General features: G+C 59.6%; 96 protein-coding genes and 1 pseudogene. 47 read left to right on the top strand and 50 right to left on the bottom strand.

The window, feature by feature from the left end; translation table 11 throughout:
• Positions 1 to 130: pseudogene (locus ACGHU1_RS15390) on the top strand (IS5/IS1182 family transposase); the annotation flags it as partial.
• A gap of 12 nt (positions 131 to 142) precedes the next feature.
• On the opposite strand, the gene ACGHU1_RS15385 reads toward ACGHU1_RS15390, so the two are convergent.
• Positions 143 to 403 (bottom strand): DNA -binding domain-containing protein, encoded by a 261-nt coding sequence (locus ACGHU1_RS15385; RefSeq protein ID WP_390588377.1) that lies wholly within the window; start codon positions 401 to 403, stop codon positions 143 to 145.
• A gap of 236 nt (positions 404 to 639) precedes the next feature.
• Here ACGHU1_RS15385 and ACGHU1_RS15380 point away from each other — a divergent pair, with 236 nt between their 5' ends.
• A complete protein-coding gene (locus ACGHU1_RS15380) occupies positions 640 to 870 on the top strand; it encodes a helix-turn-helix domain-containing protein (RefSeq protein ID WP_236925253.1) in 231 nt (76 codons plus the stop codon).
• A 93-nt stretch (positions 871 to 963) separates the two neighbouring features.
• Here the strand turns inward: ACGHU1_RS15380 and ACGHU1_RS15375 are convergent, their stop codons facing one another.
• From ACGHU1_RS15375 to ACGHU1_RS15340, 8 genes are all read right to left on the bottom strand, one after another.
• Positions 964 to 1,191 carry a helix-turn-helix domain-containing protein gene (locus ACGHU1_RS15375; protein WP_390588375.1) on the bottom strand — a complete coding sequence of 76 codons (228 nt, stop codon included), beginning with the start codon at positions 1,189 to 1,191 and terminating at the stop codon, positions 964 to 966.
• On the bottom strand, positions 1,191 to 1,649 hold the full coding sequence (locus ACGHU1_RS15370; RefSeq protein ID WP_390588374.1) for a hypothetical protein: 459 nt from the start codon (positions 1,647 to 1,649) through the stop codon (positions 1,191 to 1,193). The genes ACGHU1_RS15375 and ACGHU1_RS15370 overlap by 1 nt, the downstream gene beginning before the upstream one ends.
• Positions 1,650 to 2,115: 466 nt before the next feature.
• Positions 2,116 to 2,496 (bottom strand): hypothetical protein, encoded by a 381-nt coding sequence (locus tag ACGHU1_RS15365; protein WP_390588373.1) that lies wholly within the window; start codon positions 2,494 to 2,496, stop codon positions 2,116 to 2,118.
• An 86-nt stretch (positions 2,497 to 2,582) separates the two neighbouring features.
• Positions 2,583 to 3,074 (bottom strand): hypothetical protein, encoded by a 492-nt coding sequence (locus ACGHU1_RS15360; RefSeq protein ID WP_390588372.1) that lies wholly within the window; start codon positions 3,072 to 3,074, stop codon positions 2,583 to 2,585.
• 98 nt (positions 3,075 to 3,172) lie between these two features.
• Positions 3,173 to 3,721 (bottom strand): hypothetical protein, encoded by a 549-nt coding sequence (locus ACGHU1_RS15355; RefSeq protein WP_390588371.1) that lies wholly within the window; start codon positions 3,719 to 3,721, stop codon positions 3,173 to 3,175.
• Positions 3,714 to 4,211, bottom strand: a complete 498-nt coding sequence (locus tag ACGHU1_RS15350) for a hypothetical protein (protein WP_390588369.1) — start codon at positions 4,209 to 4,211, stop codon at positions 3,714 to 3,716. The genes ACGHU1_RS15355 and ACGHU1_RS15350 overlap by 8 nt, the downstream gene beginning before the upstream one ends.
• 44 nt (positions 4,212 to 4,255) lie before the next feature.
• The gene (locus ACGHU1_RS15345) at positions 4,256 to 4,747 is read right to left on the bottom strand and encodes a hypothetical protein (RefSeq protein ID WP_390588367.1); all 492 of its coding nucleotides are present in this window, start codon (positions 4,745 to 4,747) and stop codon (positions 4,256 to 4,258) included.
• 24 nt (positions 4,748 to 4,771) lie between these two features.
• On the bottom strand, positions 4,772 to 5,299 hold the full coding sequence (locus tag ACGHU1_RS15340; RefSeq protein ID WP_390588365.1) for a hypothetical protein: 528 nt from the start codon (positions 5,297 to 5,299) through the stop codon (positions 4,772 to 4,774).
• A gap of 99 nt (positions 5,300 to 5,398) precedes the next feature.
• Between ACGHU1_RS15340 and ACGHU1_RS15335 the strand changes: the two genes are divergently transcribed.
• The 3 genes from ACGHU1_RS15335 (at position 5,399) to ACGHU1_RS15325 (ending at position 8,380) form a co-directional block, all read left to right on the top strand.
• The gene (locus ACGHU1_RS15335) at positions 5,399 to 6,241 is read left to right on the top strand and encodes a LysR family transcriptional regulator (RefSeq protein ID WP_390588363.1); all 843 of its coding nucleotides are present in this window, start codon (positions 5,399 to 5,401) and stop codon (positions 6,239 to 6,241) included.
• A 39-nt stretch (positions 6,242 to 6,280) separates the two neighbouring features.
• Positions 6,281 to 7,195 carry a mechanosensitive ion channel family protein gene (locus tag ACGHU1_RS15330; protein ID WP_390588362.1) on the top strand — a complete coding sequence of 305 codons (915 nt, stop codon included), beginning with the start codon at positions 6,281 to 6,283 and terminating at the stop codon, positions 7,193 to 7,195.
• A 615-nt stretch (positions 7,196 to 7,810) separates the two neighbouring features.
• Positions 7,811 to 8,380: a hypothetical protein gene (locus tag ACGHU1_RS15325; protein ID WP_390588361.1), complete on the top strand. Its 570-nt coding sequence runs from the start codon at positions 7,811 to 7,813 to the stop codon at positions 8,378 to 8,380.
• 272 nt (positions 8,381 to 8,652) lie between these two features.
• Here the strand turns inward: ACGHU1_RS15325 and ACGHU1_RS15320 are convergent, their stop codons facing one another.
• The 6 genes from ACGHU1_RS15320 to ACGHU1_RS15295 form a co-directional block, all read right to left on the bottom strand.
• Positions 8,653 to 8,976, bottom strand: a complete 324-nt coding sequence (locus ACGHU1_RS15320) for a DUF736 domain-containing protein (RefSeq protein ID WP_390588359.1) — start codon at positions 8,974 to 8,976, stop codon at positions 8,653 to 8,655.
• Between the two features lie 527 nt (positions 8,977 to 9,503).
• Positions 9,504 to 9,944, bottom strand: a complete 441-nt coding sequence (locus ACGHU1_RS15315; RefSeq protein WP_390588357.1) for a hypothetical protein — start codon at positions 9,942 to 9,944, stop codon at positions 9,504 to 9,506.
• Positions 9,945 to 10,094: 150 nt separating this feature from the next.
• Positions 10,095 to 11,888 (bottom strand): ParB/RepB/Spo0J family partition protein, encoded by a 1,794-nt coding sequence (locus tag ACGHU1_RS15310; RefSeq protein WP_390588356.1) that lies wholly within the window; start codon positions 11,886 to 11,888, stop codon positions 10,095 to 10,097.
• 138 nt (positions 11,889 to 12,026) lie between these two features.
• On the bottom strand, positions 12,027 to 12,428 hold the full coding sequence (locus ACGHU1_RS15305; RefSeq protein ID WP_390588355.1) for a DUF2958 domain-containing protein: 402 nt from the start codon (positions 12,426 to 12,428) through the stop codon (positions 12,027 to 12,029).
• 14 nt (positions 12,429 to 12,442) lie between these two features.
• Complete coding sequence (locus tag ACGHU1_RS15300; protein ID WP_390588354.1) at positions 12,443 to 12,661, bottom strand: hypothetical protein; 219 nt, start codon at positions 12,659 to 12,661, stop codon at positions 12,443 to 12,445.
• Positions 12,658 to 13,620, bottom strand: coding sequence for an ArdC family protein (locus ACGHU1_RS15295; protein WP_390588352.1), 963 nt, complete (start codon positions 13,618 to 13,620; stop codon positions 12,658 to 12,660). Before ACGHU1_RS15295 ends, ACGHU1_RS15300 begins: the two co-directional genes overlap by 4 nt.
• A gap of 1,663 nt (positions 13,621 to 15,283) precedes the next feature.
• On the opposite strand from ACGHU1_RS15295, the gene ACGHU1_RS15290 reads away from it, so the two are divergent.
• The 7 genes from ACGHU1_RS15290 to ACGHU1_RS15260 all read left to right on the top strand — a co-directional run bounded on the left by ACGHU1_RS15290 (position 15,284) and on the right by ACGHU1_RS15260 (position 24,137).
• Positions 15,284 to 16,507: a TolC family protein gene (locus ACGHU1_RS15290; RefSeq protein WP_390588350.1), complete on the top strand. Its 1,224-nt coding sequence runs from the start codon at positions 15,284 to 15,286 to the stop codon at positions 16,505 to 16,507.
• A 1-nt stretch (position 16,508) separates the two neighbouring features.
• Positions 16,509 to 17,750, top strand: a complete 1,242-nt coding sequence (locus ACGHU1_RS15285; RefSeq protein ID WP_390588348.1) for an efflux RND transporter periplasmic adaptor subunit — start codon at positions 16,509 to 16,511, stop codon at positions 17,748 to 17,750.
• Positions 17,751 to 17,763: 13 nt separating this feature from the next.
• Positions 17,764 to 20,913: an efflux RND transporter permease subunit gene (locus ACGHU1_RS15280; RefSeq protein WP_390588346.1), complete on the top strand. Its 3,150-nt coding sequence runs from the start codon at positions 17,764 to 17,766 to the stop codon at positions 20,911 to 20,913.
• A gap of 96 nt (positions 20,914 to 21,009) precedes the next feature.
• Entirely contained in the window at positions 21,010 to 21,675 is a 666-nt protein-coding gene (locus ACGHU1_RS15275; RefSeq protein ID WP_390588344.1) for a HupE/UreJ family protein, read from the top strand.
• 24 nt (positions 21,676 to 21,699) lie between these two features.
• Positions 21,700 to 22,326 (top strand): transmembrane anchor protein, encoded by a 627-nt coding sequence (locus ACGHU1_RS15270; protein WP_390588342.1) that lies wholly within the window; start codon positions 21,700 to 21,702, stop codon positions 22,324 to 22,326.
• A 21-nt stretch (positions 22,327 to 22,347) separates the two neighbouring features.
• Positions 22,348 to 22,797 carry a YqaA family protein gene (locus ACGHU1_RS15265; RefSeq protein WP_390588340.1) on the top strand — a complete coding sequence of 150 codons (450 nt, stop codon included), beginning with the start codon at positions 22,348 to 22,350 and terminating at the stop codon, positions 22,795 to 22,797.
• Positions 22,798 to 22,820: 23 nt separating this feature from the next.
• Entirely contained in the window at positions 22,821 to 24,137 is a 1,317-nt protein-coding gene (locus ACGHU1_RS15260) for an MFS transporter (RefSeq protein ID WP_390588339.1), read from the top strand.
• Here the strand turns inward: ACGHU1_RS15260 and ACGHU1_RS15255 are convergent, their stop codons facing one another.
• The 5 genes from ACGHU1_RS15255 to ACGHU1_RS15235 form a co-directional block, all read right to left on the bottom strand.
• Positions 24,138 to 24,857, bottom strand: coding sequence for a superoxide dismutase (locus tag ACGHU1_RS15255; RefSeq protein ID WP_390588338.1), 720 nt, complete (start codon positions 24,855 to 24,857; stop codon positions 24,138 to 24,140). It abuts the gene before it with no gap.
• Between the two features lie 10 nt (positions 24,858 to 24,867).
• Positions 24,868 to 26,184: a chromate efflux transporter gene (gene chrA, locus ACGHU1_RS15250; RefSeq protein ID WP_390588336.1), complete on the bottom strand. Its 1,317-nt coding sequence runs from the start codon at positions 26,182 to 26,184 to the stop codon at positions 24,868 to 24,870.
• A 232-nt stretch (positions 26,185 to 26,416) separates the two neighbouring features.
• Positions 26,417 to 27,676 (bottom strand): tyrosine-type recombinase/integrase, encoded by a 1,260-nt coding sequence (locus ACGHU1_RS15245; protein WP_390588335.1) that lies wholly within the window; start codon positions 27,674 to 27,676, stop codon positions 26,417 to 26,419.
• Between the two features lie 303 nt (positions 27,677 to 27,979).
• A complete protein-coding gene (locus ACGHU1_RS15240) occupies positions 27,980 to 28,315 on the bottom strand; it encodes an ArsR/SmtB family transcription factor (protein WP_390588333.1) in 336 nt (111 codons plus the stop codon).
• Positions 28,312 to 28,971, bottom strand: coding sequence for a peroxiredoxin (locus ACGHU1_RS15235; protein WP_390588332.1), 660 nt, complete (start codon positions 28,969 to 28,971; stop codon positions 28,312 to 28,314). Before ACGHU1_RS15235 ends, ACGHU1_RS15240 begins: the two co-directional genes overlap by 4 nt.
• A 74-nt stretch (positions 28,972 to 29,045) precedes the next feature.
• On the opposite strand from ACGHU1_RS15235, the gene ACGHU1_RS15230 reads away from it, so the two are divergent.
• From ACGHU1_RS15230 to ACGHU1_RS15210, 5 genes are all read left to right on the top strand, one after another.
• The gene (locus tag ACGHU1_RS15230) at positions 29,046 to 29,978 is read left to right on the top strand and encodes an MBL fold metallo-hydrolase (protein WP_390588331.1); all 933 of its coding nucleotides are present in this window, start codon (positions 29,046 to 29,048) and stop codon (positions 29,976 to 29,978) included.
• Entirely contained in the window at positions 29,975 to 30,424 is a 450-nt protein-coding gene (locus ACGHU1_RS15225; protein ID WP_390588329.1) for a YeeE/YedE family protein, read from the top strand. Before ACGHU1_RS15230 ends, ACGHU1_RS15225 begins: the two co-directional genes overlap by 4 nt.
• Entirely contained in the window at positions 30,421 to 30,840 is a 420-nt protein-coding gene (locus ACGHU1_RS15220; protein ID WP_390588327.1) for a DUF6691 family protein, read from the top strand. The genes ACGHU1_RS15225 and ACGHU1_RS15220 overlap by 4 nt, the downstream gene beginning before the upstream one ends.
• A 74-nt stretch (positions 30,841 to 30,914) precedes the next feature.
• The gene (locus tag ACGHU1_RS15215; protein WP_390588326.1) at positions 30,915 to 32,672 is read left to right on the top strand and encodes a SulP family inorganic anion transporter; all 1,758 of its coding nucleotides are present in this window, start codon (positions 30,915 to 30,917) and stop codon (positions 32,670 to 32,672) included.
• 165 nt (positions 32,673 to 32,837) lie between these two features.
• The gene (locus ACGHU1_RS15210) at positions 32,838 to 35,015 is read left to right on the top strand and encodes a TonB-dependent receptor (protein ID WP_390588325.1); all 2,178 of its coding nucleotides are present in this window, start codon (positions 32,838 to 32,840) and stop codon (positions 35,013 to 35,015) included.
• A 79-nt stretch (positions 35,016 to 35,094) separates the two neighbouring features.
• Here ACGHU1_RS15210 and ACGHU1_RS15205 read toward each other — a convergent pair whose 3' ends face one another.
• Complete coding sequence (locus ACGHU1_RS15205) at positions 35,095 to 36,270, bottom strand: saccharopine dehydrogenase family protein (protein WP_390588324.1); 1,176 nt, start codon at positions 36,268 to 36,270, stop codon at positions 35,095 to 35,097.
• A 521-nt stretch (positions 36,271 to 36,791) separates the two neighbouring features.
• Between ACGHU1_RS15205 and ACGHU1_RS15200 the strand changes: the two genes are divergently transcribed.
• Together ACGHU1_RS15200 and ACGHU1_RS15195 are read left to right on the top strand one after the other, a co-directional pair.
• On the top strand, positions 36,792 to 37,526 hold the full coding sequence (locus ACGHU1_RS15200; protein ID WP_390588322.1) for an alpha/beta fold hydrolase: 735 nt from the start codon (positions 36,792 to 36,794) through the stop codon (positions 37,524 to 37,526).
• A complete protein-coding gene (locus tag ACGHU1_RS15195; RefSeq protein WP_390588320.1) occupies positions 37,519 to 38,655 on the top strand; it encodes an ATP-binding protein in 1,137 nt (378 codons plus the stop codon). Before ACGHU1_RS15200 ends, ACGHU1_RS15195 begins: the two co-directional genes overlap by 8 nt.
• Positions 38,656 to 38,764: 109 nt before the next feature.
• Here the strand turns inward: ACGHU1_RS15195 and dcd are convergent, their stop codons facing one another.
• Both dcd and ACGHU1_RS15185 read right to left on the bottom strand, forming a co-directional pair.
• Complete coding sequence (dcd, locus tag ACGHU1_RS15190; RefSeq protein ID WP_390588318.1) at positions 38,765 to 39,319, bottom strand: dCTP deaminase; 555 nt, start codon at positions 39,317 to 39,319, stop codon at positions 38,765 to 38,767.
• A gap of 103 nt (positions 39,320 to 39,422) precedes the next feature.
• A complete protein-coding gene (locus ACGHU1_RS15185) occupies positions 39,423 to 39,755 on the bottom strand; it encodes a winged helix-turn-helix transcriptional regulator (protein ID WP_390588317.1) in 333 nt (110 codons plus the stop codon).
• An 80-nt stretch (positions 39,756 to 39,835) separates the two neighbouring features.
• On the opposite strand from ACGHU1_RS15185, the gene ACGHU1_RS15180 reads away from it, so the two are divergent.
• Positions 39,836 to 40,291, top strand: a complete 456-nt coding sequence (locus ACGHU1_RS15180; RefSeq protein ID WP_390588315.1) for a PaaI family thioesterase — start codon at positions 39,836 to 39,838, stop codon at positions 40,289 to 40,291.
• Here ACGHU1_RS15180 and ACGHU1_RS15175 read toward each other — a convergent pair.
• Genes ACGHU1_RS15175 through putA form a run of 3 tightly spaced genes read right to left on the bottom strand, consistent with a single transcriptional unit; the run spans position 40,288 to position 44,536 of the window.
• Positions 40,288 to 40,770 carry a hypothetical protein gene (locus ACGHU1_RS15175; RefSeq protein ID WP_390588314.1) on the bottom strand — a complete coding sequence of 161 codons (483 nt, stop codon included), beginning with the start codon at positions 40,768 to 40,770 and terminating at the stop codon, positions 40,288 to 40,290. The two genes, ACGHU1_RS15180 and ACGHU1_RS15175, sit on opposite strands and share 4 nt — an antisense overlap.
• Positions 40,771 to 40,792: 22 nt before the next feature.
• A complete protein-coding gene (locus tag ACGHU1_RS15170) occupies positions 40,793 to 41,311 on the bottom strand; it encodes a hypothetical protein (protein ID WP_390588312.1) in 519 nt (172 codons plus the stop codon).
• Between the two features lie 57 nt (positions 41,312 to 41,368).
• Positions 41,369 to 44,536 carry a bifunctional proline dehydrogenase/L-glutamate gamma-semialdehyde dehydrogenase PutA gene (gene putA, locus ACGHU1_RS15165; protein ID WP_390588379.1) on the bottom strand — a complete coding sequence of 1,056 codons (3,168 nt, stop codon included), beginning with the start codon at positions 44,534 to 44,536 and terminating at the stop codon, positions 41,369 to 41,371.
• A 179-nt stretch (positions 44,537 to 44,715) separates the two neighbouring features.
• Here putA and ACGHU1_RS15160 point away from each other — a divergent pair, with 179 nt between their 5' ends.
• Both ACGHU1_RS15160 and ACGHU1_RS15155 read left to right on the top strand, forming a co-directional pair.
• Positions 44,716 to 45,816 carry a CaiB/BaiF CoA transferase family protein gene (locus ACGHU1_RS15160; RefSeq protein ID WP_390588310.1) on the top strand — a complete coding sequence of 367 codons (1,101 nt, stop codon included), beginning with the start codon at positions 44,716 to 44,718 and terminating at the stop codon, positions 45,814 to 45,816.
• The gene (locus tag ACGHU1_RS15155) at positions 45,816 to 46,121 is read left to right on the top strand and encodes a YciI family protein (protein WP_390588308.1); all 306 of its coding nucleotides are present in this window, start codon (positions 45,816 to 45,818) and stop codon (positions 46,119 to 46,121) included. Before ACGHU1_RS15160 ends, ACGHU1_RS15155 begins: the two co-directional genes overlap by 1 nt.
• Here the strand turns inward: ACGHU1_RS15155 and ACGHU1_RS15150 are convergent.
• Genes ACGHU1_RS15150 through ACGHU1_RS15135 form a run of 4 tightly spaced genes read right to left on the bottom strand, consistent with a single transcriptional unit; the run spans position 46,118 to position 52,007 of the window.
• Positions 46,118 to 47,095, bottom strand: coding sequence for a quinone oxidoreductase family protein (locus ACGHU1_RS15150; protein WP_390588306.1), 978 nt, complete (start codon positions 47,093 to 47,095; stop codon positions 46,118 to 46,120). The two genes, ACGHU1_RS15155 and ACGHU1_RS15150, sit on opposite strands and share 4 nt — an antisense overlap.
• Positions 47,092 to 48,990, bottom strand: a complete 1,899-nt coding sequence (locus tag ACGHU1_RS15145) for a hydantoinase B/oxoprolinase family protein (protein ID WP_390588305.1) — start codon at positions 48,988 to 48,990, stop codon at positions 47,092 to 47,094. Before ACGHU1_RS15145 ends, ACGHU1_RS15150 begins: the two co-directional genes overlap by 4 nt.
• 4 nt (positions 48,991 to 48,994) lie before the next feature.
• Entirely contained in the window at positions 48,995 to 51,052 is a 2,058-nt protein-coding gene (locus ACGHU1_RS15140; RefSeq protein ID WP_390588304.1) for a hydantoinase/oxoprolinase family protein, read from the bottom strand.
• 46 nt (positions 51,053 to 51,098) lie between these two features.
• Complete coding sequence (locus ACGHU1_RS15135) at positions 51,099 to 52,007, bottom strand: hydroxymethylglutaryl-CoA lyase (RefSeq protein WP_390588300.1); 909 nt, start codon at positions 52,005 to 52,007, stop codon at positions 51,099 to 51,101.
• 189 nt (positions 52,008 to 52,196) lie between these two features.
• Between ACGHU1_RS15135 and ACGHU1_RS15130 the strand changes: the two genes are divergently transcribed.
• Positions 52,197 to 53,378, top strand: coding sequence for a CaiB/BaiF CoA transferase family protein (locus tag ACGHU1_RS15130; RefSeq protein WP_390588298.1), 1,182 nt, complete (start codon positions 52,197 to 52,199; stop codon positions 53,376 to 53,378).
• A 27-nt stretch (positions 53,379 to 53,405) separates the two neighbouring features.
• On the opposite strand, the gene ACGHU1_RS15125 is transcribed toward ACGHU1_RS15130, so the two are convergent.
• Positions 53,406 to 54,095, bottom strand: a complete 690-nt coding sequence (locus ACGHU1_RS15125) for a GntR family transcriptional regulator (protein WP_390588297.1) — start codon at positions 54,093 to 54,095, stop codon at positions 53,406 to 53,408.
• Positions 54,096 to 54,263: 168 nt separating this feature from the next.
• Between ACGHU1_RS15125 and ACGHU1_RS15120 the strand changes: the two genes are divergently transcribed.
• Both ACGHU1_RS15120 and ACGHU1_RS15115 read left to right on the top strand, forming a co-directional pair.
• Positions 54,264 to 56,786: a TonB-dependent receptor gene (locus tag ACGHU1_RS15120; RefSeq protein WP_390588295.1), complete on the top strand. Its 2,523-nt coding sequence runs from the start codon at positions 54,264 to 54,266 to the stop codon at positions 56,784 to 56,786.
• An 18-nt stretch (positions 56,787 to 56,804) separates the two neighbouring features.
• Positions 56,805 to 57,437, top strand: a complete 633-nt coding sequence (locus ACGHU1_RS15115; protein ID WP_390588294.1) for an isochorismatase family protein — start codon at positions 56,805 to 56,807, stop codon at positions 57,435 to 57,437.
• 26 nt (positions 57,438 to 57,463) lie between these two features.
• Here the strand turns inward: ACGHU1_RS15115 and mtnP are convergent, their stop codons facing one another.
• Together mtnP and ACGHU1_RS15105 are read right to left on the bottom strand one after the other, a co-directional pair.
• Positions 57,464 to 58,336, bottom strand: coding sequence for an S-methyl-5'-thioadenosine phosphorylase (mtnP, locus tag ACGHU1_RS15110; RefSeq protein ID WP_390588292.1), 873 nt, complete (start codon positions 58,334 to 58,336; stop codon positions 57,464 to 57,466).
• Positions 58,337 to 58,379: 43 nt separating this feature from the next.
• On the bottom strand, positions 58,380 to 59,087 hold the full coding sequence (locus ACGHU1_RS15105) for a glutathione S-transferase family protein (protein WP_390588291.1): 708 nt from the start codon (positions 59,085 to 59,087) through the stop codon (positions 58,380 to 58,382).
• 177 nt (positions 59,088 to 59,264) lie between these two features.
• Here ACGHU1_RS15105 and ACGHU1_RS15100 point away from each other — a divergent pair, with 177 nt between their 5' ends.
• Genes ACGHU1_RS15100 through ACGHU1_RS15090 form a run of 3 tightly spaced genes read left to right on the top strand, consistent with a single transcriptional unit; the run spans position 59,265 to position 63,328 of the window.
• A complete protein-coding gene (locus ACGHU1_RS15100; RefSeq protein WP_390588289.1) occupies positions 59,265 to 60,692 on the top strand; it encodes an aldehyde dehydrogenase family protein in 1,428 nt (475 codons plus the stop codon).
• 6 nt (positions 60,693 to 60,698) lie between these two features.
• Positions 60,699 to 62,042: a phosphotransferase family protein gene (locus ACGHU1_RS15095; protein ID WP_390588287.1), complete on the top strand. Its 1,344-nt coding sequence runs from the start codon at positions 60,699 to 60,701 to the stop codon at positions 62,040 to 62,042.
• Positions 62,042 to 63,328, top strand: coding sequence for an acyl-CoA dehydrogenase family protein (locus ACGHU1_RS15090; protein WP_390588285.1), 1,287 nt, complete (start codon positions 62,042 to 62,044; stop codon positions 63,326 to 63,328). The genes ACGHU1_RS15095 and ACGHU1_RS15090 overlap by 1 nt, the downstream gene beginning before the upstream one ends.
• On the opposite strand, the gene ACGHU1_RS15085 is transcribed toward ACGHU1_RS15090, so the two are convergent.
• Both ACGHU1_RS15085 and ACGHU1_RS15080 read right to left on the bottom strand, forming a co-directional pair.
• The gene (locus ACGHU1_RS15085) at positions 63,325 to 64,653 is read right to left on the bottom strand and encodes an APC family permease (RefSeq protein ID WP_390588283.1); all 1,329 of its coding nucleotides are present in this window, start codon (positions 64,651 to 64,653) and stop codon (positions 63,325 to 63,327) included. The two genes, ACGHU1_RS15090 and ACGHU1_RS15085, sit on opposite strands and share 4 nt — an antisense overlap.
• Positions 64,650 to 65,957 carry an APC family permease gene (locus ACGHU1_RS15080; RefSeq protein WP_390588281.1) on the bottom strand — a complete coding sequence of 436 codons (1,308 nt, stop codon included), beginning with the start codon at positions 65,955 to 65,957 and terminating at the stop codon, positions 64,650 to 64,652. Before ACGHU1_RS15080 ends, ACGHU1_RS15085 begins: the two co-directional genes overlap by 4 nt.
• Before the next feature lie 154 nt (positions 65,958 to 66,111).
• Between ACGHU1_RS15080 and ACGHU1_RS15075 the strand changes: the two genes are divergently transcribed.
• Entirely contained in the window at positions 66,112 to 69,348 is a 3,237-nt protein-coding gene (locus ACGHU1_RS15075) for an amidohydrolase family protein (protein ID WP_390588279.1), read from the top strand.
• Between the two features lie 2 nt (positions 69,349 to 69,350).
• On the opposite strand, the gene ACGHU1_RS15070 is transcribed toward ACGHU1_RS15075, so the two are convergent.
• Together ACGHU1_RS15070 and nhaA are read right to left on the bottom strand one after the other, a co-directional pair.
• Positions 69,351 to 70,217 carry an alpha/beta fold hydrolase gene (locus ACGHU1_RS15070; protein WP_390588278.1) on the bottom strand — a complete coding sequence of 289 codons (867 nt, stop codon included), beginning with the start codon at positions 70,215 to 70,217 and terminating at the stop codon, positions 69,351 to 69,353.
• A gap of 34 nt (positions 70,218 to 70,251) precedes the next feature.
• On the bottom strand, positions 70,252 to 71,469 hold the full coding sequence (nhaA, locus tag ACGHU1_RS15065; RefSeq protein WP_390588276.1) for a Na+/H+ antiporter NhaA: 1,218 nt from the start codon (positions 71,467 to 71,469) through the stop codon (positions 70,252 to 70,254).
• Positions 71,470 to 71,699: 230 nt separating this feature from the next.
• Here nhaA and ACGHU1_RS15060 point away from each other — a divergent pair, with 230 nt between their 5' ends.
• Positions 71,700 to 72,221, top strand: coding sequence for a flavin reductase family protein (locus ACGHU1_RS15060; protein ID WP_390588275.1), 522 nt, complete (start codon positions 71,700 to 71,702; stop codon positions 72,219 to 72,221).
• A 31-nt stretch (positions 72,222 to 72,252) separates the two neighbouring features.
• On the opposite strand, the gene ACGHU1_RS15055 is transcribed toward ACGHU1_RS15060, so the two are convergent.
• The 10 genes from ACGHU1_RS15055 to ACGHU1_RS15010 form a co-directional block, all read right to left on the bottom strand.
• Positions 72,253 to 72,654, bottom strand: a complete 402-nt coding sequence (locus tag ACGHU1_RS15055; RefSeq protein WP_390588273.1) for a PaaI family thioesterase — start codon at positions 72,652 to 72,654, stop codon at positions 72,253 to 72,255.
• Positions 72,655 to 72,661: 7 nt separating this feature from the next.
• On the bottom strand, positions 72,662 to 73,507 hold the full coding sequence (fghA, locus tag ACGHU1_RS15050; protein ID WP_390588271.1) for an S-formylglutathione hydrolase: 846 nt from the start codon (positions 73,505 to 73,507) through the stop codon (positions 72,662 to 72,664).
• Positions 73,508 to 73,564: 57 nt separating this feature from the next.
• Positions 73,565 to 74,671 (bottom strand): S-(hydroxymethyl)glutathione dehydrogenase/class III alcohol dehydrogenase, encoded by a 1,107-nt coding sequence (locus ACGHU1_RS15045; RefSeq protein WP_390588269.1) that lies wholly within the window; start codon positions 74,669 to 74,671, stop codon positions 73,565 to 73,567.
• A gap of 172 nt (positions 74,672 to 74,843) precedes the next feature.
• Positions 74,844 to 76,430 carry a hypothetical protein gene (locus tag ACGHU1_RS15040; RefSeq protein WP_390588267.1) on the bottom strand — a complete coding sequence of 529 codons (1,587 nt, stop codon included), beginning with the start codon at positions 76,428 to 76,430 and terminating at the stop codon, positions 74,844 to 74,846.
• A gap of 276 nt (positions 76,431 to 76,706) precedes the next feature.
• On the bottom strand, positions 76,707 to 77,126 hold the full coding sequence (locus ACGHU1_RS15035) for a hypothetical protein (RefSeq protein ID WP_390588266.1): 420 nt from the start codon (positions 77,124 to 77,126) through the stop codon (positions 76,707 to 76,709).
• 118 nt (positions 77,127 to 77,244) lie between these two features.
• The gene (locus ACGHU1_RS15030) at positions 77,245 to 79,131 is read right to left on the bottom strand and encodes an ATP-binding protein (protein WP_390588264.1); all 1,887 of its coding nucleotides are present in this window, start codon (positions 79,129 to 79,131) and stop codon (positions 77,245 to 77,247) included.
• Between the two features lie 546 nt (positions 79,132 to 79,677).
• On the bottom strand, positions 79,678 to 80,415 hold the full coding sequence (locus ACGHU1_RS15025; protein ID WP_390588262.1) for a LuxR C-terminal-related transcriptional regulator: 738 nt from the start codon (positions 80,413 to 80,415) through the stop codon (positions 79,678 to 79,680).
• A 202-nt stretch (positions 80,416 to 80,617) separates the two neighbouring features.
• Complete coding sequence (locus ACGHU1_RS15020) at positions 80,618 to 81,301, bottom strand: PIG-L deacetylase family protein (protein WP_390588261.1); 684 nt, start codon at positions 81,299 to 81,301, stop codon at positions 80,618 to 80,620.
• 9 nt (positions 81,302 to 81,310) lie between these two features.
• Positions 81,311 to 82,213, bottom strand: coding sequence for a methionyl-tRNA formyltransferase (locus ACGHU1_RS15015; RefSeq protein WP_390588260.1), 903 nt, complete (start codon positions 82,211 to 82,213; stop codon positions 81,311 to 81,313).
• Positions 82,214 to 82,217: 4 nt separating this feature from the next.
• Positions 82,218 to 83,420, bottom strand: coding sequence for a glycosyltransferase family 4 protein (locus tag ACGHU1_RS15010; RefSeq protein ID WP_390588259.1), 1,203 nt, complete (start codon positions 83,418 to 83,420; stop codon positions 82,218 to 82,220).
• 391 nt (positions 83,421 to 83,811) lie between these two features.
• Here ACGHU1_RS15010 and ACGHU1_RS15005 point away from each other — a divergent pair, with 391 nt between their 5' ends.
• The 4 genes from ACGHU1_RS15005 to ACGHU1_RS14990 are packed head-to-tail and all read left to right on the top strand — an operon-like array spanning position 83,812 to position 88,683.
• Positions 83,812 to 85,950 carry a polysaccharide biosynthesis protein gene (locus ACGHU1_RS15005; RefSeq protein ID WP_390588257.1) on the top strand — a complete coding sequence of 713 codons (2,139 nt, stop codon included), beginning with the start codon at positions 83,812 to 83,814 and terminating at the stop codon, positions 85,948 to 85,950.
• A 3-nt stretch (positions 85,951 to 85,953) separates the two neighbouring features.
• Positions 85,954 to 87,195: a DegT/DnrJ/EryC1/StrS family aminotransferase gene (locus ACGHU1_RS15000; RefSeq protein ID WP_390588255.1), complete on the top strand. Its 1,242-nt coding sequence runs from the start codon at positions 85,954 to 85,956 to the stop codon at positions 87,193 to 87,195.
• Positions 87,192 to 88,046: a sulfotransferase family protein gene (locus ACGHU1_RS14995; protein WP_390588254.1), complete on the top strand. Its 855-nt coding sequence runs from the start codon at positions 87,192 to 87,194 to the stop codon at positions 88,044 to 88,046. Before ACGHU1_RS15000 ends, ACGHU1_RS14995 begins: the two co-directional genes overlap by 4 nt.
• 58 nt (positions 88,047 to 88,104) lie before the next feature.
• Entirely contained in the window at positions 88,105 to 88,683 is a 579-nt protein-coding gene (locus tag ACGHU1_RS14990; protein WP_390588253.1) for a polysaccharide biosynthesis/export family protein, read from the top strand.
• A gap of 111 nt (positions 88,684 to 88,794) precedes the next feature.
• Here the strand turns inward: ACGHU1_RS14990 and ACGHU1_RS14985 are convergent, their stop codons facing one another.
• From ACGHU1_RS14985 to ACGHU1_RS14975, 3 genes are read right to left on the bottom strand one after another with little or no spacing between them, the layout of a single operon-like run.
• Positions 88,795 to 89,985, bottom strand: a complete 1,191-nt coding sequence (locus ACGHU1_RS14985; protein WP_390588252.1) for a glycosyltransferase family 4 protein — start codon at positions 89,983 to 89,985, stop codon at positions 88,795 to 88,797.
• Positions 89,986 to 89,988: 3 nt separating this feature from the next.
• Positions 89,989 to 91,365: a polysaccharide lyase family 1 protein gene (locus tag ACGHU1_RS14980; protein WP_390588251.1), complete on the bottom strand. Its 1,377-nt coding sequence runs from the start codon at positions 91,363 to 91,365 to the stop codon at positions 89,989 to 89,991.
• On the bottom strand, positions 91,362 to 91,655 hold the full coding sequence (locus tag ACGHU1_RS14975; RefSeq protein ID WP_390588250.1) for a hypothetical protein: 294 nt from the start codon (positions 91,653 to 91,655) through the stop codon (positions 91,362 to 91,364). The genes ACGHU1_RS14980 and ACGHU1_RS14975 overlap by 4 nt, the downstream gene beginning before the upstream one ends.
• Positions 91,656 to 91,837: 182 nt before the next feature.
• Between ACGHU1_RS14975 and ACGHU1_RS14970 the strand changes: the two genes are divergently transcribed.
• The 13 genes from ACGHU1_RS14970 to ACGHU1_RS14910 all read left to right on the top strand — a co-directional run bounded on the left by ACGHU1_RS14970 (position 91,838) and on the right by ACGHU1_RS14910 (position 109,798).
• Complete coding sequence (locus ACGHU1_RS14970) at positions 91,838 to 93,184, top strand: O-antigen ligase family protein (RefSeq protein ID WP_390588248.1); 1,347 nt, start codon at positions 91,838 to 91,840, stop codon at positions 93,182 to 93,184.
• Positions 93,184 to 94,536, top strand: a complete 1,353-nt coding sequence (locus tag ACGHU1_RS14965) for a lipopolysaccharide biosynthesis protein (protein ID WP_390588247.1) — start codon at positions 93,184 to 93,186, stop codon at positions 94,534 to 94,536. Before ACGHU1_RS14970 ends, ACGHU1_RS14965 begins: the two co-directional genes overlap by 1 nt.
• The gene (locus tag ACGHU1_RS14960; protein ID WP_390588245.1) at positions 94,533 to 95,720 is read left to right on the top strand and encodes a glycosyltransferase family 4 protein; all 1,188 of its coding nucleotides are present in this window, start codon (positions 94,533 to 94,535) and stop codon (positions 95,718 to 95,720) included. The genes ACGHU1_RS14965 and ACGHU1_RS14960 overlap by 4 nt, the downstream gene beginning before the upstream one ends.
• The gene (locus tag ACGHU1_RS14955) at positions 95,717 to 96,565 is read left to right on the top strand and encodes a sulfotransferase domain-containing protein (RefSeq protein WP_390588244.1); all 849 of its coding nucleotides are present in this window, start codon (positions 95,717 to 95,719) and stop codon (positions 96,563 to 96,565) included. Before ACGHU1_RS14960 ends, ACGHU1_RS14955 begins: the two co-directional genes overlap by 4 nt.
• A gap of 16 nt (positions 96,566 to 96,581) precedes the next feature.
• Entirely contained in the window at positions 96,582 to 97,676 is a 1,095-nt protein-coding gene (locus ACGHU1_RS14950; RefSeq protein ID WP_390588243.1) for a glycosyltransferase family 4 protein, read from the top strand.
• A 153-nt stretch (positions 97,677 to 97,829) separates the two neighbouring features.
• Positions 97,830 to 100,184: a GumC family protein gene (locus tag ACGHU1_RS14945; protein WP_390588242.1), complete on the top strand. Its 2,355-nt coding sequence runs from the start codon at positions 97,830 to 97,832 to the stop codon at positions 100,182 to 100,184.
• A gap of 25 nt (positions 100,185 to 100,209) precedes the next feature.
• Entirely contained in the window at positions 100,210 to 100,935 is a 726-nt protein-coding gene (locus ACGHU1_RS14940; RefSeq protein ID WP_390588240.1) for a metallophosphoesterase family protein, read from the top strand.
• The gene (locus ACGHU1_RS14935) at positions 100,932 to 101,927 is read left to right on the top strand and encodes an ATP-grasp domain-containing protein (RefSeq protein WP_390588238.1); all 996 of its coding nucleotides are present in this window, start codon (positions 100,932 to 100,934) and stop codon (positions 101,925 to 101,927) included. Before ACGHU1_RS14940 ends, ACGHU1_RS14935 begins: the two co-directional genes overlap by 4 nt.
• Positions 101,927 to 102,850 (top strand): NAD-dependent epimerase/dehydratase family protein, encoded by a 924-nt coding sequence (locus ACGHU1_RS14930; RefSeq protein ID WP_390588236.1) that lies wholly within the window; start codon positions 101,927 to 101,929, stop codon positions 102,848 to 102,850. Before ACGHU1_RS14935 ends, ACGHU1_RS14930 begins: the two co-directional genes overlap by 1 nt.
• Complete coding sequence (locus ACGHU1_RS14925) at positions 102,850 to 103,422, top strand: sugar transferase (RefSeq protein ID WP_390588234.1); 573 nt, start codon at positions 102,850 to 102,852, stop codon at positions 103,420 to 103,422. Before ACGHU1_RS14930 ends, ACGHU1_RS14925 begins: the two co-directional genes overlap by 1 nt.
• Positions 103,423 to 104,016: 594 nt before the next feature.
• Complete coding sequence (locus ACGHU1_RS14920) at positions 104,017 to 104,622, top strand: Ig-like domain-containing protein (RefSeq protein ID WP_390588232.1); 606 nt, start codon at positions 104,017 to 104,019, stop codon at positions 104,620 to 104,622.
• 819 nt (positions 104,623 to 105,441) lie between these two features.
• Complete coding sequence (locus ACGHU1_RS14915; protein ID WP_390588230.1) at positions 105,442 to 109,392, top strand: RHS repeat-associated core domain-containing protein; 3,951 nt, start codon at positions 105,442 to 105,444, stop codon at positions 109,390 to 109,392.
• Positions 109,346 to 109,798, top strand: a complete 453-nt coding sequence (locus tag ACGHU1_RS14910) for a DUF4265 domain-containing protein (RefSeq protein ID WP_390588228.1) — start codon at positions 109,346 to 109,348, stop codon at positions 109,796 to 109,798. Before ACGHU1_RS14915 ends, ACGHU1_RS14910 begins: the two co-directional genes overlap by 47 nt.
• The last annotated feature ends 362 nt before the right edge of the window (positions 109,799 to 110,160 follow it).

The following is a 110,160-nucleotide window of genomic DNA, read 5'->3' as shown; positions in this document are numbered from 1 at the left end:
GCGCAACGTCGTCGAGCGCATGTTCTGCCGGTTCAAGGACTGGCGCCGCGTCGCCACCCGCTTCGACCGCAACATCAAGACCTTCATGGCTACCATCGCCATCGCAGCCTTCGTCACGTGGTGGCTCTAATGAGTCCGGACCCTAATCCTTCGCGATCAATTGCCTGTAGCCACTACGCGCCATCCACCGTGCACGCTCGATATGCGCCGCGTGCATCGCGCGCGCTGCGTCTGGGTCGTCAGCGGGATCAAGGCTAAACACAAGTCGAACCACTTCGCGCCAATCCGCGCCTTCCGCAGCGGCATCAAGCAGGCGCAGATAGGTGACGAAATGCGCTTCATCATAGTCCGTGACGTGTTCGGACTGCGGCGGAACATCTTGCAAGGCAGGGGTCTCAGTCATGATCAGCTCGGTTTCGACTCGCTTGCTTTCGGGCTTGCTTTTAGCACGAAATCCTTCGCCACTCTTCGCTATGCCGCTTATCCCCAAACAGGTAATGCGATATTCCAGTTCAGGTTAACAGCGCGCACGACAAAAGCCGCTGAGTTTCAAAGCTTTTCGCGAAATCAGCACATACCTACTTTCATTCAGAGTATACTCCGTGGTTAAATACTCTGCAATCCCGCTCACTCGCCAGCATGACCCTGCGCGAGACCTTTGCTGCGAATTTGCGCCGCTATCGAAAAGCGGTCGGCCTGTCGCAGGAAGAACTTGCCCATCGCGCACAGATCGACCGGACCTATGTCAGCAGCCTTGAGCGTTGTCAGTATGCCGCAACGCTGGATGTGATCGAAAAGCTGGCAGTCGAGTTAGGTATTGAGCCTGCGGAATTGCTTGCAACTGCGGAAGGCGACAAACTGGCAACTTAGCGGGGTGTCCGCTTTGGGGCTGCGCACATGGCGTTCTCAATGGCAGATCTTGGGGTGGGAAGCGGATATTCGTGCCTAACCCATTTTCAATGATCACGACTCATTGGCGTCATCGATGTCCGGCAAATAAGACAGCAATTCGCCCGGCTCACATTCGAGCGCTAGGCAAAGACGGGCTAGGGTTGCAAAGCGGATGCCGCGAACCTTATTTGACCGAAATAGCGACAATTGCGTTTCGCTGAGGCCTACCCGCTGCGCGACCTCCTTTCCTGAAAGTCCACGCTGTTTAAGAACGCTGTCGAGTGTGACTTGCACTGGCATCACAGTATCTCGTCAAGTTCGGCGCGAGCAGCGGCGGCGACCCGGAGCGGGCGGCCCAGCACAAAAAGCAGCAAGCCCACACACCCGAGAGTGATGGCTGGGACGTCGAACCAGCCCCAGGCCGACGAATCAAGGAGAGCTTTCAAAATCAACGGCCGACCGAAAACAAACGCCATACCGCCAAGGAAGAGGCAGATTCCGAGACGCTCGAGTAAATTGCTGAGCGCAAGTTCCACGGCTTGTCCAACAGCAATCGCTTTGAAAGCCCTTTCAGTCATCCAAATCCCGCCGACGAAAAATAAAGACGGAAGGGTCGCGGCGAAATGTTGGATCTTCGCCTCCGCACTGCGTCCTTCGTCAAATAGAAAGAGGATGCTTAAACCCATCGCCAGCAAAACAAGCACAAGGACCCCAAGTGTGGCGTAGCGAGCTAGCCTCGCATTTCTAATTATCGACATCAGCGTCTCCAAGAATTTAACTAAGACTTAAATATCGATTTTAACCATTTAAGCAAGAGTTAAATTATGTGCATCCGCAAAGAGGCTGTCGCGTGCATCTGCAGGTGGCATCATCCCGAGGGTGAGGGGCAATAGGGTGCGGGGCATGAGATTAGCTCGACGTCAGCTTCTGGGTCGTTAGCAGACCGTCCGGTTTTGTCTGAAAAGTCGGATTAGCAGTCAGTCCGCTTCTGGCAAAATCCACGGCGCTGCTGAATGCCCGAAATTGGGGTGGGAACGCGACTGTCTGCTTCCAAATCTATGCGGAGCCAAAGCGGACGTAGTGTCCTCAATCTGCGTATGTCGGCTCACGACCAAGTTTCAGTCATTCAAACAGCTTGAAGTTCGCCCGACGCTTGGGGCCCCTATTAAGGGATTTGGCAACGCGACCTTGAATAACAAGCTGGAACCAGTCCCTTCTTTTAACTCACTGGCCAGACAATAGCTGGATGCGCCTTCTCTCAATTCGGCTGCGATCTTCCTCAGCGTCTTCGATGCGTCTTTGCGTCCGATCAAGGTCGCTTTGCTCCCTTTCGAGCTTGGCTTGAGCTCGTTCCAACCGCCGCTGTGCTTCGGTTACTTCTTCACGATCATCAAGAATGCGTGAACGCAGGTTCGCCAGACGCCTTTCAAGCTGTTCAGCATCGCGGTTGAGCCTTGCCCATTCGCGTTGCTGCCTCTCCGTCAAATCGGACGGCGCTTCGACGACAATAGAAGGAGCTTGGGGCTCTGCATCCTGCGCCGACGCGGGAGCGTTCACAATGAACAAGGCAGCAGAAAGAAATAGGAAACAGGGTTTGGTCGGCATGTCATTCCCCAATGAATTGAAACGAGAACGCATTGCTTGGAATCGGACGGTCTATCCGTCAAGCTACTCCCGCCTGGAGATAATCACTAGTCTTCGGGCATCCCCAGTATTTCTCGCGCTGAGCGAACGGTTGCCTCTTCGGCTGTCTCACACCCTTGTCCTGCCATATAGCCTTTAAGAAAGCTGCGCCTCGCAACACCTGCATAGACCGCCGCTTCCCAACGCTTCTCTTCCGCGTTCGCACCGGAAATCTGGCGAACAATCCCACGGAATGGAATCATCCCGCCGAGCACGTTTCCGCCGGTTCTTAGCCCGCGATTGATAAGTCCCGCGCGGTCCGCTGGTTGATCGGCATCGGGCCCAAGCACTTCATCAAGCCGTGCGACTTCTGTTCGCAGCGCTTCACACCCTTCAACCTCGTTTAGGTTGTATGGCTGGTCCTGCGCGAGCTGAAGAATGAGCGGGATTTCCTTGTTGCGAAGGTTGAGATCGCTGAGCGGCTGCGTCACCGCATCCACGGCGTCTTCGCCAACGCTATCTTTTCGTTCTCCGCTCTGCGCATGGGCAGTCGAACTCAACGCAAGTAGCCCAAGTGAGGCAGCGAGAGCTACGCCTCGAAGCATGCTCCCGCCGCCCGACTGCGATTGTCTTGACCCGAAAGGCACTATCCGCAGCCTTACTTCTTCGCTTCGGTCGGCTCGCCTTTTGGCATCACCGATGAAATTGAACGAGAGACCTTGCCCGCGAGATCGCGAGCACCGTCAATTGCCTTGTCCCCAAGCTCTTTCGCCTGGTCAGCCAATTCGTCCGTATCGATATTGGCGGCGCGTTCGCGCAGCTCGGCAACCTTATCCGCACCTTCTTTGCGCAGCGCGCTGATATCAACCGACGTGACACCTTTGCTGATGCGCTCGATGGTTTCATTCGCTTTTTCGCGCGCATCGTCTGCTGCATTTGAAAGCCGCTCGCCGAGAGAGGCAGGTGCTTCGGGAAGCGGGCGCGCGAAGTCTTCTGCGATAACACTCAGCATTTCGGTGAGCTGCTTTGGTTTTACCTTTGCAGAACGCGACGCGGCAAGCAACGCATCGCTCAAGGATGCTTTGCGCCCTGCAAGACTGGCAAAGAAGGCCTCGCCAAGCTGTTTCGCCTTCTCGGGCGGCAGGTATAGGCGGGTCGACAGCGCGTGAATGTCAATGATCGGCTTCGTCTCTGATGATTTAGGCATGAGATTCTCCATTGTGCTTTTTGATTTTGACTTTCGGAACGGCAGCCTTTGCGCGGGTCACGACGCGCTTGAGGTCTTCCTTGCGGGTGAGGCAAGCAATCTCGCTCGTCGTGAAACCCATAAACGCGATTCCGCCGTGAACGAGGAAATGGATAATGTCGGGACGCTCGATCATGGCGACCGCAAAGGAAGCCAAACCTGCGAAGAACATCATGGTTGCAGCGAACCGAGCGGTTGCACGGTTCCGGGTTGCGATGCTGAGCGCGAGGAGCGATCCAACGGCAACCCAAAGAACGGCAACGCTATCCCCGAGCATATTTGTCGGCAGACCCGTAAGGTCTGAAACGTAGGACGGGGCTACGAGTTGGATGATGCCAAGACCTGCAATCAATACTGAGCTCGAGAACGCTGCATGATCTACCGCAAAGCCGCATTTCGGGTTTGAAACACTTTTGGCATTGATCTGCGATACATGGGCTTTCTTGGCCATCGTCTCTCTCCTTGGTTGGTGCGCCCGGTCACGGGCGCACCGCACTACTCTCCCTGTTCTTTCGTTTTGCGGGCTTCTTCTGCATGCGCTCTTGCGAAATGCAGTTCGCGCTTGAGCTCAGCCTTGTCGGTCAAGCGGGCAAGGCCGCTATTGACCAAGCCAACAAAGGCAACCGCGCCGTGGATCAAGAGCGGTATCGGATCGGGTGAATTGAGGATCGTCACCGCGACCGCCGTCAGTCCTGCGACTAGCAGGAACTCAGCAGCAAAGATCGTCACCACGCGCATCCGAAACAGACCACCCACTGCCAGAATGGCACCGAATGCAATCCATTGTACTGCGAGGATCATCCCGGCTGTGCCGCTCTCGATCCCTGTCAGGGGTGTTGCGAAGAGCGGCGTTACGAGCTGTGCAATCCCTAGTCCGACAACCATTACAGCACTCGCGGCTGCAATGTGATCTACGGCACCGCCGGATTTGCTCACCTGCGCTGACGTCTCAACGAGGGGGTAAATTTTGTCGCGCTTCGCAAACATTTTTTCTCTCCTCTCAGTCCTTTCTTACCGGCGTGCCTGGCGCTGGCTTGCGCGTTCTGCATCGGCCATCATCGCGCGGCCTTCGTCGATCTTAGCCTGGGCCTTATCGACCGCTTCTTGTGCATTGGCCTGGCGACGCTGCACTCGGCTCAATTCACGGGCACCTTCTTCGCTGCGCTCTTCGAAGCGCTCCCAATCCTTCGCGGTTTCTTCGACCTGCTTTGCCCAGTCGCGTGCATCACCGGGGTCGGTAAAGAACGGACGAGCGGTCAGGCTCTCGAAAGATTGACGAGCATTGTCAGCACGGTCACGCGAAGTGTCACGCTTGTCCTGTGCTTCGACAACGGCTGCGCTGTAGCGAACGAGGTCACGCTGAGCGCCTTGTAGGTCACGCAGACCTTCGGCTTCGCGGCTGTTGCCACGATCCCAGGCACGCTGGTGCTCGGCAGAAACGATAATCTCAGCGCCGGTCTGCTGATCTTGCGCGAACGCAACCTGCGGGGCTGCGAGCGAAGCAAGAGCAAGGCCGGATGCAATCACAAAAGTCTTCATCGGGTATCTCCTTCGATTTGATGGAGAGCCGTCTAATCCTGATTTTAATTCTTGAGAAACGCGATTGTCAGAAGTTTATTTTCGTATTATCCGAATTGAATGGATATCACGACCTTTCAAACCTTCCTCGCCGCTGCTGCCACAGGTAGCTTTTCTGGCGCTGCGCAGCGCGTGAACGCATCTCCCTCAAGCGTGACCGAGCGCATAAAGCAGCTTGAGTATCGGCTTGGCACTAGACTTTTCATTCGGGACAAGCGCGGCTGCCAGCTCACACCTGCGGGCGAGAAGTTCATGGCACCCGCGCGCCAAGCTGTGCGAGCTTGGGAAGTTGCACGGCATGAGGTCTCCTTGCCCGATCGCTTTGAACGCTCGCTTTCGTTCGGCGGACAATACTTCCTGTGGGATCGTTTGCTTCTCGGATGGTTAGACGACGTACGCGCAAGCATTCCCGATCTGGCGCTGCGCGTCACTGCCGGTGCTTGGGCGAGGCTCAATCGGGACTTGGCTGAGGGCGAGCTGGATATGATTGTCGTCCATGATCCGGTCTTTCGCCGCGATATCAGCGCGGAGCGGTTGTTCGAGGATCAGCTCGTCCTCGTGAGCGCAGGCGATCCAACGAACTGGAAGGAGGACTTCGTTCGCATTGATTGGGGCCGCTCATTGGGGCTTGAGATCGCTTCTCGCCTCGGCATTGCCCCCGAAACCGGCTTAGTGCTCGATCTTGGTCAGCGTTCGGCACGTTGGCTGATCGCCAACATGAAATCGGGCTATATGCCTGAGTATCTCGTGGCACCTCTTCTTCAGGCAGGCGACTTGAGTATCATCGAAGACGCGCCAAGTTTCGATTTTCCGGCCTATGTCTGTTGGCGAGATGATATGGATGCAGAACTTGCTGCTGAAGTTGTGCTTTCCTTCCAAGAAAATGCGCCGGAATTGAGCTGAATTGCCAATCGGTAAAATTAACGGTTAGAGGATAAGCCCATGACTGAATGGCTTAACTCAATGGAAGGCTGGCTGAGCCATCCGCTCATCGCAGATTTTGGAACGGCGCTTATCGCGGTTGTCCTCGGGCTCGTCCTCATCCGCATTTTGCAGGGCTTTGCCGTGCGCTCGATTGCGCAGACAGATACGCGATATCGGGTGCGCAAATTCATCGGGTTGGTAGGCTACGTTGTTCTCGTCCTGATTCTGATTTCCATGCTCAGCACCCGTCTTGGACAGCTTTCGGTGATTTTCGGTGTAGCTGGTGCCGGAATCGCCTTTTCACTCCAAGAGGTCATTGCCAGTATCGCGGGCTGGATCGCCATTTCATTTGGCGGCTTCTATCGTCCTGGTGATCGCGTGCAGGTAGGAGGCATCACGGGCGACGTGATCGACATCGGCATGCTACGCACAACCATCATGGAAACCGGCGGTTGGGTGAACGGCGACAATTACAACGGACGTATCGTGAAGGTCGCCAATAGCTTCATCTTCAAAGAGCCAGTCTACAACTATACGGGCGATTTCAACTTTTTGTGGGACGAGTTCAGCGTCCCAGTGAAGTATGGCTCTGACTGGAATCTGGCGCAGAAAATGATCGAAAAGGCTGTTTCCGAACATACTAAGGCATTCGCAACCGATTCCGCCGAAGAATGGAAGGGTATGGTCAAGAAATACCTCATCGAGGAAGCCAGCACCGCGCCGAGCGTGACATTGTTTGCGGATGAGAATTGGATCACATTCACTGCACGCTATGTCGTCGATTTCCAAAGGCGGCGCAGCACCAAGGATACGATCATGCGCTCAATTCTTACCGCCTTCGAAGGAAGCAAAGGCAAGGTCGAATTCGCAGGCGCTGCAATTGAAATCACGGGCATGCCGAAGCTAGAAGTCGAAAGCGTCTCCAAGCGCTAGGAGTGTTCGTTCCTGCTCAAAGCTCGAACAGAAGCACGCGGCATTTTGTCATCGCTTGCTACCAAGAGGACCTCAGCTTTCACCCCAGTCTAGGAAAGAACGGGCTTCCGCAAACTGCGTCCGCTTTTGGCAGGAAAGGCGTGTCGCCTTAATGTCTGAGATTGGGTCGTTTGCCGACAGTCCGCTTTTATCTGAAAAGCTCGGATAGCTGCCTGTCCACTTTTGGTGAAATCGACCGACCATCTGAACGGCGCGTATTGGGGTGGGAAGCGGACATTATGTCTTTGTGGTAGCGAATGCTGCGACTGCTGTTCCAGCCCCCTCCAGTATGGGGGTCGCAAAGGGCTGCTCAGCGATCTCATTCGATTTACTCGCCTTTAAGCAAGCGCCGGCTAAGTTGCTTTAATTATTGCAAATTCGATTGGAGTTATCACAATGCCAGCGAAACTGGGGCATCTTGTCGGAGGACGTTTGCCCTCGGCCGCAAGACATCAGGCAGGCAGGGTTTTCCGAACGGAACGGCAACTAAGATCGCTGTGTTGCGCTAAAAACACTGGATTGGCTCTAGCTTTGATCGCGGCGATATCAGCGTGCGACGCTACCGAGCCTGATCACATGATCGACTGGCGTGACCATGCAATCAACGTGCGAGTTGGTGACGCTGTCTTTGAGCTCGCGCCAGGTAGGGCTTACTCTGTGGGAGATCTCACCGATGAAGAGATCAATTCTTCGATCGCGAATGGCCTTGGAAGGCGTGCCTCGCCGCTATCTGTTCGGGACATTCGCGTCGGAATGAAAAATGAAGACACGGGAGGCCTCAAATATGACGTGACTGTCACAAAGCTGCAAGGACACTTCTATGCTGGCGAAGCGACGAACCTTCTTCATAGTATATCGGAGATTTCAGAACTTTCCTTTGCGCTTCATGCAATTGACGTGCTCGACGAGGAAATACAAAATGATGTGACCGTTCGTTTCAACGACGGCACCTCGCAACATGTGCCAGTAACCTGCCGCGCTCAGCACCTTCCTCAAGCGCGCCGCGTTGTAATCTGCTCTGATCTGCGATTAGCCTATCGCGATAATTTGCTGATAGTGAATCCTAGGAGCGGGACGCTCACAGAAGCACTGCAAAATTATTCCGATGCCCTAAGTCTGATCTCAAACATGCAACATAACCAGTGAAGCGGTGTTGGCCGTAGCAACTATTATCTCGTCTGCGGTGGCGGTGTTGGGAGAGCACAAATTAGCCGAACGGCCTTTAACATTAAGTCGACGTGGGTGAGGGTGCAGCTTCAAAAGAAAAGACTTCTGGTAATCGGAGCGACGCACGTTGCTGCGTGTCCGCAAATGGGTCGCAAGCCGAATGTCGCCTTTCTGCCCTGCAGGATCAAAAGCGGACCTTTCACGAATGAAGCCCCGCCCGGCGTTTGCCGGGCGGGGCAGCCTTGCGGCGATTATTCGCCGTTTCCCTTGCGGCTGCGGGTCCAGATCAGGCTGAAGTTCTCGCCATCATCTTCGGCGAAGAGGTTCGCGTAGATCGGAGCGACGAAGCTCGGATCGTCGAGCTTGACCGAGAGGTAGTCGCGGCCTTCCTGGCTCTGCTTGCTCCAGGCGGCACCAATTTCGGCGCGGCCGACGAAGACCCGGTGCGAGGGAGCATTCTCGCTTGCCTGTTCGGTTTCGGCGACGATGCGCACATTTTTCTGCTGCACGCTCATGGTGACGATCTCGCCCTTGTAGCCGGTGCCCGTGGTGGTGAAGTTGCCGATATTGGCCATGATGATATTCCTTTCGCTTTGGTTCGAACCTGCGCCCATCGCAGCCTCGATGGCCAGACGAGGGCGGTTGTGTGGGGCGGGCGCATCTCGTCAGGGACCGCAGCGATAAGCGAAGGACGGCAGCGGGAGCGGCTATTTTGTATCGCGATGCAAAGGGCACCCCGGTGCCCGGCGGAAAATAGCTGGTCCCGCGCCGTTGCGCCCCAAAGCCCCGCAAGGGCGAAGCCCGTCCGCCGCCAGAAAGGCCATGCACGAGGCAGCAGGTGGGGCAGGTGACGCCATGCGAAAACGGCAGATCAGGACACCAATCGGCTTGCTTGCCTTTTTACGGGCTCACATTGGTCAAGAAGTGATCGCCATGTGGGGTGCCGCAGGATCCCGGCATTGCTGTCAGTGAACATCAGGCTCGCAAGTTGACCCGCAAGCGTTTCGGATCAGCGACCATCGGTGCTGGTAGCCAGTTGGGCCATGTCAGCGCTTGATCGAGGACGAGCCGGTTCCGACAATCGCCCAGTCCGGCAAGCGGCTTACACCCATGATGGCGGGTTCGGCGATGGGGTAGCGCCACCGCGAACGGTGAGCCAGCGCAGCGCCGCTGCGCTTCCAATCAACATGGCTGCCGCGAGGCTCAGCCCCTGGACGATCAGGCCATCGGGGAGCAAAGCAAGCGCAAGACCATGCGCCGCATGATAGCCCGCCACTCCGCCGCACAGGCCGAAGCCCGCAACCGGCACGAGTCGCAAAACAGGGGAGCGCGCACCGGCGAGCAGATGGGCGGCGACCAGCAGCAGTGTGGCAGCAGCCAGTCCGGCACAGGCCGCAAGCGTCCAGCCCGCCCCGCTGGCAAAGGTCCACCAAGCAATGGTCCCGCCGCACCAGAGCGGCAGGGCATAGAGTGAGAGCGAATAGAGCAGGCGCGCTGCCAGCACGGCAGCGATGAGCACGGTGAGGGCGGCAATGACAATCATGAGGCGTCCTTTCATGGCGACTATTCGCCGGACGCACCTCCCGACCTCCTCCACGGTGCTTTTTCGATGGCCGTCCAATACAGCCAAGCGCCCCGCTGCACAATGCGGGCAAGGGGATCATCCCGCTGCCCGCAATGCAAAAGCGCTGGGTCAGGCCGCGAGCGGCTCGGCCTCCGGCGCGTCTTGATGGTCGTCCGAAGCGGCTCCCGCGCCTTCCGCTTCGTCCTCCTCGCCTTCGACCAGCCACTCCGCGCGCTTCGCAGCGGCTACGCTCGGCACGCCGCCACGCGATGTATAGGCAGCAGGCGGGAAGGCCATCCAGCGCGGCACCCAGCGCTCAACCTTGGGCCGCTCGTTCGCGCCGGTCAGATGATCGGAGATAAGGCCTTTGAGGGTCGCGCCTTTCTCGGTAGCATTGGCGGTGGCCACTGCCTCACCGCCGACCTCGCCAAGCAGTGCAACCATCACCTCCTTGTCGCGCAGCAGACCGAAGAAGGCTTCGTCGGCCTGCCAGCAATCGGTCATATTCACGCCCATTTGCTGGCCGCAATATTCGACGGCCTCGCTGCCGATGGCGAGCGTTTCGGCCATGACCAGTGCGAGCACCTGCATGACCTCGCCATCTTCCAGCTTGAGCAGCCGGTGCAGGATCGGAACAAGGTCACTGCCGTAGCGGTCCTGACACAGGGCCTCGCGGCTTTCTTCGAAGCCCAGCAAATCGAGCATGGTGCGGCGGCGCTCGGCGAGCGCCTTGGTCGCGGGGCTGGCGGCAAGGCTCTCCGCAATATTCTCGTTGCGGCTTGCTGTATCGGCGGGGCGGATGCTCCACAGCGGCGAACCGGCAATCGCATGGGCGACCATGACGCGCAGCGCCAGCGACGGCGCGGTCGAGAGCCGCTCGCTCACCGCCGCATGGCGGTGGAGGTCGATATAGCTTGCCAGCGTCGAGGTCAGTTCGGGCCGCGCGGGCTTGGTGTCCCCGTCCTCGCCGCGCGCACGGCGCTCCGCCGCCTGCGCTTCGCGGCGACTGATAAAGCCTTCGTGGAACACCGCCTCGCCATTGGCGCGGCACTGGATATAGACGCGCCCGCCCTTGCGCTTGGAAGCGTGTTCATACTCCCAACTGGCAAAATGCTCGCTCGGCGGGACGATCACGACATCGGCCCAGCCTGCTTCGAGATATGCGGCCTTGCGCGCATCGACTGCGGCCATCTGCGCGGCCCAGAAGGCATCGCTGTCTGCAAAATAGCCGTCCTCGCCAAACAAATCGGCAACGATCTGGCCAGAATAGCTATCAAGGTCAAACAGCGCGACAGCGGTCGCAATCGACGCGCCGCCAAACAGCCAGCCCTTCAATTGACTGCCGCGCGGGGCATAGGCTTCTGCATCCTCGAACAGCGCCAGCCATGCCTTTTGCTGCGCCTTGCTGGCGAGCGTCAGATGGCGGACGGTCGCGGCATCCACTTCCTCGGCGCGGTAGGCCTCGCGGATGCGGGGCAAGAGATTGCCGAGCGCAAGGATGCGCTTCACCTGCAATTCGGTAAGCGCGAAGGTCGCGGCAATATCCTCGACGGTCCGGCCTTCCTTCACAAGGCGGGTGAAGCTTTCCCACTGGGTGACCTCGTCAGGGTCCTGCCGCAGCAGGTTCTCGATCATCGAGATTTCGAGCGCTTCGGCATCATCACCCTCGCCGATGACGATGCACGGCAGGCGGCGCTCCTCGCCGCATTCCTTGGCAGCTTCGACGCTCGCGAAATAGCGGCGCTTGCCTGCCAGTATCTCGAAATGATCGGGTTTGCCATTTGCCCGCACGAACAGCGGCGAGAGCACACCGCGCGCCTTCACCGAAGGCAAGATGTCGCTGATATCGGGGGCCTTGCGCCCGCGCCGCATATTGATGGGGGAAACCGAAAGACGGTTCAGCGGAATATGGTCGATTTGCATGGTAAATACTCCTGTCTACTCTCTCTTGGATAGGATGGCCCCGCCCTCCGGTCGGGGGGCTTGGGAGGCGGAAGGCGGGGCCGGTGTGTCCCGCATCGAAGGGACGGATCCGATGCGGGCATCATCCGCCGCTTGGGGCTACGGCGGTGAACGGCTGCGCTCCTGCTCTCTGGCGCGTGCCAGCGCTGCTGCCGCACGGGTCAAATGGTCGGGGTGCTCGGTGATCTGGCCGCAATGCCGCGCCGCCTCGGCATAGGCCGAGAGCGGATGCTCGGCGGCAAAATGCACATCGCGCTCGATTGTGAGGCCCAGTGGCAGGCGCACCGAGGCGATTTCCGACAGGCTTGCGCAGCCCAGTTCAGGGAACCCGAAACCAAGATCGCACAGGCCGAACAAAGTATCGCCGTCGCTGCCGAGTTCGCTGAACAGCCAGGTCGCCGCGCCCACAGGATTGAAGAATTTGACGAGGGGCACATGGTCGGCCTCGCAAAGGCCATTGGCCAGCAGCCGCTTGCGAAGGGATTGGGTGAGAAGGTCCATCGCAGCGTCTCCGGTCAGAACATTTCGAGCTGGTTGCGGGCGTTCATGTCGAACAGCCCATGATTGGCGGGGCGCTGACCCTTGCGGGGCAGCAGCGGCGCATTGGCGAGAACGCCAAGCCGCTCGCCCAGCGTGACCGGCGCAACGCCGGGCACGAGCGTCTGCGCACCGGCCTCGGTTTGCTCGGCTTCGAAGGCGCGCGGCGGTGCATTGGGGTCAGGTGTCCTGCTCATGCTGCCTGCTCCTGTTCGATGGATTGACACTGCAGCAGGAACTCGGCGGACTTGCTCGCCTGACTGGCGGCGCGGAAAATTGCGCGATTGTCGGCGCGCAGCACTGCCAGCCAGCTGCCAAGATAATCGGCATGGCGCACGGTCGGTTCGATGCCGAGCGCAGCGCACAGGAAGGCCGAGGCCAGTTCGGCAACCAGTTCTTCGCGGGCATAGGGCGCGGAGCCGAACCGTCCGGTCTGGTCGCGGGCCAGCCGCGAGCCGTGACCGGTCCAGTGGCCCAGCTCGTGCAAAGCGGTGCGGTAATAGTCGATCTGGTGATGAAAGGCGGGCTGCGGCGGCACCATCACGAAATCGCCGGATGGCGAATAGTAGGCCTGCGCCCCGCCAATCCGGAAATCCGCGCCCGTTGCGGTAATGAGGTCTTCGGCAGCGCGGTGCAATTCGCGCTCGGGCAGCGGCGCTGGCTGCGACACCAACCCTTCGGGCAGGCCATCGCATTGCGCGGCATTAAACACGGTAAAGCGTTTGAGGAAGGGTATCGAGCGCGCATCTTCGCCGCTCTCGACCTGCTCGCGCTCATCCTTCGGGGTGAAGCGGTCGGCATAGAACACGGTGCGCCCGCGCTCGCCCTTGCGGACGCAGCCGCCAGCGGCCAGCGCTTGCCGAAAGGTCAGCCAATCCTGCGAAGGATAGCCGCCCTCGATCACCGCGCCCCACAGGACCAGCACATTGATTCCCGAGTAAGCCCGCTTGGTCACCGCATTGCATGGCAGGCCGGGCGAGGCCTTGGCCTTGCTCCAAGGCCTGACCCAAGGAAACACGCCGTCCTCAAGCTGGGTTACGATTGTCTGCGTGACCTCGTCATACAGCGATGCGCGGGACCCATTCCCGCGGGCGGCGCTGCGCGCCGCCCCTCTACGCTTGCCACCTGCACTGCCTTTTGAAACTTTACGCGCCATCGCCCTTCTCCCGAACAGCCCAAATCCGCACACCGGCCCCCGGAAGGGGCGGGGTGGGCGGTGACAGCGACCAGAAAGGTGCGGTTCGGACAGCCGCACCCGCATGAGGCAATTGGCTGACCGTTCAGCCGGTCGGAAAAGGGCTGCAATGCAATGGAAGACCCGGTCCCTTCAGGGCCGGGTTGCGGCTGGCCGAACCGTGCCCAGACGGGAGCACCGCCCACCCCGCCGCTTTCGCGGGCCGACACCAACAACGCCGGCGCGCAGTGTTTGTTGCGTGATTCCCGAGCCGTGAAATGTCCCATTTCACTCGAAATCACGCCCGCGCGCCGTCCGCAGCAACCTGCTCATGCCGTGAATCGGTGCCGAGCGACCAGCGAGGTTCTCAAGACAAGAAATGCGCACCCTGAATGGAAGCGTGTGGTGCCAGTCTCAGGATCGGCCGCCTGGGCGGGGCCTGTCGTCCGGCAGGCCGATCCTCATGACAATGTAAGCTGCAATCAGAGTTCGCGCGGGGCCTAAGACAGGAATGCCGCGCCCTCAGGAGCAGGCCGAAGGCCTGCGGGACAGAGCGCGTCATCAGCCCCGCTCCGCTTCCCGGGGCGTTGCGGGGTGTCCCCGCAGAAGGGGTAGCAGGAGACAGCGAAGCGGCTCCGGCTCAGGGGAAGACCTTCCCCCGCTCCAACGCAAAGATCGACCCATGCCTACACTCCGAAACCGAACGCCCGCAATTCACTGGTCTTCAACATGTTGTCCGCAATTGAGAGATTTAGCTCGTCGATCTTCTAATCTGCTTGCGACGCCGGCCCGCTGTGCACCGCCGATCGCTCGGCTAGTTTCATCGTTACCAATGGACTATCACCTTCACGGTCAGCCGATCGCTTTTTGGAGGACTGTCTCGATCCGGGTCTGCGATTGCCGTCATTGGTCTAGTCCTAGTTTTGGGCATGATGTCACCGATGGTGATGGAACAAGGTGTGACCAGCTAGATAAGACGGCTGTTCGGAAACAAGAACGGCGAAGACCAGTCGCATCTCGCACAAGCCCAGGGGGCGGCGAGCATAGACGTCGATGACGATCGCTATGGAGCGAACCTCGGACTAAGATTTGTTCGTCGTCTCGATCATTGAATCTTACTCTCAGGAGCACGGTTCTTCGGCAATGCTTTAGCAGTCCAGCTGATCATCAACATTGCCAACAGATTGCTTGCAAAGAGGTTGTTGGCGCATTAGTAGCTTGGGCTATGCGCCAATGGCTCGGTCTCGTTTTGCTTGCCATCACACTCGTTTCCCATGGGGGATTCTCGGGTGCGATTGCGCATGCGGAGCAGGTCCATAGTCATGAATCGGGCAGCTCGCATCATTCCCCGACACCCGTCGAGGGAGCCCGTGAGATCAACTCCCTGGCTGCCGAAACTCCGAATTCCGGAGAAATTGCTCCACACGCTTCCCCCCATAGCCATACAACGGTCGGCCTTCCCGAAAGTGCTTCGCCATTGACGGCGTTTCTGTCAGCGCGTTCCCTTCCGCGGCCTGGGGACATAATGGCGTTGATCGGTAGCGAAGCCGCGCCCCTTACAGAACCGCCATTAGCCTGAACGCACAATCTTAGCGCCCGGAATCCCGGGTTGCGCCATAGGTTTTGAAGTTCAGGAGTTTCTAAAATGAACGCGATTTCGCGTGCCGCCTTGCTGGCGGTCACGGTCATGTCGGCGAGCGCGGCTCAGGCCCAATCGCTGACCCTGGAAGATGCCGTACGTCAATCGGTTTCGAGTTCCCCGCAAGGTGCTGCAACAGCGGCGCGGATCGAGGGGCTGGAAGCAAGTCGAGCAGCTGCGGATACCAGACCATCACCCACGGTCGAGGGAACTATCGAGAATATCGGAACGGGCGGTTTCAACCAGTTCCAGATCGACGGTACGTATAATCAACGTATCGAGCGAGGCGGAAAGCGCCAGGCGCGGATCGAACTCGCCGAAGGTGAGATCGGCATCGCGCAAGCTGAGGCCTTGATTCGGCGTCTGGACCTCGCACGACAGGTGCAGGAACTCTACGTAGAAACGCAGATCGCTGCGCTAGATCTGGAACTCGCACGCAGCCGGGTGGAGATCGCGGCTGCGCTTCAAGCCGAGGTTCAGCGCCGTGTGGACGGCGCTCGTGATCCCCTTTTTGCGGGAACCAGGGCGAGGACCGAGCTGGCTGAGGCTGAGGTCGATCTTGAGCTGGCAGAACACGCTCTTGATGCTGCCAAAGCTCGCCTCGCATTGTTGGCAGGTGTTGAACCAGCAGCGCTCTCGGTCGTCACTGAGGGATTTCTTGAAATGGAGGCGCTTGGCGTTGACCTGCAAGAGCTTCCCTCGATCGATCTCGCCCTATACGAAGCGAGACGCGAGCGTGCGGATGCCAATTATCGTCTTCAGCAATCCTACAGCCGTACTGATCCCACCGTCTATGCTGGCCCGCGCGTCTTCGGGTCGGGCGACGTAGCTGTAGTGGCCGGGTTCTCACTGCCGCTGCCCAACCGCGCCTTGAACCGTGCAAATATCGATCGGGCAGCGGCTGAGCAGCGGCAGGTGGAAGCAGATTTGGCCGTCGAACGCTTTCAGCGTCAGCGCGAAGTCGCTCTCGCTGGCGAGCGCGTCGAGGAGGCCCGGCATGAAGCCGAGGCAATTCAAAGCCGAGTGATCCCCGGCGCCGAACAGACATTGCGCGAAGTTCGCGCAGGCTACAACCGCGGCGGCTTCACCTTTCTCGACGTTTCGACTGCGCAGACTGCGTTGCACAATGCACGCGTCCGCTTCGTCGAAGCTCTTTCCGAATATCACGTGGCGAAAGTCGAACTCGACCGGCTCACCGGCCGTTTCGCCGACCTCGTTGGGGGAATTTAAGATGCGCAAAACTTACATTTTGATAGCAGCCCTGCTGGCCACACCGCTGGTAGCCTGCGGACAATCAGGCAGCGAAAGCGAAGTCTCGGAAGGCGCAGAAGCAGCGGCTGGCGACTATGAGCGCGGTCCTCACAATGGTCGCATGCTCCGGGATGGTGATTTCGCCATTGAGCTTACCGTGTTCGAAGATGGCGTACCGCCCGAGTATCGGCTTTATGCGTATCGTGATGGCGAGCCGGTCGATCCGGGCACTGTCCGCGCACGCGTCATGATAACGCGTCTCGACGGTGAAAAAACAACCTTCGAATTCGAACCGCAGGAGGACTTTCTGCGCGGCCAGGGTGTGCTTGTCGAGCCACACAGTTTCGATGTTGTGGTTGCGGCCAATGTTGGTGACGAACAGCACCGTTGGACTTTTGAATCCTACGAAGGCCGTGTGACTATCTCGGATGAAGCTGCGCGTGCTGCCGGTATCGAAACCGAAACAGTCGGCCCGCAGCAGGTCGGTGAGACGATAGAGATCATCGGTCGGGTCGAACTCGATCCGTCGGGTAGTGCGGAAGTCGGCGCAAAGTATCCCGGCCCTGTCATGTCCGTCCATGGCAACGTCGGTGATCGCGTCACGAGAGGCGCATTGCTGGCCCGGGTGGAGAGCAGTTACTCGCTTCAGACCTATTCGATTTATGCGCCGATTTCCGGGGTTATCACAGAGCGCAACACCAATGTCGGCGACATCGCAGACAGTGATCCCATGTTCGTCATTTCGGATCCGTCGCGCACGGTAGCCACCTTCCCCATCTTTCCGCGTGACATCGAGCGCGTGCGGCCGGGTCAGCAAGTTCTTATCCGGGGCTTGGAGGGGCAAAGGGCGCAAGGGTCGACGATCCGCAGCTTCCTGCCTTTGGCGGAAGTGAGCAGTCAGGCCGTTACGGCACGCGCGCCGCTGATGAACCGAGATGGTTTCTGGCGACCGGGCATGGCCATTCGCGGTCTGGTGTCGGTCGACCAGCGCTCGGTTCCGATGGCTGTCCGAACCGATGCAATCCAGCAGTTCCGAGATTTCCGAGTCGTTTTTGCGAAGATCGGCGAAACCTACGAGGTCCGTATGCTGGAGCTGGGTCAGGAGGGCCCCGAATGGACCGAGGTCATCAGCGGGATCGAGCCGGGGACCGTCTACGCAACCGAGAACAGCTACGTGATCAAAGCCGACATCGAGAAATCCGGCGCGAGCCACGATCACTAGGGGGCGCCAGAACATGCTTGAACGGATCATCCTGCTGTCGATCAAACAGCGTTTCGCAGTCCTTGCCGCGGTCATTCTGCTGGCGGCCTTGGGCATCTACAATTTCGGTCGGCTCAAGATCGACGCCGTCCCGGACATCACTAACGTCCAGGTGCAAATCAACACCTCGGCACCCGGCTTCTCTCCGCTGGAAGCGGAACAGCGGATCACCTACCCGGTGGAGACGGCCATCGCCGGTTTGCCGGGGCTCGAATACACACGTTCGGTATCGCGCTACGGTCTGAGCCAGGTCACGGTTGTATTCGAGGACGGGACCGATATCTTTTTCGCGCGTCAGCTGGTGAATGAGAGGCTACAAAGTGTCCGCTCGAGCCTACCCGAAACCGTCGAACCCGAGTTGGGCCCGATCGCAACCGGGCTGGGCGAAATCTTCATGTACACCATCGAGGCCGAGCAGGGCGCGGTCAAATCGGATGGCTCACGCTACACGCCGCAGGATTTACGTACCCTTCATGACTGGGTGGTCAGGCCGCAACTGCGCAACGTCCCCGGTGTCACCGAAGTCAATTCGGTGGGTGGCTATCGCAAGCAATATGTCGTTGCACCCGTTCCCACCCGGCTCGCAGGCTTCGGCCTCACCGTTGAGGATGTGATCGAGGCGCTGGAAAGCAACAACGCCAATGTCGGTGCCGGTTACGTCGAGCGTTCGGGATCGCAATATCTCATTCGCGTGCCAGGACAGGCTGAAGACCAAGGCGATCTTTCCGGGATCATCGTCGCCTGGCGCGAAGGCGTCCCAGTACGGATCGCGGACGTCGCCGACGTCAGCATCGGCTCCGAAATTCGCAATGGCGCAGCTACCAAGGATGGGCAGGAGGTCGTGCTCGGCACGATTTACATGCTCGTCGGTGAGAACGCCCGCGATGTGAGCATTGCGGTTGCCGAACGTCTGGAGGAAGTAAATCGGTCGCTGCCCGGAGGGGTGATTGCCAACACGGTCTACGACCGGTCCAAACTGGTCGATGCAACTGTCTGGACAGTCGAGAAGAACCTCGCCGAAGGCGCGCTGCTGGTTATCGTCGTGCTGTTCCTGCTGCTCGGCAACATCCGGGCGGCACTAATCACCGCCGCCGTGATCCCGCTGTCCTTCCTGATGACGATCACTGGCATGGTCGAACGAAATATATCGGGCAATCTGATGAGCCTTGGCGCGCTCGACTTCGGGCTGATCGTCGATGGAGCGGTGATCATCGTGGAAAATTGCCTCAGGCGGTTCGGAGAGGCGCAACATTCGCTGGGCCGATTGCTCAATCGGGAGGAACGGTTCAAACTCGCCTCGTCGGCCTCGGCAGAAGTCATTAAGCCGAGCCTGTTCGGAATCCTGATCATAACGATCGTTTACGTTCCGATTTTCGCGCTCGAAGGCGTCGAGGGCAAGACCTTTCACCCTATGGCGCTGACCGTCGTAATTGCTCTGACAGCAGCCTTGCTGCTGTCTCTGACCTTCGTTCCTGCAGCCGTGGCGACTTTCGTTACCGGACGTGTCGAGGAGAAAGAGAACCGGATCATGCGCGTCGCCAAATCGCGCTATGTCCCCATGCTCGACTTCGCCATGCGCAAGCGCAGGCTCGTCCTAGCGGCTGCCACAGGTTTGGTCGTCCTGAGCGGTTTTGCAGCAACACGCCTGGGTTCGGAATTCATCCCGAACCTCGACGAAGGCGATATTGCGCTCCACGCGCTGCGAATACCAGGCACCAGTCTGTCGCAGGCCGTGTCGATGCAAGGCGCATTGGAAGAGCGGATCAAGGCGTTCCCCGAAGTCGAAACCGTCTTCGCCAAGATCGGCACTGCAGATGTCGCCACTGATGCGGTTCCGCCTTCCGTTGCGGATACCTTCATCATCATGAAGCCACGCAGCGAATGGCCCGATCCGCGCAAACCCAAGGCACAGCTTGTCGCAGAGATGAATGAGGCGGTCCAACAGGTGCCCGGTTCACGCTACGAGTTCATTCAACCCATCCAGATGCGGTTCAATGAACTGATTGCCGGGGTCCGCTCGGACGTGGCGATCAAGGTTTATGGCGACGATCTCGACCAACTTGCCGCCACGGCCGCCGAAATCGAAGGCGTGGTGTCCACCATCGAGGGATCGGTAGATGCCCAGACCGAACAGGTTACGGGTCTGCCCTTCATTGAGGTCGTGCCGGACCGCATCAAACTGACCCAGCTCGGCCTGAATGTCGATGATGTGCAGATGGTCGTCTCGGCGGCAATCGGCGGAGCAGAAGCGGGACAGATTTTCGAAGGTGACCGACGGTTCGACATCGTTGTGCGTTTGTCCGAGGACCTGCGAGAGGATCCCCAGGTTCTCGAACGGCTACCGATACCGCTTCCGGGAGGTGGATCGGTTCCATTGTCGGAAGTAGCATCAATCGAGCGCACTCAGGGTCCGAACCAGATTAGCCGGGAATCGGGCAAGCGCCGTGCGGTGGTGACAACCAATGTACGAGAGCGTGATCTGGGCTCTTTCATAGCCGAAGCGCAGGAGCGGATTGCTACGCAAGTCGACCTGCCTGATGGCTACTGGATCGAATATGGCGGCACATTCGAACAACTTGAGTCGGCATCTACGCGCCTGCAGATCGTTGTACCGCTTGCGCTGCTATTGATCTTCGGCCTTCTTATGGCGCTGTTCCGGTCGGCTAAGGATGCACTTGTCGTGTTTTCCGGCGTTCCGCTGGCCCTGACCGGCGGCATCGCAGCCTTGCTGCTTCGCGGTATCCCGTTCTCGATCTCGGCGGGCGTCGGCTTCATCGCGCTTTCGGGCGTCGCTGTGCTCAACGGGCTCGTGATGCTGACCTTTATCAAGCAATTGATGGAAGAAGGTCGCCCACTCGACGATGCGATCAGGGAAGGCGCTCTGGCGCGTCTGCGTCCGGTGCTGATGACAGCGCTGGTCGCCAGCCTTGGCTTTGTGCCGATGGCCCTCAATGTCGGATTGGGCTCCGAAGTGCAGCGCCCGCTGGCAACGGTCGTCATCGGCGGGATCATATCCTCGACGATCCTGACCCTGCTGGTTCTGCCTGCCCTTTACCGCGTGATCCGTGGACGCGAAGCCACCGTCACCATCGAGCCACCCGAGCAGAACCTTGCCGCGACATAATTATCGATTGTGGCCTAGCTGGCCAACTGGAGTGAAAGAATGAACTTATCCGCAATACAAAGGCTTGGCGAGATACCGCCGCGTTATCTTGTCGCCATGGCCTTGATGATCCTGCTGTTGTGCTCGGGCGTTGAGGCCTGGGCGCATAATGTGGCCGAGGGCGACAAAGGTTATATCCAGGAAAGCAGCGGTGTGCTGTTCTTTCCCTTCATCTACTTGGGCGCGAAGCACATGGTGACCGGATACGATCACTTGCTGTTCCTGTTCGGGGTGATCTTCTTCCTTTACCGGATGAAGGACATCGGCATTTACGTGACATTGTTCGCGATTGGCCATTCGACGACGATGCTGTTTGGAGTACTGACGGGCATTTCCGCCAACGCTTACGTGATCGATGCGATCATCGGGCTATCGGTCGTCTACAAAGCGCTCGACAATCTGGGTGCTTATCAGCGCTGGTTCGGCTTCCAGCCCAACACCAAGGTCGCGACGCTCGTGTTTGGGTTCTTCCATGGCTTCGGTCTGGCAACCAAAATCATTGAATTCCAGATTGCCGAGGACGGACTGCTCACCAACCTCATTGCCTTCAACATCGGTGTAGAGATCGGCCAGTTGCTCGCGCTCGGCGCTATCCTCATCATCATGGGGTATTGGCGCCGAACATCCAGCTTCATGCGGCATGCTTTTGCAGCCAACGTCGTTCTCATGACCGCAGGCTTTGTGCTTGTTGGTTACCAGCTCGCCGGCCTGACCGTCGCCTGATCCAGTCCTTCGGAGAAAAATTCCATGTTCAATTCCCAACGACCCTCTACCGATGACCTGCCCACCAGCAGGCAGCTCCTGCGCGCAACTGGCATCGCCGCCATTACTGCGGGCGCCATTCTGGTGGCCGTGGTGTGGCCCAGCGAGTACGGCATCGATCCCACCGGCGCAGGACGTGTGTTCGGCTTGACCGAAATGGGAGAAATCAAGCAGCAGTTGGCCTTGGAGGCAGCAGCCGACACGGCTAGCGCGCAGACAGCTGCGATTCCCGCTGTCAACCCGCAAATGGCGGCAAGTGAATCCGCCAGCACGAGCGAGATGCAATCCGATGGCGCGCGGTCGGATGTCACCACGATCGAGCTTGCACCGGGCGAAGGTGCTGAGATCAAAGTCGTCATGGCGAAGGATGTGGGCGTCGCATATGACTGGTCGGTATCGGGGGGAACGGTCAATTACGATACCCATGCCGATGCGCCCGGCATTCCCTATCATGCTTATGACAAGGGTACAGGTTCCGCAGGCGAGAGCGGCACTCTCGTGGCCGCATTCGACGGCAGCCACGGTTGGTTTTGGCGCAACCGTTCGGGCGGTCCGGTAACGATCACGCTGCGGACCGAAGGCTCCTACACCGAAATCAAGCGCGTCGTCTGACCGTCCATCAGATGCCGGGACATGATCCCCGAAGCCCTGTTCGCCAGCTATGCCGGTCTGTTCGCCGCGGCCTTCGTCGCAGCCACGATCCTGCCCGCACAATCCGAGCTCCTGCTCGCAGCGATGCTGATCTCGGATCGCTTCAATATTGCGGCTCTGCTGGCGGTAGCGACTGGTGGCAATGTGCTGGGATCGGTGGTCAATTGGTATTTAGGCCGCTGGTTTACACACTGCCGAGAAAAGCGCTGGTTTCCGGCGTCCCCCGCAACGATGGCGCGGGCCGAGGCGTGGTTCGCACGCTTCGGTCCGGCGGTGCTGCTTTTGTCATGGATGCCTGTGATCGGCGATCCGCTGACTGTGGCCGCCGGAGTGTTGCGAATGCGGTTCGGGGTCTTTCTATTGGTCGTGACACTCGCCAAGGGCGGGCGTTACCTGTTCCTGGCATTCGCTGTCGTGAACTGGGTGGCGTGAGCTGAAACGAGAAAGGTGGCGTCATGCTGGCCGTCCTTGCCAATCGCATCTATCGGCATCTGTTTCTGGCGCAGGTCATCGCCTTGGTAGGAACCGGTCTGGCTACCGTGGCGCTCGGGCTTCTGGCCTATGATATAGCCGGGGCCGATGCCGGCGCGGTGTTAGGAACGGCGCTGGCGATCAAGATGGTCGCCTATATCGGTATCGCCCCCCTTGTCGGCGCATATTCGGACCGCCTGCCACGCAAGAAGCTGCTGGTGGCGATGGATATGGTGCGTGCGGGCGTGGCGCTGGTGCTGCCTTTTGTCGATGCGGTCTGGCAAGTATATTTGCTGATCTTCTTGCTGCAATCGGCATCGGCGGCGTTCACCCCGACTTTCCAAGCAACGATTCCCGAAATCCTTCCCGACGAAGAGGATTACACCAACGCACTTTCGCTTTCGCGTCTCGCTTATGATCTGGAAAGCTTGCTCAGTCCGGTGCTGGCCGCTGCGCTCCTTGCGGTGATCAGCTTCCACTGGCTGTTTGCGGGGACCTCGATTGGCTTCGCGATCTCCGCGCTGCTCGTAGTTACCTCGACCCTCCCACACCGCCAGGCGGCATCGAAGGTCATCGAAAATGTCTGGCGAAAAACGACGCGCGGTGCACGCATCTATCTTAAGACCCCGCGACTTGTCGGCTTACTTGCTGTCACTCTGGCCGCTGCAGCGGGAAGCGCGATGGTGATCGTCAACACCGTCGTCATCGTGAAGGGAATGGGCGGCTCTGAAGGCGATGTCGCGCTGGCACTGGCGGCCTATGGCGGAGGATCGATGCTGGCGGCCTTGCTGCTGCCGCGCATGCTCAGATTCGTGAGCGACCGGACCGTGATGCTTGCCGGATCGGCGATGCTGGCAATCGCACTTTTCGCACTGGGAATCTTGGCTTTGGGCTGGTCGGTCTTGGTGGCCGGGTGGTTGATCCTGGGTGCGGCCTATGCGCTGTGCGTGACACCGGGCGGTCGACTGCTGCGCCGCTCTTCTGCCGAACCGGACCGGCCGGCGCTGTTCGCCGCACAATTTGCGCTAAGCCATGTATGCTGGCTGGTGGCCTATCCCGTCGCCGGGCAGATCGGTGCAAGCTTTGGGATGAAAAATGCTTTTCTTGCATTGGCTGGCCTGGCAGCCGTCGGGGTAATTATGGCGCTCTGGCGCTGGCCGGGACACGATCCTGCCCAAGTTGCCCATGAGCATCCGGAACTGCCCGCCGATCACCCTCATCTCGCGGAACACGGGACTGCGGAACACAAGCACGCCTATGTGATCGACGAAATTCACAGCCATTGGCCCGGGCGCGTATAATCAGGCGGTAGCCGCGAGATAGCGCGCGTCGACAACTTCCCAGTCGAGGTTAGCCATGAACGCGTCGATATAGCGCGCAGCAGCCGTGCCATAATCCATGTGGTAGGAATGCTCATACATATCGAGCGCAATCAGCGGCGCGCCCGTTACCGCCCCATGCATGTGGTCCCACGCCCAGTAATTGTGCAGCGAGGAGGTATGGGCGTTCCAGCTCAGCACGCACCAGCCCGATCCACCTGCTAGCGACAGGGCCGTGCGGCGAAACTCGGCTTCCCATGCTTCGAAACTTCCGAACCAGCTGTGGAGCGCTTCGTAGATTGAACCGCCCGGATTGCCGTTCCCGCCAAGCGCGCCGAAGTAATATTCATGAAGCACCACGGAGCCGGTGCGGTGCAGTTCCTCGCGCTTCAAACCGGCATAGGCGACGGGCGGGAAATCCGCATCGTTCATGGCGGCAGCAAGCCGTGTCTCGATTGTGTTCAGCCCGCGCACTGAGCCTTGGTAATTATTTTCCCAGTGCGAGGTTATCAGCCGTTCGGACAGGCCGGTCAATTTGGCCGGATCAAACCGCAGCGGCTTGGGCATATGGTTGCCTGCAAAGGCAGCAATGCGCACCGGCTCCTGCGCGGATGCTATGGTAGCTGTCCCGCCAGTGAGTGCCGCCCCGGCAACACCTAGTGCTGCCGTGCCGATTGCCTCGCGCCTTGTGATTTTGCTCATGCCTACCTCCTCAAGTCGCCAGGCCCAGCACCAGCCCGCCAAGCGCCGCGACTCCCAGAACTTTTACCACAGACCACTTCGGTCCGAAAACCAGCAGGCAGGCGATTGCGGCCAGAAGCGCAGCGCGCCAGTCAAAGCTCGCCCATTCGGGTGTGTAGAGCCGCAGCGGCCCCGCCCTTGTTTCGCCTACGGCAGTAAAAATGACATGCAGAGCAAACCAGGCGGACAAATTTGCGATCACGCCGACGACCGCCGCAGTAATCGCAGCCAGCCCGCCTTTGAGCCGGGTGGCATTGCCGAGCCGCTCAATCCACGGGGCCAGCGCGAAGATCCACAGAAAGCAAGGGGCGAAAGTCACCCAGGTGGTCAGCCCTGCACCGAGCAAGCCCGCCACGAACGGTGTGAAGGGCTCTGGAGCGCGAAAAGCTGCGAGATAGCCGACAAACTGCGTGACCATGATGAGTGGCCCCGGCGTGGTTTCGGCAAGGCCTAGGCCATCCGCCATTTCGCCCGGCTGCAGCCAACCAAACCCCTGCACCGCTTCCTGCGCCATATAGGCGAGCACGGCATAGGCTCCGCCGAATGTGACCACGGCCAATTGCGAGAAGAATGCGCCAATGTCCCACAGCACATGGTCGCGGCCCAAAGTCATCGCGACCAGCAGCATCGGCATTGCCCAGATGACACTCCAGATCGCGACGGCCTCGAACGTGCTGCGCCACGGTCTGGGGCCGGTGGGCGCGTTGCCTGCTCCGGGTTTCAAGGCAAGCCAATCGGGATGCAAAGCCGCCACCGCCATGCCAATCGCACCTGCTCCCAGCACAATCAGCGGAAACGGCAGATCGAGGAGAAACAAGGCGACGAAGGCGCCTACCGCCAGCCCCTGCTTGAAACGCGTATTAAGCGCACGCCCCGCAATTCGCAGCAATGCCTGCAACACGATGGCGAGCACCGCGGCCTTGATGCCAAGGAACAGCGCTTCGAACCATTCAAGACGGGCGGCCACGGCATAGAGCATCGACAGGCCAAGGATCACCAGCGCGCCGGGGATCACGAACAGCAGGCCCGCCGCCAGCCCGCCACGCCAGCCATGCAACCGCCAGCCGATCCAAGTCGCAAGCTGCTGCGCCTCCGGACCCGGCAACAGGTGGCAGAAATTGAGCGCGTGGAGATAATCCTCTTCGCTGACCCACAGCCGGTCCTCAACCAATTCGCGGTGCATGAGCGCAATTTGCCCTGCAGGACCGCCAAAGCTGAGCAGGCCGATACGCAGAAATACGCGGAGGAGCTGCGCGAAGCTGGGGTTCGTTGTGGGCAAAGCGCTCATTATTACCTCGCAAACATCGGCCCGCCGGTAGGCAGAGCAACGAGGCAACGCTTGGGCAATTGCTGCCTGACCGGGAGGTTGCTTGGTCCCGATCCGCATATTCTTACGTTACCGGTGCGAGACGTGGAAGCACAATTACTAGCGGCTCGCTTCCGAAGGCATCTTTAACCTTAGTCGAGGTATCTGCCCGATTGCCGTGTGGACTTGTCCCTTTTCGGATCACTGACATAGCTTACGCGGCAATGTCGAGGATCCTAACGTCAGTTCCATCGAGCAGATTGGCGATCTTGCCCGACACTCGGTCGACCGCTAGCCGCAGCGCTTCATCCAAGTGAACGTAATTCTGCGTCGATCCGCGGGCACCGTGTCCGAGCAGCGCTTTGATGGTCAGTTCCGAGAATCCCATGTCGCCTGCCACGCTGCCGAAAGTGTGGCGGAGGACATGCGGGGTCACACGATCGATCCCGGCAATCGTGCAGAGTGCGCGGAGCACCTCGGGAACCCCCGAGAATGGCCGGTCAACGAAGTCAGAGGCAAAGAAGAGCGGCAGCGCCCGTTTCTCTGGAGCGGACTCGAGAACAGCGATTGCGGCTTTGCCAATCGGGCGGATCTGGCCGTCTGTCTTCGTGTCGGGGAAATGCACATAGCCTTTCTCGGCGTGGAGCCAGCTTCGGTGCATGCCAATGACTTCGGAGATTCTGTAGCCCGTGAGCAGCAGCACCCGGATCGCCGCAAGCCCGGTGGGGTTTTCGCCATTGCGTTCGGCAATCGTGATAGCCTTGCCCAACTTGCGGATTTCTGCGGCGCTCAAACGCCGGGTGCGCGGCTTGCCGGCAATCTTGCGGACTCCGGCAGCCGGATTGTTCTCGACGATATCGTATCGCATCGCATGGGCTAGCAGCGCGTGCAGGGTGGAGACGGCACGCCCCGCGACGCCTGGGCCACCGGTTGTCCGCCCACCGCGCCCTTCATTTTCCTTTGGCTTGGCGGTCCGTCCGGCAACGATATCCATCTGCATCTTTTCGATGTCCGACATTCGGAGCGAGCGGACCTGCCGATTGCCGATGAGCGGCTTGATGTGCGTTTCGATGCGGCTACGATCCATGGCGAGCGTCGATGGCTTGATTGGCCGATGCTTGCGGCCCAGAAGTTTGCCGGACTCGGCGTTCTCCAGATACCATTCGCACACTTCGCGGATGGTGACCGCGGCGCGCGACTGTGCGCGTTCCTCCGCCGGATCGTTACCCCCAGCCACTGCGCCCAATTTCATGATCGCCTGCTTGCGCGCCTGCTCGACGGTGAGGACCCCAAAGCGCCCGAGGACGATTCGCCTGCTGCGCCCTTCGTCATTGCGATACTGGAGAACGAAGACCTTCAGGCCCGATGGCATCGCCCGAACACCGAACCCTCGCAGTTCGTCATCCCAGAGAAATGCCTGTCCCTTGGCGGGGATTGCCATGTTGTCGACGCCTCGCTTTGTGAGCTTGCCCATACCGTTCGTCCTTTCGGACAATTTGCTTACACAAGCAGTTCCGGTTGGCAATGTAAGCACATTGTAAGCGAGCGAACAGAAAAGCTGGCGTAGAGACGGATAGGTCTGGCGCAGAGTGTGACCAGAAAGATATCTATATTACAGTATGATATAAGACTTGAGCGTTATCTGGCGTAGACACGGCTAAGCTTCTCAGACATTTTGCCAAGGTTGGGGTCGGGCGTTCGAATCGCCTCGCCCGCTCCATTTTCTAATCCGACAATCGCATTTAAGTGACTTGCGCACCGGTCCCGGTGTGCCGGGTCAGGTGATGCGTGCGAAGTTTGCGGCGCCGGGTGATGCGCTATGCGGCGACGCGGGCGGATTATCGCGCTGCGGCCCCAGCTTTCGCACCAGTTCGGCAATCTCTTCCAGCCGATCCTGACCGGGGCGATAATAGACCATCTTTGCTTCCTTGCGCGTCTGGACAAGTCCGGCGTTTCTAAGGACGCCAAGCTGCTGCGACAGCGTGGGCTGACCGATCTGGGTCGCAGCCTCGATCTCGCCGACATTGTGTTCGCCGCCGCTCAGCACTTCCATAATGCGAAAGCGCAAAGGGTGGGCCAACGCTTTCAACTGTCCGATCAGGGCATCGTTCATGTGCGTTTCCCCTCAGGCAGCTGGCGCAGGAACCAATCGGTTTCATTCGCAGCGCCGTACACCTCGTCAAGGTCATGCGTGGGCGATTGCAGCAGGGCATCTCCCGTCTGCCAGTTCGCCGGTGCGAGACCATGTTGGGCGTCGATAGCCTGCAGCGCATCAAGCGTGCGGAGCATTTCCGGGATTGAGCGTCCGACACTGGCGGGATAGCAATTCATTGCGCGGATAACGCCAGCCGGATCGATGAAAAACGTGGTGCGAACCGCCGCACTGTCATTGTCCCCCGGCGCGACCATCCCGAATGCGCGCCCGACAACAAGTGTCGGATCCTCTACAATCGGAAAGCGCACCTCGACCCCGAAACGTTCTTTTATCAGGCGCAGCCATGCAAAGTGCGAAAACAGGCTGTCCACTGACAGCGCCATGAGCGCGCAATCCCTTTTCTTGAATGCCTGCGCTTCTTTTGAAAGCGCCACAAATTCGGTGGTGCAAACCGGCGTGAAATCCGCCGGATGCGAAAACAGCACCAGCCACCGACCGCGAAAGGAGGACAGTTTGACCGGTCCCAAAGTGCTTCTGGCTTCGAAATCTGGAGGCGTGTCGCCAATTCGGAGCCCCGCACACGGTGCTGGAGCTGCTGGATGATGGGTGTCCATACGGGACTTATAACACTTGACAGTTTGAACGCAATACATATACATATTTAATGTAATCGTATTGGAGTCTTAAAATGAACCGTGCTGATGATGCTGTGCAGGAGGCGAACGCGCAAATTATCCGTGCGCAGCAGAATAAGGCGCTGCGACCGTCGATTGCGGGCTTCTTTGACGAAGCGACCAACACGGTCAGCTACGTCGTGCATGATCCGGCGACAAACGAGGCTGCGATTATCGATTCGGTGCTCGATTACGAGGCTGCCTCCGGTCGCACCTCGCATGGCTCGGCCGACATCATTATCGAATACGTGAATACGCATAATCTGAAAGTAACTTGGCTGATTGAGACACATGCACACGCCGATCACATTTCGGCAGCCCCCTATCTTCAAGAGCGGCTGGGCGGGAAGTTATCGATCGGCAAAGACATCATACGCGTGCAGGACGTGTTCGGAAAACTGTTCAACGCCGGGACCGATTTTGAACGCGACGGATCGCAGTTCGATCATCTGTTTGTCGACGGGGAGCGGTTCAAGGTCGGCAGCCTCGAAGGGATCGCGCTTCACGTGCCCGGCCACACTCCGGCAGATATGGCGTTCATCATCGGTGACGCCGCGTTTGTCGGGGACACGATCTTCATGCCCGATTTCGGCACAGCGCGCGCCGATTTTCCCGGCGGAGATGCGCGTCAGTTGTTCCAGTCGATCCGCCGCCTCCTTTCGCTGCCGGACGCAACGCGCCTGTTCCTCTGCCACGATTACAAGGCACCGGGCCGGGATGACTATGCGTGGGAGACAACGGTCGGCCAGCAGCGGCGCGAAAACGTCCATGTGAAAGACGGTGTAACCGAGCAGGAGTTTGTGGACATGCGGACCACCCGCGATGCTGCGCTCGCTATGCCCAATCTCATCATGCCGTCTGTGCAGGTGAATATTCGCGGCGGACGATTGCCGGAGCCTGAGGACAACGGCGTAAGCTACATCAAGATACCGGTGAACGCGGTATGACGCTGCCCGGATTTCCCGATGCCGCACCGCTTGCCGGACTTGGTGGCGGCGTTCTTATCGGCCTTGCCGCAGCATTGATGCTGATCGGGGCCGGGCGCATTGCCGGAGTGTCCGGTATCGCGGCGCGGGCGGCGGGCATCAGCGATGGCGGCATGGCGAGATCGTCCGCATGGCTGTTCCTGCTCGGCCTTCCGCTGGGCGCGCTGGCCGTGATGCTGCTGTCCGGGCCGCTTGACCCAAGCTTTGCCAGCCCGGCCTACCTTATTCCCGCCGGATTGATCGTCGGCATCGGGACGCGTTTGGGAAGCGGTTGCACAAGCGGGCACGGCGTGTGCGGGATGAGCCGCCTTTCCCCGCGTTCGCTGGCGGCGACAGCGACCTTCATGGTAACCGGCATCGCCACTGTGGCCGCGATGAACGCGTTCGGGATTGAGGTGCTGCCATGATCGCGCGCCGTCTTCCCGCTCTTGCATCAGGCGTTTTGTTCGGTGCCGGGCTGACACTTGGCGGGATGACCGATCCGGCACGCGTCCGCGGTTTTCTGGACCTGTTCGGCGACTGGGACCCGACCCTTGCCTTTGTCATGGGCGGAGCGGTGCTGGTCATGGCGGCGGCCTGGTGGCTGCAGCCAAAGCTGGCGCGTCCGGTGTTTGCAGAGGGATTTTCGCTGCCGACGCGGCGGGATCTGACGCCGAAACTTATCGGCGGGTCGGCGTTGTTCGGGATCGGCTGGGGCATTGCCGGACTGTGCCCGGGCCCGGGGATAGCTGCACTGGCGATAGAGCCTGTATCCGCTGCCATCTTTGTCGCGGCGATGCTGGCGGGCATGTTCGTGGTCCGCCTGACAGAGGGGCGCGGCTGATCGGCGGGCGAGGCGCCTTGACCGGCCCCGGCGCCGTGATTGCCCGGTAGAGTGCAGGTTCGAGGCCGCACATCATGCTGAAACGCTACCTGCCCATCCTTGAATGGGGGCGCACCTATAATCGCGGCGTTTTGACCGATGACCTGATGGCCGCCGTGATCGTCACGATCATGCTGATCCCGCAAAGCCTCGCTTATGCGCTGCTGGCCGGATTGCCTCCGGTTATCGGCCTGTATGCCTCTATCTTGCCGCTAATATTGTATGCGGTGTTCGGCACTAGCAGAACCCTTGCCGTGGGGCCGGTCGCTGTGATTTCCCTGATGACAGCGTCCGCTGCAGGGGCCGTCGCGGCGCAGGGCACAGCGCAATATCTCGAAGCGGCAATCACACTTGCCATGTTGTCAGGCATCATGCTCGCGGTGCTTGGGCTGCTGCGGGCAGGGTTTCTGGCAAATCTGTTGTCCCACCCGGTCATCAGCGGGTTCATCACCGCATCGGGCATCCTGATCGCGACCAGCCAGCTTAGACACATTTTCGGTATTGAGGCAGGCGGTGACAACTGGCCCGAAATGATCGGTTCGCTGGCGAGCGCGATTGGCACTATCAATGTCTGGACGCTGGCCATTGGCATACCGGCGATGCTGTTCCTGTTTTGGGTTCGCAAGGGGGCAAAACCGGCGCTGCTGCGGCTGGGGCTGGCGGACCGCGCAGCCGGCATGACGGCAAAGGCCGGTCCGGTGGTCGCCGTCGCGATGACGATTTTCGCGGTGATCGCCTTTGACCTGGCGGACCGGGGCGTTGCGCTGGTCGGACCCATTCCCCAAGGGCTGCCGCCCATCACCATGCCGAGCACCGATCTGGCGCTTATCGAGAAATTGTGGGTGCCCGCGCTGCTCATCTCCATCATCGGCTTTGTCGAGAGTGTTTCGGTCGCCCAGACCCTCGCGGCCAAACGGCGCCAGCGCATTTCCCCTGATCAGGAACTGGTGGGGCTGGGCGCAGCGAATATCGCCAGCGCATTTTCCGGCGGGTATCCGGTAACAGGCGGCTTTGCTCGGTCCGCTGTCAATTTCGATGCGGGCGCGCAGACCCCTGCCGCTGGGGCCTATACTGCCATTGGCATCGCGCTGGCGACTTTGTTTCTCACCCCGCTGCTGTTCAACCTGCCAATCGCGACCCTTGCGGCGACGATCATCGTTGCTGTGCTGAGCCTGGTCGATCTGAAAACGCCGGGACAATTGTGGCGCTATTCCAAAGCCGATTTTGCAGCGCATATCGTGACAATCGGCGTCACCTTGCTCGCCGGAGTGGAGCTGGGCGTGATCGCGGGGGTTGCCGCCAGTTTGCTGCTGTATCTGTGGCGGGCGAGCAGACCCCACGCCGCGATTGTCGGACGCGTCCCTGAAACAGAACATTTCCGCAATGTCGATCGGCATTCAGTGTTCACTGTCCCGCATGTGCTTTCGATCCGCATTGACGAGGCGCTGACCTATCTCAATGCGCGCTGGCTGGAGGAATATGTGCTCGAAGAGGTCGCGGATCGTCCTGCTGTCCGCCACGTGATCCTGATGTTCAGCGCCGTGAATGAAGTTGATGCATCGGGGCTCGAAAGCCTTGAGGCGATCAATCACCGGCTGGGCGATGGCGGCATCGGATTGCATCTGTCAGAAGTTAAGGGGCCGGTTATGGACCGGCTGAAACGAACGCAATTTGTCGAAGAATTGAATGGCAAGGTGTTCCTGACACAGGACCGCGCCTTTGCCGAGGTTTCGCTTGATACAGGTGAGCCGCCCGCATCGGTTGATCACTACCTCGCCCGCGGCCTGATCTGATCTGGAACTACGGCGGCAAATGTTGCGAAAAAGGCGCAATTCACCGCGGCATTCTGGCTTTCGGTCGGTTTGATTGGATTTTACCGCGGGAACGGGTTGCGGATGAAGACTATGCTGCTATCGGGATGATACGTTATCACATTATCCCACGCAGGTATCCTTCCGATGAAATTTCTCACCTCAAAACTAGCTATCTCTACCGCTCTTGCGATGGGTGCCGCTCCGCTGGCCGCGCAAGACATCAATTCTTCAGACCCATCCGGCAGCCAAGCCGGCGAAGATGATCGTCTCGAAGACGACCTGCACAATCGCCAGACCGATTATCAAGGGAATATCATCGTCAGCGCCTCTGGCCTTGAACAGCTCGATATCCTTGCCGGGACCAGCGTGTTTGAAGCGGACGATATTCAGCGCAATCTGAATGGCCAGATTGGCGAAGTTCTTGCCAAACTGCCCGGCGTCTCCGCGACCAGCTTTGCACCGGGTTCATCGCGCCCGGTGCTGCGCGGTTTTCAGGGTGAGCGCGTGCGCGTGCTGGTCGACGGGATCGGTACGGCGGATGTGTCCAACACGTCGGTCGATCACGCGACGTCCATCGACCCTCTTACTGCGGAGCGGATAGAGGTGCTGCGCGGTCCGGCGGTGCTGCTCTATGGCAGTCAGGCGATCGGCGGCGCGGTGAACGTCATAGACAAACGTATCCCGACCCGCGTTCCCGAAGAAGCGTTTCATCTCGACGCCCTCGTCGCAGCCGACACGGCGAGCGACCTGCGCACTGGCGGGGCTTCGATTGACGTGCCGATTGGAAGCAATTTTGTCGTCCATGTCGATGGCAGCTGGCGCGAAACCGATAATTTGGAAATTGGCGGCTTTCAGCTGTCGCCCGCCCTGCGCGCCGAATTGCTGGCCGAGGCGGCTGAAGAAGAAGCCGAAGGCGAATTCGAGGAGGCCGAAGAATTTCGCGAATCTGCCGATCAAGCCGGTTTCATCCCCAACACGGCCGCCGAAACGTGGACCATCAATGGCGGTTTCGGCGTAATCCTGGGCGAAAGCACTTTTGGCGCGTCGATCGGATATTACGATACGAACTACGGCGTGCCGGGCCGTCCGGGCACAGAACACGCGCATGAAGGCGAAGAGGGCGAGGAAGAGGGAGGCGAGGAAGAGGGCGAAGAAATCGTCTCCATCGACCTCGAACAATTCCGCGCCGATTTCAAAGGCGACATCGCGCTGGGTGACGGGTTCTTCTCCCAGTTGAAATTGCGTGCAGGATATTCCGATTACACCCACACCGAATTCGAAGGCGAAGAGGTCGGCACCGTCTTTGAAAGCAACAGCATCGAAACGCGCGCCGAACTGGTCCAGAACGAAAGCGGTCCCTCGCGCGGTTCCATCGGCATTCAGTACCGCTACCGCGATTTCTTCGCCGAAGGGGCAGAAGCCTACGTTCCGCCCAACACCACCGATCAGTTTGCGGTGTTTGGTTTGCAGGAATTTGGCACCGGTCCGTTCCAGCTTGAACTCGCCGCCCGGTACGAAACCACCGATGTCGAAGACACGGTGAACAACATCGCGCGCGATTACGACACCGTTTCCGGCGCTATCGGCCTTGTCTGGGAGGGCGACGATGCGCTGCGCGCCGGCGTGAACCTGTCCCGCGCCGAACGTGCGCCGAGCGCGGAAGAGCTGTTTTCCAATGGCCCGCATATCGCGACGCAGGCATTCGAGATCGGCGACGCTGACCTTGAGGTGGAAAGCGCATGGGGCGCGGAGGTTTTCGTGCGCGGCACCGCCGGAAGTGCGCAGTTCAACCTCGCCGTGTTCCAGCAATGGTTCGACGATTACATCTACCTTACCGAAACCGGCGATGAAGAGGACGGTCTGCCAGTCTTCGTCTATCTCCAGCAGGATGCCGATTATTTCGGGGTTGAGGGCGATGTGACCTTCCCGCTGTTCGACAATGGCGACTTCGGCCTCATCACGGATCTGCGCGCTTCGTATATCAAGGCGGAGCTGGGCGATGGCACCAATGTCCCGCGCATCCCGCCGCTCGAATTGCTTGGCGCGCTGGAATTGCAATCGAGCGCCTTTGACCTGCGCGGCGAAGTCCAGTGGTTTGCCGAGCAGGATGAGACCGCCGCTTTCGAAACGTCGACAGACGATTTTGCGCTGGTCAATCTCCTCGTATCATGGCGTCCGCTGGCGAACCGGGAGGGTGTCACCGTGCAGCTGGCAGCCGACAATATCTTCGACGTGGTTGGCCGCCGCCATGCAAGCTTTACCAAGGATTTCGTCCCGCTCGCCGGGCGCAACGTCAGGGCGAGTGTCCGGCTGAGCTTCTGAAACCCGGCTGGCGCTTCACCAGAATAAAAACGGGCCGCGTTTCCCATTTCGGCAGGAAATCGCGGCCCGTCCAATCGACTTAATTCTCTACCGCAAAAGTCAGTTCGGCACGCTCTTCGAGGCGTTTGACCAGGCTTTCGCCCAGGAACGATCCCGGCGTTCCGATGCCGCCCGGCGCGTCAAGTTCCAACAGGCCCATCGCGGTTTCCGCGATCATGCGGCTGGTCGAGCCATAGCCCGGATCGTATTTGCCTTTCACGCCGTAATGCAGCGTCTCACCGCCGGGCATTTCCGCCACGAACAACACGTCATAAAACCCGTTTTCGCGCTCTTCCTGCGTTGGCCCTTCGCCCGGCTTGGGCGGTTTGGACCCGAACGGGTTTTTCATCAGTTCGGTCGCAGCTTCGGCCATTTTCTTGCCCGCTTCGCCAGGACTGGTGAGGACCATTTCGTCATACTGGAAATCCTCGCCATACGGATGGCCCAGCAGAAAGTTGGTGCGGTGCACGTTCTTTGTATTGATCGGTGCCATCACGAACGGCGCAGCCCATTTATCGAGGTCTTTTTCGTACATCGGGATCATGCCGGTCGGCTGGCTGGGCCCGTCAAAACCGGGGGCAAGCGCAAACGGATCGCGCAGCACGTTGATCAGTTTCGGGTTCTTGGCAGCGGCTTTCATCGTCGCGCCTAGGCTGGCCGCAGTCCCGCCAGAGAACGTGCCCTGCATCGCGCGGACACGCCCGCGAATGCGCGGCGCAGGTTTGCCGAAACGCGCCTTTGCCTCTTTCTGCGTCATCATCACGCCAAGGTCGAAGGGGATGGAATCGAACCCGCTGGAAAAACAGATGCGCGCGCCTGTTTCCTTCGCGGTATCTTCCAGTTCCTCGATCTTTTCCGCCATCCAAGCAGGTTCGCCCGAAAGGTCGCAGTAATCGGTGCCGGTGCGCGCGCAGGCGGCGACCAGTTCATCACCGTAAAGCTGATATGGGCCGACTGTGGTGATGACGACCTTGGTACGCTCGCACATCGCCTCCACCGCCACGCGGCTGTCCGCATCGGCGACCACCAGCGGCAAATCATCGGGCGCGCCGATCAGGGTGCGCACGTCTTCCAGTTTTGCCAGATTGCGTCCGGCCATTGCCCATTTCGGGCCGTCCGCCTTGCCGCCATATTCACGCACGAAATGTTCCGCGACCAGCCGCCCGGTAAAGCCTGTGGCGCCGTAGATGATGATGTCGAATTCTGAATTGGCCATTAGAGTATTCTCCTTTGCCCCGCTTCAATGGGGCTGCGTGTATCGAGAGTCAAAGGCGCGGGACGGGCAGTTTGTTCCGTGTAGGCACCGCATGACAGACCGGCTGCGCTGTCATGCGCGTCATACAGGTGTTCTTGGCGGAATACCGGCGGTTTCGCCATGTTGGACGCGGGTGACAAATGTCCAACATAATGCGGATTTTTAGCCTCGGGCGGGGGCGAAGGGCTGAGAGTGCGAGCGGCGGCGATCATAGTGCACCCCTGATGCCAGCGCAGGGCCGAGTAGGAAAACCGGCGGATGGCGGTGTGGGGTTGGAAAGTGACCTTTGAAGATACGTTCCCTCTGCGAGCTTGCTCGTTCGTAAGCGAACGCCAATGCTGGGCCGGAAATGACCCAATGCCGAGCCGTATGCCAGACTTCCATGCTCGCTTTCTGTCGGCTATGCACGGTTGATGGATTCTTCTGCTGAAACAATAATGCGCCGAAATAATGTGGCGGTTACCGGCTCTGGGAAGCGCACGATGATGTTCGCGCACGGCTTCGGCTGTGATCAGACGATGTGGGAAACGGTCGCCCGTGATTTCGAGCAGGATTTCCGCGTGGTGCTGTTCGATTATGTCGGGCACGGAAAATCCGACCTCGCGGCCTATGCGGCTGAACGTTATTCGAGCCTTGAGAGCTACGCCGATGACGTTGTAGAGATCGGGCAGGCTCTCGACCTGCAGGATGCCGTGTTCGTCGGACATTCGGTAAGCGCGATGATCGGGGCTCTCGCGACATCCAAGGCACCGGGCATGTTCTCGGATTTGATTATGGTAGGACCTTCGCCTTGCTACGTTGATGCGGAAGGATATCGCGGCGGTTTTACCAAAGCGCAGGTGGACGAACTGCTCGAATTTCTCGCCGATAATCACCTCGGATGGTCGGCCGCTATGGCGGCTTCGATGATGGGTAACCCGGAACAGCCCGAGCTTGGTGAGCGTCTGGAGAACAGCTTTTGCCGGACAGACCCGGAAATAGCGCGGGATTTCGCCCGTGTTACCTTCCTGTCTGATAATCGGGATGATCTCCCAGCCGTGTCGGTGCGCACGCTCGTCCTCCAGTGCCGGGACGACATTATCGCACCGGTGGAAGTCGGGGAATATGTGCATGCCAAACTGCCAAACAGCGATTACCGATTGCTGGATGCCACAGGTCACTGTCCCCATTTGAGCGCGCCGGATGAGGTAACAGCTGCGATTCGAAGCTTTGTCTGATCACGCTTTAGCAGAGGATCTGGAGGATCTCTACGAGACCGCTCCCTGCGGCTATCTCTCCATGTCGCCTGACAGCAAGATCGTCAGGCTTAACCGGACCCTTGCCGATTGGCTTGGGTCCGATGCGAATAAGCTCGTCGGACAATCCATCCATGATATTCTGGGTTTTGGCGGACGCATTGCATTCGAGACTCATATTGCCCCCTTATTGCGAATGCAGGATCATGTGCATGAGATTGCGCTGGAGCTCCTGAACGCAAGTGGCGAGAAAATTCCTATGATCGCCAATGCCGCCGAAAAACGTGGCAACGATGGGACGCATCAATTCACCCGATTGACCTTTTTCAAGGCAGTCGACCGACGCACTTACGAACGAACCTTGCTCGAAGCGCGGGTGAAGGCAGAAGCTGAAGCAAAAGCTCAGCAGGATGCTGCTGTGGTCAGGGATCAGTTCATTGCTGTTCTGGGCCATGATCTTCGCAACCCCTTGGCCGCTATCGCTGCCGGTGGACGCATGTTGCGGCGTAACGAAGAATTGACCCCGCGAGGCCAGCTTCTACTCGACGAGATCGAGAAGAGTCTTGCAAGGGCGTCGAGGCTGGTGGACGATACGCTGGATCTGGCGCGCGGAACCCTCGGTAGCGGGTTGGTGCTTGATCGCAATTCCGACGAACAGCTGTCACCGGTTCTGCAACAGGTTATCGCCGAAATTCGGGCAATTTCGCCAGATCGACCTATCGATGCGACAATCGAGATTGAGGAGCCGGTATTTTGCGATCGGCCGCGGATCGCGCAGCTTGCCTCGAACCTTCTGTCCAATGCGGTGTCCCATGGGTCAGCGAAGCGACCTGTGCGATTTGAAGCCAGAACTGTTGATGCAGAATTCGTCCTGTCGGTCGCGAATGCCGGGGAAGCCATTCCACAAGCGGCTCTCGACCGGCTCTTCCAACCGTTTTTCCGCTCTGAAGCCCGTCCCAGTCAAAACGGATTGGGCCTCGGCCTTTTCATCGCTTCGGAGATCACCAAGGCCCATCAAGGGACACTTGAAGTCAACTCTACGGATGAGGAGACGCGGTTTACATTTAGGATGCCGACAATCGTCTCGTCGCCAGATGTTCCGGCAAGCTGACAGGTGCCTTGAACTGGGGCCGACCCGGACGCGCGCAACTGGGTCGTAACCAGACACAAGCGATTGATGCCGCTAATCATCCGCGCGGCCCAACCTTTGCAGCCCGCCCTTAGAGCTTAGGCAAGGTCACCCCGCGCTGGCCCATATATTTGCCTGCGCGGTCTTTGTAGCTTGTCTCGCAGCGTTCATTCCCTTGCAGGAACAGGAACTGGCATGCGCCTTCGTTGGCGTAGATTTTGGCGGGCAGCGGCGTGGTGTTTGAAAACTCCAGCGTCACGTGACCTTCCCAGCCCGGCTCCAGCGGGGTGACATTCACGATGATCCCGCAGCGCGCATAGGTGCTTTTGCCAAGGCAGATGACCAGCACGTCCTCCGGCACGCGGAAATATTCGACCGTGCGGGCGAGCGCAAAGGAATTGGGCGGGATGATGCACACATCCGTTTCGCGGTCGACCAGGCTATCGGCGTCGAATTTCTTCGGATCAACCGTGGCCGAATTCACATTGGTGAAAATCTTGAATTCCGGGGCGACGCGCGCGTCATAGCCATAAGAGCTTAGCCCGTAGGATATGCAGCCATCGCGCCGCTGCGCTTCCTCGAACGGCTCAATCATGCCGGCCGTCTGCGCCTGTTCCCGAATCCACTTGTCTGAAAGAATCGCCATGAATGAGTGATTCCCGATTGCGCCATGCGCGGCAAGCGGGCGGGCGGTTTATCTGTGGGAGTATTGCGTGCGGGCTGGCTTTGAAGCGGTTATTTGTGACGGTTCAGCGCGTCTCGCCAGACTGGTCGAACAGCCACTTATCGCCCCATTCCCGCATCGCTCCCATCACGGGGGCCAGTTCGCGGCCAGCATCGGTGAGGTGATATTCCGCGCGCCGCGCATCGGGCGGAACGCGGCGCAGAACGCCCTGTTCGACCAGCGCGGCAAGGCGCGATGTCAGCGCGGCGCGATTGATCCCGGTGTTGGGCAGAAATTCCTCGAAACGGGTCGCGCCCAGAAATGCCTCGCGCAGGATCAGGATGACCCATCGGTCACCTAGGATGCGAGAGGCACGGCCAACCGGGCAGGGCGAATTGGAAGGCTTGGGCAGGCTCATAGGTCTGCAATTTAGACTTGACTGCGCAAAGCACAAGGTTAAGCCAATAAGTCTGATTTCCAGACTCAAAGGAATTGCCCATGCCCCGTCCCGGTTTCGACAATGAAGAACAGGTTCTGGATTACATGAAACGGATCGCGGTTGGGCGGTCTGGGTTCAGCTCCTTCCTCGCGCTGGAGCCGGTGCATTGCTGGGAGGGTGAGGCGGAGATCGTCATGCAGGTGCGCCCCGAAATGACGCAGCATCACGGGTTCGCGCACGGGGCGATTGTCGGACTGATGGCGGACAATGCCTGCGCATGGGCGGCCAGCTCGGCGGTCGGTGACGTTGTGACGGGCAGTTACACGATCAATTTCCTAGCCCCGGCCAAAGGGGCGACGCTTCGCTCCAAGGGGACAGTGATAAAGGCGGGGCGGCGGCAGGTGGTGGTGCGCGCCGATGTCTGGTCGGAGGACGAGGGCGCAGAGCCGGCGCTGGTCGCGGTGGCTCAGGCGACGATTGTTCCCACGGGCATAGCGACAACCAAAGACAGCTAATCCCGCTCGCGCCCGGCAATGTGGGGCATATTGCGTCCGGGGAAGGCTGCGCGGTCGAAGCCCCATTCGCCCTGCAACCATTCCTGCGTCACCTGAAACAGCGCGGCGTCCAGCGCGATCTCGCTGTCGTGCACCCAGAGATACGCCTCGCATCCGAAGCCCGGCAAATCGGTGGGATCGATATAGACGCAGCCGATATACCGGCTTTGGCAGGGGGACAGCACGGCATAGGCAAACGCCTCCTGCAGCTGGAATTCGCGCTCATGACGGGCAAGGTCTTTGGCGTTTGCGTCCAAAGTCATGGTGTCCCGCGGCCAGCTATCGTCTTTGCGAAAGACCTGCCGCAGCCGCTGCCTGCTCGACATGACCGCATCGTAATCACGCTCCGCAAGGCTGGGTTCAAGCACTGTGAAGCTGAACTCGCCGGTTTGCAGAGGCGCGGGGACACTGGTGACGGGAGGCGTAAACTGCTTTTTCATCGCCGCGCCCGTTTACACCAGTTTACTTGATCTGTTTCGCCTTAAGCTGAGGGTTCAGCGATGTGACGTGGTTCAGCCAGCTTTTGGGGCGGCGCAGCATTTTTTCGGGCACTTCGACTTTCAGACCGACGATAGAGGCCATTTTTGCGACGAAGTGAATGCAGTTGCGCTTTTCGAGGTCGTAATATTTGCCCGGTGCGTTTTTCCATGCCGTAACCTCGGCCTTGATCTGGCGATATTGCGCGTCGCTGATGGTCATGGTGAAATGGCGGTTTGTCTTGCGGATCGATTTATCGGTTTCGACCAGCACCATGTGTTCAACCGGGCCTGACAGGATGGCGGGCGTTACCTGGCGTGCTGAAAACCCGTAATTTTCATCGATGACCTCGCCGGTTTCCTCCAGCTCACCCTCAAGCACGATGAATGTATGCGGATAACGGCCAAACAGGACGCTGCCGTTAAAGCTGTGAAAGTGGATTTGCACATCGGCGAGCGCCGGCCCGCTCCAGACCAGAGCGAGCAGGGCGAACAGATGGATCATGAATCGGGGCATAGCCCGCTAGCTATCGCGTAACCGGCTGGCTGCGCAAGCAAAGGTTTAGCTGGCGAGCAGGCTGGCATTCCCCCCGGCGGCAGTCGTGTCGATGCAGGTGACCCGCTCGGTTGCAAAGCGCGCGAGGTAATGCGGACCGCCAGCCTTGGGACCGGTGCCCGACAGCCCTTCGCCGCCGAATGGCTGGCTTTCCACGATCGCACCGATCTGGTTGCGATTGACGTAGAAATTGCCGACTTTCGCGTGCGCCTGCACAAACCGGCGGGTCGCAGCGATCCGGCTGTGCAGGCCCAGCGTGAGGCCATATCCGGTCGAATTGATATCCGCGAGGACCCGCCCCAGATCTTCAGACGCGTATCTAACCACGTGCAGGACGGGGCCAAAGTTTTCGCGCCTCAGGTCGAGGATGGAATCGAGCTCGATTATCGTCGGCGCGACAAAGCAGCCCTTGGCCAGCTCTTCATCCAGATCGAGCCGCCAGACGGTGCGTTCATTCTGCTGGCGGCGTGCAACGTGACGTTCCAGTGCGGCCTGCGCGTCGGGGTCGATCACCGGGCCGACATCGGTTGCGAGAAGGGCCGGATCGCCGACATTCAGCGCCTCGAACCCGCCGCGGATCATGTCCAGCATGTCATTGGCAACATCGTCTTGCAAATACAGCACGCGCAGCGCCGAGCAGCGTTGGCCCGCGCTTTGAAATGCGCTGGCGAGCACATCGCGCACGACCTGTTCGGGAAGCGCGCTGGAATCGACGATCATCGCGTTTTGCCCGCCCGTTTCCGCGATCAGGGTGGCAATTGGGCCATCGCGCGCGGCGAGCGACTGGTTGATAAGGCGCGCAGTCTCGGTTGATCCGGTGAAGGCAACCCCGGCAAGCCGCGGATCGGAGGTGATGAGCTGACCGACCTCGCCTGCGCCGGGCAGCAATTGCAGCGCCTCTGGCGGGATGCCGGCGTCGTGCATGAGCTTCACCGCGAGCGCGGCGATCAGCGGGGTTTGCTCGGCCGGTTTTGTGATCACGGCATTGCCCGCGGCGAGCGCGGCGGAGGCCATGCCGGTGAAGATCGCGAGCGGGAAATTCCACGGGCTGATCGTGGCAAACACGCCGCGTCCATGCATCCGCAGGGTGTTTTCTTCGCCGGTCGGACCGGGCAGCACCATCGGCTCTTCAAACTGGCGGCGCGCCTCTGCTGCGTAAAACCGCAGGAAGTCCACCGCCTCGCGGATTTCAGCAACCCCGTCGAGCAGGGTTTTGCCCGCTTCGCGCTGGCACAGGGAGAGAAATTCGTGCGTGTGCGCCTCGAACAGGTCGGCGGCTTCTTCGAGCAGGACCGCGCGCTTTGCCCCGCCCAGCGCATCCCAGCCCGGCTGGATCAATTGCGCGCGGGCGAAGGCGGCATCGACCTCTTCCTCGGTCGCGTCGCGGCGCGTGCCAACCGCCGTTCTGAGATCATGCGGCATGGTGATCGGCGCTGTCTCACCTGCTTCTTCGGCAGGGAAAGTCGGCTCTGCGCGCCACTCGACGCTGGCCAGATCGGCAAGCCGTGCCTGCAGCGGGCCGATGACTAGCGGATCGGACAGGTCGATCCCGGCGCTGTTGACCCGCCCTCCTTCACTGGCGCCAAAAATATCCCTCGGCAGCGGGATCGAAGGATTGCGGCGCGGCGCAAGCGCGGCAAGTTCCTCGACCGGATCATCCACCAGATCGGCGGCTAGAATATTGGCATCGCCCATGCGGTTCACAAAACTGGTGTTGGCGCCATTTTCCAGAAGCCGCCGGACGAGATAGGCGAGTAATTCCTTGTGCCCGCCGACAGGGGCGTAAATGCGCACCGGTGTGCGGTCATTGCCTTCGATCTTGCCCAGCGCCTCGAACACTTCTTCGCCCATGCCGTGCAGACGCTGAAACTCGAATTTCTTATTCTGGCCTGCCGCTTCGCCGTTTGCGGCAGAGGCGCGCGCCATCTCCTTCACCGCCGCCACGGTGTAAGCATTGTGCGTGGCAAAAGCGGGGAAGATCACGTCATCGTGTTCAAACAATCGCGCCGCGCAGGCGAGGTAGGATACGTCGGTCGCAATCTTGCGGGTGAAAACCGGGTAATCGCTGTATCCGCCCACCTGGCTGATCTTGATCTCGCTGTCCCAATACGCGCCCTTTACCAGCCGCACGAACAGTTTGCGCCCGTGCCGGCGGGCAAGTTTGGCGATCCATTCGCACAGCGGCACGCCGCGTTTCTGGTACGCCTGTATCGCCAGCCCGAACCCTTCCCAGCGCGATCCGTCTGCGCGGGTGAAAAGATCATCGTCGGCCATCAGTGTTTCGATTATGTCGAGCGATACTTCGAGCCGCTCCGCTTCCTCTGCATCCAGCGTGAAGTGGATGTTTGCATCGCGCGCTTTTATCGCCAGCCGTTTGACAACCGGAACGATATCGTCATGCGCCTCGCGCGCGTGGAAATGGGTGTATTTGGGATGCAGCGCCGATAGCTTCACCGAAATGCCCGGCGACCCGATTACGTCGCCTGTTGCCTCCTGCGCGAGCCGGTCCAACGCCCGGTCATACGCATCGGCATAGCGCGCGGCATCGGCAAAGGTCATAGCCGCCTCGCCCAGCATGTCGAACGAATGCGTGAGCCCCTTCGCCCGCTCAGGCTTTGCGCGTTTCAAAGCCTCGCCAATGGTGCGCCCGAATACGAATTGTCCGCCCAGAATGCGCATCGCCTGAAGCACGGCCTTGCGAATAACAGGTTCGCCCAGCCGGTTCATCGTGCCTTTCAGCACCCGGCCCATGCCGCGCTGGTGCGCCTCTGGCTGTTCCAGAACCTCGCCCGTCAGCATCAGGGAAAATGTCGCGGCATTGACGAAGGTGGAGGAGCTTTCGCCCAGATGTTCGCCCCATTCGATATCGCCGATCTTGTCACGGATCAGCGCATCGGCGGTGTCTTCATCGGGCACGCGCAGCAGCGCCTCTGCCAGACACATCAGCGCAATGCCTTCCTCTGTTTCGAGGCCGTATTGCTGCAAAAACGCATCGACCCCGCTCGACTTTTGCGAACGCGCGCCCTCGATCAGCCGAATCGCGAGATCAGCCGCCGCTTCGTTCACCTTGCGCGCGGGGGCTGCCTGCTCGATCCGCTGGGCGATGCACGCTTCCTCTTCGGCGCGGTAGGCGCGGCGCAATTCGGATCGGTCGAGGAAATGGGCGGTGTTCATCGGCAGGCTGTTCGTGGTCACTTCGTAACGTCTTCCCTGTTCGGCCAAAGATGGGCTGTCGACTCGCGCAAAGGGTCTGCGCCAAGTTTCGCCATTGAACCCCAAAACGCGCGGTTTCAAGAAAAGTCGATGCGCGCAACCGGTTGAAGCGCGCTGGCAACCCGCGCTAGGGCCGGTGCATGAGCAAATTAAGCGGTATCACGGTCGTCGATCTGACCCAGTTTCTTCCCGGACCGATGATGACGGTGATGATGGCCGATCAGGGCGCGACTATCATCAAGGTTGAGCCGCCGCAGGGCGATCCTGCGCGCCAGCAGGGGCCGTTCGATATGTATGGCGATACGCAGCATTCGGTCTGGTTCGCCAACCTCAATCGCGGCAAGCACAGCGTTGCGCTCGACCTGAAGAGCGAAGACGGCAAGGCGGCGCTGCGCGATCTGGTGCGCGGGGCGGATGTATTCGTCGAAGGGTTCCGGCCCGGCGTGATGAAGCGGCTGGGGTTCGATTATGAAAGCGTGAAAGCGATCCGGCCCGATATCGTTTACTGCTCCGTGTCTGCCTTCGGGCAGGAGGGGGATCTGGCGCACCACCCCGCGCACGATATGGCGGTTCAGGCGCTTGCCGGGTTTCTCAGCGTGAATGACGGGCCGGACGGAACGCCGGTGGTCCCGGGGGTCGCGAGCAGCGATATGGCCGCCGGTCTGACCGCGCTTTCTGCAGTGCTGATGGCGCTTGTCGGGCGCGCCAGCACGGGCGAGGGCGCATATATCGACTGCGCGATGTTCGACAGCCTGATGCCGTGGTGCGCGCACACCGCCAGCGGCGCGATTGCGGGCGGGGCAAGTCCCGTTTCAGCCGAACAAAGGTCGCTGGGCGGGGCGGCGTTCTATCAGGTTTACGAAACGAAAGACGGTCAGCATGTCGTGCTGGGCGGGCGCGAGATCAAATTTGCGCGCAACCTGCTCAGCGCGCTGGGACGCGAAGACCTGATCCCGCTGGCAGAGGCGCCGGCGGGCGCGCAGGGCGAGCTTATCGCATTCCTGCGCGGCGTTTTTGCGGAGAAAACCCGCGCGCAATGGACCGACTGGTTCGCCAATCACGACGTTGCCTTTGCCCCGGTGCTCGATTTCCGCGAGGCTCTGGATGAACCGCATGTCGGGCAGCGCGGCATCTGGGTGACGGCGCAGGACGGGGGCAAACACATCGCGCCTGCGATCCGGTTTGCCGGAGAGACATGGGCACCCGGCGCGGTGCCGCAGCTGGGCGGAGGAAAGGTTTAATGGCGCTGTTCTGTTTTCATTGCCGCGACGGCGAGGCGGGGGAGCGGCTTCGCGAAATCCACCGCGAGACGCATCTGGCGCATATCGCTGCAAACCTGCACGATTACGCGGTTGCAGGGCCGCTCAAACAGGACGGCAAGATCATCGGATCAATGCTGGTGATCAAGGCCGAGGATGACGATGATGCCCGCGCCAAGCTGGAGGCGGACCCGTATTTCACCGCCGGGGTCTGGCAGTCGATCCGCGTCGATGCGTTCACGCCGCTGTTTGGCGACTGGATGCCGCCCGACAGCGAAACCGATTAGGGCAGCAAGACGGTAGAGCCGGTGGTCTTGCGCGCTTCCAGATCGCGGTGCGCCTGCGCGGCTTCTTCGAGCGGGTAGGTCTGGCCGACCGTAATCTTCACCTTGCCGCTGCCGATCATCTCCCACACCCGTGCCATGCCAGCGGCGCGGTCTTCGGGCGTGGTGTAATAATGGAACAGCGTGGGGCGGGTGACGAACAGCGATCCCTTTTGCGCCAAAATGCCAAGGTTCACCTCGTCAACCGGGCCGCTGGCATTGCCGAAACTCACCAACAATCCGCGCGGGGCCATGCTGTCGAGCGAGGCTTCGAATGTGTCCTTGCCAACGCCGTCAAATACGGTCGGCACGCCAGCGCCGCCGGTGATCTCGCGCACTTCGGGGGCGATGTCTTCGCGGTCATACCGGATGACATGATCGCAGCCAGCGGCGCGCGCGGCGGCCGCTTTCGCCTCGGATGAGACTGTCCCGATTACACTTGCACCGATGGCTTTCAGCCATTGCACCATGATGAGGCCAACGCCGCCCGCCGCTGCGTGCACCAGCACCGTATCGCCCGCAGTTACATTGGCGCAGCGTTCGACCAGCCCTTCGGTTGTGGCGGCTTTCAGAATGGCGGCGGCGGCGACTTCATCGCTGATCCCGTCCGGCACTTTGAAAAGGGCGCTGGCGGGCATCACGCGGTGCGTTGCATAGGCGCCGAGACCAGGTCCCATGTAGGCGACCCGGTCGCCGACCGCGTAATCGCTCACACCATCGCCGACAGCTGTGATCGTGCCCGCAGCCTCCAGACCCAGACCGCTTGGCAGGTCAATCGGATAGAGGCCGGTGCGGTGATAGGTGTCGATGAAATTGAGGCCGATTGCGCCGTGTTCGATCAACACTTCGCCAGCCGCGGGTGAGGGAATAGCCTCCTCGGCCCACCCGATCACCTCGGGTCCGCCAAGCTGCTGGATAACGGCGCGTTTCATCGTCATTCGGCAGCTTCTGCGAATTGCGGGTGGTCACCCCATTCGGGCTGGATCGGAGCGGGAAGGCCGGTTTCTTCCTCACACGCGGCGCGCAATTCTTCGATGCTGGGCCCGTAATCAAACAATTCCAGCTCTCCGCGAGTGGATCTGATTTCCGCGCGCAGGCTCTCGGTTGCGTCTTTGTCGATCACTCCGTCATCGTCGGCGACGACACCGTAAGCGCGCGCGCCATCGGAGGTGACGAGGCCTTGCCGGATTTCGAGGCCGACCAGTTCAGGGTCGCGTTCCAGCGGATCGCCCCAGCCGCCGCCGCCCCATGTGATGAAGTGCAGCAATTCGCCTGCCTTCACCTCGACATCCTCGATCTTGTTGCCGACAATCTCGGTCGTGCCATCCGCGCGTTCGAGCACCTTTTGCGCGCGCGCGCCCGGATGCCCGCCATTGACGCCCCACGGCGGCACGAACCAGCGGTCATCATGGATCGCGATGGCTCCGTCCGCGAGGAAGCGGTAAGTCATGTGGATGCCGTTGCCACCGCGGTGCAGGCCCGCGCCGCCGCTGTCCGGCTCGGTCGAATACCGTTCGATCCGCAGCGGGAAATACCGCTCAAGAAATTCGTTCGGCACGTTGGTAAAGCCCGGCCAGAGCGAATGCCCGTCCGGCCCATCACCCAGCGGCCTGCCGGGGATGCCGCCAAATCCGATCTGGAACAGCTGGAACCATTCGCGCGATTTGCCGTGCCGCGTGTCCCAGCCCGAATAGAACAGGTGCGGGGATGAGCTGAACCCTGCCGCGTTGAGAAATTCCGGCGTGCCCTGACCCAGCAATCCGCCGAGGATATCGAAAATCCGCCCCAGCGCGTGGGTGCGGCCCGACAACGCTGCGGGGAATTGCGGTTTGAGCAGGGATCCTTCGGGAATGCGCACCTCGATCAGATCATAAAATCCGTCATTGAACAGGATCTGCGGATCGAAGACCATGATCATGTAAATGCCGAAGAACATCTTGAACATGTTCTCGTTCAGCAGGAAATTGATCGATGCAGCGGATTGCGGATCGGTCCCCTCGAAATCGAGAATGACTGTCTCACCCTCGCGCCACATCGTGCATTTGATCTTGTAGGGACCATAGCCCTTGCCATCATCGCACAGGTAATCTTCGAAGCTGACGGGTTTTTCGCCGACTGCCTGCGAGAGCAGCGCCTTCATCGCGCGGTGGTTGCGCGCCAGCAGTTCTTTCGTGGCGGAGATATAGACATCATCGCCAAACCGCTCCGCCATTTCGACCACGCGTTTCGACGCCACGCGGCACGATGCGATCAGCGCGTTGAGATCGGCCTGGCACCAGTCGGGCTTGCGCGTCTGGTGCATGACCAGCTTCATCAGGTCATCATTGTATTCGCCTTTTTTCCAGATTTTCACTGGCGGAATACGCACGCCCTCTTCGAAAATGCTGGACGCGCCGATGGGCATGGAGCCGGGGACACTGCCGCCGATATCGGATTGGTGGCCGAACATCGCAGTATAGGCGATCAACCGGCCATCCTTGAACACCGGGAGCAGGACCAGCCAGTCATTTGAGTGGCTGACCGCGCCGTCACAGGAATAGGGATCGCTGAGGAAGATCATGTCGCCATCTTCCAGCGTGTCGTCGTATCCTTTCAGGAAGCCGTCGATGAAACTGCCGAACTGACCCACGATCATCTCGCCCGTAGGAGCGGCGATCAACGGAAAGGCATCGCCCTGTTCGCGGATGCCGGGCGACATGGCGGTGCGCACTAGCGTTGCGTCCATTTCGATCCGGGCGTTGCGCAGCGCGTTCTCGATAATGTCGAGCGTGACCGGATCGAGATCGATCTTCGCAAACGGAGTGTCGTTGGTTTCGATGATTTGTGCAGGCATCGGATCAGCCCTCGCTCGTCAGAGTGATAAGGATATTGCCGACTGCATCCACAGTGGCGGTGCAGCCCGTTTCGACCAGAGTGGTCGAGTCCATTTCGGTGATGATCGCAGGACCAGGGATGGTGTCGCCCTGTCGCAATCTCGCGCGGTCATAGATTGCGCCAGCCTGCTCGGCCCCGTCCATCCACAGCGTATGGTCGCGGATTTTCGCAGCCGATGGATCGCCGTCCCCCTCAGGCAGCTCGTTGGCGGGCAGGGCAGGCGCTTCGCCCAGGGCAACGGCGCGCAGGTTCACGATTTCGTGCGGGGTTTCCATGTTGAAGGTAAAGAGCCGCAAATGCTCCTCGTCAAAGCGGGCAAGGATGCCGTCGATCCCATTTGCATCCAGCACCGCCTTGTCGATTGTCAGCGGCACTTCAAAAGCCTGCCCTGCATACCGCACATCGACTTCGAACTGGACGACCAGCTGTTCTTCGGGAACGCCATCGGCAAGCAATTCGCCGCGCGTCTGCTCGGCCATTTCATCGAGCACGGCCTTGAGGTCGGCAATCGATGTGTCGCGCGCCAGTTTGGAGAAACTGCGCGCGGTTTCGGTGCGCATTTGCGTGGTCGCATCGCCCAGCGCGCACAGCACTCCCGGCGAAACCGGAGATACCGCGGGCCAGCTGCCCATCAGCCGCGCCACCGCATTCACATGCAGCGGACCCGCCCCGCCAAATCCCATCAGCGCGAATTCGCGTGGGTCATAGCCCTGTTGGACGCTGATCATGCGCAGCGCGCCGAACATGTTTTCGTTCACGATATCGATGATGCCGCGCGCCGCTTCCATCAGCGACACGCCCAGCGCATCGGCAATGGTCTGCACTGCCGCCTTTGCGCCTTCGCGGTCGAGCTGAAAACTCCCGCCCAGCAAATCTTCGGGAAGGTAGCCGAGCACCACGTTCGCATCGGTCACGGTCGGCAATTCGCCGCCCTTGTTATAGGCGACCGGTCCGGGGACCGCGCCCGCGCTTTCGGGGCCGACCCGCAGCGCCTTGGTCAGTTCCGGAACGTGCGCGATGGAGCCGCCGCCTGCGCCCACGGTCTTTACATCAAGGGCGGACGCGCGGACTGACAAATGCCCAACCTCGGTGGTGCGCACGCGGCGCGCCTCCAACCCTTCGATCAGGGCCACGTCGGTCGAAGTTCCCCCGACATCCAGCGTCAGGATGTTTTTCAGGCCAGCATGTTTCGCCACCCATTTCGCGCCGGTGACGCCGCCTGCCGGACCGGACATCAGGATATTGACCGGATGCTCTTCAGCTTTCTGGCTGCTCATCAATCCGCCATCGGATCGCAGCAGTGAAAGCTTGCCCTCCAACCCCTGATTTTCGAGCTGGTCGCGCAGGTTGGAGACATATTTGCTCACCACCGGACGCACGGCTGCGTTGGCGACCGTGGATAGCGTGCGTTCATATTCCTGCATTTCAGGCAGGACTTCGTGGCTGAGCGAGACAGGGATGCCGGGCAGTTCTTCTTCCGCGATCTCGCCAATGCGCGCTTCGTGCGCGCCGTTCACATAGGCGTTGATAAGGCTGACGGTGAGCGCCTCGATATTCTGATCCTTTAGCTGGCGCAGCACGCCGCGAACCGCGTCTTCATCCAGCGGGCGAACCTCTTTGCCATCTGCGCCCATGCGCCCCGGCACTTCCAACGTGTCTTCAAGATGCGCAAGCGGCTGCGGTTTTGGCCAGACGATCCAAGCGGCCAGCCCGCCGGGGACAAAGCTGCGGGCGATCTGCATCACGTCGCGGTAACCTTCGGTCGTGATCAGGCCGACTTTTGCGCCTTTCCCTTCGAGCACGGCGTTGGTTGCCACCGTCGTCCCGTGCAGGAAATAGGCGATATCCTTTGCAGAAACGCCCGCTTCGGCGGTGATGGCTTTCACCCCGTTCAGGATACCTTCGGAACTGTCATGCGGGGTGGAGGGCGTTTTGTGCCGCCAGAATTTGCCGTTCTCTTCATCGAAAAGCAGCAGATCGGTAAACGTGCCGCCAACATCGACGCCCAGCCTGTAAGTCATATAGTCACCCTGCTCCTAGAAAGTCGGATCGTGAGATCAATTCGGATTATGCCGCGCGCGCGACCCGTGAAGGCAATTCGCGGCCCAGAATGCCGGCGAACCAGCGGTTGGCAGCGATGGCCGATGACAGTTCGATGCCGCTATCAACACCGGATTGCTCCATCATGTAAACAAGATCTTCGGTCGCGATATTGCCCGTCGCGTTGGGGGCAAAGGGGCAGCCGCCCAGCCCGCCCAGCGACGCATCGAAGGTGCGCACGCCCGATTTAAATGCGGCCCAGGCATTGGCGATGCCGGTTGCGCGGGTATCGTGGAAATGGGCGCGCATCGGGATGCGCCCGTGCAGCAATTCGCGCAGGCGGGCGAACAGATCCTCAACCTGCGCGGGCACGCCGACGCCAATCGTATCGGCCAGCGCGATTTCGGCAGGGCTTTCCGCTGCCAATTCTTCGGCAATGGCGAGGACGGTTTCGGGTTTAACCTCGCCTTCGAACGGGCACCCGAATGCGGCGCTGATCGTGACCTGCGCGCTTAACCCTTCCGCCTTGGCAAAGCGGATCATGTCGCGCGTTTCCGCAGTCCCCTGCTTGATGGTCTGGCCCTGGTTTTTCTGTCCGAACGTATCGCTCGCCACCACGACGCAGCCTGCCTGATCGATCCCGCGCCGGCCGCCTTCGCGTGTGGCAAGGCCGCGCAGCACGCCGCGTTTATTGAGGGTCAGTCCGATATAGGTCACGTCGCCGCGGTCGGGCAGGGCGGCAATCACATCCTCTGCATCGGCCATTTGCGGCACGCGCTGCGGGTGGACAAAGCTCGCCACTTCCAGCCGCCGCGCGCCATAGCCGATCATCCGTTCGATCATGGCCAGTTTATCGGCGGTGGAGATGATGTCCGATTCGTTTTGCAGACCGTCTCTCGGGCCGACTTCGACGAGTTCGATACTTTCATTTCGCATGGCCGGAATCGCCCGTGGTGGTTGGGGGTATGCAGCGCCTGATACGCAAATTGTATACAAAAGCAAATGTCGTGACTATAGGCCGCGATTGTCCAGGGCGGGTTTGTATCTCCCTGTGCGTGATTGTGTAGATTATAAGCGCGTTTGTGTCCTCCTTGGCCCAGACCCGCATCTGAGAGGTAAACTTTCATGGCCCAAGGTGCACTCAGCGGATTGCGATTGATCGAAATGGGGCAGCTTATCGCAGGCCCGTTTTGCGGCCAGCTGATGGGTGACCACGGGGCGGAGGTGATCAAGATTGAGCCGCCCAAAGTGGGCGATGCGATGCGCAATTGGGGGCAGGGCATCCCGCTGTGGTTTTCGGTCGTGGCGCGCAACAAGAAATCGATCACGCTCAACCTGCGCGAAAAAGACGGCCAGCAGATCGTCAGAAAGCTCGCGGAAAAGGCCGATTTCCTGCTTGAGAATTTTCGGCCCGGAACGCTGGAGCGGTGGAACCTCGGCTGGGAGGAACTGCATGCCATCAACGAGGCGCTGATCATGATCCGGGTATCGGGTTACGGGCAAACCGGCCCCTATTCCAGCCGCGCAGGATATGGCGGCATTGGCGAGGCGATGGGCGGAATGCGGTATATCGCAGGCGAGCCGGACCGCCCGCCAAGCCGTGCAGGTCTTTCCATAGGGGACTCGCTGGCGGCAACCTATGCCTGCCTCGGCGCGCTGATGGCGCTTAACCACCGGCACAATACGGGCAAGGGCCAGATGGTTGATTCAGCAATTTATGAAAGCGTGCTGGCCATGATGGAATCGACCATTCCCGAATTTACCGTGGCCGATCACATCCGCGAACGCACCGGATCGATCCTGCCGAGGGTTGCCCCGTCAAACGTCTATCCGACAAAGGATGGCAGCGTGCTGGTGGCGGGCAATCAGGACAGCGTGTGGAAACGCATGGCAACAATGATGGGAGTGCCGGAACTGGGCGATGATCCGCGTTACAATTCGCACATGGCACGCGGCGAACGGCAGGCCGAACTTGACGATCTGATCAGCGACTGGACGCGGCAATATACCAGCCGCGAAGTGCTGGATCTATGCGAACAGCACGGCGTGCCCGCCGGGAATATGTACCGCGCTCCCGAAATGCTCGAAGACCCGCATTTCGCCGCGCGACAGGCGATTGTAGACGTGCCTCACCCGCTGCATGACAATTTCAAGATGCAGAATGTCGCGCCCAAACTGTCCGAGACGCCGGGAAATATCGGCTGGGTCGGACCCGAGCTGGGTCAGCACAATGAAGAGATTTACGGCGAGCTGCTGGGCATGGATACGCGCACGATGGATGCGCTGGCGGAACGCGGCATTATCTAGCCGCCCCTGCACGTCAGGGAACGCGGGCTACTCTGCGGCTTCGGTGCCGTAATCACTGGAAGACGGGCCGCCGCCGGTCAGCTCTGCCGCGTCGGCAAAGGTGTGGAACGCGCGGCGCAGGTGGCTGCCCATGACAGCTTCGGCCCATGCGGTATCACCGGCGCGAAAAGCGGCGATCAGTTCGTCATGATCGCGCGCGGATTGCCTTAAATCCTCGATCGAATAATGGCGCGCTGTGCGCAGGACTATCGGTTGTTCGACCAGCATTGACAGCACTTGCCCCAGCCTGGGCGAGTGCGCGGCTTTGGTGATGATCTCGTGGAACACTCGGTTCGCATCGAGGAACCGGGGAATGTCGGGCGGCGAGCCGTCAACCGCTGCGTGCAGTTCGAGGTTCACCCGCTCCAGATGATGGATCTCTTCGGCGGTGATGCGGCTGGCGGCGCGGTTTGCGGCGTGCCCTTCGAGCATTTGCCGCAAGGTGAACATTTCATCGATGTCATCGCGCGACCAATCGGCGACAAAGATCCGCTTCGATGCGGAGCGCACCAGCAGCATCTCGTTTTCGAGCCTGCGCATCGCCTCGCGCACTGGAGTGCGGCTGACACCGGCAATTTCGGCCAACTGCTCTTCTGTAACCTGCGCACCGGGCTGGACCGATCCGCCCAGCAAGAATGCGCGGATTTCGTCATAAGCCTTTTCCGACGCCTTGCTCATGCAAAACCGGCAGCGGCGGTGCGGCAGCTCTTTGTGTCACTAAAAATCATCATTCAGGGCCCAATTCCCATACATTTCCCCCGCCCTACCAATTCTCCTTGACGCAGGCAAATTGTATACAATAATGCAGGCTCGGGGTTATTCAGGACGTATCAGGGAGTCCTTCCGATGAAATATTCAAAGACGATTTTGGCAACAGGCGCTGCGCTGGGGACGATTGCTTCGGCCAGCCCGGCCGTGGCGCAAGACGCTCCTCCGGCGGAGGATGCTGCTGCAGAAGACGATAACGCAATCATCGTGACGGCCCGCAGGCAGTCGGAAACGCTGGCCGAGATTCCAAGTTCGATCACCGTCTTTACCGCCGACACGCTGGAAAAAACCGGGATTGAGCGCGCGGATGAATTCGTCCAGCTGACCCCCGGTGTTACCATCGTCAGCGGCACGGCAGAGGCCGGCGACACACAGATCAACATTCGCGGTATCAACGGCGCGCGCGATGCGGAAAGCTCCGTCGCGCTGGTGGTCGACGGCATCCTGAAAACAAACACCGCGCAGCTGAACCAGGATCAGGGGACGCTTCGCCAGATCGAAATCCTGAAAGGTCCGCAGGGCGCGCTGTATGGGCGCAACGCGGCCGCCGGTGCGATTGTCATTCAGACGCTGAAGCCGGCCGACTTCCTTGAAGGTGGGATTGAGGTTTCCGCCGCGCAGGACAACACATATTCCGCTAATGGATATATCTCAACGCCGGTCGGGGCGAGCGCCGGGTTGGTCCTGTCGGGCAGCTATTTCACCACTGACGGGTTCTTCACAAACCGGTTCCTGAACGCCGATGTGGTCGATGATCAGGAAATCTGGTCTGTCGATGGCCGCTTTGTCGCCGATCTCGGCCCGGACACCGAAGTCGATATCAAGGCGCGGTATGCCGACCTCAAAGGCGCGTCGATCAACTACAATACCTCGTTCCAGCTGCCCAATTTCGCAGCTGTCGATCCGGCATTTTTTGAAGACGTGAATGAGCACCCGTTCGGTTTTTACGGCAATATTCGCCCGATTAACGAACAGCAGACATTCGAAGTGTCGGCCAAGATCGAGCATGATTTCGAGGCCGTGACGCTTACTGCCTGGGCGCTGTATAGCGATGTCGATCAATTGCTGATTGCGGACGGCACGTCGGCTGATTTTGCGCGCTTCACTTTCCCAACCGGCACCGATGCATCGACCGATGCGTCCAACGCCTGTTTCGGCTCGACAGCCGAGCTGAACGGTTTCCCGCTTAACCCGCCAACCTTTATCGGTCAGACACCCGTCCCGTTCATTTTCGACCCCGCGACGGGTTCGACGTTTGGCGGGTTCAGCCCGACGACCTGCGACGGCACGCAATTGCAGATCCGCGAGCAAAGCGACATCAGCGGAGAGGTCCGCCTCGCATCGAACGGTGACGGCCCATTCCAATGGCAGGTCGGCGCATATTACCTTCATATCGACCGCGAAACAGGCGTTAGCCTAGGCGCGGATCTGGGGCTGGGCGTATCGCGTGAGCTGTTTAATGAGCCGGGTTCTTTCAACCCGACCACGCAGCTTTACAACGATGATTTCTCGACCGATGTCTACGCCGTGTTTGCGTCTGTTGATTACGAGATTACGGACCGGTTCGAAATCGGGTTGGCCGCGCGCTATGACATTGAAGATCGTTCGGTGAGCAGCCTCGTGCCGACCGCGACCGATCCATTTGGCGGCGGTCCGATCAATCCGGGTCAGGCATTCGGCGCGATCCCCGATCAGTCGGCGACGTTCAAGCAATTGCAGCCAAAACTGTCGCTGCGTTATGAGCTGGCCGATGATCTCAATTTCTACGCAAACTGGGGCATCGGGTTCAAATCCGGCGGCTTCAACAATCAGGGCTCTGCCGCGATTGTCGATCAGGCGTTCAACCAGTTCATCGGCACGAATGTCCTGATCGAAGACCTCTACCGCAAAGAAAAATCGAGCGCGTTCGAGGCCGGGATCAAAGGGTCTGCCATCAATGGCAAACTGACCTTTGACCTTGCGGGGTATTACACCGAAATCGACGATATGCAGTTCTTCGAATTCTTCGTCGGAGCGTTTGGCCTGCTGCGCGTGGTGTCGAACATCGACGAGGTCGAGGTTTATGGCGCGGAAGCCAACGTCAATTTCGAAGTGATCGAGGGGTGGGATTTCTTCGGTGCGGTCAACGTCACCGAAAGCGAAATTCTCGTCAATGCCTCGCGCCCCGTCACGGTCGGCAACAAGTCGCCCTATACCTCGGACTACACCATCAACCTCGGCACCCAGATAGAGGCGCCGCTCGCCAGCACGGTCGATCTGCTGGTCCGCGCCGATTACCGCATCACCGGGCCAACGTGGTTTCACACAGTGCAGGACGACACCTCGCCAACCCTGTTCAGCGGCCTGCTGCCCGGTTCCGCGCTCGCGCTTCCGGCATTTGTCGGGGATGCGGACTATTCCGTGACAGAGCGGGAGGCGTTCGGCGTGCTGGACCTTCGCGTCGGTCTGGAAGGGGACAGCTGGCGGATCACGGCGTTTGCCGACAACATGCTCAATCGCAAGTATCTCAACGAGGTGATCCCGGCTATCGAGTTTGGCGGTTCGTTCATCTCACCGGGCGGTCGCCGCCGTCTTGGCGTTGAACTGGGCTACGATTTTTAAGCAGCAGGAGCCGTTCGGGTGCACGATAAAGAGGACGTAAAGAGCAACTACGCCGGCGTCTTCGAAGGCAGGATCGGGTTCGGGCAGCGCCCGGCCCTGATCCTGATTGATTTTGTCGAGGCGTATTTCGCGCCCGGCAGCCCGCTTTTCGCAGATGTGGGCAGCGCCTTGGCCGCAGCGATTGAGCTGCGCGCCGCGGCGCGTGAGGCGAATGTGCCAGCGCTTTACACCAACGTCGAATACCACCCCTCCATGCGCGATGGCGGCAGGTTCGCGCAAAAGGTCGGCGCGCTCAGCAGTTTTACGCGCGGCAATCCGCTGGGCGCATGGGCGAACGGGCTGGAGCCATCTGCAGACGAGCTGGTGATTTCAAAACAATATGCGAGCGCGTTTTTCGGCACCTCGCTCGCCTCGACACTGGCCGCTGGCGGGCATGACAGCCTTGTCATCGCCGGGCTTTCGACCAGCGGCTGCGTGCGCGCGACCTGCGTGGATGCGTGCCAGCACGGCTTCATCCCGATCGTGGTGGAACAGGCCGTGGGCGACCGTCATGACCAGGTGCACCGCGCCAACCTGTTCGACATGAACGCAAAATATGGCGACGTTGTCAGCCTGGACGAAGCAAAAGCGCATTTCGCCAGCAGTTGCTGAGCGGGCGCTGAGCGCAAAAGCGGGCCTTATCCCTCGATCAGGACACGCCCTGCCACTGCGTCCAGCTTTGCCAGCAACGCAGGGTCATGTTCGTCGGGCGCTGTGATGATCGCATCGTCGAGCGCGGTGTCTATCGGTGACGCGGCGCGTTTTTTCGGCAATTTGGTGATGAATTTTGCGACCATGTCGCGCGCAAGATCGCTGTTGGCTTCCATCTGGGCGATCACCTGCGCCACGTCGACCGCATCCCCATCGCGCCAGCAATCGTAATCGGTGCACATCCCGACCAGCGCATAGGGCAGCTCTGCTTCGCGGGCTAGTTTCGCCTCTGGCATGGCGGTCATTCCGATTACGTCCGCGCCCCATTGGCGATACAACCGGCTTTCCGCGCGGGTGGAAAATTGCGGACCTTCCATCGCGAGATACGTCGCCCCGACGGCAACCTTGCCCTTGCAGGCCTGCACCGCTTTGGCTGCCATTTCCGAAAGGCGCGGGCAGACCGGATCGGCCATTGAAACATGGGTGACGAAACCGCTGGTGTAATAGGTCGATGCACGCTGAACCGTGCGGTCGATAAACTGTTCGACCACGGCAAAACGGCCCGGCTCGATCTCTTCGCGCAGAGATCCGATGGCTGAAATGGCCAGAATGTCGGTGCAGCCAGCGCGTTTGAGCGCATCGATATTGGCGCGCGAATTCAGCTCGCCCGGGCTGATCGGGTGCCCGCGCCCGTGACGCGGCAGGAACCGGACCTTCACATCGCCGATGCGCCCGCACAAAATCTCGTCTGACGGGTCGCCCCAGGGGGTGTCGATCGCGATCCACTGTTCGTCTTCCAGACCTGCAATGTCATACAGGCCAGAACCGCCGATGATCCCGATACACCATTCGCTCGCCATGTGTGTGCGTGCCCCGTCAGATACTTACGTCCTGCATCCGGCCTTAGGTCAGGTCGAAGCGTTCCGGCAAGACCTTCCGCACAAACGCATCGGCTTTGGCATAGGGTCCGGCGATGGAGGGGCGCGCCTGCATCCGGTCGAAATGCGCCGACAGCGCGGGGTAATCATCCAGCGGTGTCTCTGCCACCAGCGATACCTGCATCAGCACGCAGGCGACGCTGATATCGGCAATGGATAGCGCGCCGCCAGCATAAAACTCCGCATCGCCCAGCGTCTCGTCCAGATAGGCGAAAATCGGCGGCATCTGCTGCGACCAGCTTTCGCGCGCCTTTTCAAGGTCAGGGTCTTTCCCCTGATTGACCGAGAAGAAAATCGGCCTGAAAATTCCCAAACCGCCTGCCGCCGCGAGAACGGTGTCGGCATATTCTTCGATCGTCAGCGCGCGGCCATACGCAAATGCGTCTTCGGGATAGAGCGATGGGGCGGAGTGCTTTTTCTCGATATAGGCGGCGATGGCAGAACTGTCGGCGATGGTGCCGCCCTTACCCTCCGCCGCGATTGACCGGTCGCGCATCACGGGAATGCGTTTCATCGGGGAAATGTCGGTGAACCATTGCGGCGGGTCGAAAACGTTGACCGGTTCAATGTCGAACGGGACGTCTTTTTCCAGACAAATTGCAGCAACCTTGCGCACGAAGGGCGATACCGGGCTGCCATAAAATACCAGTTCGGCGGCATCTTGTGTCATCATTGCGTCTCCTCTTTGCAGCCCTGCATAGTGCGCCGGTTGCATAGCGCAACTGATAGGCGCTGCGGCCCAGCGCAAGGCGTATGGTCTACGCCGTATTGGAGATTGATTTTTGTGTGCGATGGTTCACCTTCGCCGCAAGCGGGAATTCCCGCGAACAGATTCGAGAGAGGAACAATCATGGCGACGCAGTACAAGAACCTCATCAATGGCGAACTCACAGACACCGGCGAATGGCTGGATGTCGTGAACCCGGCGACCGAGGAAGTGATCGGCCAGGTCCCCGCATGCGGCCAAGCCGAACTGGATAAAGCGGTTGCAGGCGCGCGCACAGCGTTCAAGACATGGAAGAAAACCTCCATCGAGGAACGCCGCGCCGCGATCATGGCGATCTCCGGCGCGATCAAGGAAAACGCGGAGGAACTGTACCGACTGCTGACGTCCGAGCAGGGTAAGCCGCACGAGCAGGCCAAGGGCGAGATTTACGGCGCTGCCGGTATGGCTGCTGCGCAATCGACGCTCGAGCTGGAAGAAGAGATCGTGCAGGACGATGACACGCGTCTGCATCGCAGCCGCCGCGTGCCGGTGGGCGTTGTCGGCGGTATCGTTCCGTGGAATTTCCCGGTGATGATGGCGATCCAGAAAATCGTGCCTGCCATGCTTTCGGGCTGCACAATTGTCCTCAAACCATCGCCCTTCACCCCGCTCACCACGCTCAAAGTTGCCGAACTGATCGCGGACAAGGTGCCTGCTGGCGTCGTCAACATTATCACGGGCGAAGATGATCTCGGCCCGATGATCACCTCGCACCCCGACATCGACAAGATCACCTTCACCGGCTCCACCGCGACCGGTAAAAAGATCATGGAAGGCGCCAGCGCCGACCTCAAACGGATCACGCTGGAACTGGGCGGCAACGATGCCTCCATCGTCCTGCCCGATGCCGATCCGAAAAAGGTCGCAGAGCAACTCTTCTGGTCGAGCTTTTCCAACGCAGGCCAGATCTGCGTCGCAGCAAAGCGGATCTACATCCACGAAGACATCTATGACGAGCTGAGCCAGGCCATCGCCGATTATGCCAAGACGGTGACCGTCGGCGACGGCGCGCAGCAGGGCACGGGAGTCGGCCCGATCCAGAACAAAAAGCAATATGACCGCGTGGTCGAACTGATCGAGGATGCCAAGGATAACGGCTATAAATTCCTGACCGGCGGCGATGTTGATCCGTCAGGCTCGGGGTATTTCGTGCCGCTGACAATCCTCGACAACCCGCCAGAGGACGCGCGCATCGTGGCCGAGGAACAGTTTGGTCCGGTCATGCCGCTGATGAAATTCTCAACCGAGGAGGAGGTGATCCAGCGCGCGAACAATTCCGAATACGGCCTCGCCGGTGCAATCTGGACGGCTGACACGGACAAAGGGGTCGAGATGGCCGAGCAACTCGAAACCGGGACCGTGTGGATCAACGAATACCTCCACCTGTCGCCATTTGCGCCGTTCGGCGGGCACAAGCAGTCCGGCTTTGGCGCGGAATACGGCACGGAAGGGCTGAAGGAATTCACCTATCCGCAGGTCATCACTGTGAAGAAAGACAACGTCGTCGCATAACGCCTGATGGGCGGCACGACATCTGACGAACTGATCGAAGGGCTGGCACGGGCAATGTCCCGTGCTGGCCTTTCGCCTGTCACGGGCCTGGCCCGATTGACGGGCGGGGCGACGATGGAAAGCTGGCGGTTTGAGGCGGGCGGTGACGGCTTTGTGCTGCGCCGTGCGCCGAGTCTCGAATTTATGGCGGATCGCCCGTTCGGCCACGGTGTCGAGGCGGCAGTGATACGCGCGGCACGGGCAGCAGGTGTCACGGCGCCTGAAGTGATCGTGGAGCTTGAACCGGATGACGGGATCGGCAGCGGTTTCGTGATGCGCGCATTGCCGGGTACGCCGGACCCGAAGCAGATCCTCGCTATGGAGGAACCCGGCCGGCTGCTGTCCGAATGCGCGGCCAATCTGGCGCGCATCCATTCCCTGAAACCGGGCGATGTGCCTGATGCCGTCCCAGTGATGGATTACCGGCAGGCGATCGCGGACCTTCGTCAGCAATTCGAGGAAGCGGGCGGCGACCGTCCGATCATTGCGCTGGGCCTCAAATGGATGGAGGACAATTGTCTTGATCGGGTCGAGCCGGTGCTGATCCATGGCGATTACCGGATGGGTAATCTCCTTGCGGAGGATGGCTGGCTGACAGGCGTGCTCGATTGGGAGCTGGCGCATTTTGGCGACTACCACGAAGACCTCGCCTTCGGCTGCATGGCCGTGTGGCGGTTCGCACGGTATGATCGGCCTGCGCTGGGACTGGGCAGTCTCGAGACGTATTTCGATGCCTATCAGGTCAATGGCGGCCGCCCGTTAGACCGCAAACGCTTCCGTTATTGGCTGATCCACCGCACGGTCTGGTGGGCGCTCGGATGCCTCAAGATGGCGGACCAATGGCGCAGCGGTGCGGACCGGATGCTGGAGCGGACAGTCATCTCGCGCCGCACCAGCGAGCAAGAACTAGACCTGCTGATGCTCTTGGAGGAGGATGCGCCCGATGAAGAGCGCGCAAAGCCCGTCGACGTACCGCGCGACTTCATCGCGCATGGAGAGGCAAGCAGCGGCGAACTGGCCAATGCGATCAGCGAATGGCTGGCGACTATCAAACACCGATTGGAAGGGCATGACCGTTTCCAACTGGCGGTTGCGCGCAACGCGCTGAGCATGATTGCGCGGAACGATCAGCTTATGCCCCAACACGAAGATTTGCAGCTTGCCGATGCTATTTTCGCAGGAGAGGTTTCGCTGTCATCTTCAGGTCTGCTGACCAAACTGCGTCAGCGCGCGCTCGACAAACTGAGTGTGGACGTACCCAAATATCCCGCGCTTGCCGCCGCGCGAAAAGAATGGACCGGAGAGAGCTAATGAACTTCGCAATTCCCGCCGATCTGCAAGCATACTTAGGCGAACTCGACGCCTTTATCGAGGCCGAGATCAAACCCCTCGAAAATCAGGACGACAACATCCGCTTCTTCGACCATCGCCGCGAACATGCGCGCACGGATTGGGACCGCGGCGGCCTTCCCCGCGAGGAGTGGGAGGCGCTGCTGCGCGAAGCCACCGCCCGCGCCGACAAGGCGGGGCATTGGCGTTTTTCCGCGCCCAGGCAATATGGCGGCAAGGACGGATCGAACCTGTGGATGGCAGTCATCCGCGAACATTTCGCGCGCAAGGGGCTGGGCCTCCACAATGACCTCCAGAACGAACACTCGATCGTCGGCAATTTCCCGTTCGTCGCGATGTTCGATCAATGGGGCACAGAGGAACAGAAAGCCGAATTCATCACCGGCGGGTTCGAACGCACGCGCCGCGTTGCCTTTGGCCTGACAGAGCCTGATCACGGTAGTGACGCGACCCATATGGAAACCCGCGCCGTGCGCGAAACTAGGGGCGGCGTGGATGGCTGGCGGATCGACGGCGAGAAGATGTGGATCACCGGGATGCACACCGCCACGCACTGCGCGATGTTCGCCCGCACGGCGGGTGAGGCAGGCAGCGCGAGCGGCATTACCTGCTTCCTAGTACCCAACCCGAACGACGGCCTCACAATTGAGGAGTGGATGTGGACGTTTAACATGCCGACCGACCACCCGCGCCTGTCGGTCAGCAATGTCTGGGTGCCCGACAGCGCGATCCTTGGCGTAGAGGGGCGCGGCCTCGCGCTCGCGCAAAGCTTCGTCCATCAGAACCGTATCCGGCAGGCTGCCAGCAGCTGCGGCGCGGCAATGTTCTGCATTGATGAAAGCGTGAAATATGCACGGAAGCGCAAACCGTTTGGAGAGGCGCTTTCCAAAAATCAGGCGATCCAGTTTCCGCTAGTCGAATTGGCGACGCAGGCGGAAATGCTGCGCCTGCTCATCTTCAAAACGGCGTGGGAGATGGACAACATGCCGCATGAAGAGATCGAGCGGAGCATTTCTGACAAGGTATCAATGTGCAATTACTGGGCGAACCGGCTGGTGTGCGAGGCCGCTGACCGCGCAATGCAGGTGCATGGCGGCATCGGCTATTCACGCCACACCCCGTTCGAACACATCTACCGCCACCACCGCCGATACCGCATCACCGAAGGATCGGAAGAGATCCAGATGCGCAAAGTGGCAGCGTATCTGTTCGGTTATCTCGGGCCGAAAAAGGGCACGTTCGGTTAGGCGTCTGCCTCGCCCGCGGGCTCTTCGCCGGGAAGATAAACCCCTTCGCCGCTGCGGGAAGCCGAGGCGGATGCCAGATAAAGCACAATGCCGATACCCACGAGGGCCAGCGTCGAGACTTGCGACTGGAACGGCACCTGCATTGCCATCCAGATGACCATCACAGTCGCAATTGCGATTATCGCGGCCCAGCGCCAGTCCATCGTCGCTGCGATGTCGCCGTCATTGCGCCTCCAAACGGCTATGAGCGCTGCTACCATCGTCAGCATGATGATCTGTTCGACGGATACGACCAGAAGCGCGAGGATCGCAAAGCTGCCGGACACCGCCAAGGCAATAACGATCAAGGAGTAGACGATGATCGCGACCGAAGGGGTTTGAAACCTCGGCGAAAGGTGCTTGAAAATAGGCGGTAGAAGTCCGCGCCGACCCATCCCATACGCGATCCGCGGCATGGCGATGAAACTGTTGAGCTGGTTCGTTCCGATCGAAAAAATGGCTGCAATGCTAATGAGCAAGGCGCCTCCTCCACCAAGAACCGCTTCCCCGGCTGCGGCAAGAGGGCTGTGGGTCGTGTTTGCGCCGGGTGCAATGGCGATATAGCTCAATTGGATAAGCGCATAAAAGGCCGCGACTATGGCCAGGTTCAGATAGATTGATCGAAAAACCACCCTGCGCGGCTGCGTGACCTCTCCGGCGGCGACCGTCACTGTGCCAGCCCCTGAAAAAGCATAAGCGAGAAGCAGCGCGAGCGCCTCGATTTCGGAAAACTGCGGCAATTGGACGTCAGTCGGAACACCGTTTGTTGCAAGTCCTGCCGCGCACAGGATCAACAATGGAGCAAGCTTGATCGATGTGCCTACCCAAAGCGCCCCAACCGACCGCCGCATCCCGATAAGGGATATGCCTGCAAACAGAACGATCAAAGAGACGATAGTGACTGGCATCGCCACCGGCCCACCGAAAAACGGGAAAATCGCGGCAAGATAGGCGACCATCACATGGAAATTGGCTGCTCGCCCAGCCATGTTTCCCGCAAGAGTGAACCAGCCGATCTGAAAGCCGACAAAACGGCCAAACGCATGTTGAGCGTAAAGCTGCGGGCCGCCCGACTGCCTGAATAACGTCGAAAGTTTCGCAGGGACAGCAACCAGACAGGCGTAGAAGAGCGCAAATATCAGGATTAGATAGGGCGAAAAATTACCCGCTCCCGCATAAAGAAGTGCAGGCAGTGCGAAAATACCTGCTCCCACCACTCCATTGAGATTGATGAGCACTGCGCCGGGCAAGCCGACAACGCGCGGCGGTGCGTTGATATCGCTCATGCGCCTTGCTCACGGCTTTCAGGAAGGTCGATTCCGTCCTGTTTGACCGCGCCCCGCTTCGCCAGAAAGAACAGCGCGAGGCCGACTGCCAGCATGCCGGCGGCTCTCCACACATCTTCCAGTGAAAGCTGTGACAGCAGCCAGCCGATATACCCGGTCGCCACCACCACGATGACCGCCCAGCGCGCATCGGTTGCCGCGCGCAGGCCGGCGTCGTCGCGTTTCCACATCGTGACAAACGCCGCGATCACGGCAAGGAAACCGATCTGTTCGGCGCTGACGAGCAATGTCGCAAGAATCTCGAACGTGCCGGACAGCGATAGCGCCGCGATGACACCGCCATAGGCGCCGATGGCGACAGCAGGAGTTTTGAACCGCTGCGAAACGAATGCGAAAACATGCGGCAACAGACCGCGCCGCGCCATGCCATAGATTAGACGCGGGACGGCCACGAAGATGTTGATCTGGAGGGTGGCGATGGAGAAAATCGCCGCGAGGCTGACCATCAGGCTTCCGGTTGGGCCAAGGACTTCCTCGCCCAAAGCGGCGAGCGGAATATCGAGCGCGGAGGCATCGGGAGCTGCCGCGATATAGGCCCACTGGACCAGCACGTAAAAGACCGCCACGCCTCCCAGCGTAAGGAACATTGACCGCATGATAGTCTTGCGCGGATTCTTCACCTCACCGGCGGCATACACTGCGATATCGCATCCTGAAAAAGCAAAGGCGAGCAGCAATGCAATCGATTCCAGCTCTGAAAAAGCGGGCAGGCTCACCTCGGTCGGCACGCCGTTTTGGGCGAAGCCTATGAGAACCAGCAGCAGGATCGGTGCGAGTTTGAGAACCGTCCCGACCGCCACCGCGCCCACCGATCGCGCGGTGCCGCTGATGCTGAGCCCGGTGAACGCCGCGATCAGGATGGCGATGGTTGCCAGGCGGATCGCGGGATCGGCAAAGAACGGAAAGATCGCCGCGAGATATGACAACAGCACGTGAAAATTCGCCGCGGCGCCCGACATGTTGGCGACGAGTGAAAGCCAGCCGACCTGAAACCCGACCGCCGGACCAAAAGCGTGTTCGGCGTAAAGCTGCGCGCCGCCCGATTGCCGGAACACGGTGGACAGTTTGGCAATGATCGCCAGCGCGCTGCCATACAGACAGGCGAAGATCAGGATTGCTATCGGTGAAAACGATCCGGCTGCCGCAAACAAAAACGCAGGCAGCGCGAATATTCCGGAACCGATGACGCCGTTTATGCTGACCACGATTGTGCCAGCCATCCCCACCACGCGCGGCGGTTTCATGTCATATGCGATTGTGTGTCCCCCACACGAAACGCTTCCCCAGATTGTTTGAAACCAAGCGCGGCGCCAAGTCAATCGTGCGGATGTTTACCTGCAAGCCCTAGCAATATCGTTTCGCGCCGCTAGTCTTCCGCGCCAACACAGGGAGATATTCATGCGCCATTTCACCGCCACTTTGCTTGCAGGCACGATGCTTGCCATTCCGGCTGCGGCCTTCGCCGATGATCACGATGCCGAGGATAAGGGCTGGGATATCGAAGCGCCCAAGGGGGCGGTGATCCAACAGGTGGCGATTGAGACCGATGAAGGCACGTGGATGGATGTCGATGTGTCGCCCGATGGGCGGACAATCACGTTCACGATGCTCGGCGATATCTACACCATGCCGATCACAGGCGGCACGCCGACGCGTATCTCCGATGGTCTGGCGTGGGAGGTTCACCCGCGCTTCTCTCCCGATGGATCGCGCATCGCGTTTACGTCTGACCGGGGCGGCGGCGACAACATCTGGGTGATGAAGGCGGACGGTTCGGACAAACGGCAGCTGACCAAGGAAAGCTTCCGCTTGATGAACCAGCCGACCTGGTCGCCCGATGGCCGGTTCATTGCAGCGAAGAAACATTTCACCACGCAGCGTTCGCTCGGCACGGGCGAAATCTGGATGTATCACGTCTCTGGCGGCGGCGGCGTCCAGGTGGTCGAGCGGGCGAGCGAGTCCCTGCAAAAGGAACTGGGTGAGCCGGTATTCGCGCCCGATGGCGGCGCGATTTACTACACGCGCAACACCACCGGCGGGAACACTTTCATCTATGCGCAGGACTCCCAAACCGGCATCTTCGCGATCGAGAAGTATGATCTGGAGACAGGCGAGGTTTCGACAGCGGTAGACGGATTTGGCGGCGCGGTTCGCCCTGCGCCTTCCCCCGATGGCAAGGAGATCGCATTTGTCCGGCGTGACAAGGATCAAAGCCAGCTATGGGTAAAGGATTTGGCCAGCGGGGCAGAGCGCATGATCTATGGCGCGCTCGACCTTGATCTACAGGAAACGTGGGCCGTGACCGGTGTCTATCCGAACATGGACTGGACGCCGGATGGCCGCTCCATCGTGTTCTGGGCGGGCGGCAAACTGAACCGGATCGACAGCGATGGCTCGAACTTTGCCGAGATACCGTTCCGCATCAACGATACCCGCGGCATTGCCGATGCGCCGCATCCGGTCATAGAAGTTGCGCCTGACCGGCTGACCACCCGCATGGCCAAATACGGCACGCTGTCGCCCGATGGCAGCCGCGTTGTGTTTGAAACTCTCGGAAAGCTCTACACCAAATCTGCGCGCGGGCGCGATGCACCGCGTCCCCTGACGGGCGACACCAGCGATACGGTGGAGGCATTCCCGGCATTCAGCCGCGACGGATCGCGGATCACCTATGTCCGCTGGAGCGATGATGATCTGGGCGAGGTTGTGGTGGCCAATGCCGATGGCAGCAATGCGCGGGTCGTCACATCGATGCCGGGCCATTACCGGGTGCCGGTGTTCTCGCCGGACGGGCGGACCATCGCCTTTGAAAAACGCAGCGGCGGCTATCTGACTGCGCCGGAATATTCCGAGAATACCGGCGTTTATGTCGTGCCGGTGAGCGGCGGCGAGGCCACCAAGGTCAGCGGCGATGGCGGATCTCCGCAATTCGCCGATGCCTCTGACCGGATATTCATGAACACCTATGGCGACGGCAAACTGTCGCTCGTCTCTGCCAATCTCGACGGGGAAGCGGTGCGCACCCATGCGCGCGGCGATCTTGCCAATGATTTCCGCATCTCGCCCGATGGCCGAACGATTGCATTCCGGCAGAATTACGAAGTGTTTGCCATGCCGGTCATTCCGGGCGGCAAGCCTGTTGATGTGAGTGAGACAGGCGGTGCTTTGCCAGTCACCAAAGTCAGCACCGGCGGGGCGGATTACCTCGGCTGGGCGCGGGGCGGCGATACGCTGTTCTGGTCGATGGGTCCGCAATTGATGAGCGCGCAGGTCGGCGATTTCTTCCGCAGCGCGCCCAAGGGCGAGGAAGACGAAGGCGCGGGCTACTCACCGCCTGATACCGGCATCCAGATGTCGATTACGGTGAACGCAGCGAAGCCGTCAGGCACGGTCGCCATTACCGGGGCGCGCATCCTCACGATGGCTGCCGGGCTGGATGATCAGGACGCGGGCGACATTGAAAACGGCACGATCATTATCGAAGGGGACAGGATCGCCGCCATCGGTCCGGCGGGCGAGATTGCTGTGCCACGCGGCGCGGTGACGGTCGATGCCAGCGGCAAGACGATCATGCCCGGACTGGTCGATGCCCACGCGCATGGGCCATACGGCACAGGCGATCTGGTGCCGCAGCAGAACTGGACACTGCTTCAGGATCTGGCGCTGGGTGTGACGACGATCCATAACCCCTCCAGCCAGGCAAGCCAGGTGTTTGCCGCCGCTGAGCGCCAGCAGGCTGGAAAGCTGCTATCCCCGCGCATCTTCTCGACTGGAGAGATCATTTACGGCGCGAAATCGCCTAACGTGTATGCGCGGATCGACAAATATGAAGACGCGCTCGCCCATGTCCGCCGGATCAAGGCGCAAGGCGGCATGTCGGTGAAAAACTACAACCAGCCGCGCCGCGAACAGCGCCAGATGGTTGCCCGCGCCGCAGCGGAGGAAAACATGCTGGTCGTCGCGGAGGGCGGCTCGCTGTTCGGCATGGACATGAACCTCGTCGCGGACGGCAATTCGACCATTGAGCATAACGTGCCGGGTGATGTGTTTTACGAAGATGTGCTGCAGTTCTTCGGCCAGTCGAATTCGAATTACACGCCGACGCTGACCGTTACCTATGGCGGTCTGGCGGGCGATCCTTATTGGCGTCAGGCGACCGACGTTTTTGCTCATCCGCTAATGGTGCACACACCGCCCAAGCAATTGCTGGCCTCGAGCGGACGCCGGACCAAGGCGCCCGACTGGGCTTTCGTCGATGACGACGCTGCGCGGGAGGCGCGCAAGCTGGCGCAGCGCGGAGTGAAGGTGTCCATCGGCGCGCACGGCCAGCAGGCGGGCATCGGCGCACACTGGGAAATGTGGAGCTTTGCACGGGGCGGCATGTCCGCTGTAGAGGCGCTGAAAACCGGCACCATCGCGTCGGCACAGTCGCTTGGCATGGACAAGGATATCGGCAGTCTTGAAGCCGGGAAGCTCGCCGATCTGGTGGTCTTGTCTGCCGATCCGAGCGAGAATATCCTCAATTCCGACAAAGTCGATCAGGTCATGATTGGCGGGCGGCTGTACGATGCGAAAACTATGAATGAAGTCGCAACCGGCACGTCGACGCGCCGCGCCTATTGGTGGGAAGATTAAGGCTAGCCCGATATTGCCCGTTCGATGATCGCCGCTGCATCGGCGGGGTCTTCGAACGGGTGAAAATGGGTGTGGTCGCTGCGGTCGAGATCAGTGCCTGCCGGCATTGTCTCGGCGAGCGGAGGCCATGTCGGAGAGCCTTTGAAATCTTGCACATCGCTTTGCTGCGCGCGGATAATCAGCGTTGGCGTATCCACGGCCTTTGCGGTTTCGAGGATGCCTGAATTGGAGCGGCTGGAGGCATAGACACTCGCCTCCATCTGCGGCGCGCAGGCGAGTTCAAATCCTTCGCCGGTGGCCGAGGGCAGCAGGCCATACCGGCAGTAATCTTCAAGCACGCGCGGCGCGAACAGGTTGAACGGATCGCGAGTGCGAAACCGTTCCATCATCGCCTCAGGGGATGAAAAATCGGCCTTGCGCCTGCTCGCCGGGTGGGGATTGTCGGCGGTGAAAAGCGGGCTTGCTGGGGCGTAGAATTCAGGGGCAAGGATGACGGGATCGAACAGCACCAGATTGGCGAACGCGCCGGTCCGGTCAGCCGCGCATTGCAGCAGGACGTGCGCGCCCATGGAGTGACCGATGCCCATTGCGTTTTCCAAACCAAGGTGGTCGATCAGCGCGTTCACGTCATCCGATACGCTTTGCCAGTGTGTGATCGGGCCGCCGCCCGACCGGCCATGCCCGCGCAGATCGATGGATATGACGCGCCGACCGGCGAAATGCTCAATCACCGCATCCCAGACGCGGGCGTGAAACCCGGTCGCGTGGGCGAACACCAGCGGCGCATCGTCATTACCATTCGCGCCCGCCCATTCGAACCAGACTAGGTCGATGTCGTTCACATGCAGGCTGCATTGTCGGGGTTCCATCCTGGCCCTTTCTCTCAAAATCAGGTGAGGATGCCTATGTCACCACCGGCGCGGTTTCTTTCAGGTCAGCCGCATCGGGTGCCGGTGCATCGGGCAGCGCGGCCTTCAGCATGAAGAACCCGGCCAGCGCCGCAATCAGCGACCCGGATAGAACGCCCAGCTTGACCGCATCGACCTGCGCCGGATCGGCGAACGCAAGGTTGCCGATAAACAGGCTCATGGTGAAACCGATCGCGGCGAGCAGGGAAAGCCCGTGGATCTGACGCCAGTTCACATGTTCGGGCAGTTTCGCCATGCCGCTTTTCACGCCGATATAGGCAAAGCCGAAAATGCCGATCTGCTTGCCGATCAACAGGCCCAGTGCAATGCCCAGCGGTAACGGCTCAAGCAGGTCGGCGGGTGACAGACCGATCAGCGTAACGCCAGCATTGGCAAAGCCGAAAATGGGGATGATGATGAACGCGACCCAGCTGTGCAGACCGTGCTCCATTTTTTCCAGCAGGCGCTCTCCTTTGCGCGATACCATCGGCACGCACATCGCGGCGGCAACACCGGCCAGCGTGGCGTGAACGCCCGATTTCAGCACGAAGACCCACATCAGAACGGTCAGCAGCACATAGGGTATGCGGGATCCGAATTTTGCCCGGCCAATGGCGGCCAGCACGGCGAGGGTGATGCCAGCCCCGATCAGCATGTCGATCTTAAGCTCGCCCGAATAAAACAGCGCGATGATTGTGATCGCGCCGATATCGTCGATCACTGCCACCGCAAGCAGCAGCGCCTTCAAAGCGACCGGGACGCGGGGACCAAGCAGGGAGAGGATACCCAATGCAAAAGCGATGTCGGTTGCGGCGGGGATGGCCCAGCCGCCAATGCTCTCGGGCGAATTCCAGTTGAATCCGACAAAGATCAGCGCAGGAATTGCCATGCCGCCAATGGCCGCGACCAATGGCAGGGATGCCTTGTCCCAGCTTGATAGCTGGCCTTCAAGAACCTCTCGTTTTACCTCAAGACCGATCAGGAAAAAGAAGATCGCCATCAGCCCGTCATTGATCCACAGCAGCAGCGGCTTATCGATCGCAAAGCTGCCGTAAGACAGGTTCAGCTTTGTCTCCAGCGTGCCGAAATATGCAGGCGCTGCGGGGGTATTGGCGATGATGAGGGCAAGCAGGGCGGCGACGATCAAGACGATGCCGCCTGCGCTTTCCTGTTTAAGGAAATCTTTCAGGGCAGACCCAACGCGATCAATCATACTCTTCGATCCTTATTTGGTAAGGACGCTCCCAGTCCTCTTGAAGCAATCCGCGAACCGCTATCTTGTGCCCTGAAACCGCCCGAATCCAGCGAATTTGAAAGGGGCCTGTGATTTCCGCCGAACTGCGGCAAGGGCGAGGCACTTTGATTGACAAATTCTGTGCGGTAAGGGAACGCGCGGTTTAAGCGGCCGTTTGCCCCTTACGTCCCGACGCGGAGACTGATTTCTTGTCCGACAATTCATCGCCTGACCCGGTCGACCCGGCCGAGTTTCGCAAGCTCATGGGGCTGTTCGCGACCGGCGTGTGCGTGGTGTCGTTTGGCGCTCGCGAAAAACATGATGGTGCGCGCATTTCCGGCATGACGATCAATTCGCTGCTGTCGGTGTCGCTTGATCCGATGCTGGTCTGCTGGAGCCTGCAAAACGCCTCCAGCCAGTTTGCCGAATATGCAGGCGCAGACCATTTCGGTTTCAGCATTCTGTCTGCTGACCAGCAGGCGCTGGCAAGGCGGTATGCCGCGCGCGGCGACAGCACATTAAACGCCGGCGATTTTGAATGGACCGCCAATGGCATCCCGATTGTCAAAAACGCGCTCGCAGTGATTGAATGCCGCCGCTGGGCGCAGCATCCCGCGGGCGACCATACGCTGATCCTGGGCGAGGTTTTGGGCATTACCGGCCCGCCCGCAGGCATCGCCGTGCCCAGCGCGCTAGGTTTTTTTGGCGGCCATTTTTGCCCTGTCGGTTAGTGACGTTGCGAACTGGGCAGTATGGCCAGTATCAGTACAGGATCATCTGGGTGCAGCGGAAAAGGGCAAGCTTTCGTCCCGTTTCTTCGTGAGTGACGACTGATTTCCAGACCTGGGTAGTGCGGCCAAGATGCTCTGCACCAGCACGGGCAAGCAGTACCCCGTCGGCTGCGGTGGCAAGAAAATTCGATTTGAGCTCTATCGTGGTGTAACCCTTTGCCCCTTCGGGCAGGACCTCGCCAGCAGCAAAGCCGCAAACGCTATCCGCCAACGCAACCATGCTCGCTGCATGAAGCGCATTTGCGCCTGACCGCAGGTGGCATTGAAGGATCGGCATTCGCGCCTCCAGCCAGCCTTCGCCCTCATCAACCAAGGTGATGCCCATATGCGGGACAAGGCCGCCGGACGGCGGGCGAAAGCGTATGTCGGTCATCCGTTTCTCATTCTCGCTTCAAGTGTTTCGCATGCCATCCGACGTGTTCAGCCATGAATGTCGAGATGAAGAAGTATGAATGGTCATATCCGTCCTGCATCCGCACCTCCGGCTGCAATCCCGCATCTTCGCAGGCGGAAACGAATATTTCCGATTTAAGCTGCTTTTCCAGAAAGTTGTCGGCCGTGCCCTGATCGATCAGAATGTGGTCGTGGCGCGCGCCGTCTTTGACCAGCGATGTGGCATCGTATTCGCGCCAAGCGGCCTGATCCTGTCCCAGATACCGCCCGAGAGCCTTTGTGCCCCACGGCACCTGTGACGGCGCGGCTATGGGAGAGAATGCGCTGATCGACCGGAACCTGTCCGGGTTGCGCAGGCCGATAGTCAGCGCGCCGTGCCCGCCCATCGAATGGCCCATGATCGACTGGCGCTGCATATCGGCGGGGAAACGCTCCGCGATGAGTTCGGGCAATTCCTGCTCGATATAGCTGCGCATCCTGTAATGCCTGTCCCACGGAGCCTGCGACGCATCGACGTAAAAGCCCGCGCCCTTGCCGAAATCGTATTCATTATCAGCGTCGGGCACGTGCTCGCCGCGCGGAGAGGTATCGGGCGCGATCAAGATGATGCCGTGCCGGGCGCAGGCGCTGCGATATTCGCCTTTCTCCATGACATTGGCATGGGTGCAGGTGAGGCCGGATAGATACCACAGCACCGGTAACGTCTCGCCCGGCCGATGACCGGGCACGAACGCGGCAAAAGTCATATCCGTGCCGGTCGCCTCGGAAGCGTGGGAATAGACACCTTGCACGCCGCCATGGCTGCGGGTTTCGGAAACAATTTCAAACGTCACGCGATACCTCCGGCGGGCGTATTTCTGCGGGGGCAAGCCTTGCGGTAACAGGCGCCATCAAAAGACAACCACACTGCGGATGCTTTCGCCCGAATGCATCAGGTCGAAACCCTTGTTTATTTCCTCCAGTGTAAGGACATGGGTGATCATCGGATCGATCTCGATCTTGCCGTTCATGTACCAGTCCACGATTTTCGGCACGTCGGTGCGCCCCTTCGCTCCGCCAAACGCGGTGCCGCGCCAATTGCGGCCGGTGACCAGCTGGAAAGGTCGTGTTGCGATCTCCTTGCCCGCTTCGGCCACGCCGATGATGATCGAGGTGCCCCAGCCTTTATGGCAGCATTCCAGCGCCTGCCGCATGACATCGGTGCTGCCCGTGCAGTCGAAGCTGTAATCCGCCCCGCCGTCCAGCATCTCCACCAGATGCGCGACAACATCGGAGGTGTCTTTCGGATTGACGAAATCGGTCATGCCGAATTTCTCGCCCCATTCGCGTTTCGCCGGATTGATATCGACGCCGACAATGCGGTCTGCACCCGCCATTTTTGCGCCCTGAATCACATTAAGACCGATACCGCCGAGGCCAAAAACAACAACGTTGTCGCCGGGCTGAACCTTGGCCGTGTTCACGACCGCGCCAACCCCGGTGGTCACACCGCAGCCGACATAGCAGGACGATTGGAACGGCGCGTCCTTGCGAATTTTGGCCACTGCGATTTCGGGCAGGACTGTGAAGTTCGAGAATGTCGAACAGCCCATGTAATGGTAGATTGTCTCGCCTTTGTAGGACAAGCGCGAGGTTCCATCGGGCATCAATCCTTTGCCCTGCGTTGCGCGGATGGCGCTGCAAAGATTGGTCTTGCCCGAAAGGCACATTTTACACTGGCGGCATTCCGGCGTGTAAAGCGGGATGACATGATCGCCCGGCACAACAGAGGTAACGCCCGCGCCCACTTCGCGCACGATGCCTGCGCCTTCATGGCCCAAAACGCTCGGAAACAGCCCTTCGCTGTCGAGCCCGTCCAGCGTGTAGGCATCGGTGTGGCAGAGGCCTGTCGCCATGATCTCGACCAGAACCTCGCCAGCCTTTGGCCCTTCCAGATCGAGTTCAACGATTTCGAGAGGTTTCTTCGCTTCGAATGCAACAGCAGCGCGGGTTTTCATGGGTTGTCGGTCCTCTAACTTAAGCGGGGTGTTGCCGCCGCATAGCACGCGCGGCGGCAGGCGCGAGAGGGAATGCGTCGTAACCCGTATGACATAGCAAAAGCCGCGCATCGCTGTGATGCGCGGCTTTATCTGTCCTGCACGCGGGGCAGGCTGTGTCAGCGGAGCGTGATCAGCAGTCCTTGTCGTTTTCTTTTTTCTTGAAGATGTTGCCGATGCCGCACGCGACCTTGCTGCCAACTTTCTTCGTCACCTTTTTCGTGTTTTCGACATGGTGCTTGGCCCGGTCGCCCATGACCTTTGCGGTGTTCTTGATCTTGTTGTCGCCAGCGAGCGCCTCTTTATACCGGTTGCTCGTTTCCTCGACGCTGCGCATGTCGGCGCCGGTGATCGATCCGACCAGCGCGCGATTGGTAGCGCCAGCCTGCTTCAGATTGCCGTCCAGCTTTTCCATGTTGTTGCCGAACTTGCGCATGTTCTCCTGAAACTTCTCTTTCTTGTCCGCGCCATAGGTTTGCAGGTTCTTTTTCAGCTGCCCCTTGGTCGTCAGGGTCTTGCCGATCGCGGCCAGATTGTCCCTGTGATGCTGGAGCCGCTGTTTGGCGACGTCGGAAATTTTCACGTCTTTGTCGAAGACCGCTGCGCCGTACTGGAACGTGGTGGAGATCGGGTCCTGAATGTCCGCCCCAGTCAGCGCCTCGACGCTTTCGGTGGCGACGATTTCGGCGACGACCACTGCGGCCCCGACACCGGTCCCGGCGAGGGCAGCGCGCCCCGCTTTGCCGACCTTGCCAGCAGCAGCGCCGGTCTTTGCGATTTTCGCCAGCTTGGCCGCGTCATCGACTTTGCCTAGTGCTTTCAGGCCGCCAGCACCGCGAGCCGCCTGCGCGGTCCGCCCTGCTTTGTTGAGGTCGGAGATATTGCCGCCATTGGCTGCGATGCCGCGCAAGGCGCTTGCTTCGCTGGCCGCGTCGAGACCTCGGGCAGCGCGGGCTGCATCGCCAGCATTCAGCACCTTGCCCAGATCGCCGCCATTGACGATGACGCGTGTGCCCAGCTTCGGTCCGCCGGTGGCCGCACGGGCCGCCTGAGCGGATTTGCCGCGCTTCGCCAGGTCGGCAAGCTCGTCTGCCGATCCGGCGACATTGGCGCGGGCACCGGACATGCCGCCATCGCGGAAGGTTACGCCGCGCGGCTCTGCGGGGGAACGAAGCGTCTGGATATTGCGCGGACCCTGCGCGGCAGCGCGGGTGTTTATGACATCTGCGGCAGAACCGGCGGCGCGCGGTGCGCGGGCGGCCTGCGCGCTCTGGCCGCGCCGCACCAGATCATCCAGCTGCGATCCGTTGCCGATGGCAGCGCGGGCATTGCCGGATGACTGAAGCGTCTGAATGTTGCGCGGTGCAGCGTTTGCGCCGCGTGCTTTAAGCAGATCTCCCGCGCTTGGCTGGTTCGCGGCGGCCGCTTTGCGGGCCAAACCTTCAGCGCGTACTTTGCCGATATTCTTGGCAATTTTTGAGGCGACGTCGGTTTTGTCAAAGCCGAGCTTCTTCACGGCGTAGGCTCCGCCGCCCAGAACAGCGCCGGTAGCGACGATTTCTTCATCCGTCATGCCGGGTTCGCCAGCGGTATCGGGCGCTTCGGTTTCTGCCTCCTGAGCGGCGGTGTCAGGACCATCCTGCGCCGATGCAGACACTGCGCCCATGACAAGAGCGATGGCCGATGCGCCGGTAGCGATAGAAGTGGTAAGTTTTTTCATGTTCGGTACTCCCCAAATTCGCGTTCCGCCCTTCGGATGAAAACGCCGTGTTTCGATGATCAAGGGATACGAAAGCGCCGCAGTGAAACGTATGGGGCTGATCCCCCAATCAGGCACGCAATCCGTTCATGTCTGCGCAAGCGGCGAGGGGGCGTGTGGGGACGAGATACGAAAACGGACGCAGAATACACTGCGCCCGTTTACCGTCTCGTCGCGGATCACCGGTTTCGGCAATCATGCAAGACCGTCAGATTAATGCGGCCGGCTACTGCCCACCTATTCCTTTGCCCGCTTGCCAGTCCATGGGCCCCTAAGTCCCCGGTCATTCTTCAGGCTGCTGAGATGCGCGACAGCTTGCGGATAGAGTTCGATAACCTGACGGCAATTGGCATCAAAGCGCATGGCCTGACAGGCTGTATAGGATTGTTCCCAGCGGGCGATCTCGTGCCGTTTGATGCAGCCTGGACCTTTGCACATTACGCCCGGACCGGGCAGCAGCTTCACGTCGAACAGTCGGGCCGGGGTGAAATCGGCAGAGCGATTAGAGGGCGCAGGCACCGCGCGAACCGGTTCGCCAAGGCGCGCACCAAAAGCAGGGCCTTGATTCAAAGGGCTGGCGAGGGTCGGCGCGCAGGCAGGCAAAGCCAATGCCGATAGAGCAAGCATGACAGCGGTGCGAGGACGGGAAAAAGTCATCGTATATGGCCTCCGAAATGAGCAAACGGCCCGGCGGGTTTCGATACGCCGGAACTTGCAATTCAGTATCGCAGGATTGGCGGGCGCAGGATGGGGCAGATCACCCAAATCGGAGCAGTCAGCCCGAACCCTTTCCCGCGAACCGCAGCCGTGCGGTTGTCCCTTCGCCCGCGGTTGACGCCATGCTGAAGTGAAAGCGGTATCGCTGCGCCAGATCATGCACGATCGCCAGCCCCAACCCGTCTCCGGTGGAGTTTTCGGATTTTACCCCGGATCGCTGGGCATCGGCGAGCGCGGCCTGATCCATCCCCTTGCCATTGTCGATGACGGTAAATTCGCACTGGTCGTCTCCGCGAACCTGCAACTGGATCTCGGTCGCCTCCGAATGCCTCAGCGCGTTCGCCACGAGGTTGCTGATCGCGCGGATCAGCGCCAGCGGAGGGACAGTCGTAGTGCAGTCGCCGCCTTCGATGATGAACGCGACGCCCGCTTCGGCGGCCTCCCCTGCGAACATGTCGTGCACCGCGCGCGTGATGACTTCGAGCGGGTAGGCCTCTATCGCTGCGTCCGCGCTGCCCGCGATCTGATCGTCCGAGGCAGAATATTCGCGGGTCAGGTTTTCCAGATAGCCGATTGCATCGCCGAGCCGCGAACGGAGGGCGGGTGATAGACGTTCCGCCTCGCTATCAAGCGCCACGCGCAGACCCAGGATCGGCTGGCGAATATCGTGGCTCGCCGCTGCAAGCTGCGCTTTCCGGCGCGCGGCTGCTTCACGCGCACGGTCATATTCGCGTTCCGCCGCGAGCAGCCGGCGGTCGGTTTCCGCCTGCGCTTCCAAAGCGGCAATCCGCTCTTTGCTTTCGCGCGCCTGATCACGCAGGAACGATTTGAACTCCAGCAATCCAAACGCGAGATAGGTGAGCGATATTGCGACCCGCTCAATCGCGAGCATGGTGACCCATTGATCCGCGGGCATATCGGGGAACAGGAAATTGCGGCTAAACCCGGCAATCAGCACGGGGATATGCGCCCCGAAAAACAGTATCTTTGCAGCGCGCGAATTCACCAGCTCGCGCCACATGACCAGCAGCGACGGGGCGAGCGGCAGGTAGTAAACTACGAAGACAAGACTGCGCAGTTCGCTCGGCTCGGTTCTGGTCCACGCAAAAGCATACAGCGCAAATCCCGCGCCGCAGAACGCCAGCGCCGCCTTTGGATAACCGTATTTGCGAAATGCGAAAAAGGTGAGGATGTAACCGGCCAATGCGGTGACGCTGGTGTATATGACATATGTCATGCCGACATCTTCTGCCGAAGCGCCCGAGGTAAATCCCAGCGCGGGGACAATCGGCTGCGTCAATGCAAACGCGTAATAGGCGGTCATGAACAGGATGATGGGCGACCGGCGGATGATCGCCATGATCGCCATTCCAAACCCGGCCAAGATAATGACCGAATACGTGGCCGCCTGAAACGCCGCTTCGCGCATCTGCGTCCGTACGATCTGGCTTTGGTCGAGCACGGAGATTGTAGGGTAGAGCGATGACGCGGTGTTGATGAGGATCAGTGTTTGCGAACCTGCGGGCAGATCAAAACTGGATGAGCTCGACATGTGCAGATATCGCTCTGCACCGGCAGTGCCGCCATCTTCGCCCAGGATTGGCCGAAGTTCGCCGCTGGCGTCCACGATCCACGCTTTGGGAAGCACGGTCAGTTGGCCGCGCAGCACCAGCCGCTGTTCGGAAAGATCGCCGGATGCCTGCGGGACCGTAATTACAGCGGCTGTCCAGCGGGTCATGCTGTCGCCTTTGGTGCGGGGATCGCTGGCCAAGGGATCAAACGCGCCAGCTTTGAAAAGGGCAAGAGCCGCGCGCGCGTTCAGCTCAGTTTCGGGATCGCTATAATAAGTCGCGGTTTCCAGCGTGATGGCTGGCTCAGCGGAAACGGAGCGAGCCGGAGCGGTCTGGGCGAAGAGAGTGGACGCGCCGAGTAAGGCGAACAGCATCGCCGCCAGCCATCTTAAAAATGCTCGTCCCCCCATAGGCCCGTGTTTAAGCCCATCGGACAGTGCAAACACAAATGAATTGTTGGCAGGTTTCGGCGTTCACCCGTGCGCAATCTGACGGGAGCATGCTCGCTTGCGGTTACTGGCGGCGGGTGAGTATAGTGCCCAAGGGGTGCGACCGAAGGGCAGCTATGAGCTAATCCGGTATGACCGCGCAATCCACTCCGATTGACGTTCTCCGAACAAGATCATCCCGAGCCAATGCGCCTGCGCGACTTGTTTCGCGGTGCTATGCTAATTTGTGTTTGGTGCCCCGAAGGGCGGTGTTTTTCGCATTTCGCGGTGCAGTGCTGTTCTATGGCCTCTATTTGCAATCGTGCTCTTTCTGGCACCAATTCTGCAAATCAATTCAGGCCCGCGATCCCGATCGCCCCTGCATGTATCGTTTGGCTGGACCGGCCGGCATCCTCTCCCAAGGGTACTCGCTCAATCTGCCGTTTGAAAGTGTCGGGTACGGTGCTGCCGGCCCCGATCCTTCGCATAGGATCAGACTGCGGCAGATGTTTCCAGCAGCCGCTCTTCGTGATCGCCGCTTTCGTTGGCAGCAACAGTGACGTCCTGTGTTTTCAATTCGACACCGTTGTTTACGGCCCAGATCGCAGCCTGCGTGCGGTTTTGCGCGCCCAGTTTACGAAGGATCGCTTTCACGTGCACTTTGACGGTTGCTTCGCTGATATTGAGGTGTCCCGCGATAACCTTGTTAGGTGAACCGAGGATCAGGTAGCGCAGCGTCTCGATCTCGCGCTCGGAAAGCAGGTTCAAGAGCTCGCGATCTGACATTGCCGGGATCGCACCGCGCGTCCAGCGGCGTGGAAGGCCCAGCGCAAGTTCGCTCGGCATGACTTTTTCGCCCATGTTCACAAGCTTGAGCGATTCGATCAGCGGCTCGCAGCCGATACGTTTTACGATGTATCCATCGACGCCAGCACGAAATGCCGCGACCATGGTATCGAAATCGAAATCATTGCTGAGCACGACGATCCTTGCATCAGGCATCTCTTGCTGAAGCTGCTCTACTTCCGAACACAGATTATCGTCTTCATTCTCATCAAGAATGACCAGGCGCGGGCACGGCGAGCGGTCTGCTGTCTTCAGCAGCCCCAAACTTGAATCGTGGGATTCTGTCACTGAAAAATCTTTGCCGTGTAGAATACGGCTCATACCTTCGCGTGCGAGTGTATTCCTACTCACAATCGCAACCGGCACAGGTGCTTGGCAAGACATTGCGTTACCTCCTTCGAGTTAGTCCCCTGCGACCCGAAGAATTTCGCTCCCCCTAAAGCCTAAGCTGCCCCTAATTTTTTTTTCGGTAGCCCGGTGTTTATGAGCGCTAGTTTACGCGCATTTACCTAGCCATAAAGCCATACCTGTGTCGAGTCTCAAATTGGCACAGGTGCCTCACGTCGCTTGATTTTTTTAGTCAAAGTTAGCTGATTTCGCGAATCATCATGAACGCTTCTGCAGCCTCCAGAAAAGCGGTTGAACCCCTTAGGGTTGCTAGGGCTCGGATGGTTTTCAGCGACCTCTCATCAGGGGTAGGCTTCACCTGACTTTTGAACCGTTCAAAGGCATTCAGTTTACGCTCCAGCGTATTCGAAATATCGAAAAATACATTCGGAATGAACGCTTCGGTGATGCCAGGAGCGGCCCAATTGGTCTCCGACAGGGTTTCATACGCATAGATTCGCTGGGGAATCGCCCGAGTCCTTGGCCGGGCAGCGACCAGTGCAGCGGTGAAAATCAGGCGGTGATCGCGGTGAATATCGCCAAGAAACGGGATGAAGAGCGAATCGGGCGCGACGTCGCTTACCACGTGGCCGATCGCCGCGTTGAGTTCCGCGCCGGGGATCGTATCGAGCCGTGCTGCGGGAAGATCGAGGAAATGGCATTTTTTCACGCCTAGCATTTCGTGCGCCTCGGCCAGCTCTGCGCGGACCTGTTCCACCATCGCGGCCGGAAAGGCTGGCTCATACCCCTTGGTCACGACGGCAACGTGCACTTCGTGTCCGGCATCGGCCAGCCGGGCCATCGTTCCCCCGCAGCCCAGCACCTCGTCATCAGGGTGGGGCGCGAGAATCAGCACTTTTCCAAGGTGTGAAACACCTGTCATCTTCTGCTCCTATGATCCGCCAAGGACCGCGTGCATCCGCACCGGCTTTGTGCCTGACACGTCCCATTCCTCGGCGCGCAGCAGACCATCGCCGGTCACTATGTCGAAGGTGTCATCGGTCATCGCGACGATTTGCCCGATTGTGCCGTGATGTACGGTATTTGGCAGCGGGCGTGCCTGCCAGATGGTAAGCTGACCGTCGTCGTAATCGCACGATGCGCCCGGATAGGGGCGCCCCACGGCGCGGATCAGGCGGTCAATCTCCTCGGCCGGGCGATGCCAATTGATCCTGCCGTCCGACGGGCGCCTGCGGGCGGCGAAGGTGGCGCAGGCTTCATCCTGCTTCTCGCGCCGCGGGTTGTCAGAGGACAGCTCGGCAATCGCTCCGCGCGTCATCGCATCGAGCGCCGCCATGTGCTTGTCATACAGCGTCCGGGCAGTCTCACGCGGGGCGACATGGAAAAACCGCTGCTCCAATATGTCCCCGGTATCGACGCCGCCATCCATCCAGAACATGGTCGCGCCGCTGATCTTTTCATCGTTGATGATCGTCCACGGAAGCACCGCGCGCCCGCGCATGCGCGGCAGCGGCGCAGGGTGGTATCCGATCACCTTGCCCGGCGCGATATTCATGAATTCCTCGCGGCAGATCTGTGACCAGCCAACCACAAAGATATAGTCTGGTGCGGCCTTTCGAAATGCATCGATGGCGGTGTCATCATTGATGTTGCGGACCCCGATTAAATCGACGCCGTGCTCTTTTGCGATGGGCGCAAGGTCAACAAAATCGGAGTGCCGTTTGGCAAGGTCGGGTGTCAGTGTGGCGACAAGCGCCAGTTCGCAGTCCGCATCGATCATGGCGCGCATGGCGCAAAGCGTGCTTTCCACCGCGCCGACAAGAGCAATCCGCATGGTGTTATCCAGCCCTTTGCGCTGCGACCGGCGGCGCTGGTGCATCCGCCGGGCCGCGCGCTGCACTGGGCTTGTTCGATGCGCCAGTGGACAGCTCCATCTCTTCCATCAGCAGCGCGTTGACCTTGTTCACATCGTAAACCGTCTCGGCAAGGTGGCGCGAATGCCGACCCATGCTCTCGAGCAGGGCGCGGTCCGCGATCAGTTTTTCCATCGCTTCGGCTAGGCTCCCGGCATCGCGCGGTTTGACCAGATAACCGTTTTCCCCGTCGGACACGGCATCGCGGCACCCCGGCATATCGGTCGTGATGACAGCGCGGCCCACGGCGAGCGCCTCCAGAATCGTGCGCGGCAATCCTTCGCGGTAATATGTCGGCAGCACGAAGACGTGCGATGCCCGTAAAAACCCTGGCACATCGTCCGTTTCTGGCAAGACTTCGACCGGATAATCGCGTGTCAGCTGCTCTATGTCGGCATCGTCCAGCCCGGTCGGGTTGCTGGGTTCGGGCCGGCCAATCAGGCTGAAGCGCGCATCAAGCCCGCGGTCTTTCAGCATTTTGGCAGCGCGGGCGTATTCCCACACGCCCTTGTCCTCCATCAGTCTGCCGATCATCAGGAAACGCGGCGATCCTTCAGGCGGCGGTGCCGATACGAACCGGGTCAAATCCACACCCGAACCCGGCACCTGAAGCACCGGTGAGGCTTTGTCGATAATGCCGGAATCCAGCATGTCCTGCCGGTCATCCGAGTTGAAAACGAAGATGCGCTTTGCCGGGACGAGACCGGCGCGGTAAAGGCGGCAGAATACCGATTTAAGCAGCCCCCTGCCTGATGCCGCGTCGCTGAACAGATAGCCCAGCCCTGACATGAGCGCGTAATACCGGTCAATACCGGCAATGCGGCACGCAATCCCGCCGTAGATAATCGGTTTCTGGGTGTAGGCGACCACCACGTCGGGCCGCTCTTCGCGGAACAGCGACACGTATTCGCCAATCGTCTTCAGATCGGCCAGCGGATTGGTCCCTGCGCGCGCCATCGAGACGGTCCGAAACGCAATGCCCATCTCCGCCAGCTTGGCTGCGACCTTGGGATCATCGTCCGGAGCGACCGCAATCACTTCATGTCCGGCACCGCGCATCGCCTCGAGCAACTTTCCGCGAAAGTTGACCAGCGAAAACGCCAGGCTTGATAGGACGACGATCTTCAACGCGTTTCTCCTTGGAGGCTCCGGCTGCGGATCCGGCGGCGCTCGTGCAATGCCCCAAGGCGCACTGCAACCAAACCGGTATTCGGTTGGATAGGCTAAAGAAAGCCAGCCAGCCGCATGCGCTTATAGCGGCATCTAAGGAGAGGCGCTGCAACCCTTTGGAGAGCGCGGCGACTACTCTTTCGGGCAGGGGCAATTCCCCACGTGCGCCCGGTTAGTCGGTCAGATGCCCTTCCGGCTAATGGCTCTAAGAGCAAGTGCGCCGATATCTGGCCGCGGTTATTATGGGAAAATACTGAAGTCGAGATCCAGTCAAAGCCGCCGTTTGAACCGCATCGGGCAAACATTCGCGGCGTGAGTGCTGGACCTGCAAAAGGATGCAAGCCGGGTAATGAGTGTCATCGCCGATAAAACTGGTGAGCAGATCGATGAAGCGGTTGCCGATGCGCCTGCCGCGAACGACGTGCACGTTGACCGCGCTGGCCGGCTGACGCGGCTTTCGCGGTTCTTTGCGGAAAGGTTCGGCATCGCGCCTGCTTTTATGTGGCGTAAGGCAATCCGGCTAACGGGTGTTATGACGCTCGATTTTCTGGCCATTGCCGGTACATTTGCGCTGCTTTTGCCGTTCCTTCAGCCGCGTCTCGCGCTGCCTGAGTGGATCGGCAACATGCCGGTGTTTATCCTCGCCGCGAGCGCGCTGACAGTTGCATTGCTTTATCTTGCCGGATTGTACCGCCGCAGTTGGCGATTCACCGCGCTGACCGATTGTCTCGTCATGGCATTGAATATCGCCATCGCGCTCGCTGTGACCTGGGCTACGATGTGGTTTGCCGTTGGCAGCCCGCGCAGCGCTCCCGATATCGTGGTGCTCGCCATTCTGCATTTCTGCCTTTCGTTCCTTGTCATGCAGGTCATGCGCCTGGCGCGCAGGGCGCTGCGGTATGTGCCGATTTTCGGTGTGGCCTCGATCCCGCGGACTGCCGATGCGGGCGAGCGTGAGAAAGTGCTGCTGATCGGCCGGGCCAACTGGGCCGAATCCTTGATAAAGGTCACCCAGCCCGACAAGTCTTCACCAGTTTATGTTGTCGGCATTCTATTGCCGGAGGCGGAGGGGCCGATCGCACAAATCCGCGGTGTACCCGTGCTGGGTTTCCCCGAGCATCTCGCATCCGCAATCCTCAACCTCGAACAGCGCAATCGCAGCATCGACAGCATCATTGTCTGCGATGACGCGGTCAATCTAAGCTCGCGCGATATCGCCGCCATATCCAAGCGAGCGCGCGATTTCGGGATCAAGCTGCTGCGCGTCGGCGATGATTGGGGCCACCTGCTGGGCCGGACAACGAAATCCGGACTTGATACCCTTTCTACAGCCGATCTTTTGGGCCGCCGCGAATTTGAAACGCGCGAGGCCACGATTTCCCGCCAGATTGCAGGCGATACCGTTCTGGTTACCGGGGCCGGTGGCACCATCGGCAGCGAGCTTGTGCGTCAGCTTGCCGGGTTCAAGCCGAGCCGGATCGTCCTGCTCGATAACAGCGAATACAACCTTTATTCGGTCGAACAGCAGATCCGCAACCAGTTCCCCGAACAGACGCTGTCCATCGCACTGTGCGATATTCGCAACGCGTCAGAAGTGCGGCGGGTGTTCAAACAGCACGAACCGGCAATCATCTATCACGCCGCCGCTCTCAAACATGTGCCCATCGTCGAGGCGAACCCCGGCGCGGGCGCTCACACCAACATCATCGGTACGAAAAACGTCGCAGATGCCGTGTGCGAATTTGGCGCGCGGGCGATGGTCCAGGTCAGTACCGACAAGGCTGTAAATCCGGTCGGGATCATGGGCGCGACAAAGCGTGTGGGCGAGCTTTATGCCCAGTCGCTTGACCTGTGCGGTATCGACGATCCCGATGCGCCGCGTTTCATGACGGTGCGGTTCGGCAACGTGCTGGGTTCATCCGGTTCGGTGGTTCCGCTGTTCAAAAGCCAGCTGCTGGCGGGCGGTCCGCTGACGGTGACGCACCCTGATATAGAGCGGTTCTTCATGACCGTGCGCGAGGCGGTGCAACTGATCCTGGAATCCAGTTCATATGCGCTGCACGAAAATACGCCGCGCGGGCGCATCATGGTGCTCGACATGGGCGAGGCGGTGAAAATCGTCGATCTTGCCCGGCGGATGATCCGGATTCACGGTCTGGAGCCAGACGTGGACGTTGCAATTTCCTTCACCGGTCTCAGGCCTGGAGAAAAGCTGTTCGAGGAATTGTTCGACAGCTGCGAAGAACAGCAGGAATCGCAAATTCCCGGTATCTTCGAAGCGCAGTCACATCCCATTCCGCTACCGCTAATTACCCGCGCAATCGAACAGCTCGCACTCGAGGTTGAGAAAGGGAATGAAAGCAATGTGCGCCGCATCACCCACCACCTCACCACGTTGCCCAGCAGCTCGCCGAACCTTGCAGGCTTTGTCACCAACACCGAAGCCCTGTGGCGCGGACGCCCGCTGCAACCGGTTGAGGAGGCATAGGCCATGATCCAGATCGCTGGCGCTGTACACACCGCTCCCGGATCGCAGCATGAAATGCTTTCGCCGGTGCAGTCCGACTGGCCGCGGCACGACGCCGATGAAATTCAGGCGGTAACCCGCGTGCTAGCATCGGGCCGGGTCAACGCGCTCGTCCATGGTGATGAAAACCGGGCATTCGAAGCCGCCTTCGCCGAGTATATCGGAACGCCGCACGCCATCGCCGTCAGCAATGGGACGGTATCGATCGAACTGGCTCTGCGCGCGCTGGGCGTTGGACCGGGCGATGAGGTCATCGTGCCCGCCCGCAGCTTTTTCGCGACGACCAGCGCTGTTGTTGCAGTTGGGGCGAGGCCCGCATTTGCCGATGTCGAGATGGATACCCAGAACATCGATCCCGTTTCGGTTGCCCGTCTGATTGGCCCCGATACCAAGGCGATTGTTTGCGTCCATCTGGCAGGTCAGCCGTGCGACATGGACCAGCTGTGCGAGATCGCAGATGCTCACAATCTCGCGCTGATAGAGGACTGCGCGCAGGCCCACGGTGCGACATGGCGCGGGCGCAAGGTCGGATCATTCGGCGATGCGGGATCATTCTCGTTCTGCACCGACAAGATCATGTCGACCGGCGGCGAAGGCGGAATGCTGGTGCTGCGCGACGAGGATGTCTGGCGCAAGGCGTGGACTTACAAGGACCACGGGAAAGACCCCGTCAGATTGCGCGAAAAATCAAACTCCGCCCCCGGTGAATTTCGGTATTGTCACGACAGTTTCGGCAGCAATTTCCGCATGACAGAGATGCAGGCCGCTATCGGCCAGCGGCAGCTCGCCAAGCTTGATATCTGGGTGGAACAGCGCCGCGCCAACGCCAAAAGCCTGCTGCAAGAGGCTTGTATTCACCCGGCAGTGCGTCCGATGCGGCTGCCGGATACAGCCGAACACGCATTCTACAAATGTTACGTCCGGCTGGATCTGGATGCACTGCCTGCCGGTATCTCCCGGTCAGATGTTGTCGGCGCGCTTATGGCAGAAGGGATCGCCTGCGGCAGCGGGTCATGTCCCGATATGAGCCGGGAGGGCGCTTTCAAACAGCTGGACGTGCGGATTGATGGTGAACTGGCTGCAGCGCACAAGGTCGCGCTGGAAACCGTGATGTTTCAGGTCGATCACACGCTTTCCCCAAGCGATACCGCTCGGTTTGGCCGCACGCTGTGCCAGGTTATCGAACGGCTTGAGATGCAGGCATGACCAATGCCAGGCCACGCCTCGATTTCATCGTGATCGGCGCTATCAAGGCGGCGACCACATGGGTGCAGGCGCAGCTTGGTAATCATCCCGATGTTTTCGTGCCGGATATAGAGCCGCATTTCTTTACGCGTGATCATGATCGCGGCTGGGACTGGTATCGTTCGCTGTTTCCCGATGAAAAAGCGCAAGGCACGCTTTGGGGAGAGAAGACCGCAGATTACCTCGCCAAACCCGAAGCGACCGATCACATTGCGCGCGAATATCCGCAAGCGCGGCTGATCGTTCAGCTGCGCAATCCAATCGACCGTGCATATTCTGACTACAAGATGCTTTATCGGCGCGGAACCGTTTCCGGCCTGCCCGAAGAATATCTGTCATCGCCGGGCAGCGCTCAGCCGCGCTTCCTTAATGACGGCCTTTACGCCCGGCACCTGACACGGTGGCTGGAGCAGTTTTCGCCAGAGCAGCTGCTGGTTTTCACTTTCGACGATGTGAGAGACACTCCGCGCGAAACGTTCCAGGATGTGTGCGATCACATCGGCGCGCGGTTTCATTACGACCCTGATTTCGCCAGCAGGAAACAAAACGACAGCAAGGCGCAGCATCTGCCCCTGCCGGTCCGCAAGGCGCTTTCGCCTCTCAAACCGCTGGCCCACCCGTACCGCGACAGCGCAGTGTTTAAGGCGACGCGCGGACTGTTTGCCAAGAAAATCTCCTATCCGCCGCTATCAGCCGATCTGCGTCAGCGACTGGCGGATTTCTATGCGTATGATGTCGAGGAACTCGGCAAGATGCTGAACCGCGATTTGTCACACTGGCTTGATTTGGAGAAACGGGTCGATGCTGCTTAACTGGCACCGGGCCGAATTTGCTGCGCGACCAAGTGAATTTGAAAAGGAGGGCATACTGATGCTCACATTGTCGAAGAAACTCACCAGAACTGCCATCGCTGCAGCGTCTTTGGCGCTGGTAACAGCGTGTTCGAGCGGGACGGGCGGACTTGCGCCGCTTCAAAGCGCCAGCACAGCCGAATTGCGCGTCGCGCCGGGAGACAAGGTGCGGATTGCCGTGCAGGATCTTGAGCCTGTGTCGGGCGATTACACGATTGATGAAACCGGTTCGATTTCGGTCCCGCTGATCCAGCAGGTCAAGGTGAGCGGCATGACCTATTCCGAGATGGAGGGAGCCATCGCGCTTGCCCTTGCGGAAAAGGATGTCCTTAAAAATCCGAACGTGACGGTTCAGCCGCTGGAGCTGCGGCCCGTCTATATCATGGGCGAAGTACGCCAGCCGGGCGAATATGCATATCGCCAGGGGCTTACCGTGTTTGCCGCGATTTCGATGGCGGGCGGATACACTTACCGCGCGCAAACTGATGAGGTCGCAATCACGCGCACGGTAGGCGATGAAAACGTCACCGGAACAGCCGATGAAGACACGCCGATCATGCCGGGTGACCGGATCAGGATCTACGAACGCTGGTTCTAGTACCGGTCTAAAACGGCGGCGTGATGGCGCGGCGGGTCTGATCAGGGGCTAACCGCCGTGACTGCCCGTTCGCGCGCTGCGATAGGGCATTCGCCGCAGAATTTGCTGCGATCAGTCCAGCAGAGTCTCGTAGACCTGTGTGACGCTTTGCGTGTGCCGCTGTATGCCGAACCGGTCCCGCGCCGAAACGGCAGCGCGCTTCACCATCTGTTCTGTTTCGGCGGGATTATTAAGCAATAATTCGGCGCCGCTGGCCAGCGCCGCTGCGCTTTCAGGCTCGACCAGGTGACCGGTATGCCCGGCCAATGCTTCGGGATTGCCGCCTGAGCTGGTCGCGACCACGGGCGTGCCGACCAGCATTGCCTCAACAAGTGTCCGGCCAAGCGGTTCGCTGATAGCTGGGACCAGCAATTGATCGCAGCCGCCGATCCATTCATGGCCCGGTGTGCGCAGGCCCATGAGCTTTACGCAGTCCTCCACCCCCGATGCGGCAATATGACCGCGCAGCTTCTGTTCCATTTCCGGCACAACGGCCTCGCCAAACATCAAGCCGAAGACCGGGCGATTCAGCCGGGCACGCAATTCCTTGATTGCATCGACGAACAGCAACGGGCGTTTTCGCGGCACGAAACTGCCGATATAGCCAAGGATAAGCGCATCGGCGGGCAGGTCAGCCGCCGAAAGCACCATTGCCCGCGCTTTGTCGCGGTCTACGGTGATCGATGTGTCGAACGGGCTGAAAACAACCTGCGATTTGTCCGCCGCGCTCCAGATTTTGCCTTTGGGCAGGGAAAAGCTTGAGACGGTCAAAACCCGGCTGGCAAGCGCGGGTGCAAGAAAACGCAGGCCCAGGGCGGCCGGGTCGGCGCGGTGATGCCAGACCAATGGCAAACCGGCGGCGCGCGCAGCCAGCGACCATGTCGCATGGGTGCGCCCGTCATTGGAATGGACGAGGTCGATGCCGTTTTCGCGCAAGAACCGGATGCGTTTGGGCAGTCCGGCCAGTGTCTTGAGGTATTTGCGCGGATTGAACGCTTCGTCTGGAGTGAAAGAGGTGCTGGGTCTGGCAGGATCCGACAATTGTTCGAACGCTCCAAAATGCCGTGCGATTTTTCCATCGGGTATTTCGGGCACAATCAAGATACGGAACCGGCCCGGATCCAGATTTTCAAGCAGGCCGAGCAGCGAAATATGACTGCCCCCGATACTGTCGCCTGCAAACGGGTAACAGATCGTTTTGCGCTGGGGCACATCCTTTGAGGCATCTTGCGAGACCGGCACAGACAGATCGACGGCGTTCATGGGTCAGCCCTGTCCAGCGCGCAGCACGCTGTCGCGGTAGGTCAGGAAATCTTCAAAATTGGACACGCCATTGCCGTCCGTATCAGCCCATGGGTCGAAGACCTGCGGACTTGATCCATGGCTGACTTCCCACGCATCATCCATGCCGTCCTTGTCCATATCGGCATAGGCATTGCCCTTCGCGATCTCGGGAATCCTGCCCGGACCTGAAACAATGCTTCCGGACCGGGATGTTATGTCCGAAGCAACGCGGCTGTCGATTGCATCGCGCGGCCAGGCTCCCGCATTCGCGAGCGTGCTGGCATAACCCTGCGATGCACTTTTAGGCTGGATCGTAGGCGGGCAGGGAGCCTGCGCGACCTGTGCCTGCTGCGCTGCGCTGGAGATGTGGTCGAAATTGCCGGTAAAGGCATTGTCCCAGATGTAAATTCTTGCATCGCCTGTCGATCCGATCGTCTCGAGTGCAATGCCTTGCGTATTCCGATGGGAATTTGGGCCTTTGACGAAGGTGTTGCCGATGATCGATACCGGCGTTCCTCTGTAACTTTCCCACACTTCCGCGAATTGGGATTCCGCGTTGTAGAGGACGTTGTTCATCACCTCCACGCATGATCCCGGCGGGAAATTGATGTCGGGGTTGCGGTCCCCGTTATGCGCGCAGATATTTCCGATAAAGCTTAGGCGCTGCGCATCCTTGGGATCGCTGCCAAGCAGGGCGCATTTGTCATGCCGGGGAATGCCGTAAGCAAAGATCGAATTGCTGATCGTGATTTCGTCATTGTCGCCGTAGCCATTGATGAGTTCATCGCTGGCCCAGCTGGCGCTGACATGATCGATCACGACCTTGCGGCTGTTTTCGATCGTGATCGCGTCGTCGCTTTCGCGATTTGCGCTAAGCCTGTCGAGCCGGATGCGCACATTGCGCACGACGACATCGTGCGTGTTTTTGATCAGGATTGGCGTGCGCGCGTTTCTGCCGCCAGCATGGGTGATCACCACCCCGCCGCCGGGCGCAGTTTGCCCCGCTATGGTAAGATAGGGGTTCTTGATCACGGGCGGCCGCCCGGTGAAGCGGAACACGCCGCCGATACGGAAAACGCAGGTCCGCTTGCCTTTGGAAATCAGGCAGTTTCGCAGCGATCCCGCGCCGGAATCCTCGCGATTGGTAACGTAAATGATCTTTCCGCCGCTGCCGCCTGCGGCGCTTGCTCCGTATCCGAGGGCTGCCGGGAATGCTTTCGCTCCCGATACGGCCTGCGGAGCGGGAGGAGGGGCAGCTTCAACCTTTTCAGCGCAAGCCGAAAGCGCAAGACTGGCGCTGAGTACCAGCACCAGCGGCGCTGGAAGTGCGGCTGCAAAATTTGAAGTGACGCTTGTCATGCCGGTTTCTCCGCCATCGAGTGATCATCTGCGTTGCCTTGCAGCCTATCATAGTCCGGGTTGCGGAAATACTCATACCGCCGCGGCAGCAGCTCTGCGAGGCTCGAGAACACCGCCTGTTTGGCGCGCGGAATTTTCACTTTCCAGCCGTCGCCTTCCTCGATCCGTATCTGGTCCTGCATCCGGTGGCGGCTGTCCGCGACCTGTTGCTGCGCCTTCATCAGCGACCATGCGCTGCCGCAGCCATAGCCTGCTACATGAATCAGCTTGAGGGGGTTGTTGCGTTGCATGGGCGAGGTTTTGCACACTCCTGACCGCCGCAACATCGCCGTAAGGCCGGTGTCCGGGCAAGGTATCTTTGGTATATCCGAAAGGCTAATTACTGGTACGCAGAGTTAGCCCGAATGCGCCGCAGACTGACCGCATAAGCCGTTGTGCCGAAAAGGTGCGGGCTGCAAAGTGCCAGCTGAATATGAGTCAGGATCAGACTTTGAACGACGCTGGCGGTTTCGACGAGCACGGCGCGGCTCCGGCCTATGATGAGCAGGCCGGGGCGCAAGCTATGCCTGTTCTGGATTACGCCAATATCGGCAAGCGTGGCACGATCCAGCGGATAGCCCGGTTCATGCTGTGCGCCTCAATTTTCCTGGCCGGCTGGTCGCTGCTTCGCGTCGGGCCTATTAACCTTACACTTAGCGATGTCCTGCTGATGTTCGTGCTGGTGGTGATGCTGTTCCGCACCCAGCTGAACACCCGCCCGTTCTCGGCGATGACAGTGTTCTGGTTCATCGGGCTTGCGCTGATGCTGGGCGGTCTGTTGCTTAGCACTGTGGTCAACGGAGTGGTCGAACGCTGGGTGATTGTTGCGGGGCAATACCTGTTCGCGTTCCTGCTAATCCCGATGATCCTGATGGGTCAGGAGACGACGCTCACGCGCCGCCTGCCCGCTTTATTCGTTCTGGGCATCACCGTTTCGCAGTTGATCGGGGTTTCCGCCAGCCTGCTGTTCGAACCTGCCGACACGCTGGCGCTGATGGGCAAGGGTTTCCTGACAGGCAATGGCCGTGTCGGCGCGATGACGGGGGAGCCTAATAGTAATGGCGCAATGATCGCCTATGCGCTGCCGATGCTGTTCTATTGCATCCAGAAACGCACAATCCCGCTGGGCATCGGCCTGATATGCGGCGCGATGCTGGTGTGGGGATTGCTAGCGAGCGGATCGTTCACCGGCTTTGCTGCCTCGGTCATCGCGGTCAGCGTTTTTCTGGTGGTATCGGGTCTCGGCCTGTTTCTGCGTTTTGCAGTGGTCGCTGTCGTCGGTGCGGGTTTGTTTGTCGCATCGGGACTGCCTCTACCCGAGACGTTCGAGGACCGCGTGGCAGGCGCGATCTCTACCGGCGACCTTAGCCAGGCTGGCACATTCACCGACCGCTCCAAACTGATCGAGGAGGCTTGGCAAAAAGCCGACGATCACGTCTTTATTGGTCAAGGCGTCGATCAATACCGCGTTGAAAGTTTTTACGGTGCGCCGGTCCACGAACTTCATCTGCTGATCTGGAATGAAGGCGGGGCGATTGCGTTTGTCGGATTGTTGATGCTGCTTTTGATCCTGATCGGCGGCGCGCTTTCGGCTATCACCAAAAGCCGGATGGAAGGCGCGATGATCCTTGCGGTTGTCGCGGTCTTCATGGTCTACTCTTTCTCGATCCCGCACATGTATTCACGCCAGTGGATCTTGCCCGTCCTGCTCGCGATTAGCACCTTTTTCGCCCTGCAACCTGCGCATCTCAAAGCGCCGAAAATGTGGTATCGCAGCTGATGGCCGGCGCTTTTCGCGATGGGCTGGCCGCGATTGGGCCGCGCGGTGTTCTGCGCTCCCGGCTTGAAAGTATCGCGCACCTGCTGACCGGCAGCATCGCGGTTGCAGCGCTAATGGCGGTCAGCACCGTCGTTGCCGCCCGCGCCCTGGGGCCGGAGGCATACGGCGTGCTCGCGCTGGTGTTGACCATCGGGCGAATATGCGAACGTCTGATCCGGTTTGAAAGCTGGCAGCCGCTCATCCGGTTCGGCGCGCAGACCGATATTGAAGGCGATCCGCAGCGGATGGCGCAATTGTTCCTGCTGGGCCTGCTGCTCGATATCGGGTGCGCGCTGCTTGCCGCGGCGATCATGCTGACTGCCGGGTATTTCCTGCTGCCTGTCGTCGGCCTCGACCAGTCGCAGTTTTACCTGCTGGCAATTTTCGCGCCTGCCATTGCCTTTAATGTGCGCGGAGTGCCGACGGCTGCTTTGCGTATGGCCGGACAGTTCAAACGGCTCGCCTATTTCCAGCTTTTCTCGGCAGCTCTGCGGTTCCTTTTTGCAGGTGCTGCCTACTTCATGGGCGCGGATATCGGGACATTCCTGGCGATCTGGACTGCGGCGCAGCTGATCGACACGGCCCTGTTCGGGATACTTGCGCAGCGGGCGCTGAAACAGCTGGGCGTGGCCAATCCGTTAGAGGCGGGGGTCCACGGACTGACAGCACGCTTCCCCGGTTTCATGGGATTTGCATGGTCCACCAACGCGTCGAGCGCGCTGCGCACCTTGACACAGGAGGCCGATACGCTGCTCGTGGGCTCGATGGCTGGTCCGACATCGGCGGGGTTTTACCATATCGCCAAACGCTTCGCCAAAGTCGCCCAGCAGGTCGGCCAGCACGTTCAGACAGTGATCTATCCCGATCTTTCAAGGATGTGGGCGCGCAAGCGTTTCGGCGAAGTTCGCTCGGTCAAATTCAAAGTGCAGGCGACGCTTGGCGGGATGGGGCTGGCGATGGTCGGCGGGGTCTGGTTGATCGGAGAGCCGATTGTGAAGTGGGCGTTCGGCAGCGATTTCGGGACGGTTTATCCGCTGTTGCTGACCCAGCTTTTTGCAGTCGTGCTCATCATGGTCGCGGCACCGTCGCGTTCATCCATGCTCGCAATGAACCGGCCCGGCACTGTGCTCGCCATCGCCTTGATTGCGACAGCGACATTCTTTGCAACCGCGTTCGCCGCGATCCCGGCCTTTGGCGCGATCGGAGCAAATTACGCGCACATCGCGTTCGCGGGGCTGACTGTAATCGCTCTCGAAATAGGGTTTCGCACCGCATACACTCCTGATCACGATCACAGGACGGCTGCGTCATGAATGATCTTTCGCAAAACGAATTTGCCGACAAGCACAACGCTGCGGCAGAGCCCGGACGGGTCGCCTTCGTCCTTCCCGGTCTGCGGGCAGGCGGGTCAGAACACGTGGTCACGTTCGTCGCCGACAGGCTTGCCGAACGTGGCCACGCGGTTGAAATCGTGAATTTCGAAACCGGGGAAGATCCGCCTTACTACACTCCTGACCCAAGGATCGACATCGCGTATCTGGCGCGTCCGGTGAAACGGCGGACGAAACTGGACGCGATGCGCGAAATCGCCGCCCGCATCAGCGATTTGCGCGCGCATTTCACCGCAAGCAAGCCGGACCTCATCATCAGCTTTCTCACGCGCTCCAATGTCCAGACGATCCTGGCGACGCGCGGCCTTGGCATTCCGGTGATCGTGTCCGAACGCAACAATCCAGTGCAGCAAAACCCCGGGAATGTCTGGCGCTGGCTGCGCCGACGAACTTATCCGATGGCGGACGGGCTGGTCACCATGACGCGCGGTGCGATGGAGTGTTTCCCGCCCGCGATGCGCAAACGGTCATGGGTCATTCCAAACATGGCAGAATGGGGCACAACCGCCGCAAAACCGGCTGAAACCGGTGAGACGAAGGTGCTGACCGCAGTTGGCCGCCTGACCCATCAAAAAGGTTTCGACCTGTTGCTTCATGCATTTTCCAAGATTGCGGACAACCATCCGGAATGGACGCTGCGCATCTGGGGCGAGGGGGCCGATCGGGCCGACTTGGAGGCGCTGCGCAGCAATCTAGCCCTGAACGACCGGGTGGAATTGCCCGGCGTGACCAGCGTGCCGGGCGAATGGATCGAAACTGCCGATGCGTTTGTTCTGAGCTCGCGTTTCGAAGGCTGGGGGCTTGTGCTGGGCGAGGCGATGGCCGCCGGTTTGCCGGCAGTGTCGTTTGCCTGCGACTTTGGCCCCGAAGACATGATCACGCACGGCGATGACGGCCTGCTGGTTCCCGATGGCGATGTTGATGCGCTGGCCGATGCGCTTTCGCGCCTGATGCGCGATGAACCGCTCCGCGAAAAACTGGGCGCGCGCGCTCGGGAAACCTCGCAGCAATTCCAACCTGCCAAAATCGGTGAAAAGTGGACCGATATGATCGAGGGCTTTCTGACAGAAGCCGGCGACACCCTCTCTAAAGGAAAAGCACGATGATTACCGCACTCAAGCAACGGGTTCGCGAAATCCGGCGGTCGAACCACGACGCGAAATTGCAGTCCCGGCGCGGGGAAGTGGGGTCGTTTCTGGTGTCCTATCCCAAAAGCGGGCGAACATGGCTGCGATACCTGCTCTCGCTTTACATGGCGCGCGCGTATGATCTGGGGTTTGAACCCGATCTGCTTTCCACGTTTCGCATCCTGCCCAATTACGACCTCGATCAGGAACGCGGGCTCCCCTCGGCAGAGCGGTACAAGGACGGCCAGATGCCGCTCGTCGCGGTAAGCCACCGCGATTACGACGGCGACCTGTTTGGGCAGACCCCGGTCATCATGCTGCTGCGCGATCCGCGCGACGTGCTTGTTTCGTCCTATTTCCACCAGACGCGGCACAAACACCGGTTCGAGGGGGACATCCCCGAATTCATCGAAAGCGGGCAATACGGGGCTGCCAGCATTGCAGATTACCACAATGGCTGGGCCGCCGGTCTGGAGGGTCGCCGCTCGCTCATACTCAGTTACGAAGATATGAGCACCGATACCCACGCAGCCGTGCGCCGGACTCTCGAATTTCTGGGGGTCGCGGTGGACGAGGCTGTGCTGGATGAGGCCGTGCGAAAGGCGCAGTTCGACAAGATGCGCAAAAAGGAAAAACAGACCGGAATTCCCGGCCACGATTACAACCGCGAAGACGCCGATGCATCGCGCGTGCGGCGGGGCAAGGTTGCAGGATACACCGACTACCTTGGCCCTGAAGACGATGCCCGCGTGCAGGAATTGTTCGCCCAGCATCTGACAGACGCGGCCACGGCACTTTATCGCCGCACCGGCTTTATCGCCTGACGCGGCAAGTTCAGCGATGAACATCTGCTCCATCGTCAACAGCCTGACATCGGGGGGCGCGGAAGTCCTGGTCAGCGGGCTTTCGGCGGAATTTGCGCGCTGCGGTGATGCCTCGCTCGTGATCGCGCTGTGCGATGCGGAGACGGTGGGCAATTCAGCCGAGACAGAGCGGCGCATTGCGGGTGAGATAAGGGATGCGGGCGGCGCGTTTGTGTCGCTTGGCATGCCGGCTTCACGCGGCCCTTTGACAGGCGCGCTTGCCTTGCGAAAGGCGCTGCGCGGGTTCAATCCTGATGCGGTCCATGCCCACACAGTGCGCGCGCTGCCGATGATCGCGCTGGGCCGAATTAAGGCACCGGTTGTGCTGACCCACCACAACACAAAGCTCCCCTTTTCGCCCAAGTGGTTTCGGTTATCGGACCGGATTACGGACAGCTATGTCGCAATTGGCGCCGAGGTAGAGGCTATTTTGGGCGAGCATGTGGGCAAACCGATCATTCGTATTCCCAACGCGGCGGGCCGATCATTCAGCACAGGATCGCCGCGTCAGGCACCGACTGGGAAGGCGCGTATCCTGTCCGTTGGCGCGATCAGCGAGCAAAAGAATTACCCGCTGCTCATCGAAACAGCCGCCGCGCTGAAAGCTGGCGATGCGATGGCAGAGATGCCCGAGTTCCGGATAGCGGGCGGCGGCGTGGACCTTGAAAAACTGCGGGCCGAGGTGGCTGCGCGCGGGCTGGAGGGCGATGTACAGTTTCTGGGTGAACGATCCGACGTGCCTGATCTCATGCGCGCCAGCGACCTGTATCTCAATGTCTCTTTATACGAAGGGATGCCGCTGACTTTACTGGAGGCGATGGCTAGCGGACTGCCGATTGTCGCGACCGAAGTGCCCGGAAACCGGGAGCTGGTTGATAACGGGGTTAACGGTCTTAAGGCGCCATTAGGCGATCCGGAAGCCATTGCCCGCACGATCGCCGATGCGCTGTCGGGCAGCGCCGATTATGCAGCCCTTTCGAAAGGCGCAATTGAAAAAAGCGCTGATTTCTCAATCGAAAACACCGCGGAAAAACACCGCGATCTCTACCGCTCGCTCGCTGCAAAACACTGAAGCTGCGCGCCCTATGCACCAAAAGGGGTAGTCGAAAGAGCGACCCCACCGCCCGCAATTGCCTTTTACCCCGGCCCCCTACTTCCTGTATTCCTGCGGATACGTTGCCGCGCATTTTGTCGATTTGAGGGCGGCGATGATTGGAGATATGCGGTGAACGAACTCGCCCTTAACCAGCCTCGGGAAAACCTTCCTGCGCAGCGGCGCGGCTATTTGACTCAGCAGTTTCAGCAGTCACCGCCGATGCAGGCGGAACAATTCGGCGTGGCCGATCTGATCCGTATCTTTGAACGGCACAAGATGCTGATCCTGGCGATCATCGCGGCGGCCACCCTTGCTACGCTGGCATGGCAGTTGCTCTCTCCGAACAAATACCGCGCGACGGCCAACATCCAGGTCGAGCTGATCGATGACACCGGCACCAACCAGGCCGATGTTCTGGCGCGCAATGTTCAGCGACTGGCGAACGAGCGCAAATTGTATCGCTCGCGCAATTCGGCGGCGATTGTGATCGACCAGCTCGATTTGCTGGAAGATCCCGAATTTCATAGCGAAATGGGCGGTGCGCCTAGTGGTTCTGAGCTTGACCAGAGCAATGCCGCGATTTCGGCCCTGCTCGGTATGACGCAGGTTCAATCCGAAGACGGATCTGATTTGATCGAGCTGACCGCGATTGCACGTTCGCCCGAAATGGCAGCGAAAATCGCCAACGCATTTCCTGCCGCTGTCCGCGATCTCAAACGCGAACGCAACGATGCGCGCCGTCAGGAACTGCTTGACGATCTTACAGCCGAGCGCACTGAGCGCATGACGCAGGCGGTAGAAGCCGCAGAGGCGTTGGCCGAGTTTCGCCAGGAAAACGGTATGCTGGTCGGCGCAGGCGGGGTGGAGGATCTCGCGCAGATCAATCGCATCATGGGCGAGGCTGCGTCCGCATCCGCGCTGGGTGCGGGTTCTTCTGCGCAAAGCTCTGCCATCGCCCGTGCATCAACCATGCAATCGACTGCGGGTGCAACATCGGCAGCGGTCCAGCAGTTGCAGCGTCAGGAAGCGCAGCTGGGCGCTGAACTGGCCCGTCTCTCGCAGACTTATGGCGATGGCTATCCCGAGCTGGTGAGGGTCCGCACCGAACTGGACAGCGTCCGCTCCAGTCTGGCGACAGAGCAGGCCGCTGCACGCGCCGCTGCACAGCAACAGGCCGATGCGGAGGCTGCGCGCATCCGCGAGATGGCCCGCGCCGATGCCGCCCGCGATTCCGCGCGCGCTGGCCAATTGCAATCGGTCGTTTCAACGCTCACGTCCAAGGCGTATCAGAACGCGGCCAACACGCCGCTGCTCGAACAATTGCAGCGCGAGGCGGTTTCGTCCGCGCAGGCCGTTGCCGAAGTTGCCGACCAGATCACCCGCGTCCGTTCGGAAAAGCTGGTTGAGGGTGTGACGTCGAACATCATCTCGCCTGCGACGCCGAATAACGAAGCGGTTTCGCCTTCGCCGCTCAAGACGACGCTGATTGCGCTGATCGGGTCGGGCATTCTCGGCATGATGATCGCGTTCACAATCGACATGCTGGACGACCGGCTGCGCACTGTCGCCCAGATCCGCAAATTCTTCGGGCTGCCGGTCTTTGGCATGCTGCCGCAGATGGAAGAGGGCATTTCGCCTAAACTGCGCGAATCCCCGGTGTTCAAAGACCCGCAATCGATGTTCTCCGAAGTGGCGCGATCCATGTATTCTGAAGTTCGCGCGCTGATGCCGGTGAACCAGTCGCACAGCGTGCTGGTCACATCACCGTTGCCGGGTGACGGGAAATCGGTTGTCGCGTTGACGCTGGCCGCGGCCGCTGTTGCGATGGGCAAACGTGCTGTGATCCTCGACCTTGACCTGCGGCGTTCGGGCATCCTCCAGAAAATCCAGGAAGACATCAACGCGCCAGAACTGATGGATGTCGTGCGCGGCGAGATTGATCTTCAGGCGCTTTATGCACCGGAAGACCCCGAATACGCCCAGACCGACACTGGCGTCGAGCTGATCATCAAGCCGGATGACGATGAAATGCTGAGCCGGTTTGCACTGCTCAGCGCGTCTCAGCCGGTGGCCGAACCGGCTGCCGTGCTCAGTTCGTCACGTTTCCATGAGCTTGTCCAAGACCTCAAATCGCGATTCGATCTTGTGGTTGTCAACGCGCCTGCCGTGCTGGCGGTGCGCGATGCCCGGTCGATGTGCGATTACACCGATGATACGGTTCTTGTCGCGCGCTGGGGTCACACCACGGTCGAACAATTCCGCGCCACGCTGGAAATGCTGGGAAGCGGCAATGTCGCCGGGTGCATTTACGACCAGGTAGATTACGCCGAACACGCCCGCCGCCGTTATGGCGACAGCGTCCAGTTCTACCACGAGGCTGCGGACTACTACACCGGCGGCGTGCCTAAAAAACGCACGATGAAAGAGCAGATCGTTAAGCTGTTCCGGCGCGAGAAATTCTACGCCGATGACGGGTTTGGTTGAAGCCGCTGACTGACAGGGACCAGCCATGCGCATTGCTGTGATCAGTGACGTCCACTCCGTCGCCGCGCCGTTTCGCAAGGCGATGGCGGCGGCGCGCGCCGAAGGGTTCGACCAGCTTATCCTGCTCGGCGATCTGTTCACTTACGGAGTTGATCCGGGCGAGTGTCTGGAGCTCGCGTGTGAGGCGATTGACCGTGATGGGGCATTTCTGGTCGGGGGCAATCACGAACAGCTTTATGTCGATCTGCGCGACCGGCGATCAGCCTATATCGATCAATTGCCGGACTGGATTCGCGAATCCGTCGAATGGACCTGGCGCGAGCTGGGTGAGACATGGCCCGAACGGCTCGAATGGATTCCGGAATGGGCGTGGGGCAGCATCCTGTTCGCCCACGCCAATCCGTTCGGCTATGGCGACTGGACCTATCTCTCCAACGAAGAACTGCTTCAGGCAGGCGCTACGAAGCTTCGCGAACGGGGATTTACCGCTGGAATTTTCGGCCACCTTCACCGGCCAAAGACATTTCGCGACGATGCCGGCACCGAGGTGCACGTGGTCAATTCGGTTGGCCAGCCGCGCAGCAAAAACGGCAGCGGCCCGTCCTGGACCATGGTTGAAATCGATGGCGGAAAGCTGTCGGTTGAGGATCGGCCCATAGATTTCGACGCCGAAACCCATTGTTCGGGCATCTACGCCGCCAGCGGCCTTTCGCCAGAGACCAAATCCATGCTTTGCAGGTTCTACCAATGACAACAATCGCTGTTACCGGAGCGGGCGCTGTGCTCGGCCAGGGGATCATCAAATCGCTGAAATCCGCAGGCCGTGATTACCGCGTGCTGGCGTTCGACCCGAACCCGCTGTCGCCCGGTCTTTACTGGGGCGACAGTCATGGCATCCTGCCAATGGCCAACGACCCCCAATACACAGCGGCGGTTGAGGCGATGCTGGAACGGGACAAGCCGGATGCCGTGCTGGTCGGAACGGATGTGGAGCTGGAAATCTTCGCTGAAAACCGCGCCCGATGGGAAGAGCGGTTCGCCACAAAGATCGTCGTTAGCCCCGCCGACATCATCCGCATCGCCGATGACAAGCTGGAAACCGCTCGCTGGCTGGAGGCAAACGGCCTGCCATTTCCGAAATCGGTCGCGGGCGAAGATCGCGATGGCATCGAGGGGCTGATCGCAGATATCGGCTTCCCGCTGGTGGTAAAGCCGCGCATTGGCGCGCGCGCGGTCGGCGTGTCGCTTGCCAAAGACCGCGCAGAGCTGGACGCGGCACTCGAAGGGCGCGATGGGCTGGTGATCCAGCAATGGGCCGGTCCTGACGATGAAGAATATACCGCAGGCGTGCTGTGCTTTGATGGCGAAGTCAGCGCCGCGATTGTCCTGCGCCGTGACCTGCGCGACGGGAACACTTTCCGCGCATATGCTGATGAATACCCCGATTGCGACGCTTATGTTCGCAAGGTTGCCGCCGCACTGCAGCCGTATGGTCCTGCAAATTTGCAGTTCCGCCGCGGACCGGACGGGCAGTTTCGCCTATTTGAAATCAATGCGCGTTTTTCCGGCACCACGCCCATGCGCGCGCTGCTCGGCTTTAATGAAGTGGACATGGTGCTTGGCAAGCTGTTGTTCGATGAACAGGTTACGCAGCCGCCCTTAAACAAAGGCGTGGTCGTCCGCTTTCTCGAAGAGCAATTGCTGCCGCGAGAAGCTGCCGCATCGGCGCAGGCGGCGGCGTAATGCGCATCGCGCTGACCGGCGCGACTGGCACAATCGGCGCCGCTTTTGCCGATGCCGCCAAGGCAGCAGGACACGATCTCACCCTGTTCGCGCGGAACATCCCCGAGGGCAAACGCGGGCTTGGCGACTGGCACACGCTCGACCTAGCGGACGAGGCTGACGGCGATACAACCGCACAGGCGCTGCGCGGGGCAGACGTTGCCGTGCATCTCGCGGCGAGGATAGACACCGCAGCGCCCAGCGATGATGCAGCGCGCGCCTTGTTCGAGGCAAACGTGCTCGGCAGTGGCCGTTTCATCCGCGCCCTTGCCAAAGCAGGCGTGCCGCGCATGGTCATGGCCTCCAGCGCGAATATCTACGATCCGTCGCTCACAGTGGCCGATGAATGCAGCGCCATTCGCCCGGTTAGCCGGACGCTTTATCTCTCGTCGAAAATTGCGCAGGAATCTTACGCTCGCGAGCTTTGCAGCGGGCCCGGAATATCCTGCGCCATCATGCGAATATCCTCGGTCATCGGGACCGGCAGCGATCTGGTTTCGCGGTTCGCCGCCAACGTCGTCAACGGCGAGCGTATTACACTGGCCAACCCCGACTACGGCAGCGATTGCGTCGCTTTGGGTGATGTCGTCTCTGGCCTGTTACTGGCCGCACAGGGCGATTTCGCGGGCGAATACAACCTTTCCTCCGGCGTGCGCCATACCCTTTCGGAAATTGTCGCTATTGCGGCCGAATGCGCTGGCAAAGATGCCGTCGTGGATCGCACAGCAGCCGGCGAACACGCCGACAGGGGCTTTCCGGCTATCGATTGCAGCCGGCTGCGGGCAAAGGGATATTCGCCGCAACCATTGGCGGATGTCATCGGCGCAATTGTGGCCGCGCACGGTAATGCGGCGTCTTCCGGCAAATGCGGGGTGAGCGCCTGATGTCCGTATTCTCTCGGCTCGTCGCCTTGCTCATCCTAGTGGTGGCCGCGCCGTTTCTTATTCTGCTCGCGATTGCAGTGCTGGTGATGCAGGGCCGCCCGGTCCTGTTCCGTCAGATGCGCGCGGGCAAGGATCGGGTTCCATTTGAACTCGTCAAATTCCGGTCCATGCGGGATACGCGCGGACCGGATGGCGAGCTGCTGCCCGATGAGATGCGCACCACCGCCATCGGCAAATTCCTGCGCCGTTCGCGTCTTGATGAATTGCTGGGGCTGTGGAACGTGGCGCGCGGGGACATGAATTTTGTCGGCCCGCGCCCGCTACTGCCGGAAACAATCGCAGAGCTTGGCGCGCTGGGCAATCGCCGCAGCGAGGTGAAGCCGGGCCTGACAGGCTGGTCACAGGTTAGCGGCAACACGCTGCTGACACTGGAGCAAAAGGTGGCTTTGGACATCTGGTACATCGACAACCGCGGACCGGTGCTGGATGCGCAAATCCTTGCCCGAACCGTGCTGGTGATGGTCGGCGGCGAGAAAGTCCGGGTGGAGACGCCGACTGGCGACGCGCCATAAGGCGCTGCGGACCATTGGATTGCAGGTGATATCAGAGCCCAAATCGTAGCGCGAAACACACACGGGCATGTGGGCCTGAAAACATGCCGCTTATGCTCGGTGAAAAATTGGTGCGGTCGAGATGCACAATTCGAGCTACTAAAGTGCTGCAAAATAGCGTTAAAATATGTTTCATCGACTTTGAACCACCTTGTAAGCCACCCTGCATTCGGCCATGAAGAACTTCAATTTTGAAGATTCGTACGACATGTTTCCCCGTGTTAAAAGTCAATCGGCACACTGACCTTTCTTATTAGTCAGGACTTCCAGTCAGTTTATGGAATTAGCGCTCTTATCTATAAGCCCGCGACTCAGGCCACCAATAAGTGCCTCGGGCTTAGAGCTTACAAAGATCTCCGCAGGATAGTACGTTTAAAAAGCCAAGGATCCGCCTCTACTTTGCGACCACGCCCCTTCATATTTTCTGTAGAGCTTGCGACTGAAAGTCGCTGAATAGCGTTTATTGTCTTTAACCGAAGCTAATTCCCAACCAATCCCACTTGACCGCCGGTCACAATTGCAGAAGATATAAAGCAAATCTGGCAAGGGGGCGCCATGTTGCTTCGTACCATCTTACTTACAGGGACTTCGGTCGCCGTTTTTTCAAATGCGGCTAATTTAAATGCCCAATCTAGTACTGAGAGCTACACTTACGATTCATTAGGGCGGCTTATAACCGTCGTGACGTCTGGCGGGCCGAACGACAATCAAACTCAGTCGATCTGTTACGATGAGGCTGATAATCGCACAGAGTATGTGACCAACACGAGTGCTGGGGCAACAGAATGTACGGGCGCAGTCCCGCCGCCGTCATCACCCCCGCCGTCACCACCACCGCCTCCAAGCAACAATCCGCCAAATACGACTTCAGACACTGTGTCTGGCGCATGTCTGGCGACGACCTTTGTGAATTTAACGGCGAACGATAGTGATCCAGAAGGCAATTATCCGCTTACGCTCACAGGCATTGTGAGGAATTCCGGTAATTCGGACGCGTTGATCTATTCGGCGAGCACCGTTCAAGTCGATTTCGACAACACAAGTTGGGGGATGTCTCAGTTTACCTACACCGTAGAAGACTCCCTCGGCGCTTCATCGACGGGGCAGCTGACCGCGACGACTGGCAATTGTGGTGGCGGTGGCGGAGGTGAACCGCGCTGATCCTTGATGTTCTTGGTCATTATATCTGAAATTCGTTGGGGCAATAACCGATGAAATTACTTCGAAGACTTTCGATAGCAACCTGCGGCATAGGCGGTTTAGTGTTGGGTATTTGTTCCGCGCCAGCGGCAGTCGCCCTCGCGCAAAGCTCCAACAGCGCTGCGCAAGGTTCAAACGTGTGTATGCTTCGCGCCTCGTCAACCGCGACACAGAATGCAATCCGTATCATTGCCCCAAATGATGCGGCGGCGGCGCTAGAAGCGAAAGGATTTACTCAGTTTCCGTGTGCAAAAGGTGGGTTCCCAATTCCAACCCAAATCGAGTTTCGGGACTTCATTTGCACAGTTAGTTCGGAATATTCTGAAGGTATGCAGAAGCAGTTTGAGGCGCTCCTCGGAGAAAGGCCAGGTGTCCTTTGCGGTCTGGCTGAAGTCTCGCTCGGCAGATGGTCGAGGTCACGCCGCGGCCGAGAGATTGTGGGAGACGACTGATGGAAACATACTTTATAAAAGGTCCTAATCAGTTCGTCTTGGGCCTCATTCATGCAGCGTTGCTTTTTTTGCACTTGCTTCAGGCTCGATAGTTAGCGCGCAAGAAATTGATCCTCTCGATGTTGAGCAAGATGCAAATGGCGTCAACTACCTAACGGGTGAGATTGAGGCACAGAGGCCCACGCTATCGATTCCTGCCGCACCCGCGCTGACATTTACGAGTTTGCCCGACTTTGTTCCGCTGATTCAAGCGACATTTCCGCCTAACACGACGTCTGCGAGCTATTCAGTGAATGCTGGACCTCTTGGTTCAGATGGTTTTAGATGCTTGAACAATCCTTATGAATGTATCGGAGTAAAAGGGTCTGGCTCGGTTCTGACAGGCGGCGGTTATCAGGGTAATCACCAATATACTCAGGCTGGCACGGGGCGACGTATCAATTTCACCGTTCGTACCGGTGACCAGAACGTCCCAACGGTAGGCCAACCTCTCTATTGGCTTGCAAGCGAGGTCATTACACCTGGCGGTGAAACGTTAACGTTTACGTACGAATCAGCGCAACGTTTTCCCGGATTCAACGTGTTGTCGCATCGACCAACGGTGGTCACCAGTTCATATGGCTATCAGCTTAAATTTGAATACCGAAGCAACGATCCGGCCGGACTTTGGGACTTTTTGGCGCGCGCGGAGATCGTCGAGACAGCCAATCCTGCTGTTCCTCTGGCATCCCTCGATATAGTTGGCGCAACCATAACCGATATCGCTGGACGAAATTATGATTGTAACTGCGTTTATCGGACTTTCGGCGAAAAACTCGGACCGGGCTCAAGTCTTATCTTACCTGGCGAAACCAACCCTTCGTTTCATGCGGCAACAATTGAAAATAATGGCAACAGAGTACTAACTGTTACTAATGATGGCGTTCCTTACACATATGACATCGTGAGTGCATCGATTTCATTTTCGCCAGACGCAGCAGAGCGAGTAACACTTTCAACGCCTGATGGAGTTATTCGCCAAGTTGAAATTACTAACGACTTGCAGTCTTCTTGTAGCACAGTCGGCGGATGCTCCGTAGGCGGCCTTAGACAGCGCATTGATAGGATCACTAACTCTGAGGGCGGGGTCACAGAATATGATTACGATAATGCGCAGCGCGTAATCAAAATTACGTATCCCGAAGATAACTCTGTGAGCGTTCAATATGATGTGAGCGGCAACGTCACGTCAATGACGACCACGCCAAAGCCTGGCAGCGGCCAATCGCCCAGCACTCGGCAGGCTTATTATGACACCTACAATCTTTGTGAAAACGTCGTGTGCTATCTCCCGGAATGGACACGCGATGCGAATGGCAATCAAACAGATTATACGTGGAGCAGTGTACACGGCGGTTTGCTCACGCAACTAGATCCTTCTGATGAAAACGGGAATCGTCGCAAGGTCAAAAACACATACGATGCAACCGGTCGACTAACTCGCGAAGAAATCTGTGCTGCAAACAGTTCCGGCACCGAGCTGACTTGCGACACCGCCAATTCCTTCGTCCGAGAATTCACGTATTTTCAGGCTACGCGGCTGCCCGCGAGCGAGACCGTTACGGATGGCACCGACGGCGGCCGGCTGACAACGAACTATAGATACGATGCAGCGGGCCGTCAGCTGTCTGCCGACGGGCCTCTGCCGGGGGCAGGAGATGCAACATATGCTCGGTACGACGCGCTGGGCCGTAAGATCTGGGAATTCGGACCAATAGGCGAGAACCAACGGCGTAGCGCACAAAAGTTCACCTATCGCGATGCAGACGATCAGGTTGTCGAGGTGCTGACAGGTACGGTGCCTTGGAACACCACTGACAGCTCGCCAGCGTCACCCTCGTTTGCACTTATTACTGACGTTGAAACCGAGTACAATGCGCGCAGGCTTGCGGTGAAGAGCACGGTCAAGTCACCTGATGGCACACCTTATTCAGTGACGCAGATGAGCTATGATGCGCTTAACCGTGAGCATTGCACCGCTGCCCGCATGAACCTATCCAGCCTTCCCAGCGATGCCTGCACGCCAGGCACGACGGGCGGGGACGGAGCGGACCGGATCACGCGCAAGCATTATGACAGCGAAAGCCGCGTTGTCCGGATTGAGCAGGGCGTAGGAACGCCGCTGGTTCGCGACTATGCGACCTATACGTTCACGCCAAATGGCGAAATGGCAAGTATGACCGATGCTCGCGGTTATTTGGCTGAAATGCGATATGACGGGTTTGGCCGGCAAACCCATTGGTATTTTCCCGAACCAGATGCTCTTGATGAGATAAATCTAGGCGATTTTGAACAGTATAGCTACGATGCGAATGGCAACCGTACCTCGCTAAAAAAGCGTGATGGGTCAGTAATAAATTATAGATACGACAATCTCAATCGGGTCATCGAAAAAACGATCCTTCCGCGTGCCGGCCTTGCTTCGATCCATACCCGAAATGTCTTTTACGAATACGATATCCGCGGCCTGCAAACCCATGCGAGGTTTGACAGCGACAATGGTGTCGGCACGAGCTCGAGCTATGATCGCTACGGGCGCGTTACCTCTACGACGGACAATACAGGTGTCAGCGCCGGCCGCACGCTTAGTTACACCTATGACGCGATTGGCAGCCGAACTTCAATAACTCACGGGTGGGACAACAAAACATTCTACTACGATCAATATTCTGATGGCCGCCTGAACCGTTTGCGCGGACCCAGCGGAGAGCAGTTGATCGATTATCGCTACAACAGCGATAGTCAGCTGTTCCTAATGCAAAAATATACGAGCTCTGTGCCGAACCAAGAGTGGACCTATGACCCGATTGGCCGGATGGCCTCTACAGAGATTGACGGACCCAATAACAATTATGATGTGACGTGGTCTTTCACTCGCAATGCAGCCTCTCAGATCAAGAGCGAAACGCAGAGCAAGGACATATACAGCTGGGACGGATTTGTCCCCCTCACGCGCACTTATGCGGCCAACGGGCTCAACCAGTACACCGCTGTTAGCGGGGTCGATTATGCCTATGATGACAACGGCAACCTGACCGACGATGGTGCAAATACATATCTTTATGACGTGGAAAACCGCCTTGTTGAGATGCGCTTTAAATCAGAACCTGTCGGATGTCCTCGAGGCACAGGCACGAATGTTCTCGCCGCACGGCTGTACTATGACCCGCTTGGCCGCCTCTATCGCACTCAAAATTACGCGTGCGGTGTTCTGAACGATGAGCGGGCCTATCTTCACGACGGAGATGCCCTGGTCGGTGAATTCAATGCTAGCGGCACGACCTTGGCTCGTCATATCCATGGTTCGGATATGGGTGCTGACGATCCGGTGGTGACCTATGACGGCCAATACGCAGGTATCGGGTACGCGCGGTTCCTCCACAACGATGCTCGCGGATCGATTGTCTACAGCGCGAATTTCCAAGACGGCAACCGCGTCATTAACACCTATGACGAATACGGCCAACCAAGCGCGTCCAATAGCGGACGGTTCCAATACACAGGCCAGGTATGGTTGCCCGAGCTCGGCATGTACTACTACAAGGCCCGCATCTACTCGCCCAAGCTCGGGCGGTTCATGCAAACTGATCCGATTGGCTATGAGGATAACGTCAACCTTTATGGGTATGTCGCAAACGATCCGATAAACAGCGTGGATCCGACGGGGGAAAGTCTGCTGCGAGCAGGTCGCTCCCTCTTCAATGTTGGCAGGAGAGTAGTACGTGGCCAAAGAGTCGATCGCGCGGTAGTTGATGAAGTAGTCGATATTGCTGAGGACGTTGGCACAATAATTAGTGATCCCATAAGCGTCGATGCGTTGGCTGCCGGGGTCGACTTGGTCGCTGGGACAAACTTTAATAATCGAAAGGCTCGGGCCGCACGGACGTCCGATCGCCTCCCCGGCCCAGATTGGAAACGCGGTTCTACAGGTGGCCCTGGATCGGGAAAACGTTTCGCGCCGGAATCACCCGAAACACGTCAGGCAAATGAGGGTGTTCCCTGTCGCTATTGTGGACAGCCCACGACGAATTCGCCTGGTCGAGGTAACTCGAGGGAGCGAGATCACATTGATGCAAGAAGTCGCGGAGGCAATAATACCCCTGAGAACGAAGGTCAGTCTTGCAGGGATTGTAATCGTTCAAAGGGCGCAAGAAATCCGGACGAGTGGCAACCGAGGGACAGGCAATCAAGAAATGAGCTATCAAACTTCCGAAACCGAAATCGTATCTTTTACACTTGACGATGGCAGCTACGAAAATCTGCATGCTAAGCGATTAGGGGCAAGTTCCTTTCTTCTAGATAACTCCCCATTCTATATTTATGATGTTAGCTACCAGGACGAAGTTGTAGCTCATTCAAAAGATGGGCGCCTCGTTTTTGAATCAGTTTTAAGAAGGGGCGGCCATTCGACATACCGCATAAAATTGCCTCCCAGAAAGACCCACGAGGATTTCTTGAGAGGATTCGATAAGCTCGATCATCTCGGATGCACCTTCGAAGGTTCAGTTGCCGGAAGTCGAAGGTTATATTCGATTGATTTACCTCCCTCGACTGATGTTGCTGCGGTGTACGAAATCATGGAAGACGGCGAGGCACGTGGGGAGTGGGAGTTTGAAGAGGCTCATTTTTTTAGGGGGCATCGCTGACGTCTCTTGAATCTTGCTCCGTTCTCCGGCGGCCCATCCCATTCGGACAACCACCCCACATCTCAGCGACCCGACCGGTCATGGATCGAGGTCAGCGAGCCAGTCCCTATTTCTCGCACACCGAACACGGCATGCCGTATAAATATGGGAAAAAGTGCAGTAGAATCGGCGCGCTTGTTCAATGCGGCGCTTGGCAGATTGGTAGCTACGGATACCTATCTGGTCCCTGCAAAGGACCAGCATTCCGGGACTTTGGGCGGCAGTTCTGAGATGTCCCATCGCCATATGGTCCCCATGTCCAGAAAAGCCGGACGCAGGGCCTTTCTCGACGGCAATTATGCGCGGCGCAAACTGCCGCTCAA

It is taken from the genome of Erythrobacter sp. MTPC3 (genome assembly GCF_042854385.1).
In the GTDB taxonomy this organism is placed as follows: Bacteria; Pseudomonadota; Alphaproteobacteria; order Sphingomonadales; family Sphingomonadaceae; genus Erythrobacter.
Note: the sequence above shows the minus strand (reverse complement) of the source record. Positions and strands in the feature narration are given on the sequence as shown.

Coding starts and splice junctions, on each gene's coding strand:
- putA (WP_390588379.1), bottom strand. CDS start 44,536: ATGAACACCGCCCATTTCCTCGACCGATCCGAATTGCGCCGCGCCTAC.
- ACGHU1_RS15170 (WP_390588312.1), bottom strand. CDS start 41,311: ATGATCCATCTGTTCGCCCTGCTCGCTCTGGTCTGGAGCGGGCCGGCG.
- ACGHU1_RS15125 (WP_390588297.1), bottom strand. CDS start 54,095: ATGAGCAAGGCGTCGGAAAAGGCTTATGACGAAATCCGCGCATTCTTG.
- ACGHU1_RS14975 (WP_390588250.1), bottom strand. CDS start 91,655: ATGCAACGCAACAACCCCCTCAAGCTGATTCATGTAGCAGGCTATGGC.
- ACGHU1_RS15355 (WP_390588371.1), bottom strand. CDS start 3,721: ATGCCTAAATCATCAGAGACGAAGCCGATCATTGACATTCACGCGCTG.
- ACGHU1_RS15175 (WP_390588314.1), bottom strand. CDS start 40,770: ATGAAAAAGCAGTTTACGCCTCCCGTCACCAGTGTCCCCGCGCCTCTG.
- ACGHU1_RS15305 (WP_390588355.1), bottom strand. CDS start 12,428: ATGGACCTTCTCACCCAATCCCTTCGCAAGCGGCTGCTGGCCAATGGC.
- ACGHU1_RS15275 (WP_390588344.1), top strand. CDS start 21,010: ATGGCCTTGATGATCCTGCTGTTGTGCTCGGGCGTTGAGGCCTGGGCG.
- ACGHU1_RS14980 (WP_390588251.1), bottom strand. CDS start 91,365: ATGACAAGCGTCACTTCAAATTTTGCAGCCGCACTTCCAGCGCCGCTG.
- ACGHU1_RS15085 (WP_390588283.1), bottom strand. CDS start 64,653: ATGAGCGATATCAACGCACCGCCGCGCGTTGTCGGCTTGCCCGGCGCA.
- ACGHU1_RS15145 (WP_390588305.1), bottom strand. CDS start 48,990: ATGCCTGCACAAATCATCGAAACCAACGACACTCCGTTTGCGAAGATC.
- ACGHU1_RS15095 (WP_390588287.1), top strand. CDS start 60,699: ATGGGCGGCACGACATCTGACGAACTGATCGAAGGGCTGGCACGGGCA.
- ACGHU1_RS14960 (WP_390588245.1), top strand. CDS start 94,533: ATGAATGATCTTTCGCAAAACGAATTTGCCGACAAGCACAACGCTGCG.
- nhaA (WP_390588276.1), bottom strand. CDS start 71,469: ATGATTGATCGCGTTGGGTCTGCCCTGAAAGATTTCCTTAAACAGGAA.
- ACGHU1_RS15180 (WP_390588315.1), top strand. CDS start 39,836: ATGCCCCGTCCCGGTTTCGACAATGAAGAACAGGTTCTGGATTACATG.
- ACGHU1_RS15215 (WP_390588326.1), top strand. CDS start 30,915: ATGCTGAAACGCTACCTGCCCATCCTTGAATGGGGGCGCACCTATAAT.
- ACGHU1_RS15160 (WP_390588310.1), top strand. CDS start 44,716: ATGAGCAAATTAAGCGGTATCACGGTCGTCGATCTGACCCAGTTTCTT.
- ACGHU1_RS14940 (WP_390588240.1), top strand. CDS start 100,210: ATGCGCATTGCTGTGATCAGTGACGTCCACTCCGTCGCCGCGCCGTTT.
- ACGHU1_RS15380 (WP_236925253.1), top strand. CDS start 640: ATGACCCTGCGCGAGACCTTTGCTGCGAATTTGCGCCGCTATCGAAAA.
- ACGHU1_RS15365 (WP_390588373.1), bottom strand. CDS start 2,496: ATGCCGACCAAACCCTGTTTCCTATTTCTTTCTGCTGCCTTGTTCATT.
- ACGHU1_RS15245 (WP_390588335.1), bottom strand. CDS start 27,676: ATGGGCAAGCTCACAAAGCGAGGCGTCGACAACATGGCAATCCCCGCC.
- ACGHU1_RS14965 (WP_390588247.1), top strand. CDS start 93,184: ATGGCCGGCGCTTTTCGCGATGGGCTGGCCGCGATTGGGCCGCGCGGT.
- ACGHU1_RS15325 (WP_390588361.1), top strand. CDS start 7,811: ATGATCGACTGGCGTGACCATGCAATCAACGTGCGAGTTGGTGACGCT.
- ACGHU1_RS15235 (WP_390588332.1), bottom strand. CDS start 28,971: ATGGACACCCATCATCCAGCAGCTCCAGCACCGTGTGCGGGGCTCCGA.
- ACGHU1_RS15120 (WP_390588295.1), top strand. CDS start 54,264: ATGAAATATTCAAAGACGATTTTGGCAACAGGCGCTGCGCTGGGGACG.
- ACGHU1_RS15265 (WP_390588340.1), top strand. CDS start 22,348: ATGATCCCCGAAGCCCTGTTCGCCAGCTATGCCGGTCTGTTCGCCGCG.
- ACGHU1_RS14950 (WP_390588243.1), top strand. CDS start 96,582: ATGAACATCTGCTCCATCGTCAACAGCCTGACATCGGGGGGCGCGGAA.
- ACGHU1_RS15320 (WP_390588359.1), bottom strand. CDS start 8,976: ATGGCCAATATCGGCAACTTCACCACCACGGGCACCGGCTACAAGGGC.
- ACGHU1_RS15290 (WP_390588350.1), top strand. CDS start 15,284: ATGAACGCGATTTCGCGTGCCGCCTTGCTGGCGGTCACGGTCATGTCG.
- ACGHU1_RS14990 (WP_390588253.1), top strand. CDS start 88,105: ATGCTCACATTGTCGAAGAAACTCACCAGAACTGCCATCGCTGCAGCG.
- ACGHU1_RS15135 (WP_390588300.1), bottom strand. CDS start 52,007: ATGCGAAATGAAAGTATCGAACTCGTCGAAGTCGGCCCGAGAGACGGT.
- chrA (WP_390588336.1), bottom strand. CDS start 26,184: ATGAGCGCTTTGCCCACAACGAACCCCAGCTTCGCGCAGCTCCTCCGC.
- ACGHU1_RS15105 (WP_390588291.1), bottom strand. CDS start 59,087: ATGATGACACAAGATGCCGCCGAACTGGTATTTTATGGCAGCCCGGTA.
- ACGHU1_RS15385 (WP_390588377.1), bottom strand. CDS start 403: ATGACTGAGACCCCTGCCTTGCAAGATGTTCCGCCGCAGTCCGAACAC.
- ACGHU1_RS15080 (WP_390588281.1), bottom strand. CDS start 65,957: ATGAAACCGCCGCGCGTGGTGGGGATGGCTGGCACAATCGTGGTCAGC.
- ACGHU1_RS15330 (WP_390588362.1), top strand. CDS start 6,281: ATGACTGAATGGCTTAACTCAATGGAAGGCTGGCTGAGCCATCCGCTC.
- ACGHU1_RS15130 (WP_390588298.1), top strand. CDS start 52,197: ATGGCCCAAGGTGCACTCAGCGGATTGCGATTGATCGAAATGGGGCAG.
- ACGHU1_RS14925 (WP_390588234.1), top strand. CDS start 102,850: ATGTCCGTATTCTCTCGGCTCGTCGCCTTGCTCATCCTAGTGGTGGCC.
- ACGHU1_RS15150 (WP_390588306.1), bottom strand. CDS start 47,095: ATGACGATGAAACGCGCCGTTATCCAGCAGCTTGGCGGACCCGAGGTG.
- ACGHU1_RS15020 (WP_390588261.1), bottom strand. CDS start 81,301: ATGACAGGTGTTTCACACCTTGGAAAAGTGCTGATTCTCGCGCCCCAC.
- ACGHU1_RS14935 (WP_390588238.1), top strand. CDS start 100,932: ATGACAACAATCGCTGTTACCGGAGCGGGCGCTGTGCTCGGCCAGGGG.
- ACGHU1_RS15045 (WP_390588269.1), bottom strand. CDS start 74,671: ATGAAAACCCGCGCTGCTGTTGCATTCGAAGCGAAGAAACCTCTCGAA.
- ACGHU1_RS15230 (WP_390588331.1), top strand. CDS start 29,046: ATGAACCGTGCTGATGATGCTGTGCAGGAGGCGAACGCGCAAATTATC.
- ACGHU1_RS15255 (WP_390588338.1), bottom strand. CDS start 24,857: ATGAGCAAAATCACAAGGCGCGAGGCAATCGGCACGGCAGCACTAGGT.
- ACGHU1_RS15260 (WP_390588339.1), top strand. CDS start 22,821: ATGCTGGCCGTCCTTGCCAATCGCATCTATCGGCATCTGTTTCTGGCG.
- ACGHU1_RS15040 (WP_390588267.1), bottom strand. CDS start 76,430: ATGAAAAAACTTACCACTTCTATCGCTACCGGCGCATCGGCCATCGCT.
- ACGHU1_RS15155 (WP_390588308.1), top strand. CDS start 45,816: ATGGCGCTGTTCTGTTTTCATTGCCGCGACGGCGAGGCGGGGGAGCGG.
- ACGHU1_RS14930 (WP_390588236.1), top strand. CDS start 101,927: ATGCGCATCGCGCTGACCGGCGCGACTGGCACAATCGGCGCCGCTTTT.
- ACGHU1_RS15335 (WP_390588363.1), top strand. CDS start 5,399: ATGGATATCACGACCTTTCAAACCTTCCTCGCCGCTGCTGCCACAGGT.
- ACGHU1_RS15185 (WP_390588317.1), bottom strand. CDS start 39,755: ATGAGCCTGCCCAAGCCTTCCAATTCGCCCTGCCCGGTTGGCCGTGCC.
- ACGHU1_RS15090 (WP_390588285.1), top strand. CDS start 62,042: ATGAACTTCGCAATTCCCGCCGATCTGCAAGCATACTTAGGCGAACTC.
- ACGHU1_RS15100 (WP_390588289.1), top strand. CDS start 59,265: ATGGCGACGCAGTACAAGAACCTCATCAATGGCGAACTCACAGACACC.
- ACGHU1_RS15075 (WP_390588279.1), top strand. CDS start 66,112: ATGCGCCATTTCACCGCCACTTTGCTTGCAGGCACGATGCTTGCCATT.
- ACGHU1_RS15350 (WP_390588369.1), bottom strand. CDS start 4,211: ATGGCCAAGAAAGCCCATGTATCGCAGATCAATGCCAAAAGTGTTTCA.
- ACGHU1_RS15025 (WP_390588262.1), bottom strand. CDS start 80,415: ATGTCTTGCCAAGCACCTGTGCCGGTTGCGATTGTGAGTAGGAATACA.
- ACGHU1_RS15055 (WP_390588273.1), bottom strand. CDS start 72,654: ATGACCGACATACGCTTTCGCCCGCCGTCCGGCGGCCTTGTCCCGCAT.
- ACGHU1_RS14995 (WP_390588254.1), top strand. CDS start 87,192: ATGACCAATGCCAGGCCACGCCTCGATTTCATCGTGATCGGCGCTATC.
- ACGHU1_RS14985 (WP_390588252.1), bottom strand. CDS start 89,985: ATGAACGCCGTCGATCTGTCTGTGCCGGTCTCGCAAGATGCCTCAAAG.
- ACGHU1_RS15310 (WP_390588356.1), bottom strand. CDS start 11,888: ATGCAAATCGACCATATTCCGCTGAACCGTCTTTCGGTTTCCCCCATC.
- ACGHU1_RS15200 (WP_390588322.1), top strand. CDS start 36,792: ATGATGTTCGCGCACGGCTTCGGCTGTGATCAGACGATGTGGGAAACG.
- ACGHU1_RS14970 (WP_390588248.1), top strand. CDS start 91,838: ATGAGTCAGGATCAGACTTTGAACGACGCTGGCGGTTTCGACGAGCAC.
- ACGHU1_RS15295 (WP_390588352.1), bottom strand. CDS start 13,620: ATGGCGCGTAAAGTTTCAAAAGGCAGTGCAGGTGGCAAGCGTAGAGGG.
- ACGHU1_RS15315 (WP_390588357.1), bottom strand. CDS start 9,944: ATGATTGTCATTGCCGCCCTCACCGTGCTCATCGCTGCCGTGCTGGCA.
- ACGHU1_RS15005 (WP_390588257.1), top strand. CDS start 83,812: ATGAGTGTCATCGCCGATAAAACTGGTGAGCAGATCGATGAAGCGGTT.
- dcd (WP_390588318.1), bottom strand. CDS start 39,319: ATGGCGATTCTTTCAGACAAGTGGATTCGGGAACAGGCGCAGACGGCC.
- ACGHU1_RS14910 (WP_390588228.1), top strand. CDS start 109,346: ATGAGCTATCAAACTTCCGAAACCGAAATCGTATCTTTTACACTTGAC.
- ACGHU1_RS15140 (WP_390588304.1), bottom strand. CDS start 51,052: ATGACTTACAGGCTGGGCGTCGATGTTGGCGGCACGTTTACCGATCTG.
- ACGHU1_RS15205 (WP_390588324.1), bottom strand. CDS start 36,270: ATGGCCAATTCAGAATTCGACATCATCATCTACGGCGCCACAGGCTTT.
- ACGHU1_RS15375 (WP_390588375.1), bottom strand. CDS start 1,191: ATGCCAGTGCAAGTCACACTCGACAGCGTTCTTAAACAGCGTGGACTT.
- ACGHU1_RS15270 (WP_390588342.1), top strand. CDS start 21,700: ATGTTCAATTCCCAACGACCCTCTACCGATGACCTGCCCACCAGCAGG.
- ACGHU1_RS15370 (WP_390588374.1), bottom strand. CDS start 1,649: ATGTCGATAATTAGAAATGCGAGGCTAGCTCGCTACGCCACACTTGGG.
- ACGHU1_RS15240 (WP_390588333.1), bottom strand. CDS start 28,315: ATGAACGATGCCCTGATCGGACAGTTGAAAGCGTTGGCCCACCCTTTG.
- ACGHU1_RS15345 (WP_390588367.1), bottom strand. CDS start 4,747: ATGTTTGCGAAGCGCGACAAAATTTACCCCCTCGTTGAGACGTCAGCG.
- ACGHU1_RS14955 (WP_390588244.1), top strand. CDS start 95,717: ATGATTACCGCACTCAAGCAACGGGTTCGCGAAATCCGGCGGTCGAAC.
- mtnP (WP_390588292.1), bottom strand. CDS start 58,336: ATGGCGAGCGAATGGTGTATCGGGATCATCGGCGGTTCTGGCCTGTAT.
- ACGHU1_RS15210 (WP_390588325.1), top strand. CDS start 32,838: ATGAAATTTCTCACCTCAAAACTAGCTATCTCTACCGCTCTTGCGATG.
- ACGHU1_RS15280 (WP_390588346.1), top strand. CDS start 17,764: ATGCTTGAACGGATCATCCTGCTGTCGATCAAACAGCGTTTCGCAGTC.
- ACGHU1_RS15030 (WP_390588264.1), bottom strand. CDS start 79,131: ATGCTGTTCGCCTTACTCGGCGCGTCCACTCTCTTCGCCCAGACCGCT.
- ACGHU1_RS14920 (WP_390588232.1), top strand. CDS start 104,017: ATGTTGCTTCGTACCATCTTACTTACAGGGACTTCGGTCGCCGTTTTT.
- ACGHU1_RS15340 (WP_390588365.1), bottom strand. CDS start 5,299: ATGAAGACTTTTGTGATTGCATCCGGCCTTGCTCTTGCTTCGCTCGCA.
- ACGHU1_RS15000 (WP_390588255.1), top strand. CDS start 85,954: ATGATCCAGATCGCTGGCGCTGTACACACCGCTCCCGGATCGCAGCAT.
- ACGHU1_RS15015 (WP_390588260.1), bottom strand. CDS start 82,213: ATGCGGATTGCTCTTGTCGGCGCGGTGGAAAGCACGCTTTGCGCCATG.
- ACGHU1_RS15300 (WP_390588354.1), bottom strand. CDS start 12,661: ATGAGCAGGACACCTGACCCCAATGCACCGCCGCGCGCCTTCGAAGCC.
- ACGHU1_RS15225 (WP_390588329.1), top strand. CDS start 29,975: ATGACGCTGCCCGGATTTCCCGATGCCGCACCGCTTGCCGGACTTGGT.
- ACGHU1_RS15035 (WP_390588266.1), bottom strand. CDS start 77,126: ATGACTTTTTCCCGTCCTCGCACCGCTGTCATGCTTGCTCTATCGGCA.
- ACGHU1_RS15070 (WP_390588278.1), bottom strand. CDS start 70,217: ATGGAACCCCGACAATGCAGCCTGCATGTGAACGACATCGACCTAGTC.
- ACGHU1_RS15220 (WP_390588327.1), top strand. CDS start 30,421: ATGATCGCGCGCCGTCTTCCCGCTCTTGCATCAGGCGTTTTGTTCGGT.
- ACGHU1_RS15285 (WP_390588348.1), top strand. CDS start 16,509: ATGCGCAAAACTTACATTTTGATAGCAGCCCTGCTGGCCACACCGCTG.